The organism is Mediterraneibacter catenae (assembly GCF_008691045.1).
In the GTDB taxonomy this organism is placed as follows: Bacteria; Bacillota; Clostridia; order Lachnospirales; family Lachnospiraceae; genus Mediterraneibacter; species Mediterraneibacter ornithocaccae.
The window spans coordinates 1-84,483 of sequence record NZ_VMSO01000012.1 but is presented as its reverse complement, the minus strand read 5'-3'; the positions used below and the strand labels follow the sequence as shown (position 1 = coordinate 84,483).

70 protein-coding genes and 1 pseudogene are annotated in these 84,483 nt (G+C 46.4%); 13 read left to right on the top strand and 58 right to left on the bottom strand.

Features of this window, described 5'->3' with window-relative positions; all coding sequences use genetic code 11:
• Positions 1 to 58 precede the first annotated feature (58 nt).
• The gene (gene glmM / locus FNY66_RS10270; protein ID WP_087150540.1) at positions 59 to 1,402 is read right to left on the bottom strand and encodes a phosphoglucosamine mutase; all 1,344 of its coding nucleotides are present in this window, start codon (positions 1,400 to 1,402) and stop codon (positions 59 to 61) included.
• A gap of 289 nt (positions 1,403 to 1,691) precedes the next feature.
• On the opposite strand from glmM, the gene FNY66_RS10265 reads away from it, so the two are divergent.
• Positions 1,692 to 2,480 (top strand): HAD family hydrolase, encoded by a 789-nt coding sequence (locus tag FNY66_RS10265; protein ID WP_150311086.1) that lies wholly within the window; start codon positions 1,692 to 1,694, stop codon positions 2,478 to 2,480.
• 66 nt (positions 2,481 to 2,546) lie between these two features.
• Here FNY66_RS10265 and FNY66_RS10260 read toward each other — a convergent pair whose 3' ends face one another.
• From FNY66_RS10260 to FNY66_RS10220, 9 genes are all read right to left on the bottom strand, one after another.
• Positions 2,547 to 4,358 (bottom strand): DUF6320 domain-containing protein, encoded by a 1,812-nt coding sequence (locus tag FNY66_RS10260; RefSeq protein WP_150311085.1) that lies wholly within the window; start codon positions 4,356 to 4,358, stop codon positions 2,547 to 2,549.
• A gap of 21 nt (positions 4,359 to 4,379) precedes the next feature.
• On the bottom strand, positions 4,380 to 5,330 hold the full coding sequence (locus FNY66_RS10255; protein WP_229409497.1) for an alpha/beta hydrolase: 951 nt from the start codon (positions 5,328 to 5,330) through the stop codon (positions 4,380 to 4,382).
• Positions 5,331 to 5,351: 21 nt separating this feature from the next.
• Complete coding sequence (locus tag FNY66_RS10250) at positions 5,352 to 6,092, bottom strand: acyl-[acyl-carrier-protein] thioesterase (RefSeq protein ID WP_150311091.1); 741 nt, start codon at positions 6,090 to 6,092, stop codon at positions 5,352 to 5,354.
• A gap of 56 nt (positions 6,093 to 6,148) precedes the next feature.
• Positions 6,149 to 7,342, bottom strand: a complete 1,194-nt coding sequence (locus tag FNY66_RS10245; protein WP_150311084.1) for a cation diffusion facilitator family transporter — start codon at positions 7,340 to 7,342, stop codon at positions 6,149 to 6,151.
• Between the two features lie 4 nt (positions 7,343 to 7,346).
• The gene (gene spoIIR / locus FNY66_RS10240; protein ID WP_229409495.1) at positions 7,347 to 7,997 is read right to left on the bottom strand and encodes a stage II sporulation protein R; all 651 of its coding nucleotides are present in this window, start codon (positions 7,995 to 7,997) and stop codon (positions 7,347 to 7,349) included.
• Between the two features lie 135 nt (positions 7,998 to 8,132).
• Positions 8,133 to 8,804, bottom strand: coding sequence for a GntR family transcriptional regulator (locus FNY66_RS10235; protein WP_150311082.1), 672 nt, complete (start codon positions 8,802 to 8,804; stop codon positions 8,133 to 8,135).
• The gene (gene ispE / locus FNY66_RS10230) at positions 8,794 to 9,681 is read right to left on the bottom strand and encodes a 4-(cytidine 5'-diphospho)-2-C-methyl-D-erythritol kinase (RefSeq protein ID WP_150311081.1); all 888 of its coding nucleotides are present in this window, start codon (positions 9,679 to 9,681) and stop codon (positions 8,794 to 8,796) included. Before ispE ends, FNY66_RS10235 begins: the two co-directional genes overlap by 11 nt.
• Before the next feature lie 82 nt (positions 9,682 to 9,763).
• Positions 9,764 to 11,323: a DUF3794 and LysM peptidoglycan-binding domain-containing protein gene (locus FNY66_RS10225; protein ID WP_150311080.1), complete on the bottom strand. Its 1,560-nt coding sequence runs from the start codon at positions 11,321 to 11,323 to the stop codon at positions 9,764 to 9,766.
• Positions 11,324 to 11,334: 11 nt separating this feature from the next.
• Positions 11,335 to 11,754, bottom strand: a complete 420-nt coding sequence (locus FNY66_RS10220; RefSeq protein ID WP_150311079.1) for a protease complex subunit PrcB family protein — start codon at positions 11,752 to 11,754, stop codon at positions 11,335 to 11,337.
• Between the two features lie 594 nt (positions 11,755 to 12,348).
• On the opposite strand from FNY66_RS10220, the gene FNY66_RS10215 reads away from it, so the two are divergent.
• The 4 genes from FNY66_RS10215 to FNY66_RS10200 all read left to right on the top strand — a co-directional run bounded on the left by FNY66_RS10215 (position 12,349) and on the right by FNY66_RS10200 (position 17,331).
• A complete protein-coding gene (locus FNY66_RS10215) occupies positions 12,349 to 13,083 on the top strand; it encodes a lysophospholipid acyltransferase family protein (protein WP_087150549.1) in 735 nt (244 codons plus the stop codon).
• Between the two features lie 281 nt (positions 13,084 to 13,364).
• Positions 13,365 to 14,816: a nicotinate phosphoribosyltransferase gene (locus FNY66_RS10210; protein WP_087150550.1), complete on the top strand. Its 1,452-nt coding sequence runs from the start codon at positions 13,365 to 13,367 to the stop codon at positions 14,814 to 14,816.
• Positions 14,817 to 14,832: 16 nt separating this feature from the next.
• Complete coding sequence (locus FNY66_RS10205; RefSeq protein ID WP_150311078.1) at positions 14,833 to 15,891, top strand: D-alanine--D-alanine ligase family protein; 1,059 nt, start codon at positions 14,833 to 14,835, stop codon at positions 15,889 to 15,891.
• A gap of 33 nt (positions 15,892 to 15,924) precedes the next feature.
• Positions 15,925 to 17,331 carry a UDP-N-acetylmuramoyl-tripeptide--D-alanyl-D-alanine ligase gene (locus FNY66_RS10200; protein WP_150311077.1) on the top strand — a complete coding sequence of 469 codons (1,407 nt, stop codon included), beginning with the start codon at positions 15,925 to 15,927 and terminating at the stop codon, positions 17,329 to 17,331.
• Positions 17,332 to 17,415: 84 nt separating this feature from the next.
• On the opposite strand, the gene aroE is transcribed toward FNY66_RS10200, so the two are convergent.
• From aroE to FNY66_RS10180, 4 genes are all read right to left on the bottom strand, one after another.
• On the bottom strand, positions 17,416 to 18,291 hold the full coding sequence (gene aroE / locus FNY66_RS10195) for a shikimate dehydrogenase (protein ID WP_150311076.1): 876 nt from the start codon (positions 18,289 to 18,291) through the stop codon (positions 17,416 to 17,418).
• A gap of 138 nt (positions 18,292 to 18,429) precedes the next feature.
• Complete coding sequence (gene rlmD / locus FNY66_RS10190; protein ID WP_087150554.1) at positions 18,430 to 19,872, bottom strand: 23S rRNA (uracil(1939)-C(5))-methyltransferase RlmD; 1,443 nt, start codon at positions 19,870 to 19,872, stop codon at positions 18,430 to 18,432.
• 76 nt (positions 19,873 to 19,948) lie between these two features.
• Positions 19,949 to 20,893 carry a 3'-5' exoribonuclease YhaM family protein gene (locus FNY66_RS10185; protein ID WP_087150555.1) on the bottom strand — a complete coding sequence of 315 codons (945 nt, stop codon included), beginning with the start codon at positions 20,891 to 20,893 and terminating at the stop codon, positions 19,949 to 19,951.
• A gap of 118 nt (positions 20,894 to 21,011) precedes the next feature.
• Positions 21,012 to 22,310 (bottom strand): S1C family serine protease, encoded by a 1,299-nt coding sequence (locus tag FNY66_RS10180; protein WP_087150556.1) that lies wholly within the window; start codon positions 22,308 to 22,310, stop codon positions 21,012 to 21,014.
• Positions 22,311 to 22,437: 127 nt separating this feature from the next.
• Between FNY66_RS10180 and FNY66_RS10175 the strand changes: the two genes are divergently transcribed.
• Genes FNY66_RS10175 through FNY66_RS10165 form a run of 3 tightly spaced genes read left to right on the top strand, consistent with a single transcriptional unit; the run spans position 22,438 to position 26,967 of the window.
• Entirely contained in the window at positions 22,438 to 24,810 is a 2,373-nt protein-coding gene (locus tag FNY66_RS10175) for an endonuclease MutS2 (protein ID WP_150311075.1), read from the top strand.
• Between the two features lie 30 nt (positions 24,811 to 24,840).
• The gene (locus FNY66_RS10170; protein ID WP_150311074.1) at positions 24,841 to 25,542 is read left to right on the top strand and encodes a response regulator transcription factor; all 702 of its coding nucleotides are present in this window, start codon (positions 24,841 to 24,843) and stop codon (positions 25,540 to 25,542) included.
• Between the two features lie 15 nt (positions 25,543 to 25,557).
• Positions 25,558 to 26,967, top strand: a complete 1,410-nt coding sequence (locus FNY66_RS10165) for a HAMP domain-containing sensor histidine kinase (protein ID WP_087150559.1) — start codon at positions 25,558 to 25,560, stop codon at positions 26,965 to 26,967.
• A 75-nt stretch (positions 26,968 to 27,042) separates the two neighbouring features.
• Here the strand turns inward: FNY66_RS10165 and FNY66_RS10160 are convergent, their stop codons facing one another.
• Positions 27,043 to 28,338, bottom strand: a complete 1,296-nt coding sequence (locus FNY66_RS10160; protein WP_150311073.1) for a substrate-binding domain-containing protein — start codon at positions 28,336 to 28,338, stop codon at positions 27,043 to 27,045.
• Positions 28,339 to 28,526: 188 nt separating this feature from the next.
• Here FNY66_RS10160 and FNY66_RS10155 point away from each other — a divergent pair, with 188 nt between their 5' ends.
• Together FNY66_RS10155 and FNY66_RS10150 are read left to right on the top strand one after the other, a co-directional pair.
• Positions 28,527 to 28,697 (top strand): DUF362 domain-containing protein, encoded by a 171-nt coding sequence (locus FNY66_RS10155; protein ID WP_087150561.1) that lies wholly within the window; start codon positions 28,527 to 28,529, stop codon positions 28,695 to 28,697.
• Between the two features lie 830 nt (positions 28,698 to 29,527).
• Positions 29,528 to 30,211 carry a helix-turn-helix domain-containing protein gene (locus tag FNY66_RS10150; protein ID WP_150311072.1) on the top strand — a complete coding sequence of 228 codons (684 nt, stop codon included), beginning with the start codon at positions 29,528 to 29,530 and terminating at the stop codon, positions 30,209 to 30,211.
• 47 nt (positions 30,212 to 30,258) lie between these two features.
• Here the strand turns inward: FNY66_RS10150 and dnaB are convergent, their stop codons facing one another.
• The 28 genes from dnaB to FNY66_RS10010 all read right to left on the bottom strand — a co-directional run bounded on the left by dnaB (position 30,259) and on the right by FNY66_RS10010 (position 58,584).
• Positions 30,259 to 31,605, bottom strand: coding sequence for a replicative DNA helicase (gene dnaB, locus FNY66_RS10145; RefSeq protein ID WP_087150564.1), 1,347 nt, complete (start codon positions 31,603 to 31,605; stop codon positions 30,259 to 30,261).
• A 12-nt stretch (positions 31,606 to 31,617) separates the two neighbouring features.
• Positions 31,618 to 32,067, bottom strand: a complete 450-nt coding sequence (gene rplI, locus FNY66_RS10140; RefSeq protein WP_150311071.1) for a 50S ribosomal protein L9 — start codon at positions 32,065 to 32,067, stop codon at positions 31,618 to 31,620.
• Positions 32,068 to 32,069: 2 nt separating this feature from the next.
• Complete coding sequence (locus FNY66_RS10135; protein ID WP_087150566.1) at positions 32,070 to 34,118, bottom strand: DHH family phosphoesterase; 2,049 nt, start codon at positions 34,116 to 34,118, stop codon at positions 32,070 to 32,072.
• 328 nt (positions 34,119 to 34,446) lie between these two features.
• Positions 34,447 to 37,029, bottom strand: a complete 2,583-nt coding sequence (locus tag FNY66_RS10130) for an FAD-dependent oxidoreductase (RefSeq protein ID WP_150311090.1) — start codon at positions 37,027 to 37,029, stop codon at positions 34,447 to 34,449.
• Between the two features lie 55 nt (positions 37,030 to 37,084).
• Entirely contained in the window at positions 37,085 to 37,474 is a 390-nt protein-coding gene (locus FNY66_RS10125; protein WP_150311070.1) for a DUF134 domain-containing protein, read from the bottom strand.
• Positions 37,475 to 37,790: 316 nt separating this feature from the next.
• Complete coding sequence (rpsR, locus tag FNY66_RS10120; RefSeq protein WP_087150569.1) at positions 37,791 to 38,057, bottom strand: 30S ribosomal protein S18; 267 nt, start codon at positions 38,055 to 38,057, stop codon at positions 37,791 to 37,793.
• 18 nt (positions 38,058 to 38,075) lie between these two features.
• Complete coding sequence (locus FNY66_RS10115) at positions 38,076 to 38,519, bottom strand: single-stranded DNA-binding protein (RefSeq protein WP_087150570.1); 444 nt, start codon at positions 38,517 to 38,519, stop codon at positions 38,076 to 38,078.
• A 16-nt stretch (positions 38,520 to 38,535) separates the two neighbouring features.
• Entirely contained in the window at positions 38,536 to 38,823 is a 288-nt protein-coding gene (gene rpsF, locus FNY66_RS10110; protein WP_087150571.1) for a 30S ribosomal protein S6, read from the bottom strand.
• Positions 38,824 to 39,028: 205 nt separating this feature from the next.
• Positions 39,029 to 39,637: an ABC transporter ATP-binding protein gene (locus tag FNY66_RS10105; protein WP_150311069.1), complete on the bottom strand. Its 609-nt coding sequence runs from the start codon at positions 39,635 to 39,637 to the stop codon at positions 39,029 to 39,031.
• Positions 39,618 to 40,574: an ABC transporter ATP-binding protein gene (locus tag FNY66_RS10100; RefSeq protein ID WP_150311068.1), complete on the bottom strand. Its 957-nt coding sequence runs from the start codon at positions 40,572 to 40,574 to the stop codon at positions 39,618 to 39,620. The genes FNY66_RS10105 and FNY66_RS10100 overlap by 20 nt, the downstream gene beginning before the upstream one ends.
• Before the next feature lie 8 nt (positions 40,575 to 40,582).
• Positions 40,583 to 41,473, bottom strand: a complete 891-nt coding sequence (locus FNY66_RS10095; RefSeq protein ID WP_150311067.1) for an ABC transporter permease — start codon at positions 41,471 to 41,473, stop codon at positions 40,583 to 40,585.
• Entirely contained in the window at positions 41,470 to 42,462 is a 993-nt protein-coding gene (locus FNY66_RS10090; protein ID WP_229409494.1) for an ABC transporter permease, read from the bottom strand. Before FNY66_RS10090 ends, FNY66_RS10095 begins: the two co-directional genes overlap by 4 nt.
• Before the next feature lie 6 nt (positions 42,463 to 42,468).
• Positions 42,469 to 44,085, bottom strand: a complete 1,617-nt coding sequence (locus FNY66_RS10085; RefSeq protein ID WP_150311066.1) for an ABC transporter substrate-binding protein — start codon at positions 44,083 to 44,085, stop codon at positions 42,469 to 42,471.
• A complete protein-coding gene (gene larC / locus FNY66_RS10080) occupies positions 44,082 to 45,407 on the bottom strand; it encodes a nickel pincer cofactor biosynthesis protein LarC (RefSeq protein WP_150311065.1) in 1,326 nt (441 codons plus the stop codon). The genes FNY66_RS10085 and larC overlap by 4 nt, the downstream gene beginning before the upstream one ends.
• Before the next feature lie 44 nt (positions 45,408 to 45,451).
• Positions 45,452 to 46,207 (bottom strand): nickel pincer cofactor biosynthesis protein LarB, encoded by a 756-nt coding sequence (gene larB / locus FNY66_RS10075; RefSeq protein ID WP_087150578.1) that lies wholly within the window; start codon positions 46,205 to 46,207, stop codon positions 45,452 to 45,454.
• Between the two features lie 90 nt (positions 46,208 to 46,297).
• Positions 46,298 to 47,053 (bottom strand): ATP-dependent sacrificial sulfur transferase LarE, encoded by a 756-nt coding sequence (gene larE / locus FNY66_RS10070; protein WP_150311064.1) that lies wholly within the window; start codon positions 47,051 to 47,053, stop codon positions 46,298 to 46,300.
• A 400-nt stretch (positions 47,054 to 47,453) separates the two neighbouring features.
• Positions 47,454 to 47,867 carry a DUF3842 family protein gene (locus tag FNY66_RS10065; protein WP_150311063.1) on the bottom strand — a complete coding sequence of 138 codons (414 nt, stop codon included), beginning with the start codon at positions 47,865 to 47,867 and terminating at the stop codon, positions 47,454 to 47,456.
• A complete protein-coding gene (locus tag FNY66_RS10060; protein WP_087150581.1) occupies positions 47,848 to 48,060 on the bottom strand; it encodes a DUF951 domain-containing protein in 213 nt (70 codons plus the stop codon). The genes FNY66_RS10065 and FNY66_RS10060 overlap by 20 nt, the downstream gene beginning before the upstream one ends.
• A gap of 42 nt (positions 48,061 to 48,102) precedes the next feature.
• Positions 48,103 to 48,990 carry a class B sortase gene (srtB, locus tag FNY66_RS10055; RefSeq protein WP_150311062.1) on the bottom strand — a complete coding sequence of 296 codons (888 nt, stop codon included), beginning with the start codon at positions 48,988 to 48,990 and terminating at the stop codon, positions 48,103 to 48,105.
• Between the two features lie 253 nt (positions 48,991 to 49,243).
• Entirely contained in the window at positions 49,244 to 49,879 is a 636-nt protein-coding gene (locus FNY66_RS10050) for a lactate utilization protein (RefSeq protein WP_150311061.1), read from the bottom strand.
• 127 nt (positions 49,880 to 50,006) lie between these two features.
• Entirely contained in the window at positions 50,007 to 51,527 is a 1,521-nt protein-coding gene (locus FNY66_RS10045; protein ID WP_150311060.1) for an AAA family ATPase, read from the bottom strand.
• Positions 51,517 to 52,911, bottom strand: a complete 1,395-nt coding sequence (locus tag FNY66_RS10040) for a vWA domain-containing protein (RefSeq protein WP_229409493.1) — start codon at positions 52,909 to 52,911, stop codon at positions 51,517 to 51,519. The genes FNY66_RS10045 and FNY66_RS10040 overlap by 11 nt, the downstream gene beginning before the upstream one ends.
• A complete protein-coding gene (locus tag FNY66_RS10035; protein ID WP_150311059.1) occupies positions 52,901 to 53,854 on the bottom strand; it encodes a leucine-rich repeat protein in 954 nt (317 codons plus the stop codon). The genes FNY66_RS10040 and FNY66_RS10035 overlap by 11 nt, the downstream gene beginning before the upstream one ends.
• Positions 53,826 to 54,509 carry a metallophosphoesterase gene (locus FNY66_RS10030; protein WP_190324827.1) on the bottom strand — a complete coding sequence of 228 codons (684 nt, stop codon included), beginning with the start codon at positions 54,507 to 54,509 and terminating at the stop codon, positions 53,826 to 53,828. The genes FNY66_RS10035 and FNY66_RS10030 overlap by 29 nt, the downstream gene beginning before the upstream one ends.
• Before the next feature lie 130 nt (positions 54,510 to 54,639).
• Positions 54,640 to 55,398 (bottom strand): type 1 glutamine amidotransferase, encoded by a 759-nt coding sequence (locus tag FNY66_RS10025; protein ID WP_150311087.1) that lies wholly within the window; start codon positions 55,396 to 55,398, stop codon positions 54,640 to 54,642.
• Positions 55,398 to 56,750, bottom strand: coding sequence for a Mur ligase family protein (locus FNY66_RS10020; RefSeq protein ID WP_087150587.1), 1,353 nt, complete (start codon positions 56,748 to 56,750; stop codon positions 55,398 to 55,400). Before FNY66_RS10020 ends, FNY66_RS10025 begins: the two co-directional genes overlap by 1 nt.
• 226 nt (positions 56,751 to 56,976) lie before the next feature.
• The gene (locus tag FNY66_RS10015; protein WP_150311057.1) at positions 56,977 to 57,864 is read right to left on the bottom strand and encodes a Cof-type HAD-IIB family hydrolase; all 888 of its coding nucleotides are present in this window, start codon (positions 57,862 to 57,864) and stop codon (positions 56,977 to 56,979) included.
• A 48-nt stretch (positions 57,865 to 57,912) separates the two neighbouring features.
• Entirely contained in the window at positions 57,913 to 58,584 is a 672-nt protein-coding gene (locus FNY66_RS10010) for a hypothetical protein (RefSeq protein ID WP_150311056.1), read from the bottom strand.
• 461 nt (positions 58,585 to 59,045) lie between these two features.
• Between FNY66_RS10010 and FNY66_RS10005 the strand changes: the two genes are divergently transcribed.
• The 3 genes from FNY66_RS10005 to FNY66_RS09995 all read left to right on the top strand — a co-directional run bounded on the left by FNY66_RS10005 (position 59,046) and on the right by FNY66_RS09995 (position 62,436).
• Complete coding sequence (locus FNY66_RS10005; RefSeq protein WP_150311055.1) at positions 59,046 to 59,951, top strand: AAA family ATPase; 906 nt, start codon at positions 59,046 to 59,048, stop codon at positions 59,949 to 59,951.
• Positions 59,952 to 60,002: 51 nt separating this feature from the next.
• Positions 60,003 to 61,784, top strand: coding sequence for a vWA domain-containing protein (locus tag FNY66_RS10000; RefSeq protein WP_150311054.1), 1,782 nt, complete (start codon positions 60,003 to 60,005; stop codon positions 61,782 to 61,784).
• Positions 61,785 to 61,959: 175 nt separating this feature from the next.
• Positions 61,960 to 62,436, top strand: a complete 477-nt coding sequence (locus FNY66_RS09995) for a DUF2798 domain-containing protein (protein ID WP_150311053.1) — start codon at positions 61,960 to 61,962, stop codon at positions 62,434 to 62,436.
• Here FNY66_RS09995 and FNY66_RS09990 read toward each other — a convergent pair.
• From FNY66_RS09990 to FNY66_RS09920, 15 genes and pseudogenes are all read right to left on the bottom strand, one after another.
• Entirely contained in the window at positions 62,426 to 63,799 is a 1,374-nt protein-coding gene (locus FNY66_RS09990) for an MATE family efflux transporter (protein ID WP_150311052.1), read from the bottom strand. The two genes, FNY66_RS09995 and FNY66_RS09990, sit on opposite strands and share 11 nt — an antisense overlap.
• A 215-nt stretch (positions 63,800 to 64,014) precedes the next feature.
• Positions 64,015 to 64,159: pseudogene (locus tag FNY66_RS16155) on the bottom strand (Hsp20/alpha crystallin family protein); the annotation flags it as partial.
• 503 nt (positions 64,160 to 64,662) lie between these two features.
• Entirely contained in the window at positions 64,663 to 65,634 is a 972-nt protein-coding gene (gene kwaB, locus FNY66_RS09980) for an anti-phage protein KwaB (protein WP_150311051.1), read from the bottom strand.
• Entirely contained in the window at positions 65,621 to 66,235 is a 615-nt protein-coding gene (gene kwaA, locus FNY66_RS09975) for an anti-phage protein KwaA (RefSeq protein ID WP_150311050.1), read from the bottom strand. The genes kwaB and kwaA overlap by 14 nt, the downstream gene beginning before the upstream one ends.
• Before the next feature lie 222 nt (positions 66,236 to 66,457).
• Positions 66,458 to 70,753 carry an NACHT domain-containing protein gene (locus tag FNY66_RS09970; protein ID WP_150311049.1) on the bottom strand — a complete coding sequence of 1,432 codons (4,296 nt, stop codon included), beginning with the start codon at positions 70,751 to 70,753 and terminating at the stop codon, positions 66,458 to 66,460.
• Positions 70,754 to 70,819: 66 nt separating this feature from the next.
• A complete protein-coding gene (locus FNY66_RS09965; protein WP_150311048.1) occupies positions 70,820 to 74,056 on the bottom strand; it encodes a type I restriction endonuclease subunit R in 3,237 nt (1,078 codons plus the stop codon).
• 16 nt (positions 74,057 to 74,072) lie between these two features.
• Positions 74,073 to 75,326 carry a restriction endonuclease subunit S gene (locus FNY66_RS09960; RefSeq protein WP_150311047.1) on the bottom strand — a complete coding sequence of 418 codons (1,254 nt, stop codon included), beginning with the start codon at positions 75,324 to 75,326 and terminating at the stop codon, positions 74,073 to 74,075.
• A gap of 1 nt (position 75,327) precedes the next feature.
• On the bottom strand, positions 75,328 to 77,883 hold the full coding sequence (locus FNY66_RS09955) for a type I restriction-modification system subunit M (protein ID WP_150311046.1): 2,556 nt from the start codon (positions 77,881 to 77,883) through the stop codon (positions 75,328 to 75,330).
• Positions 77,884 to 77,934: 51 nt separating this feature from the next.
• The gene (locus tag FNY66_RS09950; RefSeq protein WP_150311045.1) at positions 77,935 to 79,065 is read right to left on the bottom strand and encodes a hypothetical protein; all 1,131 of its coding nucleotides are present in this window, start codon (positions 79,063 to 79,065) and stop codon (positions 77,935 to 77,937) included.
• 171 nt (positions 79,066 to 79,236) lie between these two features.
• A complete protein-coding gene (locus FNY66_RS09945; RefSeq protein WP_150311044.1) occupies positions 79,237 to 81,150 on the bottom strand; it encodes a hypothetical protein in 1,914 nt (637 codons plus the stop codon).
• Between the two features lie 298 nt (positions 81,151 to 81,448).
• Positions 81,449 to 81,805 carry a nucleotide pyrophosphohydrolase gene (locus tag FNY66_RS09940; protein ID WP_150311043.1) on the bottom strand — a complete coding sequence of 119 codons (357 nt, stop codon included), beginning with the start codon at positions 81,803 to 81,805 and terminating at the stop codon, positions 81,449 to 81,451.
• A 117-nt stretch (positions 81,806 to 81,922) separates the two neighbouring features.
• Entirely contained in the window at positions 81,923 to 82,375 is a 453-nt protein-coding gene (locus FNY66_RS09935; protein ID WP_150311042.1) for an Hsp20/alpha crystallin family protein, read from the bottom strand.
• Between the two features lie 474 nt (positions 82,376 to 82,849).
• Positions 82,850 to 83,182: a tyrosine-type recombinase/integrase gene (locus tag FNY66_RS15940; protein WP_267872933.1), complete on the bottom strand. Its 333-nt coding sequence runs from the start codon at positions 83,180 to 83,182 to the stop codon at positions 82,850 to 82,852.
• Between the two features lie 44 nt (positions 83,183 to 83,226).
• Positions 83,227 to 83,679: an Hsp20/alpha crystallin family protein gene (locus FNY66_RS09925; RefSeq protein ID WP_150311040.1), complete on the bottom strand. Its 453-nt coding sequence runs from the start codon at positions 83,677 to 83,679 to the stop codon at positions 83,227 to 83,229.
• Between the two features lie 269 nt (positions 83,680 to 83,948).
• Positions 83,949 to 84,483: transcriptional regulator (locus tag FNY66_RS09920; RefSeq protein WP_229409491.1), on the bottom strand; the 535-nt coding region annotated here is incomplete at its 5' end.

The following is an 84,483-nucleotide window of genomic DNA, read 5'->3' as shown; positions in this document are numbered from 1 at the left end:
GTGTGCGCTAACAATACATACCTCCCGGCGGACTCTTTCTCAGTCAGATAAATACGAATTACTCTGTCAGCCCCTCTGCCTTGATGACGTCTACTACGCTGTCCACATATTTCTCGCAGATCTCATCTGTCGGTGCTTCTACCATGACACGGATCACCGGCTCGGTGCCGCTCTCGCGTACGAGGATACGTCCGTCGCTTCCGAGTGCTTCTGCCGCTTTATCGACTGCCTCTACGACTGCCGGATTTTCTCTTGCTGTCTTTTTATCTTTTACGCGCACATTTTTAAGCACCTGCGGGAAGATCTTTACTTCATCTGCAAGTTTTCCGAGTGTCTGTTTCTTCTCCAGGATGACTTCCATGAGCATCAGGGATGTAAGGATACCGTCTCCGGTCCTTGCATGTTTGCTGAAGATGATATGGCCGGACTGCTCGCCGCCGAGAACAAAGCCGTTCTTCATCATATTTTCATATACATATTTATCACCGACCGCTGTCTGCTCATATTTCATGCCGATCTTGTCGCATGCCTTGTAAAGTCCCAGATTTGACATTACTGTCGTCACGATCGTATTTCCTTCGAGGCGCCCCTGCTCCATCAGATATTTGCCGCATACGTACATGATACGGTCGCCGTCTACTACGTTTCCGTTCTCGTCTACCGCGATACATCTGTCCGCATCGCCGTCATATGCAAATCCAACGTCCAGTTTTTTCTCTTTTACAAATTCCTGAAGCACATTGATATGTGTAGAGCCGCAGTTTGTGTTGATATTTGTTCCGTCCGGCTCGTTGTTGATCACATATGTCTTAGCTCCGAGAGCATCAAATACGCTCTTTGCGATTGCAAACGAGCTTCCGTTTGCACAGTCAAGACCGATGCGCATATCTTTGAATGAACGTGTCGCAAGAGAGATCAGATGCCCGATATAGCGGTTTCTTCCTGCAGAGTAATCTACCGTGCGTCCGATATTTTCTTTTGTGGCAAGCGGAAGCTCTCCTGTCTCTCCGTCAATGTATGCTTCAATCTTCTCCTCAACTTCAGCCTCCATCTTATGGCCGGCACTGTTGATGACCTTGATTCCATTATCGTAGAACGGATTATGGCTTGCGGAAATCATAATACCGCAGTCAAAATCCTCTGTCCTTACAACATAGGATACGCTGGGCGTTGTCGTTACGTGAAGCAGATATGCGTCTGCTCCTGATGCGGTGATCCCCGCTGCCAGCGCATACTCAAACATATAGCTGCTCCTTCTCGTGTCTTTTCCGATCACGACTCTTGCCTTGTGGTCCTGTCCGAAATACCATCCGAGATAACGTCCCACTTTAAACGCATGTTCCACCGTCAGTACTACATTTGCTTCACCGCGGAAGCCGTCGGTCCCAAAATATTTTCCCATAATTATAATCCTCTTGATCTTCAATAATAATATTTATGACGGAATAAAGGATTTCATATCCTTTTCCACCACGTTACCATTATATTACTATTACAAATTGGTTACAAGTATTTCTTTTTTGTTAAGTTACATTCGGATATGGGTAAGGAATGTTCCCGCTCGATCCCTCGCTCTTTACGCAGGCTTCTTTTTCGGTTATACTGAATCTGGCGCGTTTACCGGTACAAATTATCATTTCCACGGTATCGCGGCATGATTCATATTTTTTATTTTCATGGAGGAATCTGTCATGATCAAGTTAATTGCGAGTGACCTGGACGGCACCCTGCTTCACAACGGCGCCCAGGAGCTGTCACCCTACACGATAGACGTTATACGCAGAATCACACAGAAAGGCATTCATTTCATTGCGGCAAGCGGCCGCCAGTACGACAACGAACGTCGTCTTTTTGCCGGAATAGAGGATGAGATATCCTATATAGCGGAAAACGGCTCTCTCTGCGTGCATAAAGGAGAAGTCATTTCGCGCGGCATTATTCCTGATGATCTGGCATACCGGATCATGCACGAGATCAAAAAGGAACCCGGCTACGAGATCGTCGCTTCCCGTGAAGACACCTGCCTGATCGAAGACAATGATCCGGAGTTTGTAAACCATATCGTAAATGTAATGCACAATACAACAGAAATCGTCGATGATATCACAAAAGTCAGAGGGCCGTTTCTCAAACTTGCCATCGCAAATATGCATTCTCATGATCTCGGCCCGTATCTGCGGCATCTCCAGGAGATGTTCTCCCCGGCCGTCAAAGTAGTCACATCGGGAAATATATGGATCGACTTCATTGTTCCGGGATATAACAAGGGAACTGCTCTTCAGAAGATGATGGATCTCTTTGGGGTAAAACCCGAGGAATGCATGGCTTTCGGAGATCAGTACAATGACGTAGAGATGCTGGAACTTGCAGGACAGGGCTACGCCATGTCAAACGCAGCCCCCGGTATCGCAGGACATGCCCGGTACGTGACCGATTCGGTAGAGGAAGTACTGGAAGATGTGCTGGCCGGGATTGACTGAATCCCCATCAGATTCAAAATCAGAATCCAAAAAAATTCCGCGTCCGACCGGAAACAAGTCCGGTTCTCAGACGCGGAATTTTTTCTGGACTTCCCTGACAAAGTCCTTCCACTTAAATATCGCAAGTCCCAGCAGGAACAGCAGGCTCACTCCCGAGCATATGACAGACGGATACGGCACGGAAGCTGCGCCGGCAGCCAGAAGGATAAACGGGATCAGGCCGCATGTGCCCGCCTGGACCAGATAGAAAAGATATTCTGATACCTCCATTTTACCCGCCGCTGATATAATGATCATGGACAGCATATTTACAAGGATCGCCAGCGGGACGACATAGTCAACGGACCAGCCCTGCCATCCGGTAAATATATCCCACAAAACAGAACCGACCGTTACGATCACAAGCTGCCACATCCCGTTTTTCAGCGGATTCTTCCTCTTACGGTATCCCACCATGATAAGCAGCCATGTACAGAATACTCCCGCTGTCACATATCCTGCCCACCACCGGCCGAAAGTCAGCAGGTAATCAAGCATCCAGCAGATCACTACCGCCGCCGTGCATGTAAACGAGAATATCTTAAGTCCCATAAGCGCTCTTCTCGACGGTTTCTCATGATATCCCGGGAAATCATTTTCCTGGATGCGGCACTCAATCCCGTCCTTCTGAAGTATACTGATAAAATTCCTGCATATATTCGGTCCTACGATCTTCGATGTCAGGCCGAGCACAAGAGAATCCCCATATGAGCAGGAACACATCTGCATTTTATCTGTACTGGCAAAAAATCCGAAACGCTCAATGTAATCGTCGTACTCCGGCGCCATCTGGATTCTCCCGATATTAGAGTACACCGCCGTCACACTGCGCCCGCCCAGCGTCGTTCCCGCCAGCAGGAACAGATTTTTTATCTCGAGAGGGACCGCACGCAGAAAGAGATTTTTTTCCAGATGCACCAGATCATTCATACGCCCCGAGATTTCTTTCTCAAGAGACTCTTTTGCAAACATTTCCTTCATTTTCATGAGAACGTCTTCCAGCGTCGTATCTTCTTTAAAGTCATATGCCGTCTCAATCCAGCTCCAGAAGTTTGTCATAGATCCCGACGGGAAGAAATTTCTCAGATTCACCGGAATCATGAGAGATACCGGACGTCTCAGGCCGCTCTTGGGCACTTCTTCATAGATTGCATAGAGAAATGCCGCAGCAAGATAAGTCGTAACTGATACTCCGTATTCTTTCGCTTTCCTGTGGACTGCCGATGCCGAGAGATGCAGCTCCGTGATCTCCATCTCCGCCTGCTCCAGGCGGTCACCCTTAAGCTGAAATGCTTTCCGGGATCTTTTATTGCTCCTTTTCTTCCCTGTATAATACTGAGAGAAGCTGTCTTCCTCATAATCGCTGTCCGTAAGTATTTCACCGCCGTCTGTTTCCGGAAATTCCTGTTCAGGATATGTAAGTACCAGATAATTTCTCACAAGCTCTTTCAGAAACTGCATGGCGCCGGTGCCGTCGGTCAGCCCGTGAAATACTTCGAGATTGATCCTGTTTTTATAATAAGAGACTTCAAAAAGCAATTTCTTCTGATCCGGAACATAAATCCTGCCGCACGGCGGCCGGTCCTCCGGCTTCACAAGCGCCGGAAGCGCCCTTGGCTCCATATAAAACCAGAACAGCCCTTTGCGCAGTACAGACCGGAAGAGAGGATATTTTTCCAGTGTCAGATCCAGCGCTCCCTGCAGCCTGTCCGCATCCACTTTTTCCTTCAGGACACAGTAAAAGCGGAACACTCTGGAATCCTTTTTTCCCGTGGCTGCCGGGAATGCCTGGGCTGCATTATCCAGTTTTCTCCATCGGTTCTGTCGTTTTTCTTTCATAACGCTTTGTCCCCTTTCGGATCACTGGTGCACCTGCTCGTGTCTTGCCTGCTCAACATTTAAAAACCGGTTTATATGCCGGAAGCTCTCCTGCACATAAAAATGCTCAATTCCCAGTGCAAAATACCCGTGAAGCGCGCCTTCGATCCGCTCGATGCGTACCCGTCCTCCTGCCTTTCTCATACGCCGTCCGTATTCTTCCCCTTCGTCTCTTAACGGATCAAATTCCGCTGTCAGGATAAGAGTATCCGGAAGGGAAGAATAGTCCTTAGCGCACAGCGGAGCAAAATACGGGTTTTCCCGGTCTGCGGGCGTTCTCTCATACAGCTTCAGATAGTCTTCCATCTTCACACTTGTGAGCAGATATCCCGTACCGTTTGTACGCACAGATTCATACGGCGACTCTTCTGTGTAACAGTTGCTGAGCGCAGGGTAGATCAGGATCTGTCTCTCAGGAATAAAGTCTCCGGTATCTCTGGCCCTCATACACACCGCAGCCGCAAGGTTCCCGCCTGCACTGTCGCCCATGAGCGTGATCTGCTCCGGAGATACTCCCGGGAGAATACTTCCCCCGAACAGAGCTTTTGCTGCTGCATAGCAGTCTTCAAATCCCACCGGGAATCTGTATTCCGGCGCAAGTCTGTACTCTACGGAGATCACGAGCTGCCCGGTAGACTGCGCCATCCTGGAACAGACCCGGTCATATGTCTCCACGCTCTCCGTCGTCCAGCCGCCGCCGTGGAAGAACATGATCACAGGCGCATTTTCATTGCCTGACTCCATAGCCCCCTCATCAGCAAAATACAGACGGATCGGCACTTTATATTCTTCATTATACACTTCAATATCCAGTTTTTTCACAAAAATCCTCATCGGATCTAATTTTTTCAAATCTGCTATCCACCGGGCTGACTCTACTTCAATTCCACCGTAGGAGAGAGCCTGGAGGATTGCCTGCATCGTTTTGTTCATTTATTCTCCCGGACTGCCTCTTCACTTCAGCTCTATGATCGCATACGGTTTTCCGCCTGCATCACACAGCTCTATCACTGTGCGTTCCTGCTCTTTCGACAGTTTCGGATAAATCATATCTCCCAGTACCGCAGATTTTTTGTAATCCACTCTCGCCTGCTGTACCTGTATATCTCCCGGCACCATCTCCAGCGCCATCTGAACATACTGGCAGTTATTTACATGCTCGTTTGTGTCAATATGATACTTGCGCACCGGGAAAGGCTCTCCCGCTTCACTCTGTTCCGGAAGCGCGATCTTACGGTCTTCATATGGCATGTCCAGAGGTTCGCATGTCCCGTAGGGTTCAATATGCTCTGCCGAGGGACGGACCGGTCTTCCTTTCTCCAGATCCATAAATACCCAGATGGAATTCGCACAGGCAATCTGCTTTCCTGCTTCGTCCTTCATATAGAAGTTACGGTTTCCGTACAGGCCTTTGAACTCTGTGGCAAATGTGCCGACTGTGATCTTCTCACACAGCCGCGGGTACCGTTCCACGATGATCTGCCAGTAAGAAAGGACCCATGCCTTCTTATCGTGTTTCAGCCTGTCCATCCCAAGACAGATCGCTTCTGACTGAAATGTGCTGCAGTCCTGAAAGTAATTGATCAGCGCCGGAAGCGTCATTGTCCCTCTGTGATCAATCTCACTGTAGCGCACTCTGCATTCAAACTCATATCTTCCCGCATTGCTGTTTTCTGCTGTCGTTCTGTTTTCCATCATCTTCCGTCACTCCCTGTATGTATTTTCTGTAGCAGTACAGGCATTTTTCCACATCATTTATCATCCGGGCTGCTCTGTGCCACATAATCTGATTCAACTGTTATGACACACTCATATCTGGCGTCTGCTTTTTTCATCCGTTCCGCCATGTGCATCGCCAATTCCTTTTTCTTCTTTTCATCATAGTCGATCGGTACAACCATATCAAAGATCAGGTTGATCTGATTCTCTCCGTGCACTACACGGAAATCATGAAGACTGCATGCAGGATCAAGCTCATCCAGAATCTGGACGGCTTTCTCTCGGATGAGCAGCACCTTTTTGTCCTTCATCTCTACCGGATCCATATGGATGACCAGAAACAGCCCCAGCTCTTTCGCTGCGTCGCGCTCGATCCTGTCAATGATCTCATGAGACTGTTCGATATCCACATCGTTCGGCACTTCCGCATGAATTGATGCCATGCTCCGCCCCGGTCCGTAATTATGTACGATCAGATCATGAGTCCCTTCAATACCGTCATAGCTCTCTACAAATTCTTTGATCCTGTCATACACTTCGGGATCGATCGCCTCGCCGATCAGCGGTTCCAGCGTATCTTTCGCAATGCCCACACCGGCCCACATGACCACAAGTGCCACTCCGACGCCTACAAATCCGTCTATATTGATCCCTGTTACCGCAAAGAAGATCAGGGACAGGATCGTGGCGGATGTGGTGATCACATCACCCATGGAATCCGTAAATACCGCCATCATCACCTTGGAGTCGATCTTCTCGCCCAGCTTCCGGTTAAACAGGCCCAGCCATAATTTAACTGCAATGGACAGGATCAGGATGACCACGGATACCGTCTGGAAATTGAGCGTCTCCGGCGTCCTGATCTTGCCGATGGAATCCTTCAGGAATGTAAAGCCCACCTCAAGTACAAGGAAAGAAACGACCAACGCCGCAATATATTCGATCCTTCCGTGTCCGAACGGATGATCTCTGTCCGCAGGTTTCTCCGCCATCTTCACTCCGACAAAACTGATGATGGACGATCCTGCATCAGATAAATTGTTAAATGCATCCGCCGTGACTGATACACTGTGCAGTATGATGCCTACGATAAATTTCACTGCAAATAAAAAAACATTGCAGAAGATACCCACAATGCTGGCCAGCACTCCGTATGCGGTCCGCACGGATATCTTCTCCACGTCGTTATAGTCTTTTATAAAATGCCTGATTAAAAACTCTGTCATGTCTCTATCTCTGCCAGAAGAACCAACCGATCTTAAAATCAGAATCCGCTGTAACTCTGGAATACTCCTCTTCCGTCAATACATTTTTTAATTTCTGTTTTCCTTCATCCGGCACGACCGCATTTACGGTATCCATAAAACACAGCCCCGGATAGAGCACACACCACCAGTTGTGCCCTTCTGCCGCGCCGATCTCGATGCGCAGCGCCTCATAATTTCCCGCCGGAAATGTAATGTCCCCGTAACTCTTATCCGGGAACCAGCATGTGGTGACTGCCGCGCTCACGGGATAATCTGCCCCGGCTCCCGCCACAACGGCACGCCCCACTTCTTCTATCTCATCAATGTGCGCGCGGACCCATCCCTCTGTGTCCTCCGCACTCTCAGCTTCCGGCATATTTTCGTCCATATATGCGAGCACGGCATCCCGCACTTCCAGCTTCAGCTCCTGATCAGCATCGCTGTCACTGTTCGCAAGCACATGAAATCTGAGCACCTCCTGCGCCAGATGCTCCTGAAGTTCTCCCCGCGCAGCCGCTTCCGCTCTATAGTATACTCCCGTTGTGATCAGCGATGCCAGCAGCACTGCCAGTACAAAGCATATCTTCACAGCGTGCTTTTCGATCTTTTTATATATCCTCTCCGTAATGCCCATATGTAACTCCTCCATATCGCTTTATCTGATATTTGGAGTATGGACAAGGCGCAGAAAAATATACAGGAGATTTTGCGAATGGCGCGGGCTGAACTGTTACAATTTAGCACCTGTGTTTTCCCTTGTACGCCAGCGCTACCGGTGCCGCAGTGTATCCACCACAGTATTCGCCTGATTTGCGATATGCTGTGTCGTGATCTGCGTCGCTTTCTCTTTATCATGAGCCTCGATAGCTTCTATGATTGCCGCATGCTCTTCCAGAAGCTGCGGATGGCACTCTTTCTTCTTCAGATACTCAATGCGGTAGCGGTACATCTGCTCTCTCAGATTATTCAGGAGCTGGATCAGACGCTCGTTGTCCGTGGCTGCGAAGATCACATCATGAAATGCTTCATCCGCCTCGCCGATCGCCGTGATATCGTCGCTGTCCAGTATCTCGCGGAAATGTTCTGCCGCAGCATGCAGATCCTGGAGTTTTGCTTTGTCGATCCGTTCGCACGCAAGCTGAACTGCCAGTTCTTCAAGCGCGCAGCGGACTTCAAGGACGTCTCTCAAATTCTTCTCTGTGATCTCTGCCACTTCCGCGCCCTTTCTCGGTATCATGAGGACAAGTCCCTCCAGCTCCAGCTTGCGGATTGCCTCACGTATCGGAGTACGGCTGACTCCCAGCTTGTTGGCAAGCTGGATTTCCATCAGACGCTCGCCCGGTTTCAATTCTCCCCGAAGAATTGCCCGGCGCAGAGTATTGAATACTACATCGCGCAGCGGGAGATATTCATTCATCGTAACTTCAAAATCAATCGACATTCTGATTCCTCCTCACACTGTGTATATTCGTCACATAGACCTGTCTGGTCAGTGACTTTTCTCTGATACGTCTCTGTGCTTCCCTGGCTGCCGCCCTGCTCTCAAACAGCCCGAATACCGTCGGGCCGCTGCCGCTCATCATGGCGCCCAGCGCTCCGGCATCCGTCATCTCCTGCTTGATCTCACTGATCACAGGATGCATCGGGATCGTGACATCCTCCAGAACATTTCCCATACATTCTGCGATCTTTCTCAGATCGTGCTGTTCCAGTCCTTCCATGATACCGTCGATATCCGGATGCTGCGTGATCTCCTTCGAGTCCAGCGCTTCATAGACTGTCTTTGTCGATACACTGATGGGCGGCTTCGCGATCAGCACCGTGCACTTCGGCATGGCCGGAAGTGTCTTTAGCTCTTCTCCGATCCCCTCTGCCAGCACTGTGCCCCGCATAATGCAGTACGGGACATCTGCCCCAAGCTTCACGCCCCGCTCCATCAGCTCCTTCCGGGAAAGTCCCAGGCGGAACATGCGGTTCATGCCGAACAGTACCGCGGCGGCATTGGAGCTGCCGCCGGCCAGCCCCGCCGCAACCGGAATATGTTTCTTCAGAGTAATCTTCACACCTTCGCTGATGTCAAACTCTTCTTTCAAAAGATGCGCTGCCTTGTATGCAATATTATCTTCATTTACCGGCAGATATTTCAGATTTGTCACCACCTCGATCCCCGGTGTGTCTTTCTTCTCTATTTTTACTTCATCATATAAATATATCGACTGCATGATCATGCGCACGTCATGATAACCGTTCTCTCTTCTTCCCAATACGTCCAGTCCCAGATTGATCTTTGCCAGTGCTTTCAGTTCGACCTGATTCATCCTATGTCCTCCAAAAACAGGTAACAGTCAGCCGGACTGTTGCCTCGTTAATACTGTGTTCTGTATCTTGTATACATTATGCCTATAGTATACTCACATTCTCTTTAAAAATCAATAATTTATCCCCTTGTGAGACTTTTTCATCATTTAGCCCATTTATTTCTCTGATTCCGTCGATCGTTGTCATATATTTTTTTGCCAGGCTCCACAGGTCTTCACCATTTTGCACAATATGCCCGACGATTCCGGGCCTTTCGGACAGCTCTTTCATATCAAGAGGCTCTGTACGGACTTCCGTGATCACTTCTACCGGCACAAGCCTGCGCAGAAATACTTCAAACGAAAGGATTGCTTTGACTTCTACCGCCTCACTGCCCGCCAGCGTTACCGCAAGCTGCTCTACGTGATAGGAAAGACTGCTGTTCACCTGTTCCGGCATATCCGGATATTCTATCAGCCACGAAAACGGGATCATTCCCTGCCAGTTGCCGTACGGCTCCGCATCGTCCCCCCGCAGATACAGGAAGGACAGATGCAGAATCCCCTCTACACGTATTCCTTCTGCCGTATGCTGCTCGCTCTCCAGCTGAATGCTGCCCTGACTGTGAAGGATCTGCAGGACATCTTCTTTGAGTTCGGGAAGGGAGAGCCGTTCCGTCACTTTGCATTTGGACTGATTCTGCATCAGCAGTTCTTCAAGCACCGTCTCCTTCGTGTCAAAGACACACTGCTGCTCGAGAGAATACATATCACTTAATATTTCTGCCTCTTCTTCCTCATAAATATTCATCCTCAGATTGAGTGTCGCTTCAATACCGAGGACACGCATCTCTCCGTCTTCATCCAGACGTATGTCCGCCAGGGTATCATCCAGTGAATGCTGAATGTGATAATACATATTCTCTGATACACCGTCGCACACGACACGTCCTTCAAACGGCTCACTCTGCTCGATCCAGTCCGCTTTCTCCTCAGCAGACAGATACATGCAGAATACGAGCATCTCTCCACGGAGGAGAATCTCGTCCTGTCCCATCCGTATATCCAGCTTCCTCACACTGATATCAGTAAGAAGCACCTGTCCGATGCTCTCTTTTGTCCCCGGAAGGGTGATTTCTTCTTTGATCCGGTATGTATCCTTTTTAGAGACAGCCAGCCGGAGCAGGTTCATATTGCGGGTCTTTCGGTAAACCGGCGCATCACTCTCCACATTTTCCGTCAGCTCTTCATCCCGGATCCGCTCTCTGCCGATTTCCATCTCTGCCATCATCCTGAGGCTCAGTTTCCTCGAATGGACGACAGACGCTGTAAATTCCGTCCGCACATTTCTCAGGAAAAAGGTCTCATTTCCGTCACTCTCAGCGTATACCATCTCTTCAAACGGCAGTTTGCCCTCCAGGACCGCCGGTTTCGGATCACCGGATGAAGTCATGTACAGGATCGTAAAGTACATCTTCCCCGTGATCTTCACATAATTTTCCACCGGCCGGATATCCTCAGCCCTGAGCTCTGCCTGCCCCTGTATGATCCTCTGGACATCTTCCTTCTGATCCGGCACATTGTAGTCCTCATCCAGATAAAACTGGTCAAAGATACTCTTCCCCTCCTGTGTGTAATGAATCGGCTTTCTGATCAGCTCCATATCTCTCCTCCTCAATCAAATACGACATCTTTTTCAATATATTCAAGCTGCACGACCACATAGGGAAATGTGGCGATCTCCTTTATATCCTCCCCTTTCTCCGGTCCGAGGAGATTCGTGCGGATGCGGACCGCGTCTTCTGTCTCATACAGCTCTTTCACCGCCACACTGTATCCTGTGGTCGGCTGTTCCCCGTATCCTTCCGCAATGTAGAGTTCTCCCTGATCCGCATAGATCATCTGGAAGGGATGCTCTTTCTCTTCTTCGATCATCGCGCTCAGTTCCTCCGGCTCATCCTCCCGGTCTATCACAGTAAACTCAAGATCCTTAAGCTTATCCGTCTCCGTATGCCTTGTAACACAGCCGGAAGCTGCGGCCGCCAGAAACAGCGGGAGCACACAGGCTGCACAAGATACGATCAGGCGTTTCATTTCCCTGTCCTCACAGCAATTTTCCATATAACATATGTAAATCGGATTCCAAATATGACAGTTCGTGTTTGTTGACAGGATAACGCCATGGCAAAAAGAATTTACTAATCAAATATCAGACGCAGAAAAAGAAGATACTGCAGCGCTATGCCGACCCGCTTCACCTCATCCCCTCGAATCCATGTAACGCGACATCAAAATACTCGTCCATGGGAACTCGCATTTTAATGCCGCTAACATGGAGAACGAGGTGTATTCGGAACGCTCCATGTCGATGCATAGCTTATGCAGTATCTTCTTTTTCTGCTGTCGTATTCGATCAGTAAGCTTTTCTTCCGCTGCGGTATCCTTCTTCAACAGACACTCTTATATGCCGGAAGAAGCCGGAACGGAATCGAAAATTCCGTGCTTGGTTGAGAGGACCTCCGATTGGTTGAATACAGAAAACCAAACAGATACAGCCCTTTTGACGCACCTTTCGGAACAGGCGAGTCAAACACGAATTTCCAGCCATTTTTCTTGTATTTTCCATATGCCGGCGGTATAATTGATAAGACGCTGATTTACTAATAAAGAAGAATTGAGGACATACACATGATTCGTTTTATATGTATTGTTATTTTTGTAGTTTTATTTCTGATCCTGACATTCCCTGTACGCGTTGTGGAATGGTTTCTGCACAAATCGTCGCCGTATGCGAGCGATATCAGCTCGCTTCGTATCGTACAGTGGGCTTTCAAAGTGATCCTTCGCATAACCGGTGTAAAAACGACCGTGATCGGCGAGGAAAATATACCGGATGAGCCGGTTCTGTTTATCGGCAACCATCGCAGCTATTTTGATATTCTTCTGACCTACAGCAGATGCAAAAGGCCAACCGGTTATGTTGCGAAGAAGGAAATGGAGAAATATCCCGGACTTTCCTCCTGGATGCGACGCCTGCACTGTCTCTTCCTCGACCGGACGAACCCGAAAGAAGGGCTCAAGACAATTCTCGAGGCAATTGACGATATTAAAAATGGCATCTCCATCTGCATCTTTCCCGAAGGCACCAGAAACAGGGGCGAGGAGCTCACTATGCTGCCTTTTAAAGACGGAGCCCTTAAGATTGCCACGAAATCCGGGTGCGCTATCATTCCGGTCTCTATGAATAATACGGCTGATATCTTTGAGAAGCATTTTCCTAAGATAAAGAAAACACATGTGGTAATTGAATACGGGAAACCGATTTATCCAGATGAGCTTGATAAAGAAACAAAAAGACATATCGGAGACTATGTTCAGAATGTAATTCTGGAGACGATACACAAAAACGCCGAGCTTGTCTGATATTCAATTCCAAGCTGTATGACAGGGGTGTTTATTCACCGTACGTTCCCCTGTCATACAGCTTTATTTTATAGGAACAGTGCGGCTTTGCAAATGACACGGACTGAACTGTTATTTTATAAGGAACAGAATTGAAAATTTGTAGAAGATTGCACTGCGGTGTGCTATAATCGTAAAGAAAAACGGCGAGGGAGTCTGCCCCGCGCGTTCCTCGCCGCCGTAAAACACAGATAAGCGCCGCATCCCGGCGCCCCGTGCAAAATGAAAAGAGGGAATTTACTATGAGCGCACAGAATCTCACCCTGCTCACAGATCTCTATGAGCTGACTATGATGCAGGGCTATTTTGAGACACAGGAAAACGAAACTGTCATCTTTGACATGTTCTTCCGGGAGAATCCGAACAAAGGCGGATATTCCATCATGGCCGGACTGGAACAGGTCATAGATTATATCAAGAATCTGAACTTCTCTTATGAAGACGTCGATTATCTGAGAGGGCTGGGTATCTTCAGCGAAGACTTCCTTCATTATTTAAGCGGCTTCCACTTCAGCGGGGATATTTATGCGATTCCGGAGGGTAGTGTGATCTTTCCGAGAGAACCGCTGATCAAAGTCGTCGCTCCGATCATGGAGGCGCAGCTTGTGGAGACTGCGATCCTGACGATCATCAATCACCAGTGCCTGATCGCCACAAAGGCTTCCCGCGTAGTGCATGCAGCACAGGGGAACGGTGTCATGGAGTTCGGTCTGCGCCGCGCGCAGGGTCCGGATGCGGGACTGTACGGTGCAAGGGCCGCAATGATCGGTGGATGCGTAGGAACCTCCAATGTGCTCGCCGGAGAAATGTTCGACGTGCCTGTTCTGGGGACTCATGCCCACAGCTGGATCATGAGCTTCAAAGACGAGTATACGGCGTTCAAGGAATATGCCCGTCTCTATCCAAATGCATGCACACTGCTCGTGGACACATATGACACATTAAAATCCGGTGTTCCCAATGCGATCCGCGTCTTTAAGGAAATGCGCGACGCTGGCATCCATCCGAAGAGTTACGGTATCCGCCTTGATTCCGGCGACCTTGCCTATCTGTCAAAAAAGGCAAGGAAAATGCTCGATGATGCAGGATTTACTGATGCTGTCATCGCCGCATCCAATGATCTGGATGAATTCCTGATCAATGACCTGAAGCTTCAGGGCGCCGCTATCACTTCATGGGGTGTCGGCACGAACCTGATCACTTCAAAGGACTGCCCGTCATTCGGCGGTGTATATAAGCTTGCTGCTATCCAGAATGAAAAGGGCGAGTTCGTACCGAAGATCAAAATTTCAGAAAATGTGGAGAAAATCACCAACCCGGGAAATAAGACGATCTACCGTATTTATGACAAAGAGACCGGGAAAATACGCGCCGATCTCATCTGTTTCGTGGGCGAAGAATATGACACGTCCAAAGACCTGCTGCTCTTTGATCCAAACGCCACATGGAAAAAGACACGTCTGGAGGGCGGCACATATACTATGAAAGAGATCTTAAAGCCTGTGTTTATCAGAGGCGAATGTAAGTACACCTCACCGTCTGTAAAGGAGATTGCAGAGTTCTGCAGACAGGAGAAAGAGACTCTGTGGGATGAGACGAAACGTCTCTTCAATCCTCACAAGGTGTATGTAGATCTTTCTCAGAAGCTTTACGACACAAAGACAGCGCTTCTGAATGAAGCAAATTCAAAATAAAGGAGTATAAATTATCATGAAAATTATCGTACTGGCGGGCGGACTGAGCACGGAGAGAGACGTTTCTCTCGCCTCCGCTGCCGGAATCTGCCGTACACTGCTCGACAAAGGACACGACGCATTTCTGCTTGATGTATTTCTGGGACTTGAGAATGCACCGGATAATCTGGAAGATGTATTCACACTGCCCGGACACGGTCTTGAAATTGCCAAAAATATCAGCGAGGAAGAGCCTGACCTTGCGGCTGTCAAAGCCTCCCGCCCTGACCAGTCTGATTGTTTCCTCGGACCGAATGTCATTGAACTCTGCCGTCTTGCCGACATTACATTTCTCGGTCTCCACGGCGGAGAAGGCGAGAACGGAAAGCTTCAGGCCACATTTGACCTGCTCGGCATCCGCTACACCGGACCGGACTCTCTCGGATGCGCGGTGGCAATGGACAAAGGATTTACCAAGCAGGTATTTCTCCAGGCAGGCATCGATACGCCGGCCGGGGTCTGCCTGCATAAGAATACAACCGATCGCTCGCTCTCCTCGCTTGGGCTGTCCCTGCCTGTCGTAGTCAAGCCGTGTTCCGGTGGTTCAAGCATCGGCGTGTACATTGTAAATACAGAGGAAGAATATGAAGATGCACTGGAAAAGTCTTTCTTCTATGAGGATGAAGTTGTCATCGAGACATTCATCAAAGGGCGCGAGTTTGCCTGCGGCATCATCGACGGTGAAGCGCTTCCTCCGATCGAGATCATTCCAAAGACAGGTTTCTTTGACTATGCCAATAAATATCAGGACGGAGCGACCGAGGAAGTCTGCCCCGCCGATATCCCGAAAGATGTGGAAGCACGTATGATGGAGCTCACTGTCAAGGCATACCACGCCCTGAAGCTGAACGTCTACAGCCGCGCTGACTTCCTCCTGGACGATGCGGGAAATCTGTACTGTCTGGAGATGAACACACTGCCCGGCATGACCGCAGCCAGCCTGCTGCCCAAAGAGGCAAAGGTTGCAGGTATCGAGTACGGAGATCTGTGCGAGCTGATCATCCGGAAATCAATGGAAGCAAGATATTCGAAATAGCCTTCCTACTTATTTATACAAGGAGATATTCTTATGAAACATATGTCATTACAGGAGATCGCAGCTGCGTGCGGCGGGACCTTACACTGTGATCCGTCGCTTGCCGGCCGCGAAGTTTCGAGCGTTGTCATTGACAGCCGCAAGGCAGAGAAGGGAAGTCTGTTCATAGCGATCAAAGGTGCCCGTGTGGACGGTCACACATTCATCCCTCAGGTGATGGAAAAAGGTGCGCTCTGCTCTGTATCCGAACAGAATCTCGGGGACGTGGATTATCCTTACATCCGCGTCGCTTCCTGCGAGCAGGCGCTGAAAGATATAGCAGAGCACTACCGGCGCTCTCTTGACATCAAAGTGGTCGGCATCTCCGGAAGTGTGGGTAAGACCAGCACGAAGGAAATGATCGCATCCGTACTGTCCCGGAAATATTCTGTTCTCAAGACAGAAGGAAACTTCAACAATGAAATCGGGCTTCCCCTTACTGTATTCAATATCCGGGAAGAACATGAAGTCGCGGTCCTGGAAATGGGCATCAGCAATTTCGGGGAAATGACGCGCCTGGCAAAGATCGCCCGCCCGGATATCTGCGTATTTACAAATATCGGCGTTGCGCATATTGAAAGTCTCGGTTCCAGAGACGGGATACTCAAGGCAAAGACCGAAATGATCGATTACATGAATCCGGAAGGCACGGTCATTGTAAACGGTGATGATGATAAACTGCGCGGATTCACGCCGCAGAACGGTCTCACCCCTGTTTATTTCGGACTGGATGAGTCCTGCTCCTACCACGCAGAGCAAATTACAAGCCGGGGGCTGAAAGGCACGGACGCCCGTTTTGTCACTCCTTCATCCACATTTGACGCGCACATCTCAATCCCCGGCGAGCATATGGTGTACAATGCACTTGCAGCAACAGCAGCAGGGTATGCCCTCGGCATGACAGACAGCGAAATTGCACAGGGAATCAAAGCAAACGTACCAATCGCCGGCCGCAATAATCTTATTGAAGGAGAGCACTACACAGTCATCGACGACTGTTACAATGCAAATCCCGCGTCCATGAAGTCTTCCCTGGACGTGCTGGCATATGCGGATACAAGGACTGTCGCGGTTCTGGGAGATATGTTCGAACTGGGAGCAGACGAAAAGAAGATGCACTATGATGTAGGCGCCCACGCCGCCGGAAAAGGAATCAACGTCCTGATCTGTATCGGTAACTTAAGCGCGGAAATTGCCCGCGGAGCTCAGGAGACTGTACATAGCTCAGGGAATGAAAATGAAGCACAGGCCGGCAGCATGGAAATACACCATTATAAGACAAAGGCCGAATTCTTTGAGAATGCCGACAGCGTGCTCAGAGAAGGCGACACCATCCTGGTGAAAGCATCCCACGGTATGGAATTCCCCGAGATTGTGGAACGCTTGAGCAGCAAAGAATAAAACTTATACTTAAAAATAACCCGGTAACTTTAGGGGCTGATGAAATGCTCCTAAAGCTGCCGGGTATTTTTATCTAATATTCTTTTAGTCGAAGAATTTCTCCCGCACTTCCTCTACGGGCATCTCCTGTCCTGTAAACAGCTCGAATGCAGCCACTCCCTGCCAGAGGAGCATGCCGCTTCCGCCTACAGCCGCACAGCAGCCGGCTTCTTTTGCTTTCTTGACCAGAAGTGTCTCCTTCGGATTATACACCACATCAGCAACTGCCAGCTCCGGTCTCAGGAATTCTGCCGGTACAGGGATCACATCCTCCATCGGACTCATGCCTGCACGGGTCGCATTGATCAGGATATCACTCTGCCCGATCACCTGACCGAGAAGCTCTGTGTTGTCCAGATCTTCGATATAGACATTCTGAATCGAAGGCACAGCCTTTCTGATCTTCTCTACCGTCTTTTCTCCGTTTGCATAGAATTCGTCTTTTCTGTTGAAGATCGCAATCTCCGCCACGCCGTCCAGCGCCGCCTGTACAGCGATAGCCGTAGCCGCACCCCCGGTTCCCAGAAGTACGATCTTCTTGCCTTTGATATCTACTCCGTGCTCGTTGAGATTACGCACAAATCCTGTGCCATCTGTCATGTGGCCGGTCATAGTGCCGTCTTCTTCAAAGACTACCGTGTTGCAGGCGCCAACCAGCTCCGCCGCCGGTGATAATCGGTCTACAATCTGCGCTGTTGCAGTCTTGCACGGCATCGTTACATTAAAGCCGCCTGCATGAAGTGTGCGCAGGGCGTCAATCGCATCCTTTGTCTTGTCCACCGGCACATCAAATGCGAGATATGCCGCATCGATACCGAGTTTTTCAAAACTGTAATTATACATCGCCGGGGAACCCGAGTGCCCCACCGGAGATCCGATCAGAGCGTAAAGCTGTGTATGTCCGCTGATTCTTCTTTCCATATCCTTTACATTCCTCCGTAAAATATTTTTGCACATAAAGTATACTGATACTTTCACATCTTTTCCCGTTGTGAATAAAAATCCACAGCAGGAAACAACAGGTATAGTATAGCATAAAGAAGGTTTTGCTTCAATACATTAAAGTGTGAAATTCCGTGTGAGTTTACAAATTGTCTCCACATGAACCGTCATCGGGAATTGATCCACCGCCCTCACTCTCTTCAGCTCATACCCGTTCTCGCACAGTATTTTCAGATCTCTCGCCAGTGTCGCCGGGTCACAGCTCACATACACAACTTTTTCCGGCGCCATCTTTACGATCGTCTCCAGCAGCGCCGCATCACAGCCTTTGCGCGGAGGATCGACCACGATCACGTCTGCATGAGCCGTCCGCTTCAGCCGGTCCGGCTCGACGTCCATCTGTTTCTGTTCGTTCCGGTCCGCCCCGTCCATCTGTCGGCGCTCATAGTATTCCGGGAGCACTTCTTCTGCCTTGCCGACAAAGAATTCTGCGTTTTCAATTCCGTTTATCCGTGCATTCTTTCGCGCGTCGTCAATAGCCTGCGGCACGATCTCCACGCCATAGACTTGTCCGGCTTTCTGCGCAAGAAACAATGAGATCGTACCGATTCCGCAATAGAGGTCCCATACAGTCTCGCCGCCTTTTAAATCCGCGTATTCCAGCGCAAGGGAATAGAGTTTCTCTGTCTGCGCCGGATTGACCTGATAAAAAGAAAGCGGAGATATCTGATACCGGATCTCCCCGATATAATCTGTAATATATCCCTGTCCCCAGAGCACTTCATACATATCTCCCATGATCACGTTTGTACGCTTTGTATTCACGCTCATTGTAATACTTGTCATCCCGGGAATACGGACAAGATCATCCGTCAGTTCCCTCACATGGGGAATTGTATTTCCATTTACTACAAGACAGACCATGATTTCATTCGTTGTAAATCCATAGCGGATCAGGACATGACGGATCAGGCCTTTTCCAGTCTTTTCATCATAGGCAGGAATATTATATTTTCTCATAAATGCAAGAATAGTCTCAAGGATATCCTGATTTACCGGGGCGCCTAATGCACAGTCTGTATTCGCGATAATGTCATGCGTCCTCCCTGCATAAAATCCCGTGACCGGATTTCCTTCTTTATCTGTCCCAAACGGGAACTGTGCTTTATTCCGGTAGCCGAACGGATCTTCCATTCCGACGATCGGTTCCATGACCCGGTCAATAAGCTCCGGTGCGAAGCCGCCGATACGTTCCAGATCCCCCCGGACTTTCTGCTCTTTGAATACAAGCTGTCTGTCATAGGACATCGCCTGGATCTGACAGCCTCCGCACTGACGCGCAAATCTGCACCTCGGTTCCACACGGTACGGTGACGGCTCGATCACTTTCATGAGTCTTGCGTATCCGTAATTCTTCTTCGCTTTTATCACTTTTACTTCTGCCCTGTCACCGATAACGGCATCCTTCACAAAGAGTGTATAGCCGTCGATCTTTCCGATTCCCTCTCCGCCTACACCTATATCCGTAATTTCAATAACCGCCATATCGTTTTTCTGCATCTTTTTCTCCTGTTCTGCATCTGTTTATCGTGCAAAAAGCGGGAAGTCCTCCCGCTTTTTTATCTGCACAGAAGCTTTACGCTCCCGATGTTCTCCTTAAATTCGACTCAAACAGCCTGTTGTATCCCAGCCATTCTGTTCCTGTCTTTCCTTTGAATATCTCCGTCAGCGTCTGCATCTTGGCGTCTGCATTATCTGCGAGATTGAGCGCCAGCGCCTCCGCCAGTGCAGGTTTCTTCGGAGATCCGTATTCCAGTTCTCCGTGATGAGCGATAATACAGTGCTTCAGTTCATTTGCCAGGCGCTCCGGGAAATCCGGTATAGAACGGATTGCCTCGTCTATCATCTCTACCCCTATGACGATATGTCCGATGAGCTGCCCCTCATCTGTATAATCATTATCCGGAAAAGATGACAGCTCCTTTGTCTTTCCGATATCGTGACAGATCGCGGCGGTAATAAGGAGGTCTCTGTTGAGGATCGGATATGCCCCTGCAAAATAATCGCACATATGCACGACACTCAGCGTATGCTCAAGCAGGCCGCCGGAGAATCCGTGATGTACTGTCTTTGCAGCAGAATGACCTTTGAATTTTCTTATAAATTCTTCGTCTTTCACAAAATAAAACTCAAGGATCTGACGCAGCCACGGGCTGGAAATCTTACTGATGTATCCTGTCAGTCCGGCATACATTTTGTCCACATTTTTGTCCGTGGTCGGCATATAATCCGCGGGAACGTATTCGCCCTCTTCTGCTCTCCTGATCTGTTTGATATTGATCTGAAGGTTGCCGTTATAACTGATCACATCGCCATATACTTCGATAAAGTCCTTCTCATCATAATCCGCGATCCCCTGTGAATTAGGATCCCAGACCTTCCCGTCCAGGGTTCCCGTCTTATCCTGCAGGATCAGATTATCATAGGGCTTTCCGTTCCTCGTCTCCGCGGAACGTTTTCCCTTGCAGAGATAAACATTCCTTATTGTCTCGCCTTCATGTAATCCATTGATATATCTCATGTTAATCCTCTTTCCAATATAATTTTAATGTTATAATGTTGGGGCAAACGCCCCAAGGTCTTTCACCCACTTATGAGCAAGCTCATGTGGGTTTAGACCTTTTGCCCCTGGCATCATTCTATTCTTTACTGCCAACTGTCACGGTAAACTTTACATCCACATACCCGTCTGCTCCGAGACGCATGCCTTTGACCACAACCTGACGGCCTGACTTTGTCGCAAGAACTGCGCTCTGATATGTAACAATACTGGACACGCTTTCATCACCGACCTGGCAGATAATATCTCCGCTCTGGATTCCCGCTTCCATAGCCGGAGAATCGGGATCCACGTCAACCACATAGATTCCCGCGGGCATTCCCTGTTTTTCTTTGAGTTCCGACGTGACCGTTGTACCGTAAATGCCGATATATGGTACACTCTCGCCATTTGCCATGATCTCTATGACTGATTTCAGATCGGAAATGGCATACGCATTCACAACATTGTTTTCGTTGTCTTTCCATACAGACGGCGAGATAAGACCTATAACTTCCCCGGTCAGGTTAAACAATACACCGGTACCTTCGACCTCTGTTGCAATATCTGTGGCCAGCACATCGCATTCTCCGTCATAAAACGCCGCCTTATATTCAGTAGAACTGACGACACCGTAACTCATTCCTTCCGGATATCCGAACATATTGCCGAGCGCCATTACCACATCGCCCTGCTTTACCAGATTCGAATTTCCCAATACAGATACTTTGACTGCATCCCATGTAGTATCCTCGATATTTCCTCTGGCGACACAGAACATAGCGAGTCCGGTATTTCGATCCTGCCGTTTCAATGCGGCGTCATAGGTTTTCCCGTCGTCAAACGTAACCGTCCATTTTGATGCATCAGCACATATCGAATTATCTGCCATAATCAGGAGTTCCTGACCGTTATCCGCCGTGATCACTCCCGTTGCACTTCTTTTTATTCCGGTCATCTCGGCATCCCAGTCTGTCTGTTCTGATACTGCTTCCACCGACACGATGCCTTTCTTCGCTTCTGCTGCTCTTTCATTCATCGATGCCATGATCTGCTCATAGCTTTCCGCAGTCAGAGGCTGTTCTGTATCCGTCTGTTCTTCTGCTCCGTCCTCTTCTGTTCCGTCTCTCTCTTCCGCCTCGTCGGAATCTTCATCCTCAGGAATAGTAACTGTTTCAAGATCCCCGCGAAATTTATCCTGTACCCACGGTTTAAGCGCAAAAAAACCAAGGCAGGCAAAAACTCCCAGGATCACGCCGTATATAGCGATCCTCACAAGCTGTCGCACGAGCTGCTGCCTGCTGATTGGTTTCGGTTTGATCGTCTCTTGTAAGAAAGAATATTTCTTTTCTTCCGGCTCTCTGTCCGGTCCTGGAATCTGATCTTTATTGTCTGCCATGGATCGTTTCCTCCAGATTCTAGTATAACCGATTCAGATGGATAGTTCAATCATTTGGAAAAGACTTTTCTTTATTCCGAGAATGGGGTAGAATATTATGAAAGCAATTTATCTGTAAGGGGTATATATGAATCAGAAAACACTCACAAAACTTGAATTTGACAAGATCATCTCCCGGCTGGAAGAAGAAGCCGGATCATTCCGCGGGCGTCAGTTATGCCGGCGGCTGAAACCCATGACCGATCTTGAGAAGATTAATACATTTCAGGAGCAGACTGCTGCGGCGTATACCCGCATCGTAAGGAAAGGCCGGATCTCCTTTTCTGATGCTGCTCCCGTAGAAGAATCCATGAAGCGGCTGGAGATCGGCGGAGCCTTGAGCATATCGGAACTGCTGCGCATCTGCCGGCTCCTCGCCAATACTTCCCGCGTCAAATCCTATGGGCGGCACGACACGCAGGAAGATTCATCAGACTGTCTGGATGCTTACTTTGACCAGCTCGAGCCGCTCACCTCTCTCTCAAATGAAATTGAGAGATGTATCATATCAGAAGATGAGATCAGCGACGATGCCAGCAGCACGCTGAAACATATCCGGCGGAGCATGGGCAGTATCAATGACCGGATCCACACTACACTGAACGGTCTTGTAAACGGTTCCCTGCGGACTTATCTGCAGGACCCGATCATCACCATGCGGGGCGACCGGTACTGTATTCCGGTAAAAGCCGAATACCGCTCGCAGGTGCAGGGACTGATCCACGATCAGTCATCCACCGGATCCACTCTCTTTATCGAGCCGATGGCAGTCGTAAAGCTCAACAACGATCTGAAAGAACTCTATGCTAAGGAGCAGGAAGAAATCCAGGTGATCCTCGCACGTCTGAGCGAAGAAACGGCACAATATATCGAAGAAATCCGTGCGGATTACCGGGCAATGACAGATCTGGACTTTATATTCGCGCGCGGTGCACTGGCACTGTCCATGAAAGGAAGCCGTCCTGTATTGAACACGGAAGGCCGTATCCGGATAAGAGAAGGACGCCATCCGCTGCTTGATGAGAAGACTGTTGTTCCTATCACGGTTTCTCTCGGTGAAGACTTCACACTGCTCATCATCACAGGCCCGAACACAGGCGGAAAAACTGTCTCCCTGAAGACAGTGGGACTTTTCACACTGATGGGACAGGCCGGCCTGCACATTCCCGCCGGAGACCGTTCAGAGCTCGCTGTATTTCACCAGGTATATGCTGACATAGGAGACGAACAGAGCATCGAGCAGAGCCTGAGTACTTTCTCGTCGCATATGACGAATATTGTCTCTTTCCTGAAAAAAGTAGATGAACATTCACTGGTCCTTTTCGACGAGCTGGGTGCCGGCACAGACCCGACCGAAGGGGCTGCGCTTGCCACGTCCATCCTATCGTATCTGCACAAGAGAAATATACGTACAATGGCTACGACTCACTACAGTGAACTGAAAGTCTATGCACTCTCTACTCCGGGCGTGGAAAATGCCTGCTGTGAATTTGACGTGGAGAGTCTCCGTCCCACCTACCGTCTGCTGATCGGTATACCGGGAAAGAGCAATGCCTTTGCCATCTCCAGCAAGCTGGGACTTCCTGATTTCATTATTGATGACGCCAGACAACGTCTCAGCGAACAGGATCTTTCCTTCGAAGATCTGCTCACCGATCTGGAGACAAGCCGCCGGACTATTGAAAAAGAACGCGAAGAGATTGCCGCATACCGCCGCGAGACTGAAGCCCTGAAAAAAGAGGCCGAGAAACGGCAGGAGAAGCTGGACGAACAGAGAGACCGCATCCTGCGCGAGGCAAATGAGAAAGCGAATGCAATCCTGCGGGAAGCAAAAGAAGTTGCTGACGAGACGATCCGCAATTTCCATAAATTCGGCAAAGAGAACATCTCTGCTGCAGAGATGGAAAAAGAACGTGAACGGCTGAGAAAAAAAATAAAGGATACTGCTCCGGCGGCATCAGCCGCCCGTAAGGCAAAGAAAGCACATAAACCAGAAGAATTCAAACTCGGGGAAACTGTAAAGGTACTGAGCATGAACCTGACGGGAACTGTTCAGTCTCTCCCCGATTCACGCGGCAATGTAACCGTACAGATGGGAATCCTCAGATCACAGGTCAATATCTCTGATCTCGAAATTGTCGAGGAGCCCTCGGCTTATGCACCGAAAAAATTAACCCGCACATCGAAGGGGCGGATCGGAATGAGCAAATCTCTCTCCGTCAGCCCGGAAATCAATCTTCTTGGAAGGACAGTTGACGAAGCAGTGGCAGAACTCGACAAATATCTCGACGATGCTCTCCTTTCTCATCTGAACACTGTGAGAGTCGTTCATGGCAAAGGCACCGGAGCTCTGAGAAAGGGAATTCATGAATATCTCCGCCGTCAAAAACATGTGAAGTCCTATCATCTTGCCGAGTTCGGCGAGGGAGATGCGGGCGTAACGATCGTGGAACTGAAATAATAATTCTGACAACAGCAAGGAGGTCGCAATATGATAGGAAAACAAAAAATACTGATCGTCGATGACGATGAAAATATCGCCGAACTCATTTCACTCTATCTTACCAAAGAGTGTTTTGACACGAAGATCGTATATAACGGGGAAGATGCGCTGACAGCTTTTGACACATACCAGCCGAATCTCATTCTTCTTGATCTGATGCTGCCGGGAATCGACGGTTATCAGGTATGCCGTGAGATCCGTGCCCGTTCTGCCACTCCGATCATCATGCTCTCCGCCAAAGGCGAAGTATTCGACAAGGTGCTCGGTCTTGAACTGGGGGCAGACGATTATATCATGAAGCCCTTTGACTCCAAAGAAATGGTCGCCCGGGTCCGCGCAGTACTCCGACGCTATCAGCCGTCCAAATCAGACAGCAGCGCCAGAGAGAAAACAAAATGCGTAGAGTACGACGGTCTTGTCATCAATCTGACAAACTATTCTGTCGTCTGTGACGGAAAACCTGTTGAGATGCCTCCCAAAGAACTGGAGCTCCTCTACTGTCTCGCCTCTTCGCCGAACCAGGTCTTTACAAGAGAGCAGCTTCTCGACCGGATCTGGGGATATGAATATGTAGGTGATACACGAACCGTCGATGTACATATCAAGCGGCTCCGGGAAAAGATCAAGGATCATCCTCACTGGAGCCTGAGCACGGTCTGGGGAATCGGCTACAAATTTGAAACGAAATAACGGATCTGATTTAAAATGAAAAGTATACTACATCTGAAATTTATTGCCCTTTACATTATATTTGGATTCCTCTGCATTTTTACAACCGCAACACTCACCACACAGCTTGTGACAAACCGGCTTATGGAGGATTCATCCCGGACGCTTTATAAAGAAGCGACGTTGATCGCCGGCGATTACCTTCCGTCATACTTTTCAGATGACTCCTCACTGTACGCAGTGCAGTCACAGCTTGCAGCTATGCGGCTGTATCTGGAATCCTCTCTGTGGTTTGTAGATGCATCCGGCACAATGATCACCTCCTCCAACATGGAGAACACTTCATCTCCGGATGTGATTGAAGACTTTGATCCGGCCGAGATTGGCGGAAACCAGTACATCTCCGGTACTTATCACGGCTACTTTGACGAGGAAGTCATAACTGTAATGGCGCCTGTTACTGAAGGTTTCACCACAAAAGGATATCTTCTGATCCACAGTCCGGTGTCCGGCATTGAAGAGCGCTGCCGCCCGATCATGCTGACGATTTATATCTCACTGGGAGTTGTATTTCTGCTCTCTTTTATCTTTCTTCTGGGATTTCAGTTTTTTGTCTACCGCCCCTTAAGGAAGATCTCCGAAGCAGCGCAGCAGTATGCAATGGGGAATCTGAACTACGAAATTCCCGTTTATACTCATGATGAAATGGGGTATCTGTCTGCCTCCCTCAACTACATGGCCGCCCAGCTTAAAGACATGGATGACTACCAGAAAAAGATTGTGGCAAATGTATCCCATGACTTCCGCTCTCCTCTTACATCCATAAAGGGATATGTAGAGGCCATGGCTGACGGGACAATCCCGCCGGAACTGTACAGCAAATATCTGAATATAATCCTGTTTGAGACAGAGCGCCTTACAGATCTGACCGGCGATCTGCTGACATTAAACGAATTCGACACAAAGGAACTGATGCTCGACAAAACAGAATTTGATATTCAGGAAGTTATCAAAGGTACCGCCGCGTCATTTGAAGCCGTATGCACACCGAAACATATTTCCATTGAACTGCTCCTCATGCCCGGCTCTGTGATCGTCTATGCCGATAAGCGTAAGATCCAGCAGGTACTTTACAACCTGATAGACAATGCAATCAAATTCAGTGAAAATGAGTCTTCTATTACAATCGAAGTAAGCGTGAAAAACGAGAAGACATTTGTCTCTGTAAAAGACCACGGCATGGGTATCCCCCGCGGGGAAGTGAACAAGATCTGGGAGCGTTTCTACAAGTCCGATCTCTCACGGGGCAAGGACAAGAAAGGTACCGGACTGGGTCTGTCTATCGTAAAAGAGATCATACAGGCTCACGATGAACATGTAAATGTGATCAGCACCGAAGGCGTGGGAACTGAATTTATCTTCTCACTCAGCAGGGTTTTGCAGTAGTTAAAAGGCTGTGGCAGGAAAAGATTATCTTTCCCTGCCACAGCCTTAAATCATCCTGATATACTTTCAACATACTTATTCGTAAAGCATCGCCTGCACGCTCTCATCTTCCATATTTTCAGCGTCTACCCATATAAATCCGGTATCTACCTGAGCTTCATTTCCAATCTCGAGGACAGTTCTTGCCGCAGCAATAACTGCCGCATACCCCATCCCAAAAGGATTCTGCACTACAAGTCCGTCGATACTGCCGCTTTCCAGAGCATCAAGCTGCTCCCTGCCCGCATCAAATCCCATCATAACGATGTCTTCCGTCTTTTCCATACTCTCAAGCGCTTTAGCTCCTAACAGCACCGTTTCATCATTTGTGCCGAAACAGCCTTTCAGATTCGGATGTTTTTCGAGATAATACACGATCGCATCTTCATCGCTCATACTGTTCGCAATAGAATCAATATCTTCAAGGCGGGTCCGTGCCTCCTCCGATATATTCTCGGATGCATCTTCAGCAGGTGTATTTCCGCTTTCCGAAGCTTCTGCCTCCTCTATCGCATCTTTCTCGCCTGCCGCCTCTGCGGTCCACGTCTCCAGCTCCTCCGCCGTCACTCCCAGTTCCTCTGCAGCAGCCTCACGTTTGAGCTGATCGATCTGATCCATATAAATCGTCTCAACGATCGATACTTCGGGATAGTTTTCCGAAATTTCCTGCTGAAAAGCAGCCACGCGGTCTTTCGCATTGCCGGACACAGAATCGGGTACTATCAACGCCACCTCACCGCTGCCACCTATCGCCTCACACAGCTTCTGTGCTCCTGTGGCGGCTGCTCCGGCATTATCCGTCATACAGGTACACTGTATCCCCTGATAACTGTTGCCCGAATCAAATGCCACGATCGGAATACCGTTTGATATAGCAAGATCAAACTGCACCTCCGACGCATTTTCGTCAATACTTGCAATAGCTATGACATCAGGATATCTCGCCAGCTCCTCATCAAGGATGTTAACCTGCTCGTCGATATCCTCACCGTCCGCAGGTGCATTAAACACCACTCTGACTACATCACTGCCACTGTATCCGAGTTTTTCATTGATATCATCAGCCGCCTGCTGTACGCCGGCCGCTGCCTGTTTCCAGTAAGAAGTATTCTCCGTTTTTCCGATTACAGAAATATAAGTTCCCGGCTCCAGATCAAGATCGTCAACCTCCGCGTATACTGCCGGTGAAATCGCGTCAAGACTGGCCTGCCACTCAGGAACTTCCGGAATATCTCCTGTAAAAACTTCTTCGTCATCTGCCGAACTGCAGCCGCAGGCTCCCACTGCCATACATGCTGCAAGCAGAACTGCCGTTAATGATCTCCTTTTCATATCATACCTCCACGTTCTTTATCATACACCAAAATACTGAAAAAAAAAGTGATTTTTTTCTAAATTTTCAAAGAAGTACTAAATTTAGAACATCTAAATCTCTTGTATATTCACCTTCATTGTATTAAAATGAGAGTAGCGAAAAGGGACAAGCCTTTTTCGGAAATCAGAAAAGGAGGGTACATACTATGGCACACGTAATTAGTGATGAATGCGTAAGCTGTGGTTCTTGCGAAGGCGAATGTCCAGTAGGCGCTATCTCCGAAGGCGATGGCAAATATGAGATCGATGCTGAAGCTTGTGTAGACTGCGGAGCATGCGAAGCTGCATGTCCTACAGGTGCTATCTCAGCAGAGTAATAATAGAAAATCGCAAAGTGATCACAAGCAGAAGAGACACTGTATCCGGGGAGTCCCCCACTACAGTGTCTCTTTTTTAATTCGAATTTCTCGTACTGGCTGATAGTACGAAAGACGTTCGAAATACAGCAATATACAGCGACCTGACTCACGTATACGCAGGAGGAGAAAAAGATTGATCCCGGCTCCGGTTACAGGAAATAACTCAAAGTAACAAAGCAGGAAAATTGTTAAAGACAAGTGAAAAAATGACGAACTCGCAAGCTCAAACACCCTCATTTTTTCACTTAACACCATTTCCCTGCTTTTAACTTTTCCTAATTTCCTTCCAAAGTCGCCGTTCTCAATCTTTTTCTCCCTCTGCGTAAGGTGCATCCGAACGGCCGTAATCGTCCATTTTGACGTTTTACCGACTAACCAACCGCTACCAAAAATCCTCATAGAAACAGGATGAAAGCGTAAGTTTCTTAACTAAGATTTCATGAATTCTGGCTGATATAGTATTAGTTAATCTGCGGGAGCGAATTCGAGCCGCTTTGATTTCTGGTCCGCATGATTAATATTCATCTGTTTTGTGCTGTTTTTCAATTATGAGCCTGTACAATAAATCGAAAGCTATAAAATCGGTAGAAAAGGAATCGTAGTCGAGAAAAATCCGGCTTTGTTCCTTCCGTCTGAAATTCGATTTTCGGGATGGGAAAGAAAGTAGCAATTTGACGAACGATTGTTTGAAGCTTTGCCCTCTCCCTGTGCTATAATACCATTAAAGTTGAGGGCGCTTTTCATGCGTTTTCAGCATGTGAGGCTGATACAAGGAGGTATAAATATTAATGGGTGAAGTCAGATTCATGATTTCTGAAGCCGCGAAACAGGTTGATGTGGAATCCCACGTATTAAGATACTGGGAAGAAGAACTCAATCTTACGATAGGCAGAACAGAAATGGGCCATCGATATTATACGAATGATGACATTCAGCTCTTTCGCTGTATCAAGAAACTGAAAGATGAAGGGATGCTTCTCAGAGACCTGAAACCTCTTATACCTGAGCTGAAAGCGACGCGTCTTAAGCTGAAGGCTTCCGACGGAACAGACGCATCTAAAAACGCTGTTGCTGATACCGGAGCCGGAGCACAGGAACCGGCAACGCGGACCGGCACAGCGGCATCCGTACCATCTGCTTCCATCCCCGCTGTCGTATCCGCACAGCCCGAAGCCGATGCTGAAGCGGCGGAAGTTGTGATCCCTCTTGAAAAGATTGATCAGATACGCGCTCTGTTCGGGGATGTATTTCGTGAAATCCTGAGCGAAAATAATGACGTATTAAAAAAAGACATCAGCAGTACAGTGACTACTGATGTCATGCATGAAATGGATTATCTTCTGCAAGCTAAGGACCGCCGGCAGGAGGAGCACTTCCGCAAGCTGGACACTCTGATCCGCCAGCAGCAGGCAAACCGTAAAGAGTCCGCCAAAACGAATCCTATCATGAAGCTCCGAAAAATTTTTACATAATAAATCGTTTTTTCCGGTACTGCATTCGCAGTTTTCCCATAAAGAGCTTACTGCTGCCGCAGTTCATTTCCGAAACGTGTGTACTGCGGCATCCATGCAAGCCGGACGGTTCCGATCGGGCCGTTCCTCTGCTTCGCAATAATGATCTCCGCAATGTTTTTATCTTCTGTATCCGGATTATAATAATCATCCCTGTAGATGAACATGCATACATCGGCGTCCTGCTCGATGGCTCCGGACTCACGAAGGTCCGAAAGCATAGGGCGCTTATCAGTACGCTGCTCCACCGCACGGCTCAACTGCGACAGCGCGATCACCGGCACATTCAGCTCACGCGCAAGTCCTTTGAGTGATCGGGATATCTCCGAAATCTCCTGCTGACGGCTCTCGTTCTTACGTCCGCCGCTTCCGCTCATGAGCTGCAGGTAGTCGATGATGATGAGATCAAGTCCGATCTCAAGCTTATATTTTCTGCATTTTGAACGCATTTCCGATATCGATATACCGGATGTATCATCTATGATCATTCTCGAATTTCCAATTGTTCCCGCTCCCTCGATCAGTTTCTCCCAGTCTGTATCTGAAAGATTACCTGTTCTCAGGATCTGTGCATCCACATGAGACTCCAGAGAAAACAAACGGTTCACCAGCTGCTCCTTGGACATCTCAAGACTGAAGATCGCCACTGCGAGATTCTGGCGGAACGCCACATGCTGTGCGATATTCAGCACAAACGCGGTCTTTCCCATGGAAGGTCTGGCCGCGATCAGTACAAGGTCCGACCTCTGCAGACCGGACAATTTATAGTCGAGATCGATAAATCCTGTCGGGATTCCCGTTACATTTCCTTTTGTCTTCGATGCCTTCTCGATCACGTCCAGCGCATTCAGGACGACCTGCCGGATCGGTACATACTCTTCAGAGTTGCCGTGCTCCACCAGCTCAAATACCTGTTTTTGTGTTTTTTCCAGTATTTCTTCGAGGGGCTGATTTTCCAGATAACATGTATTGGCAATATCCTCATTAATCCTGATCAGCCTGCGCAGGATAGATTTGTCCCGCACGATCTCTGCGTAATATTTTACATTTGCAGATGTCTGTGTCCCTTCGAGGAGATCTTTCACGAATTCCATACTGCTGATCTCCGGCGGAACATTCTTCTCTTTCAGCTTCTCCTGCAAAGTTATCAGGTCAACCGGTTTTCCCGCTTTAAAAAGATCTACGACACTGTCAAATATGATCCCGTAAGCTGTCTGGTAGAAATCCTCTCCTGTAATAATCTCAGAAGCAACCATAACGGCATCTTTATTCATCAGCATCGCCCCGAGCACTGCCTGCTCAGCCTCTATACTATGCGGAGGTATCCGCTTCATTGCCGCTTCTATATTTTCCATAAAGAAGCCCCCTTATGCCTCTTCTTTCACAACGACTTTGAGCTCCGCCGTAACCTCCGGATGGAGTTTTACATTTACGATATGTGTGCCAAGTGTTTTTATATTCTCTTTGAGTACGATCTTCTTCTTATCGACATCAAGCTTCATCTGGTCTTTCACCGCTGCTGCAATTTCCTTACTGGATACAGAACCGAACGTTCTTCCGCCCTCTCCCACTTTGATCGCAAGCTCTACCTTACCGGCTGCAAGCTCTGCTGCAAGTTCCTTCGCCGCGTCGAGATTTTCCTGAGCCACTTTTTTCTCGTTGTTTTTCTGAAGTTTCAGATCATTAAGATTCTTTGCTGTAGCTTCCGCCCCGAGCTTTTTGGGCAGTATAAAGTTTCTTGCATATCCGTCATTTACATTTACGATCTCTCCCTTTTTCCCGAGAGATTTAACATCCTGTAATAATATTACTTTCATTTTTAAATATCTCCTTCCTCTATCATCTGATCAATAGTCGCTTTCAGCGCCTTGATCGCTTCTTCCATATTTGTATGGTCAAACTGTGCTCCCGCGGAATTGATATGACCGCCTCCGCCCAGCTTTTCTGCTATGATCTGCACATTTACCTCATCGATGGAACGTGCACTTAAATATATTTTACCGTCGTATATCGTCAGGACAAATGATGCCTTGATGCCGCTGATATCAAGCAGCTCATTGGCCGCCTGCGCCGCCAGTACTGTAGGGCTGTCAATATCGCTCGGGCACTGCGCTATGGCGAACTCTTTCCGATATACTTCCGCCATGCGGACCGCCTCCGCTTTCGCCCTGTACGATGCCATGTCATCACGGAACATCTTGCGCACACGGGTAATGTCTGCGCCGCACCGTCTTAAGAATGCAGCCGCCTCAAAGGTACGCACACCTGTCCTGTTCATAAAGTTCCTCGTATCGATCATGATACCCGCATACAGACATTCGGCTTCTACTGACGGGATCTTGATATCATCTGCGATATACTGGAGGACTTCCGCAACCATCTCGCAGGATGAGGATGAATACGGTTCCACATAGGACAATACCGCATTTTCGATAACATTGCTGCTCTGACGGTGATGATCAAGTACTGCGATCATACGGGAACGTCTCAACAGTTCCGGGCACTCTGTCATCTGCGGTTTATTTGTGTCGACCACGATCACCATAGTACTGTCCGTGACATAATCCAGCGCCTGATCGGATGTCAGGAAAATATCGTCTTCATATGCCGGGCTCTCTGCAATCTCATCATACAGCGGCCGGACAGATTCTGTCACTGTATTGATCACAATATGAGCCTTCTTTTCGAGGCTGACTACCGCCCTGTAGATACCCATACATGCACCGAAGGAGTCCGGATCGGCAATCTTATGTCCCATAACGATAACCTGGTCCTTAGTTACAATAAACTCTCTTAATGCCTCCGCCTTTACGCGGGCCTTCACACGGGTATTCTTCGCTGTCTGCTCTTTCTTTCCGCCAAAATACGTGATTCCATTGCAGTCTTTTATGACAGCCTGATCACCGCCTCTGGCGAGGGCAAGATCGATCGCGACACGGGCAAACTGGTAACTGAGCGCATATGTGGCGGTGTTAAGTCCCAAGCCGATACTAAGCGTAGCAGAACGGGCATTTCCGATATTGACCTGCTTTACCTCTTCCAGAATGGAGAATTTGTCCTCTGCGATCTTCCGGTAACTGGATTTGCGGATAACGACGAAATATTTATCCTTTTCCATCTTCTTGACGATGCCGTCTACATCGCCGATATACTTATTGATCTTCCTGTCGATCAGAGCCACGAGCAGTGACTGACGCACCTCCTCGACACTTTCCATCACTTCGTCATAATTGTCGATATAGATTAGGCCCGCGATCATTCTCTGATCTTCATTTTCCCGGATATATGCGTTCAGCTCTGTCACATCCTGCATGGACACCGATACAAAAAATTCTTCTTCCTCCGGGATCTGCAGCAATTCTTCCTTCTGGCTGAATCCCTGGAGCGACACACGACGCAGTTCTACCTGATAGTCTCTGTCGTGGTAATTCACTTCCAGTTCCACATGCTCCATATCTTCCTTCGGGAACACGCCCGGATGCAGTTCCGGGATCATCCTGTGAAGAGACTTTTCCTTCCTGGGATTATCCATCAGCTCGGCAAACGCATCGTTTTTCCACAGGATGCGCCCATCTTCAAGAGCAATGGCATAAGGGACTGCAAGTTCCTTGAGAAGGGTATGCTCAATCCCCTTATACTGCGCCGAAAACTGGATCAGGTCTGCAAGGATCAGAGAACGATTGTAAAAGTATAATCCTCCCGCGATTCCCAGATAGATCAGGATAAATACCGTCATGATAAAACCGGCTTTTTTATCGATCACATAGACCCATATATCCACCGCTGCCAGCAGAATTGTCATGATCAGCGGCCAGCTCATATACATCCTGAGCTGTCCTTTCAAACGCATTCTGTTCTTTTTCTTCATATTTTCTCACCTCATCCGCACCCGTCTTCAGGTACGCACAACGCTTAAATTAAGAGAGTTGCAGCTCTCCTCTTGATACTAACGATTTATTATACCATTTTTTCAGAAATTATGCCACTGTAGAATTTCAGACGTTACCGCTCGATGTCCGTTACCCGTCGGATGCCCGCTCGTGCAAGCACGGCGGTCGCCCTCCGGGCGTATCGCACATAGGACCGGAACACTTCTGAAAGCATCCCGGTCCGGCAGACTGATATCTCTATTTTATGAATTGCTTTGTATATTCCCTGAGAAAAAACGCCCCTGTCTGTATCTGCAGATACAGGTATCAGCAGGTTGCCCCGCCTTTTAAGTGCTTCTGAGCCTTTATATTCTCTTCTTTTCTCGCAAGAAGATCATCCGAGAGCAGCTGCTCCTGTACATTCTCAAATCCGATCCTTGCCACAGTGTCGGCAAATCTCTCTCCTGTGATTCCCTGCTCACGGAACAGAAGGATCGCTTTTTCTACAATAGCAAGGACTTCGTCTTTATCTGTAAACACTTTGTCCAGATATCTTCCCTGAGCCACTTTCTTGCCCCAGCGTCCGCCAATATAGATGCGATAGCCGTTCGTGTAATCTTCAACCGCGTGGAACGGACATTTTCCTACGCAGCGGCCGCAGTGATTGCATGCTGCCTCATCTATGGTGATCTTTCCGTCCGACATCTTAGCCACACCGATCGGACAGTTATTCTCTATCTGGCATACTTTGCATCCCCGGCATTTCTCCAGATCGATCTGAGGCACTCTCTGACCGATGATACCCAGGTCATTCAGATCCGGTTTCACACAGTTGTTCGGGCATCCGCCGACAGCAATCTTGAACTTGTGCGGCAGTTTCACTTCACGGTATCCGTGATAGAATCTCTCGTGTATCTCCTCTGACAGGGCAAATGTGTCGATCAATCCGTACTGGCATGTAGTACCCTTGCAGGATACGACCGGGCGGACTTTTGATCCCGTACCGCCTGTCTCAAGTCCTGCCTGCATCAGATATTCTCTCAGAGGCTCGATATTGTCAAACGGCACGCCCTGGATCTCCATCGTCAGACGGGAAGTCATCGTCACCTCACCGCTGCCATAGAGCTCCGCCGCCTCAGCAATCGTCCTTGCCTCATCTGCGGTGATCTTTCCGTTTCTTGTGATGACACGGCCGTTGAACTTATCCGGTGTTCTCTTGTCTTTCAGAAAGCCGAGCGCCTTGACTCTTGTCTCCTCTTCTTTTGAAACTGCGCCTTCTGCATTCTCCACTTTCACATCATTAAAGAATGTCGCGCCCTCGAGTACGACTGTATTTTTATATCCGTAATAACGCATCCTGTTCTGCAGGAAGTACGCTCTCTTCCCCTTGGCGCATACAAGCAGGAGTTTCTCATCTTTGCCGAGGCCTTCGATCTCACCGTTGACCTGACCCAGATTTACATAGAACGCTCCGCGGATCGCCGGCTCCGGCTGTACGTCCACTACACGGTATCCTTTCGCCGCTCCTGCCGCATATTCTGCCGGAGTCATGCTGACGATAGTTCCGTCGATCTTGTTCATCAGCACATAGACCGCCTGTACAAACGGATGGATAGCCGTGGAAAACGGTGGTGCATAAGCGAAATCTGCATTTTCAAAATCATCGAGCTTTGCTCCCATGTTGATGCCCATGACCGCGATGTCAACCATCTTGTCCACCTCGCCCGGTCCAAACACCTGGACACCGAGCAGTTTCCTCGTTGTCCTATCGGCGATCAACTTTGTGATAAAGAATGAGGCGTCCGGATAATAATGTGCTTTGTCATCTGTAGGCACGAGAGCCGTAACAACATCATATCCCGCTTCTTTTGCCTGCGCCTCGGTAAGACCGGTGCGTCCCACATTTAATCCCGGGAGCTTCACCACACCGGTTCCCAGCACGCCCGGATATGTCTTCTGCGTACCTGCGAGCACCTGCGCAAGTGTGCGTCCTTCCAAATTTGCGGAGGATCCCATAGGCGACCACTGCCTTTTGCCCGTGATCCGGTTCGTCACCATCACGCAGTCTCCGGCTGCGTAGACGTCATCAAGGCTCGTTTTCATCTGGCTGTCCACGAGGATCGTCCCCTTGAACATCTCAATACCCGTATCTGCCAGGAAACCTGTATTCGGGCGAATCCCCGCCGCCATGATCAGCATCTCACAGGGAAGTGTTCCCGCCGAAGTCTTAACTCCCGTTACCTTGTCAGAACCGAGCACTTTCTCCGCACTTGTCCCTGTGATCACACGGATCCCGCTGTTCAGAAGATGTTTCTTTGCATAAGCTGCCATCTCCGGATCCAGGATATTCGGAAGAATCTGGGAGGCGAAATCAATAACTGTTACATTGATCCCTCTTGCATGCAGATTTTCCGCCGCCTCAAGACCGATGAATCCCGCGCCGATCACGACTGCTTTTTTCACATTGTTTGCCTCTGCATATGTACGAATCCCATCTGCATCATCCGGTGTCCTCATCTTAAATACGCCCGGAAGATCTTTTCCATCGATCGGGAGCTCTGCCGCGGATGCACCGACCGCGATCACCAGCTTGTCATAAGGACAGACTTCTGTGTTTCCGGTCTGTACGTCTTTCACTGTAACTTCTTTCTTCGCCGCATCGAGCGCAACCGCCTCTTTTCCCGTACGCACCTCAACACCTGTAAGTCCTGAGTATTTCTGAGGCGTGTTCACGATCAGTTCGTCCCTGCCCTCGATAAATCCGCCCACATAATACGGCAGTCCGCAGCCCGCGTAGGAAATATCCTGATCTTTTGTAATAACGGTTACTTTGATACTTCTGTCTTCTCGTTTCAACTTGGCCGCAGTTTTTGTTCCGGCAGCGACTCCGCCGATGATGAGTACCTTCATCTTCTCTACCTCTCTTCTTTTTTTCACTTCTCTGATGCCGGGATCTCTGTCTCTTTTATTCATCCGGCAGCTCGTCCCCGACTGCCCTGACACCTCTCGACAGCTCTTTATTCTTGTGGCAGCAGTGTTCCTCTCCTGCACACTCCGGCCGCATTGCCGGACAGACAAAGACATCGCCGCCGGCAATCGTAAGGGCTCTGCCGTTAGCAAGCATGTCTGCGATCTTCCTGCGTGCCTCATCGTAGATCCGCGTCACAGTCGGGCGGGAGATCTGCATTCTCTCCGCACATTCCTCCTGTGTCATCTGCATGTAGTCCAACAGACGGATCACTTCGTACTCGTCATAAGTAAGGTTGATGCTACCGGACGCATCGCAGCCCTGCGGGGCAAATCCTGTCACCCGGGGCACCGAACAGATACAGCGCCTTTTCTGCGGTCTTGCCATGATCTTCTCCTCCCTTCCGTTAATGTAGTTCTGACTATAAGTATACTCGATTATGAACATATGTCAATAACTTACTGTTACATTCTGATAACAAAAGCAACAGTTCAGCCCGCGCCATTCGCAAAGCCGCACTGACGTGCTAATTGCGGCTGCGCCGCTTCTTTGCTCATTGACTGGCGCTCAGCACATCAGGAATGAGGCGGGATGATCCTTATGCAAGCATAAATCAATCCCCCCATCCCTGATGGCTGACCTGTTACCAATAAAAAAGGCTGACCTCTCGGATCACTCCTTGAAATCAGCCTTTACCTCTCAATTAGTCCTGAACGTACGGCATCAGGGAAATATGTCTAGCTCTCTTGATTGCTACTGTAAGAGCTCTCTGATGTTTTGCACAGTTTCCTGTGATTCTTCTCGGGAGGATCTTACCTCTCTCAGAAACATATTTCTTTAACTTTGCTACGTCCTTGTAATCGATCTCGTTATTCTCTTTGCCACAGAATACGCAGACTTTTTTTCTTCTGCGGGCCGGTCCTCTTCTCTTGTAACCGCCCTCTGGTCTGCTTCCCTTTTCGTAAGCCATGATGGTTATCTCCTTTCCTTAATTGAACGGTAACTCCTCATCAATGCCATCCGGGATATTCATAAATCCGTCTCCTGCCGGTGCGCTCGGCGCCGGTGCCGGCGCAGACTGCTGGAAGGATGCTCTGTTAGCCTCGCTCTCAGCTCTGCTCTCTGCGAATTCCTGTTCCTCCACGATCACTTCCGTTGTGTATACTTTCACACCGTCTTTGTTCGTGTAGCTTCCGGTCTGGATACGGCCGGAAATGGAAACGCGCATTCCCTGACGGAAATATTTCTCTGCAAACTCTGCGGAACGTCCGAACACGACACACGGAATGAAATCTGCTGTCGGCTCCCCGTCTCTCTTGAATCTGCGGTCAACGGCAACTGTATATCTTGCAACTGCCGTTGCATTTTCTCCCTGCGAATATCTGACTTCAGGATCTCTTGTCAACCGTCCTACTAAAACTGCTTTATTCATATATACCTCTTTCCGCTTATGCTTCCTGTTTCACGCATAAATATCTGAGCACGTTGTCCATAATGCGGATACGCTTTTCCACTTCGCCTGGAACCGTAGCTTCAGCCTCGAAGTGTACGAAGTAGTAATATCCTTCTGTCATCTTCTGGATCTCGTAAGCGAATCTTCTCTTGCCCCACTCATCCACGTCTGTCACGTTACCGCCGAAACGTGTGATAAGAGCTTTAACTTTCTCGATTACGTCTGCTCTTGCTTCGTCTTCGAGTTTTGCGCTCACAACAACAGCTAATTCATACTTATTCATGGTCCTGCACCTCCTTATGGTCTCTGGCCCCCGTCCCTGCGCGGGAGCAAGGAATTATGAAACTGTTCAGATAAAATCCGACAGTATGTCACGGTTATTTATAATAACACAGGGAGTTCTGATTTTCAAGTACTTTTTTTACAGTTTATCGTCAATGAGGTAACAGGTAACAGTTCAACCCGCGCCATCCCTGATGGCTGAACTGTTACTCGATGAGAGTAATGATCCTGGTACATACTTTTTTCAGCAGAGCTTCACTATGACTTACAATGAGCATCCCGATTTCACGCCGTTCTGCCTCTTCCAGTATGAATTCCCATATCTGCGCCTGTGTCACCAGATCCAACATGGCAGTGATCTCATCGCACAGCAGATATTTCGTCTCGGCTCTTAGTGCTCTGGCAAGGCAGAACCGCTGCAGTTCACCTCCGGAGAGTTCAGACGGATAGCGGTCCATCCATTCTTTATTAATATGAAGCTTCTCCAAAAGCCGCTCTTCTATATCTCCCGCTTCTTCCATTGTCTGCTTCATCCGCAGCAGTGGATCGACTACCGTCTCAGGATGCTGCCATATCATCTGCACCGGGCAGAAACCGCGGTATTCACGGACCGGTCTGCCGTCCAGGAGGACTTTCCCGCGCACCGGGCGCTCATATCCTGCCAGCAGTTTGCAGAGTGTTGTCTTTCCCCGTCCGCTGGGGCCTCTGAGGCCTACGCGTTCCCCGGGAGATATAGTCAGATCCAATCCATCTATGACCGGGGTTTTCTTACGGCCGCGATAAAAGAACGTAAGATCATGTCCTTCCAGCATCATATTTCTCCCCTTTCTCCGGATGCAGACACCGTACCGTCCCGCCTTTGTACGCTGTCAGAGGGATCTGTCCCTCTGCACGGCAGTCATCTTCACATATCGGGCACTGTGCGGCGTAAGGGCATCCCGTTTGTACTGTTCCCGCATATGGCTGGGTTCCCTCGACAGCTTTGAATCCATGTTCAGGCATGGCATGCCACAAAGCACGGGTATAGGGATGCCGGAGATTTTCCACACAGGCAAAATCTTCCGTCCCCGCCTGTTCTATCGTCTCACCCGCATAAAAGACTGTCACTACGTCCGCAACAGAGAGGGCCAGTTCCAGATCGTGGGTGATGAACAGCACCCCCGCGCCATCATCCGCCAGTTCCCGAAAATGACTTAATATCCTCTTTGCAGCCCGTGCATCCAGCCCCGGTGTCGGTTCATCCGCGATAATAAGTCTCGGCTTCTCTGTAACGGCTGAAGCAATCAATACACGGCGCGCCATTCCGCCCGATAATTCGAAAGGATATAGCTCTTCTGTATCTGCTCCGAGTCCATACCGCTCAAGAGCCGCCCGGCTGCGGCGTCTTATTTCCTGATCCTTCCTGCCTTTCCGGATCTGCGCTCCTACTTTCATGAGAGGGTCCAGATATGTGACTCCCTGGGGAATCAGAAATATTTCTCTGCCCCGCAGTTCCTTTGCACGCTCTGCCGTCAACATCTGTCCGGCGTAGCGTATCGTTCCCTCCACATGGCTATTATAAGGGAGAATTCCAAGAATACTGTGGGCCAGCAGGCTTTTTCCCGAACCGCTTGCCCCGACTACAGCAACAATCTGCCCCGGCGCTATCTCCAGAGAAAGATCCTTTACCGTGGCAAGCTGTTTTTTTCGAAAACCGCGTTCATATTGTGTGAAATAAACTGATAGATGTTCTATCTGTAATATAGGTTCCATTTTACTCCTTATTCATGCACGCTTGACGGATCGAGCAGGCGGCGCACTCTTTCTCCCAGCATTGCAAATAATATGACTACTATAACAAGCGCTGCTCCGGGGAAGAGAGCCAGCCACCACTTTCCGGTCGTCAGATACTGCATGCTCTCTGAAAGGATCACTCCGATGGCGGGCTGTTCCGATGACAGCCCGAATCCCAGGAATGTCACGCTTGATTCATGCAGGATCGCATGCGGGAACAGCAGGATCAGTCCTGTAAGGAACTGCGGTAGCAGATGAGGCAGCATATGCCGCCTGATATTCTGCAGTTTTGACACTCCCATCTTCTCCGCCGCCAGTATGTACGGCGCCTGCCGAAGCTGTATGAGTTCTCCCCGGATCACTCTTGCCAGAGATGGCCAGTGGCTTAACGAAACTCCTGCCACCACTCCGGCAAATCCTCGCCCACATGCCAGAGAGATCAGCATAACGAGCAAGATATGGGGAATGCCCATGACCAGATCAATGCACCAGGATATGACTGCGTCCGCCTTCCTTCCGAATACGACAGATGCTGTTCCCAGAAGCAGCGCCACTGCGGCGCTGACGGCTGCGGTCAGCACACCGATCCGTATACTCAGGGACAGTCCCGCCAGAGTACGGGCAAGCATGTCCCGCCCCATCCAGTCCGTCCCGAAAGGATGCTGCAAATCCGGAGCAAGATTTCTTCTTGAAAAATCCGTCTCCGCTGCATACCCTTCTGTCATAACACCCGCGACGGTCACTGCGGTGAGTATCACTATCGCGGCAACGAGAAATAGGATCGTCTGCAGACGCCGATTTGTATCCTTCTCTTCCCGCCTTCTTTTCCTTATAGTTCTGCTCTTTATCCCCTTGTCTAAAATTCTCGCAGATCTCATCCTCTCGCCGCCCCTTTCCGGATCTTCGGATCTACCACACCGTAGAGAAGATCCGCGATCAGATTTCCGGCAAAGACGATAGCTGCCGTAACTACCGTAATCCCAAGCAGAAGCGGAAGGTCGCTGCCGAGCCCTGCCGTGACTGCAGCCTGTCCGAGTCCCGGATAGGAAAACACCTGCTCTACCAGCACCGATCCTCCGATGATCTCACTGACAGAGGCAAACTGCAGCGTGATCGCGGGAAGTGCCACATTCCGCAGTCCATGGCGAAGGACAATAGAAGCCTCTGATTCCCCTCGGGCACGTGCAAAGAGAACATAATCTGACTCCAGCACATCGATCATCTTCTCCCTGGTGTGGAGAGCGATATTCGCCACACCGGTAATACTCAGTGTCAGAGCAGGAAGAACGGCATGGCGCAGCCGGTCAGCAGCAGTAACCGCAGCAGCGTCCATCCCCACAGGCACTGAAAGCCCGATGGGAAACCAGCCAAGCCATACGGCGAAAACAAGGAGCAGCAGGATTGCCAGCCAGAAAGCCGGCGTGCTGGAGATCAGAAGACAGTATCCCTTTATCAGTTTGTCCGGCCATCTCCCACGGCAGGCTCCGGCGATCACTCCCATAGTCAGGCCAAGCACTCCCGAGATCACCCAGGCAGATAAGAGCAGCCAGAAAGAACCGGCAAGACGCTGTCCGATGACTGTGAGCACCGGCTGCCGGTAAAGCAGAGAAGTTCCAAAGTCACCGTGCAGTACATCCCCCAGCCAGCCTATGTACCTCTCCAGCGGCGGGGTGTCTGTTCCCCAGTATGCTTCCAGTTTCGCGATCTGTTCCTGACTCATAGTGCCGAGCGCCGCCTGTCCCACATTCGTCTGCAGCGGATCAAGAGGCGACGCGCACATCAGAAGAAACGTAACGATACTTACTCCGAGCAGGAGCAGTATCATGCGAATTAATTTTTTTCCTGTAAACTGAAGACGATGCTTCAAGATAAATCATCCTTTCCAGCTCCACTGATCTACATTATTGACGATGGACCATCCATGTCCGTGGGGATGTATCTTCTGCTCAGCCACAGTAAGGCCGTCCCTCACCCAGTAGAGATGATCGATATTCACAAGCCATACCCAGGGGATATCTCCGTCCTGGGTCACTCCGTCAGTCCCGTCCCACTGAGCCTGCTGCCACAATCTGTAAGATTCTTCCAAATCGCCGCAGGCGAGCGCCTGATCCATATATTCATCCACAGTGCTGTTGGAATACGGAGAGTATTCTGCCGAGTCCGTCCCCTCTATCGTATGATAAATATTATAGAGTTCCATCGGTGTATGTGCTCCCCAGCCCCAGATCAGAGGGTCAGACAGCGCACGGTCGTAAGCCGTGTCCCAGCCCACTCCCTCAAGTGTACACGATATACCGAGCACACCGAGCTGATCCGCAAAATCTGCGGCGAGCGCCTGGCGGACAGAATCTCCGGTGGAATAGAGCAGGTTCAGCTCTGCTTTGACTCCGTCTTTCTCCCGGATACCGTCATCTCCTACGGTCCAGCCCGCCTCATCGAGCAGCGCCGCGGCGCCCTCGGGATTGTATGAAACTTCTGAAGCCTCATTGTACCATGGGAGCTGGTCGCACACACTGTAAGCCGGGCTTCCGTATCCGTTTAGTACATTGTCGATCATCTCCTGCCGGTCAATGCCGATATTGATGGCACGACGGACAAGCACGTCCGCTGTAAAATCATTTCCGACCGTACGTCCTTCAGAATCTGTCGTCTCTTCCACAGCCGGAAGATTAAAACCTCTGTTGTCAACACTTGCATATGAGGCAAGACTGTATCCTTCGACCTCCTGATCCGAATATGTGGCCGATGTATACGCCAGGTCCACCTCGCCTGCCTGAACTGCCAGAAATGCTGCATCCTCTTCCATGAACAATATCGTAACCTGCTCCATCTCGGGCGCATCTCCGTAATAATCCGGATTTGCTTCAAGAATGACCTGCTGCCCTCTGTCCCATTGCTTCAGGATATATCTGCCTGAACCGATCGGATTGGAACCGTAAGTTGCGCTGTCATAGGCATTCTCCGGCACGATTCCTACGATTGCCATTGTATAAGGCCAGATAGAAAACGGACGCGTCATATGAAAGACAACCGTCGTATCATCCGAAGACTCCGCATAGTCCAGCATTGTAAAGTCATTGACCGAACTGGACTCTTTTACCGTATTGTATGTAAACGCCACGTCTTCGGCAGTCAGCGGTTCTCCATCGGTAAACTTTACGTCATCGCGGATCGTGACTGTCCATGTCAGACCGTCTTCACTGACTGTATAATCCGTCGCCAGATCATATCCGATCGTCAGATCCGTGTTCGTCACCGTGAGTGTACTCTGGATCAGCGGCTCGTGGACATGCTCTCCCGCTCCCCATCCGTAGGCCGGGTCAAATCCCGCCTCAGGCTCAGAGTTCGGGTCCATGGCAATTACAACAGAAGAGTTCTCGATTCTCTGTTGTACCGCGGATTGATCTTCAGCTGTATCTCCCGCACAGCCTGCAAGGGCCGTCACCGTAACAGCTGCTGCCAGAAGCAGAGAAATCCACCGCTTTCTCATCTCAGATACCCTCCCTGTTCCGTCTTGTTTCCCATATCTCCTGTCATATCTTCTTCCGATTCCCTTTCCCTGATCTGCTCTCTTCGCAGAGAAAGGATCTGTTCATATGCTTCCCCGTAAGACACCTGCGACTTTCGCGCAAATGCAGCCGTATCTTCATACTCCGGTTTTACATGGCTGATTCCAAATCCGCCCGCTGTCTTGACGCATATCTGTCCATGTTCTGTCTGCACCGTTTCACTGCCGGGAGTCAGAAAATATTTTTCACACAGACGTGCTCTCACTCCGTTGGTCGTCGTCTCCCGCATAATATTCCGGGCAGTCTCATCAATCTGTTCTTCCCCGCAGAGCACGGTAAGTTCCCAGCCCGGACGCCCTTTCTTCATCGTACCTGCCACTGTATAGACATCCAGCGCCCCCGATTCCAGCAGACGTGCCGCTGCAAATGCGAGCGCCTCCGGCGTCATATCGTCAATATTGCACACCAGCTCTGCAATACGCCCGTTAGATTTCATTTCCTGTTCCTGCGTTTCTCCCAGAAATGCCCTGACGCAGTTCGCCTGTTCAAATTCCTTTGTCCCGATGCCGATCCCCACTTTTGTCTTCACCATCATCGGCATATTTCCAAAATGTCCGGCAAAGTGTACAAGAAGCGCTGCCCCGGTAGGCGTACATAGCTCCCCGCGGATAGCGCCCCCGTAGATCGGTACGTCTGCCAGCAGATTTGCCGTAGCCGGCGCCGGCACCGGCATGATCCCGTGGGCGCAGCGCACTGTTCCGCTCCCTACGTGAACCGGAGATACCACGATACGCTCCGGCCTCAGAAGATACACGGCATAGCATACTCCAGCCACATCTGCTACCGCATCCAGCGCTCCTACCTCATGAAAATGCACCTGTTCAACCGGACATCCGTGTGCTTTTGCCTCGGCATCGGCAATCGCATTGTATGTCTCGATCGCGTTATCTTTTACCTCTCCCGGCAGATCCAGCCCGCGGATCAGCTCAGTAATATGCAGCGGGTCTGCATGATGATGCCCGTGATGACCGTCATGCAGTTCTTCATGTGCGTGTCCGTGATGACCCGTATGCACTTCCTCCGGCTCGCGCTCCTCTTCTCCGTATACAGTCACTTCCATGTGCGTTCCACATATCCCGCATGTAGAACTTTTGCGCGGTGTGATTCTCACGCCGGGCAGACCCGAACCATTCATATGATCTAAAAACTCCTGCTTCTGTTCCTCATCCAGAAGTTCATACATGGCAGCCATGAGTATATCCCCCGCTGCCCCCATATTACATTCAATATAAAGTGTCCTCATATCCTGTTCTTTCCTTTCGTTCGATCCAATTCCGTTTTCGTGGACTATAATCCTTCCATCTGATTGATCATACTTGCCAGATACCCGGCTCCGAATCCATTATCTATATTAACCACACTGCATCCGGACGCACAGGAATTGAGCATGGACAGAAGTGCTGACAGCCCGCCGAAGCTGGCGCCGTATCCCACACTGGTCGGGACTGCGATCACCGGGCAGTCCGCCAGACCGCCGATCACCGAGGCGAGCGCCCCCTCCATTCCTGCCACTGCCACGATACAGCGTGCGCTCATAATCGGATCCAGGTTTGAGAGCAGACGGTGGAGTCCCGCCACACCCACGTCATAGAGGCGTGTGACATTATTTCCCAGTGTCTCGGCAGTCAGCGCGGCTTCCTCTGCTACCGGCATATCACTTGTCCCGCCGGTCGCCACCACAATACTGCCCCTATGCTCCCGCTCTTCCGGAAATGCAACAGCAAGTTTCGGAAGGGGATGATACTCCGCCGGAACTGCCCCGCACAGAATGTCGGCCGCTTCCTGACCGATACGCGTGACAAGTATATTCCGGCATCCCCGCTCTCCCATAGCGGTGACAATCCCTTTGATCTGCTCCGGGGTCTTTCCCTCGCCGTAGATCACCTCCGAAGCCCCCTGCCGTATACTCCGGTGATAGTCGATCTTTGCATAGTCTAAATCTTCAAACGGTACTTCTTTCAGATTCAGAAGCGCTTCTTCAGGTGACGTCGCACCCTCCGCCACACTCCGGAGCAGCGTAAGAATATCGTGTTTATTATCCATGATGAATTCTCCTTTTTAAATTCTTATCACACCGGCATGATGTCCGGTTCCGCATCTGTCTGACTGACACCGGTCCTGCCCGCCGCGGACTCAGTCCGTCACTTTTCTCTCAGCCAGGTCAAGAAATACCGCCGGAAACAGAGGCGACAATTTTTCACATATCTCTTTCCTCTTTTCCATCACAAGCGGCATCTGCTCTTCCGTGACCTGAATCCGCGCACCGTCTCCGTACAGGCGGACACGGAAATCACGAAAACCTTCCTCTGCCATTACAGACTCCGCGCATTCGACTCTGACAAGATCTGATCTGCTGATCGGAATGCCCGTGGGAATACGCGTTGCCAGACAGGCATACGACGGTTTCTCCCATGTGAACAGCCCGGCTTCTCTCGATCGTTCTCTGACTTGAGCTTTCGTAATCCCACACTCACGCAGAGGCGAACGCACTTCCAGCTCACGCAGGGCACGCATTCCCGGGCGGTCTCCGGCATCATCCGATGCATTCGTGCCGTCCAGCAGTACAGTATAGCCGTCCTCCCGCGCAGCCTCTCTCAGCCGTGTGAAGATCGCCCGCTTGCAGAAATAGCAGCGGTCCGGCCCGTTCTCCGCCGCCTCCGGAACCGACAGGATATCCATGTCCACCACTGTCATCGGTATCCCCAGTTCTTCCGCAAGCCGTCGCGCGTCTTCAAGCTCAAATGCCGGCTGAAACGCCGTTTTCACATAATAAGCATGTATATCACATCCGTACCGCTTCGCTGCCCATAGTAGAAAGGCTGAGTCTGTTCCGCCGGAGAAGGCTGCGGCAGCCCTTTGTACCTGTGAAAAAAATTCTTCTAATACCATATTTTTTCCTTCCTTTTGACCGGATAGGGGGGAAATCCCCCTGTCCGATCACCGCGATACCTCGGTCATCTCGCGGCATTGCCGCTCGATGACCGTTGCCCGTCGGATGCCCGCTCGTGCGGGCACGGCGGTCGCCCTCCGGGCGTATCGCACAAAAAAGATATCTGCCTTCTCCTGAAAGCAGATATCTTCCTGATATCCAATATTCTTAATCTTTATATTAGCGGGAGCAAAAGCCCCGACTGACTATGATGCCTGCTGATTGTTCCGTGCTGCAAATCATCTGCAGCCTCTCATTAAATCTGCGATCCATACGGCTTCTGCCGTCTTTCCCGGCTTCCTGCCGGATTTTCTTTTAATTAAAATCGCATCTATCAGTTCGACCCTTACACCGTTGATTTCAATCGGCATCAAGACTCTTCTTAAGTGCGTCTATCGCATTCTGCACGTTTTTTCCCATGGACGCGTCGCTGACACCCACGACAATATTATCACAGAGATTCACGGGAATCAAGATTCTCTTCGCCCTGCTCTGCCCTACAGCCACAGCCATACGCGAGGTGATCTCTCCCAGCATGGAGTCTGCGATCACGATTCCCACCGGTCCCATGATCACATCAACCCTTTCAGATGCGACAACCACGGAGTTCTCCCCCGTCGCAGCCTGATCGGCGCCGGCCTTGAGCATTGCATTCGTGGCAGCACTGTTTGTTCCCACAGCAAGAACCTCGATATCCTGATCGTACTCTTTCACAGCCGTCACAAGCTGACGTCCGAGTCCGCCGCCCTGCCCGTCAATGATCAGTACTCTCATCCTGTTTCTCCTTTTTTGTAATCTGTCTCGTATTCTTTTCTACGAGCTTTCTCGACACCATGATCTGATGCCCGCACCCCATGCACTTCAGCCGGAAATCCGCACCGACGCGGAGCACTTCCCACTCCTGGCTCCCGCATGGATGAGGCTTTTTCATCTTTATGATATCTCCCACATCAAATCTGTCTGCCATGTCCTCTTCCTTTCTATCTTATCAGAATCCCGGCGCATTCTCTTAATCCACTGCCGTAAGTACTCCCTGCAGCAGAAAACGCTCATCCCGCTGATCTCCTGTACAGGTAGAAAGACTCAGAATCTGCGACTGGGCATTTACTTCTACATCCACCTGATAGTTTGACGACTCACGGCAGAGTTCAATATACTGCTCAAACTCCTCATCTGATGCGAATTCAACATCATAATTATTGGCTGCAGCATTGACGATACCTGCCGAGAATACCGTATAAGTCCTCACACTTCCGTCCGGAGTATAGATATAAAAATTCGGATGTTCCCGGCAGAACTCTTCATCCTCATACAGATGCAGCCTCGAAAACATCTCCGGACTCACATTGAGATGATGTCCGTAAATAATCGTATTTCTGTCCGAGAAGTCACTGCTGTTTCTCATATCCATAAATATCGCGCCCAGTTTATTGTCATTCTCTGCAAATGTCTTTGTAAGATATTCATTATTATCCGCGCTTTTGACGACCGGATAGTTTATGATCGACGGTTCGTCAAAACGGACCCACGCGATCGTATCCGGATTGATCTCAAGCAGTGCGTCGAAGTCCACACTGAATCCGCTCCCGTCTTCATCCGCCGTGACAGCCAGATTCTGGATCTCTTCATACTCCTGTCCGCCGGTGTGATACGGTATCAGCATTATCGCCAGCTGATAAAGAGAAAAGACGAAGACACAGACCGCCACGATCAGTATCGTACCGGAGAGGACATCAAACGCCGCTCTTTTCTGCTTTTTCTTTTTTCCATTCTTCTCCTCTGTCCGGACTGCTGCCGTTCTTTCCCTCTTCACATCCCTGCGGTGCCCTTTTCTCCTGCTGTGCGCCCTACGCCTTTTTCTCCCGGCACCGCTCTTCTTTTCTTCTTGAGTTTCCATCGAGATAATTCCTTTCGAATCTGATATATCGTTTTTCTATAATTAATTGATGCCAGGGTCAAAAGGTCTAAACCCACATGAGCTTGCTCATAGGTGGGTGAAGGACCTTGGGACCCGCCCCGATATGAGCATAAAAGTGGGATGTATATCCCACGATATGCGAATATTGGGCAGGATTGTGGAAGTGCGCAGCACGGAACAATCCGTAGGCATCATAGTTGGGGTCTTTTGACCCCAGCATCATTGATTACTGTCAGAATCCGAGATTTTCATCTACAAGGATGATCTTGAACCTCTTCGGTATCCTGCTGAATCTCGTGACCATGATCTGACAGCAGATGCAGTCCGGACTCTTGCAGTCAAAACAGCTTCCGTTCTTCACGCACGGAGTATCGATACCGAACCTCTGCGTATTGATCGGCGCCGCTTCGTTTCTCGCCCTGTGCATGGCATCCTCTTCCGTCTTCACGATCTTGTTCATCCCGACAATGAGCAGAACATTCTTGGGACCGAATGCATAGGCCGCCACACGGTTTGCATTTCCGTCAATATTTACAAACACACCGTCCTCGCTCATGGCATTGACACTTCCTAAGAACCAGTCACATGTAAATGCCTTCAGTGCAATCTCCTGTTTTTCTTCCGGAGATGCCGCTTTGTCACGGTCGTAAAACACATAGTTGCCTTCGTTGATGGCATCGATCAGACCCACTTCCCGAACTGATGCAGAACCGCCCATATTGATCGTGCTTCCCTCTGCGATCAGCTCAAGAGCCTTCTTTACCGCTTCTTCCTTTGTCACGGTGTAATAGGCTTCCATATTTCTTGATTCCAGCGCTTTTACGACGCGTTTTCCGAGCGCCTCATTTCTCATCTGTCTTACATCCATCCCAACGACCTCACTTTCCTGTAATAAATGCCATAATTATAGATAGTATAGCATACACTCCGGGTGAATTGCAAAACCCTATCCCATATTATGTCTGCATAAGGTAACAGTTCAGGCAAGGCTGCAGTCAAATATTACCCGTGATCCCTGTGTTGAGCATATCTTCTGCTTCCCGCATCTGTCTTACCACGCTCTCATGGCGTTCCTCAAAGAGAAGGCCTTTATTATGTCTGTAATACAGGTCATTTCCATTCTCATTGATAAACCACACACTGTAATAGTTCGCATTGAGTTCTGTGACAAAAGCTACCATCTCCTGACTCTCCCCAAACGCATCCTCCAGAAAAAGGAATACATTGTCGAGAGATCGTGATACCTCTTCTGTCATCTGCTCAAGCTCTTCTCGCTCCCTGCCGAACATCTCCCGGACCTCGTCCAGCGCACCGTCTCCGACAAACATCTCACCCTTTATCTCAAGCGCAAATCTGTTCAGCGCCTCTGTCACTCGGATCAGTGTCTGCTCCTGCTCACGTGTGATGAGCTCTGATTTTCTCTGATCTTCCAGGTCTTTTTCAGCCATTGCGCGCACATCGTCAAGCATCATGACCGCCTGATTATCCCTGTAATAAATAAGATATTCATACAGCTTAGCCACATATGCATCCCAGAGGAAGCATTCCCTGAACATGCCGCCGAGCCTGCCGTTTAAAAGACTGACAATGCTCAGATGCTCGTCAAAAGCTGAAGCCTGTATCTTCTTGAGTACTGCCGAATCCCATTTTCCTTCCAGGATCTCCCCGACATTGTAGTCTGTCCTGTATTTGTAGTAAAGTTCCAGATAATTTGCGAAGTCTTTCGCTATCGTCCGGTGCTGGATATACTGACCGATCACTTCCCGGTCCGCCGTCTTGCCCAGTGTCTCATAAACCTGGATCAGTCTGGACAGATCTTCCCATCCCCTGGCAGTGGCAAACCTCTTCCCGTCCACTGTATTCTCAATACGGCAGAAGTTTTCCCTGCGCAGATCCAGATAGGAGATCACGGCCTGATGGATTCCCTGACGGTAGGCATATTCTTTCCACACCGGAAAATCTGCCTCCACATCAATCTTCTTCAGACGATCCAGCGTAACAACGTCGAACTCACGGACGGATTTGTTGTACTCCGGCGGGTTTCCCGCAGCTACGATGATCCAGCCGTCCGGCAGTCTGTGCGTCCCGAACGTCTTTCCCTGAAGGAACTGGAGCATGGCAGGCGCAAGAGTCTCCGAGACACAGTTGATCTCGTCGAGAAAAAGGATTCCCTCCTGATTGCCGGTCTGCTCCATCTTGTCATAGACAGATGCGATAATCTCGCTCATCGTATATTCCGTCACAGAATATGTCCTGCCGCCGTACTCCTTCTCCCGGATAAACGGCAGCCCCACCGCGCTCTGTCTCGTGTGGTGGGTGATCGTGTAGGACACAAGCCCGATCTGCATCTCCTTTGCGATCTGCTCCATGATCTGTGTCTTGCCGATACCCGGCGGTCCCATGAGAAGGATCGGCCTCTGCCTGATCGCCGGGATCTGATATTCCCCGAATGTATCCTTTAAAAGATATGCCTCCACGGCGTCTTTGATCTCCTGTTTTGCACGTTTAATATCCAAAGTGCTCCTCCTTAATATCTTCTTCTCTCAGTATCAGTTTTATCGCCCAGGCCGGCACATCTGCATCCCTGTAATCTTCTTCCAGAAATACGAACGCAGTCCGCCACGCCGGCATACGCTCCGGATAAATCCCGTATCCGTCCGTAAAATAGATCATTCCTTTCAGATCCGCGAACTCCCCGCTCTGCCGCAGCCCTTCCACATACTCAAACGCCGGACGGAAATCGGTACCGCCCTCGCCGTACAGGCTGAAATGTTCCATATAGTCCTTAAGCTCTTCCTCTGATGTGATCTTCACATCCTGATGCACTTCCTCATCACACTGTATGATGTGTATGTTCACCTTCCGGAAAAAGCTGTCATTCTCCGCCAGAACGCTGTACGTCTCTTGCAAAAATTTCCCGATCAGTTCGCCGGAGCAGGACATAGACGTATCGATCACGACAACAAACTCTTCAATCCTGTGTTCTTCCCGTGTCTCAAGCGGTTCAATCAGCGGCATATTCCCGTACAGGGACATCCCGTAGCTGTAAAATCCATAGTCAAATGTATCCTGATCTGCCTTTAATTCTTCCCTGAATACAGAAAACTTTCTCAGGAATTCCCGGTAATCATGGCGTTCCCTGTTCTCCACGCGCAGCTCGCCCAAAAAGCTGCCGTTCTTCTCAGCCGCTTCTTTGGAAAATGTCTCCAGATCCGTCTCCATCTTTTCATCGATGTCTTTCCATCTCTGCTGCATCTGCTGATCCTGAGGCTGTTTCCGCTCATCATTTTCCCAGTATCTGTGGTCATCCACACGGAACTCTTCTTCCAGCAGCCCCAGTTCTTTCTCTGTCAGCTCCCATTCTGTCAGAAGCCGGTACACTCTCTCCGCATTGAGCACATGACCGGATAGTTCCAGTTTCCGGTATGTTTCCCGCCGGAGCAGACTTCTGGAAAATCTGACCGGCCTGAGGTCACATCCGTCTATGATGTGCTCCACCGCGATATCGCAGCTTAAGTTCCAGAGTCTTTTTCCACTCTCCGGACCGTTCTCCCCACTGCCGTATGCAGAGCCCCGGTCTCCTCCCGTCTTCCAGATATGCCGGAAGATACAGTGCAGGACCATGTGGAGATATCCCCTGTTTGCCAGTATCCGGTTCTCCCGGTACAACCCTCCAAGCTCCCGGGGATGAAAGTACATGTGATACCCGTCCGTCCCGAAAGGGCTTACCTCCGGATCCATCGTGTAGACAAAACTGCTCAGCGCCACATCCAGAAAACGCATGGAAAAGTACAGCTCGTCGCGGCAGATCCCCAGGATCTCCCTGCCGATCTGCGCCAGTCTCTCCGCTGCCTGCTCATTTGTTTTATCTGTTATATTCTCTGTCATATCACAGTTCATATTTCTTCTTCCTCTCAGGATACAGCCGGTGCTTCTCATTCATGAGAAAACTTAAAACCGACCGTTTCCCCTGTTCAGCCGCATGCTGCACCGCACCGCTCAGAGACTCCCGCGTCCAGAATCCCCTGATGGAGAATTCTTTCAGCGCAGCCAGATCCTCTGTATCCGTCAGGTGTTCCGCGACGGGCAGTGCATGCGCCCTCACATAATCCTCATATTCTTTTTGCGCTTCTTCCGTCAGTTCTTCCGGAAACATCAGTCTCGCGAATACAAGATCAGAGATCACATTGACATCGTCCTGCGCCCTCGCCGAATAAAACAGACTGTCGTACTTCCTGTAGTCGATCTCCTTATTGTAAAAACACTGCCTGTAGTTATTCCCAGATCCGTGATGCTGGGTAAAGAGGATGCGCGCAGGCGTATTTTCCACCGCCTCCTCGTAATGTTCGGGAAATACAAGCCTTGCTTCTCTTCCCGCTTTATAAAACGTAACATCGATCCGCTGCCACAGATCCCCCAGAATATCATGCACACAGGAGCGGTCTCCGTCCAGCAGCCGCACATGCAGCGCCGACAGGCTGCGGCATCCGGTAAATGCGCCGCTCCCGATATTTTTCAGCCTGTCTGAGAAATGAAGCTCTCTTAAGTTTCTGCAGCCGTAGAAAAGATAACGTCCCGCTTCTTCCATCGTATCCGGCAGCCGTACACTCTCAAGCACTTCTCCTGCCAGAAGCCTCTCCTCATCCCGGAACATACGCTCCTCATCCGTCGTGAAGACGAGAACCTCCTCATCTTCTCTGTCCTTTCTCGCAGAAAAAGCGTATGGAGCCATACGCTTTACCGGTCTGCCGTTGATCTCCTCCGGGAGCTCGAGAGCCGGATCAGCCCCGAAGCACCGCACGATCTCTACCTCGTCATTTATGATCCTGTAATGAAGTTTCATAGTATTCCTCTCCTGTATCCAGGCACAGACACCCCAGTCTTCCGCCCAGATCCGAAAATGCGGCTCCGCAGTCCACATCAATAATGCGTCCGTTCGGGCTGTGCCAGACAGACGCCTGCTCCTTCGGATAGCCCCGGATAATAAAAGTCGGGACATGACCCACGATCGAGACATATCCCGGTATCCCCGTCTGCCTGTCGATCAGCGACGTATCCCAGAGCAGACGTTCCTTTCTCTTCCACACGCGGAGGATCTCCTCTGTGGAGGCATGTGCCATGAGATAGCAGTTCCCGTTCATCTTTACCTTCCTGTACAACGGCAGATTTTTCATGAACCGCACATATTCCGGCAGCTTTTCCCGTGTTGCCTCGCAGTCTGCCAATATGTCATAGGTATTGTAATAATACCGCTGCTGCACCTTGTCCCCCACATTTTCATACCATTCTACAAAACCATCCTCATGGTTCCCCTTAAGGGCGATGATATTATCGCATGCCATAACGATATCAAGGATCCCGGCAGGGTCTGGTCCCCTGTCGATCATATCTCCGAGTATATACAGCGTATCCTCATCACTGAATCTGATCTGTTCCAGCATCCTTTGAAACAGCTCCGACATCCCGTGAATGTCGGACATTACATACGTACGCCCCATAGCTCCACCGCCTTTCTCGGGAATCATGCCTTTTCTGGGAACCACAACAGTTCAGCTCGCGCCACTCGAAAAATCATGCGAGCATGATTTTCTCTCCCAGGCTGTTCCATGGCTGAACTGTTACTCAACATCAGGTATGACGTTTGATCGTCTCCTTCAGGACATATTTCTTATCATTGTACCGCTCTACAATATAATCATTCGCTTTCTGTTCCATCTCGTCCGTAAGCAGTGTGAGCACCGCGTCTTCTCCGTATTTCCGTTTCAGCGCGCGTTCCAGAAGATAGTCGCACACATGCGGATTCTTCGGAAGGAGCGGACCATGCAGATATGTTGCGATCACGTTTTTATAGACAACGCCCTCATATCCCGATTTCCCGGTATTTCCGAAACCGTAGGTCACTTTGCCGAAAGGCTCGTGCTCCCCGATCTCCGTACGGCCGCCGTGGTTCTCAAATCCGACCACCGGACGGTCAAACAGCGGACTCTCCAGAACGATATCCCTGATCAGTCGCTCCGGCTCCCAGTCCGTCGTAATATTCAGCACGCCGAGTCCCTCTATGGTCTTCTTGTCCGTCTTATAATATTTGCCGAGGAGCTGATATCCGCCGCACACTGCGAGCACGACGCCGCCGTCCTCCACATAATTCTTAAAATCATCTTTGATATCCTGCAGGAATCCGCAGACCAGTTCCTGCTCTCTGTCAGAACCGCCTCCAAGCAGGACAATATCGAGCTTTGTAAAGTCGATCTCGTCTCCCGACAGAAAGGGGATCACTTCCGCCTCGATCCCGCGCCACTCAAGCCTCTTCCTGAAGCACTGGATATTTCCTCTGTCGCCGTACAGGTTCAGAAGATCCGGGTATAAATGTCCGATCGTCAGTTTCATCATTCTCCCGCTCCTCCTTTCTCCAGTTCTGCAAGCATATGGTTCGTCCGGTACAGCCCGGAATAATTCACGATCACATACAGGTTCTTCGTGCCGTTCTTCGCGCAGTCTGCAACGGCTGCTTTCAGGTCGGTCGTCGTCTCGCACGGGATATCCTCGTATTTCAGACGGAGTCCCATGTCATACCGGCGTGTTCCCGCTGTGATGATCCGCTGTGCACTGCTGTCAGCCAGATACTGGAAGTCCACATCCCACAGCCATGAGATATCGCGGCCGTCCTGCGCCGTATCATTGATCTGGATGATGATGTCTTTCGGCTTCTCATCCTTGAGCACGAGGGAAATCTTCTGCTGGAAACCAATCGGGTTCTTAGCCAGATGGAGCTGCACTCTCGCCCCGTCGATCGTGAAGATGCTCTCCCGGTTATTGCCGTAATCAAACGCCTCGATCATCTCTTTGAATCCGACATATCCCGCACCCATCGTCTTCAGCGCAGTATACGCGGAAAGTGTGTTGTAAATATTGTACGGCGTGCGCGCAGTGGAATCGATGTGCATACCGTCAACATCAAAGGAATATACTTCGTCGTTCAGTTCAATATTCTGAGCCGTGTAATCCGGTTCCGGACGCTCCCACCCACAGTTCGGACAGTGGTAGATGCCAAGCTGTCCGTAGTGGAAGAAATCATACTCCAGCTTCTTCCCGCATTTCCGGCAGAAGATACTCTCCCGTATCTCGGAGCGGGAGATATCGTCAAAGATCTGCTCGCTGATCCCGCATGTGACAAACGGATTCCCGCTCTCTTCCGCGAGTGAATAGGACAGAATATCATCACAGTTGATGATGAGCGTTGTATTCGGGACGCTCTTCACTGCGGTCAGCAGTTTATTATAGGTAATGTCCACCTCACCAAAACGGTCTAACTGATCTCTTGAAATATTTGTCAGTAACGCGCAGTCCGGCTCCAGTTTCGGCAGTACGCCTACCGAAGAGATCTCGTCCACCTCGATACAGGCAAAGTCCGCGTCGAGTCTGCCTTTCTTATCCGTGGCAAGGACGAAAGCCGAAATGATACCGTTGAGCATATTGGCTCCGGTCCGGTTGATGATCACCTTTTTTCCTTCCGACTCCAGCGCCCTGCACAGGATCGCATTGGTCGTTGTCTTGCCGTTTGTTCCCATAGTGACGATGGTCTTTCCTCTGACCTGCTGTGCCATCGCCTTTAAAATGTCGGGATCGATCCGGCGCGCTACATACCCCGGAAGAGTGACCCCGCTGCCTCGTTTCATTTTTTTGATCAGAAAGCTTGTCAGCTTCGCAGCTCTGATCGCAAGTTTACTTCTTAATCTCATTGTTCATACCAACTTTTTATCTTTTTTATAGTTCAGCCATCGGGAATGAGTAGGCTGATTTATGCCTGCATAAGAATCAGCCTGCTCCGTTCCCGATGAGCAGAGCGCCCGTTAATGAGTAAAACAGTGGCGGCAGCCACAATAAGCACGAAGTGCGGTTTTACGAATGGCGCGGGCTGAACTGCTATTTGATCAGTTCAGCCATCGGGGGATATTATACGTGAAATCACTCCTGATGGCAAGGGGACTCCTGCCTCTTTAACAGTTCCTCTATCGCATATGCCACACCGAATTCCGTATTGGATTTCGTAATGTACTTTGCCGCACTCTTTACTTCCGGATCTGCATTTGCCATGGCCACCGTGGCACCAAAATCCATAGAGATCATGGAAAGGTCGTTCAGGCTGTCGCCCAGTACCATTACTTCGTCCATCGTATAGCCCAGTGACTCAATGTATTCTTTCAGAACAGGACCTTTCTGCGCTTTCACGTCTGTAATCTCCAGATTCGTCGGAAAGGACGACGCCACCGCGATATCCTTATTCCTCTGCAGTCGTGTATTCATCTCATCAAGCATCGCCTTGTCTTCGGAATACAGGAACAACTTGTAAACCGGCACCCCCGCAGCCTCCAGTTCGTCCATATCGGACATTGATCTCGTAGATTTTTTTATACGCCGGTATGTCTCTGACTTCGCCAATTCCTCCCTCGGCAGGTTCGAGAAGAAAAGCTGCATCTGAAGCATCAGACTCTCCTCGATCTCCTCCGGGGTTCCGATCTTGTAGTCATATCCGTCCGTGCAGAATGTCACAGAAAGCGGATAATCCCTGATCTCCTCATAAATTGCCCTGCACAGCTCTATACTGATCGGATGTGTAACAACAACCTCCTGCTGCGGATTTCTCACTTCCGCACCGCTGCCCACGATGTAGTCACATACCAGTTCTGCATCCTTAAGTTCCGCCATCGCTCCGGGGAAATTCCTTCCCGTCGCTATCATAAAACGGATTCCCGCGTCACACGCTTTCTTCACCGCCGCCAGAGTCTCCGGCGCCGGCTTATGGTCGTCTCCGAGAAGAGTACCGTCCATGTCACTTGCTATTACTTTAATCATATTGTCTCTCCTTTAATTCACAGTCCGGATACCGGCGCTTCGCTAATATCAGATTCCGTACTGTTCTATAAGTTCTTTCTGCAGCTCCGGATCATCCTGAATACGCTCAAGAAGCTCATATTTCTTCTCCTGAACCAGAATTCGGTTTAACTTGAGGAGTCTTTCCTGCTCCTTTATTTTTTTATCCTGCTGCTCTAATTCTTTCTCGACGAGTCTCTCATATTGTTTCTCTGTACATGATAATACCATATTCATAATCGCCGCCCTTTCTCTGATCAGTATATCCCGCAGTACCCCCTTTTCGATACAGATATCAATCGCATCGTCTACCGCCTGCCTTTGATTGCCGCCTTCTTTCAGCGCCTTACGCACCTCTGCTACAAATACGGAATACTCCTCAAGCCGTCTGCATTTCTCCATCAATTCATAATTATGCCCGTAATTGATATTCAGCATTGTTGCACAGCATTCCAGACATGATTCTCCGGACATCCCCTCTTCTGCAAACGCATCTGTCAGTCTGAGGATCTTCTGGTCCGGCTCACCTTTTGATCCGTTATAAAATACGATAAATTTAGGGCTGGGCAGATGTTTTAATACCGGGCTGAACACATTGATCTCACAGTCGTCGATGTAGTTCTGATACAGCCTTGCGAGATACATCAGACCTCTTATCGGCATATTCTGATTATAAGAGCTCTGATGTTCGTACAGATTCATTGTACCGCCGAGCAGAAAGGAAACGTCATTTTTCCTCCTTATTATAAATTCTTTCGTGTGTTCCTGCAACCATTGATAACTCTGCTGAAAACCGGCCGAATAAGCCTCATAAAGAAAATGGAATCCCTCAATTCCATACTACCTGCGGTGACTTCTCCCCGAACGGGAAATGCAGGTAAGTGAACCTATTATATGAAATGGGGCATGGTATTACAAGACGGAATACTGCACAAAAAATATGATTGTGGTATAATGTCGTTACAGTTCACTCGCATGCATGAGACAGGCTGATTTATGCTTGCATAAGGATCAGACTGTCGCCTTGCATGCGACGGGAGCGCCTTTTCATGAGCAAAAAAGCGGCATCAGCCGCAGTAAGCACGTAAGTGCGATTTTGCGAATGGCGCGGGTGAACTGTAAAGTATTCATGCGAAACGCAATCCAGACCAGAGGTAAGAGCCATGCTTGATTTTTTGAGAGAAGAACATGTCGATGAACATATCATAAAAGGGATCGAAGATTTCCGCCGGGAACATCCTTCCCCCGCCACAGACTTAACCGCCCGTCCCCGGTATATGTATTATGGAAAGGAAATATGGGAACAGGCTGCCGAAGCGCTCCTCTGCGGGGAGAATCTGCTGCTGGCAGGTTCCAAAGCAACGGGGAAAAATGTCCTCGCAGAAAATCTGGCCTGCCTTTTTGGGCGGCCTTCCTACAATGTATCGTTTCATATCAATATGGACGCTTCCTTTATGATCGGGACCGATACTTTCCGTGACGGACAAGTCGTATTCCGTCCCGGTCCGGTCTGCCAGTGCGCAACCCTCGGCGGCTTCTGTATTCTGGACGAGATCAATATGGCCCGCAATGAAGCTCTTGCCGTCCTTCACTCAGTCCTTGATTTCCGCCGCGTGATCAACGTGCCCGGCTATGACGCCATCCCGGTCCACGATGCCGCCCGCTTTATCGCCACGATGAATTACGGCTATGCAGGCACACGGGAATTAAATGAAGCTCTTGCTTCCCGATTTATGGTCATCCATATGCCGGAGATCACACGGGACAATCTGGAGAAACTGCTCCGCCGTGAATTTCCGGATATGAAGAAACAGTCTGCCGTTCAGTTCTCCGGTCTGTTCACCGATATCGAAAAAAAGTGCCGAAACGGAGAATTGACTCCGAAAGTCCTGGATTTGCGCGGCCTTATGGATGCCATCCGCCTGATTCGCAGAGGTCTGTCCCCTCTGTCAGCACTCGATATGGGGATCACCAACAAGACTTTCGACGATTACGAGCAGTCTCTCGTCCGCGATATTATTTCTTCCAGGATATCGAAAAAAGATGGCAGGAGTACACTGTTCGATTAATACGGCCGAACTGTTACCCAAAATGCATTTACAAAAGGAAGCAAGATAGAGATGAGCAGCACAGATTACGGCATTTCCGCCCGCAGGCGGGCATTAAATATCATATGGACAGCCGCAGGAGAATACGGTTTTGAACCTGCATTCATGGCATTTTCCCAGGATGGAAAGCCGGACCTGTACATGAACTCGATCATCGGATATGTGCGGAAATGGTATGACAGGGAGATCATGCAGGAACTTTTTGACACGATTGGCTCCTCGTTCATGCGCGAGAGCTTTGACGGAATCCTGTGGATCGGTCTGGAGAACTGTGCTTTTGAACGCGAGGTGGGGGAACGTCCTGTCCTCGCCGAGATGCGTCTGGCATGTGCAGAGGCTTTTTTCGAGCAGCAGTTTACCAGATCCCGCCAACAGTGGATGGCACAGAACAGCCTTGTCTATGCGCTCCAGTCTGCGAGATGGAACACCGTGCTGGGGCGAGGCCCGGGACTTGCAAATCCACGGGAGAGGAAACTCTTTGAAGAACTGACCTACAGCGGTGAATGGGATGCCCGGCAGATAGCGGAACATACATTTCAGATCCTGCACCGCTATTTCCATTTCAGCCGGGAACATGCAGACCGCACTTTTCTGCTCCGTCTTAAGAACAGATTTGCTTCCTTTACCTCCCGCTTGCTCCCTTCCCGGGTGATGCGCACGGAAGACCTCACCTTTGCACGGGACGGAGCTGGAAACGGTGTCATCACAGCACGGAAGTCGAAAAACGCAGGACCTTTGACAGCAGCTGCAGAAGAGAACAACCGTATTTACATAGAAAGCTGTTTCGGACTTCCTCTGTATACACGGGAGGAAAGCACCCAGATAGAGGAACTCCTGTGCACCGGAGGCCATAAAGACTGCCATATCTACTTTACAGAAGGACGGCAGGCTGCTGCCGGGAATGCAGACATACACGCCGCAGATGCATCTTCTTCGGATGCACTGATCCAAAAAACGATTCTCAGCGCACAGGCACAGTCAGAACGGAACAGGATCCATTTCAAAGAGAAACGGCATTTCTATGAAAACTGCATCACACGTCTGGCGCAGCAGATCCGCAATGCGCTGCTCGTATACCCTCAGCCCGCGAAGCTGACGAGCCGTGCCGGCCAGATCGCTCCCGAACAGATCTGGCGTGCAGTCCGGCTGAACGATGAGAGGATATTCACGGACAGTTTCGAAGACGAACAGCCGGATTTTTCTGTGGATCTTCTTCTGGACGCCTCCGCCTCACGCCTTCAGAGTCAGGAAATGATAGCTGCACAGGCCTACGTGATCGCGCGCAGCCTGCGGCTCTGCAAAGTACCGGTACAGGTCTGCTCTTTCCTCAGTCTCCGGGGATATACTGTCATGCGCCGGTTCTGCGGATATGAGGATTCCGATAAGGACGACAGGATTTTCGATTACTTCGTTGCGGGATGGAACCGGGACGGACTGGCCGTGAAAGGCGTCGGGCATATGATGCAGTCCTCCCCGGCCGGAAACAGGCTTCTCATCCTCCTTACCGACGCCAGTCCCAACGATGACCGCAGGCTTCTTCCCGACCGGTCAAACGGGCATCATATAAGCCGCGACTACTCCGGCGAAGCCGGCGTGGAGGATACCGCGGCAGAGGTTCGTACTCTGAGAAAATCAGGCATACAGGTCATGGCAATCTTAAACGGAGAGGACGGAAGCACAGAAGCTGCGAGGAAGATATACGGGGATGATTTTGTCAGGATTGAGAATATCCGGCATCTCTCAGACGCCGTGGGGAATCTTCTGCTGCGAAAAATCGAAAAGTTGACTTTATAATAAATTTTGTGATAGACTACTTAAGCAGTTCAGGAAATTTCCCTGATTCTAAAAAAATATTACACATCCTGGGATGTGCACCAAACAACGAGCAGTATCAGAAACGTAAGTCCGGTTGTCTGACACTGCCCGTTATTTTTTTACTCACAATTATTTTATTAAGGAGGATTATCAAATGCCACAGACAAAATTTCAGGATCTTACATTTACATGCATCATGGTACTCATCTTTGTGTACGTCATGACATTCTACAACGCCGGACTGGAGAACGGGGTCACTTTCGCCACGTTCGGTTATGCACTGACCCACATGTGGGTGGAGGTGATCGGCGCATTCATTGCGCAGCGTTACATAGCCGCCCCGATCGTAAAACGGCTCGTGCGCCGTATATTTACACCGGGTGAAGACAAACCGATCTTTATCATCCTCGCCACAGCCGGATTTACCGTATCCATGATGGCGCCTATGATGACACTCTACGTCTCCATCTATCACATGGGACTGTGTCCGGAACTGCTCGGTCACTGGCTGACGAAACTGGTACAGAACTTTCCGTTTGCGCTGTGCGCCCAGGTATTTTACGTCGAACCGCTCGTACGCCTGATCTTCCGTACCATCTTCAAGAAACAGCTTGCAGCGGCTACAGCTTAATATCCCCGAGCCGCCCCTCTCCGCGCAGGTATTTCCTGTAGATAAAGAAAAATACCAGGCAAGAAAGGCATGCCGCCAGTCCGTCGCTTACAGGCTCTGCATAAAACGCAGAGCGGGCGGCGAAAAAGATGGGCAGAACACATGTCGCGCCAAAATATATCCCTTTTCTAAGCAGGGAGAGGCTCAGGGAAATCTTCGTCATTCCCAGGGCAGTCAGCCCGTCAACGATCACATACTGAAAACTCAACGGGACGATCATCAGCGTAAATATTTTGATTCCCCATACGGCAAGCTCCGCATACTCCGGGTCACTCGTGAAAATACGTACAAAATACTGCGGCATAAATCTGGAGATAAGGAACATGACCGCCGTGAAACAGACGCACAGCATGAGCACCCAGAAGAATGTCTTTCGGATCCTGTCCGGTCTGTTTGCTCCGTAATTGAAGCTGATCAGAGGCTGAGAACCTCCTGTGATCCCAAGCATGGGGGATGTGATCAGCAGCATATAACTCTGCACGATCGTCGCCGCGGTGATCAGCGTATCCCCGTATTCCGCCCCGCCGTAATACTGGAGCACAGCATTCAGGGCGATAATAATGATACTGTCTGTTGCCATAATAAGGAACGGTGAGAATCCGATCTTTACGATCTGTTTCCCCGCCTGCAGATCCGGCTTTACGATCCCCAGACGTATCCTCATCTTCTTCCGGCGCAGCGTACAAAGCACAAATGCACAGGAAGACATCTGCGCCAGTACAGTCGCCGCGGCCGCACCTGCCACATCCATATCCAGAAGGAAGATAAACACCGGATCAAGGATAATATTGATGACCGCGCCAATCAGGGTTGTCGCCATCCCGAGGAGCGGGAAGCCCTGTGCCGTGATGAAATAGTTCATCCCTGTTGAAAGGAGCGCAAAAAAGGTGCCCGCCGTATAGATCGTCATATAGGTATCTGCATACGAAAAGGTCACCTCGCTCGCTCCGAACCAGTTCAGCAGCCAGCCCTTTGTAATAAGAAACAAAAGTGTCAGCGCCAGAGATGCGATGATGAGCAGCACAAAGCTGTTTGCCAGAACCTTCCTGGCATTCTTCTCGTCCCCGGCGCCCAGCCGTACCGAAAACAGGACAGAACCGCCGATACCGAACAAAGCGCCAAAAGATGACAGGAGCGTTACGATCGGTGCGCACACACCCACACCCGCAAGCGCATCCGCTCCCGTCACCGGAATGTTGCCTACATAGATCCTGTCCACGATGCTGTACAGCACATTGACGAACTGCGCGAACATGAACGGAATCGATATTTTTAATACAAGCAGGGGTATAGAATCCCTGCCGAAATCATTCGTCTTTTTCATCTTATGTTTTCCTCTCTTCTCAATACCGCCAGAACATTATAGCAGAAAACGGGAAAGAGGGAATACCTTGGCTGAAAATTCTCTGTTAAAAACCGTAATAGTTGGGCCCGGTGCCTTACTGGTACCGAGCCCTTCTTTGACTTAGCTTATGAAATTATCATCCTTCGATGGCGATAGTTTTCTTCGTCTCCACAGCCTGTGCATCCTTCATCGGAATGCTCACAGATATCTGTCTTCATCACTCTATTGGCATTCTTACCGTATAACGGATTCTTCCTCCCCCAAAAATCTCTGTCAAACGGGAAATCCCATCCAGTCATCATCAAATAAATTCTCTCCAAAAATACCCGGCATCAACATAAGTCATTTCTTTCGTTTATATGAATCTCTTAAATAATCTATGGACTGCTTACACAGCCTTATCAGCACCCTCGGTGTTATCTTGGATGTCGGTTTCCGGGAAACCGGGATTCGGAACAAAACGGAACTCATTGTTGTTCCGTTTTGTTCCTCTTCTTTTCGTTCTAGTTGTACTATAGCGCTTAATTGTTAGCACTATCAAAAGGTGCGTGCTAATTTAAAAATATTTTTTGGAAAAGCCTTAAAAAGTCTATTTTTACAGGCTTTCCGTCGATTTACAAATTCTCAGTTCTTCCGAAAAAAGGCTTACTACACCAAATTCACACCATTTCCACACCACTTTCCATGCAACCTACGAGCCATTTAAGAAGAGTTTCAGCCTGCCCGATGGGTGTTTCTCACATGAGGGCAGGCTTGATTGACACTTACTTTCATTTGGATATGCTTCCGGCTCCTTGGTGACATAGTTCCATATATACAAAGGATAAACCCCACATCGATTATCAAGCATTTTGAGTAATGTTATCTTTCGCAGATGCTTCATAATACTGTTCCGTTAGCTCAGAATGTAAGAACGAATCATTCAACAACTTCAAAAACGCCAGTTTAGATTTTTTTGAATCTAATCTAATCTTCGCTCCATCATTACTATATTTGAACTTTCCGACAAGCGCTGGTGTCGTTTTAGTAAATTCAACAATAGTATCTTTTGTAATCCCTAACTTAAAAATAGCAGAGGATTTTTTTACTTTAGAAAGTTTACGTGCAAAAGATAAATCCTCAAGTGTATCTCTCAACACCTCAATATCATCAAGAATATCCAATTCTTCGATTGCCTCAACTGTCTCTATAGCCGTTTGCTGCATAAGAGCCGAAAAGCCCATATTGTGTTCCAACACTCTTAAATCAAACACAAATACTGTCTCGCCCAATCGCAAAAGTTGTACGTCATTATTTAAGCGGATAATATCTTCCCCCGGCAATCTTTCAAATCTTTCCTTGCTTTTAATAGCCCCCAACAAAAAGCTTTCTCGCTTTATCAAAGAAATAGGATAGTGCTTTTTAAACAATACAATACCCTTTTGCATCGAACCGAGATAAATTATGTAACCAAACAAATGACTCAGATCATCTGTCTCAAAATTGAAATGAGGCGATTTAATCGCTTCAACAATTTCAAACTGCCTAAATAATCCCAGTTCTTGTGGATAACTATCGTAATCATATTGATATATTACATTAGGAGACTCATCCGCTACAGAAAGATCCCGAATTACCATATCTTCATTAGAAATAATAGTCGTATTCAAAAATCCTTCAAACATATTCTGAATTTCCGGTGCAGTTTCTTCATCTTCTATGTCAGCCAAACGCATAACTAACTCATTATTTATCTTAAGTATCAAATATAATTGTGTATAATGTGGTTGTTCTAATACAGTAGACACTGCATTTTTTAATTCATCCGATGTCATTTATTATCTCCTTTGCTATCCAAACATATTTATCTATAGGAATCCATTTTATGGATGACTCCTTCAGCAGACGATTTTTTGATATTAAAATCACTCCATCAGGAGCATCAACTCCTTCTATTTCTGCTCGATATAGCCTATACCCCATGAGTGCAAGAGTAGGATTGCCACAATACAAATCCATTCGAATAAAAATAAAGCCAAATAATACTAACAGTACAACAAGAACAAACACATAACGAATCTTAGTCAAGTCGATACAAATCAGAGGAATTATATAGGTAGTGAGAAAAGTCAAATATTCATAATTTTCATTTTTAATAGATTTGATCTTGTATGGCGGATTTGAAACTCCTGCCCATCTTCGTTTCTCACCAGATGCAACAATCCATCCCAGAATTGCGAGTAACAAAGAAGAAAAAGCAAGCCAGTTTTTCTCCAACAACGGCATAATACCTATGAAGTGCGCATCTTTAGCGAAACTTATTGGTATATCAATAGTTAATAGAAAAATCAAAACAAACAAAAGCCATAACGACATAAAATAAAATCGGAGCTTTATACCTGTATCTTTTTCACGGATTTTCTGCCTGTTTTCCATATCACCGCCCCCCTGTTCAAGCTATGTCAAATCTGTCTTCAAGGATAACCTTTCTCAAAATCTCTATTAACAGTTTTACTTTCATGTTGTAATAATATAATAATTAGACATGAAAATAAACAGTAATTCTATTGTTAATTTTGCTGTTCCATTCAATAAAGTTTTACAGACTCTGATGGCACAAGGCTAAGCCCACATTCCACCAGTATTTACACACCAATATCAAGATTCTATAATATAATAGTCTCCCTGTACAGAATCACCTGTATATTCCAATAATCCAGTCCAATCTGTGAACTTGGTAATCATAAGCGTTTTGTCATGTATCTCTTTAGAGGCATTTATAAACCATACAAGATGAAACTTCCTAATTTCTAAGAATTTGTCCAAAGCATCTTTCCGAATAATCAATCCAGCTTTTTGTTTTGTCAAATCAGTATCAAAAGCTATAAGCACACCTGTCTTATCGTAATAATACCCATCATATTTCTTTTGCCTAAGATCCAATGTATTAATGATTTCTGCACATGGATGGGAATACGAAATGGCATCTTCTTTAGATGCATCATATTCTTCCTCCCATAATAAGTCTTGCGTAGTATTTAGCGCTTGCCCCAAGTCTATTGTTACTGGTTCTTCTTCTGTGTATATTTTTGTAACGGTCGGAATTTCAAAGTCTTCATCTAACTCCATTTCTGATTCAAACTCTGCTTCCTCATCTTCAGCTTCACCTAAGTACTTCTTCCACAATGCATCTATCCGAGAAAACCGTGGCTCTTCAATTGTTCTAGTAACCAATTTTGTTTCACCGGTTCTTAATTCAATATTTTTCCATTGCCATTTTAACACAGATTTGCTACCACTTGACCATGGATACTCTCTATTATATAGGGTATACGTTTCTGGAAGCCAATTGATATCACTATTACGTAGATCCACATTTTTTCCTGCATACTCTTTTAATATAGCCAATTGTTCATCCGTAACAAAATATCCATACAACCAATTCCAGACCAGTAGTTTGTCATATGCCAGATCATTTTTACCGGAATCGGCATATTTAGACAGAACAACCCATTGACTTCCTCTATCATCGGTTAATAATAAGTCGTCTTTCTGATGTCTAAAAAAAATCGGGCTAGAATTCGTCCATATATCTTCATCAAATGCAGAATCATCTTTAGCACAATTATTTTCTTGAACAGACTCTCTCATATGATCATTAATTTGCGGGAAATAAGGGGCATCATCACAAAATAAATTATGTTCATTCAGCGTTGGATCGAAATCTCTTACATAAGGTTCCCATGGGCCATCGTATGATACCATCTCTTCTTCCATTGAATACCGATTCCTCATAGGATAATAATCTGAGATTCGAGCTAAGATATTATACATAGCAATCCACTGATATTTCTTTCCAATACGTTCCACCTTTAACACACGGTGTCTGTCGTATGCGAAGCCATTCACAAATCTATCATAATCATCGAATAATTCTCCCTGATACCCCAGTTCATTAATGATATAATACATGGCATAATTGAATATTTTGTAGTCATCTACCTCAAAATTTCGTAACGCACTTTGGAAAACGTATCTTCCAAAATCCCCATACATACCGATTCCTTCGAATCGCATAGAATTCTGAATATAAAATAAGCCATTTTTAAAGTCTTTATCCGAATATTTTTGATCATCTATATCCGGAATCGGTATTGATTTATATGGTGGTTTTATTTTTTCAACTTCATAATTATGAAGTTCATCTGGATACTCCATCAAATACCGTTCTATGATAAGTCTTGCATAATCTCTCAACAAAATATCCGGATATACAGTATCCTTATTAAAGATGTCCTCAAACGCAAAACAAACCAACGACTTAAATATTACCTTATCTTCACAATTACGCTTTACGCAAGCTCCAAACGTAATCCCATAAAGTCTTTGAATCACATAAGGATCATTTACATCTGAAAACAATTTCAAAAGATACTCCGTATACTCAAAATGATCCCTTAAAATTTCAATCATAGCCTTGGACACTGTGTCTCGAAGCCAGCGATTCGAAGAAGTAAGTACCCACGAGAAGAGAATTAGTAATAGTCTGATTTGTTCTTTATCAGAAACCTCAAGAGCTTCGCCTTTATTATAAATTTCAATTAACTGAACAATACGCTCATCACCTGAACTTATTCCATTAATAAATGTTGTCCAAAGATAATCTCTTGTGGCAAGTGGATATCGCCTTAATACATCGTATAAGGCATCTGCATTCAATAGATGACCTTGTTTTACCGAATTGCTTATAAAGGCATTCCATAAAACAGACGGGGCTATAGAATACTCATTACAGAGTTCCAACAATTCTGAAACAGATAAATAGATTTTACTTCTCCACTCAAAAGATTCAATATATGCTCTAAATAAATCCCCCCTAGCCGATTCATCATTTATAGATTGTATAATATCTATACATTCTTTTCCGAACTTTTCAGCATACAAGGCACAAACATGTACAAACAGATCTTCGCTTCCCCAGTTTTTAAATTCTCCATCAACAATGCCCAACACATTTTCATAAACATATTTTCTAATTTCTTCTTCAGTCTGAAACATTGAAAAAATTGTCTTTGCCGAAAAATAGTCATTCATCTGATCAAACGAAAAATACACATAGTTTTTCCCATCGGCTTCATAGTCATGAAGAATATTTTCCCGTATGAGCTGCGTAATAAGTGGTCTGGCTGTCAATCCCAATGAGTTCCAAATTGGTATCGATTCAATCTCACTTTTTTCAAAATGGCGCTTGCCTGTAAGCAGAGTCTGTTTAGATATAGCTTCCACTATAGGCAGAACTATATTATCTGATTGATCGTAACCCGCTGCCTCAATTAGTTTTGCCTTCTCCATATAAAGCTTATCGTTTGCCTTTTCTAAAAGACGCTCATACAATGTTGGCAGTTCCACTTCATCGCCTTGATATGTTTTACAATACAGTGTTAAAAATAACGGATTGTCAATATTAGAAGTGAACATATGTAATGGAGTAAACTGTATTCCATAATGATCAAGGAATTGTTTTGCAGCCTCAAATGGATTGTTTCTGAATCCCCTATGCTCTATTTTCGTAACATTATCCAATTCAAGAAATCGTTCTGGAAGGATTGATTTCTGATATTCACTTCTAAACGAAACAGCCAAGCGGACATAGTTCTTATCACTTACTTTTTTGTGCAATACAGGCAAAACAAATTTCCACAATTGTGGTTTCCAGCTTTCATTTAATGCATCGATCAGGATTGGTACTATCTTTCCATTTGTTTCTCCAATTACTTCCAAAATATCGATAAGATCCTCAAAATCAAAATCCAATCTCAAATTATTCTTTAACTGTTCAAATATATTAATATCAGAAAGACAATCACTTCCAAGGATTAACAAAGCATCCTCGTTTGCATTAAGTAACGAAATCGCTTCGTTTGCAAACAGTTGTGTCTTGCCAATGCCTGCTTTTCCTTCAACTATCAGAATCTTATTATTAAGCAGATTCCGCTCAGTTTCAGATAATTCTAACCGATAAAACAAATTTCTAAGTTTATTTAATTTCCCCTCTTTTCTTTTTAATTCAGCCTCCTTATTTTTGTTGCTGCCTTTTATTTCTTCATACTCAAGTTGTACATCCGCAATTTTTGTTTCTATTTCGGTCAAATCCTGTTCGAATGCTGTAGAAATCATTCCTTTCCAGTTTTCAACATCATGAATGCAATCAAACTTCACATCCGGTATTGTGACAATAAATTCGGAAAGTTTACGAGCATATCTGTATAAATCATCAAGTTCCCATCGTAATGAAGCGATTTCTTCAATAAGCTTGCTTTTTTTATTATTGTAATAATCCAAGGCGCTCTGATCTTGCAAAAAAATAGATAGATTTCTTGCGGCCTCTGTATCTACATTAAAATCAGCATTAAAACGTTCCCCGAGAATTTTAACTGTTGTAGATGCCTTATTTACAAACCACTCACGTGAAATACCATGATCATCAAAGTAGTATTTCCCCAAAAACGGATATTTTCTAACAAGATCGAGTATGGTTGTATCTGTTATCGGCTGTAATTCAATACCAGCATCGTTTAACAATTTTTCAATGCTCATATAACTATCACAGGTAGTTGTAAGAGGCTTATTACAGAATAAATAAATACAGTCTAACTTTCCTTTATAATACTTAACTGCTTGTTGTGCTGACTCTTTGATTTGATCGTAATCAGCATTACCATCAAAAAATTTTGCTTGGTATCCAATATATCTGTTATTTACTTCATCCAATATAGGTTCTGATTCGATTCCTGGATTATTTGGATTACTATGAACATATTTGAACAGCTTATTTTGAGAAAGAAATTCATATGTAAATAATTGTCTGCTCAAATCTTCAAATTTATATCTGACTCCACGTGCATCATTGTTGTTCGTGATGAAGCGTTCCCACGTAATTTGTCCTGCTGCCATAGTTTACTTTCCTCTACATCTTAATGTACTCCAACCGTATCCCATTCATATAGTCTCTTGGTGCCATTACTTATCACCATACTCCACTTTACCTTCAGCAACCATCGGCAGATCTTCGAAGTTAGGATAATATTCCAGATAATTGATTTTTTCATTATCCCTATCCGTTGGCAATATAATATCTACACCATCAGATAAGATAAACTCTCTAAGTAAATTATCCACTTTAACATTCACCTTAGGCGGTATTATTTTTCTTCCTTCTATTGCCTCAAAATATTGCCTTGCTTTTGATTTATCAACCGTCTTTTTTAACTCATCAAAACGTCCAAATTCATTAATATTATTCACATTCAACTTTAGACTCATCATGTTTCGAAGCATAGTTTCATTTAAACCTAAAACAGACGAAATTCTATGAACTTGATCATTTTTTGCTTTTGCCAAATATTCTGTAATATAATCTCTAAAGGTTTTTCCTGCTTCTACCTGTACATCCCCTCGCTGTATATCGTGCAAGAAAATATCAGCATATTTTTGCTCCTCTTGTGAAAGCATGGCAAATGTTTTATGCAGTTCCGCCTCAGCTTGCTCGATCGACGCCTGTGTCGCGCCATCTAACTGCAGCAGTTTCATATACTTTTCAAAACGGGAATTCATATAGTCTGAATCGATTACTCCTGTATCAATTTCCGTAATATAACTCACAAGGTCATAAGGAACATCATCACTGCCACCTGATACGCCTTCTCCTGACGACAACTCCTTATAACGCAAAACCAAAACTAAATACAATCGCTCATCGAAAAGCATATCTATGACTTCGCCCGATTCCTCATCTTGATAGCTTGATACATCCCATCTAAAACCTTGAATTTTGGCAGCCTCTAAATGTTCATTTAATTCTTTTAGACACTTTGCAAATTTTCTACATACGGTAATGTCTTCCGGTAGTTTTTCAAAGTTATTGATACCTGCATTTGAAAACAGTGAAGATATTTCTTCAAAAATATCGTTCATAGCTTTCAAATTCTCAGGAAGATGCTGTGCAAATAATCCCCATGGCTTTTCGCCGGAATACAGCTTTACTGCTGCTTCAATGTTTTTCTCCATTGTATGTGGCCTGCGGTAATATTTGATGGTACCAAACGGCTTATCCGGACCAAACAAACGATTTGTACGAGAAAATGCCTGTATAATATTTTCATATTCAAGCATTTTATCCAGATAAAGAGTATTAACCCATTTTGAATCAAAACCGGTCAACATTTGATCTACCACAATAAGCAGATCTATTTGCTTGTCCGGTTCTCTCTCTATTCGTTCATAAGGTTTTTTGTGTGCCAGACGTGCTGCAATATCCTTTTTCATTTTCGCAAATGTAGGAATCGTGAAGCTTTGCCTGTAACGAGCATTATAATCTTCGATAATTTTAACCAACCCTTCTTCTTTATATACAGCACCACCATTATTATCAATATTCGGATCAAACAAAGCGGTTACCTTTAAATCAGAAATTGCATCTTTTATCACACAATAATAATTTATCGCTTCCGGAATACTGCTTGTTGCAAAAATTGCGTGAAATTTACCGTTATGACTGAGTGTTACCCAGTTTTCCAATATGTCTTTTACTACAGCATTAATATGTTCCTCTGTTCGATATTGAGAATTAGGAAGATAGTCCTCAATTCCTTTTACATATCCGCCAAGCTCGTCCTTATACCCTGCCATCGGCACTTTAACAGAATCCATATATTTATAATATACCTTACTCTTTTTGGGGTCTGCTATTGCCTCCTGCTCCGTTTCTGCTTTTGCCTTTTCTAAAGCAACTGCCTTCCGCACATCTTTATCCTTAAAAGTCATCACTTTATACGGATCAAAACCTAAAACATTTTTATCACGTATTCCATCCGCAATACTGTATCTATGAAGTTCGTTTCCAAATACTGTTGTTGTGGTATTCTTTTTCTTTTGATTTTCCTCGTGAATTGGTGTACCTGTAAAGCCAAAGAAAATTGCCTTTGGGAAGGTGTTTTTTATGGTGATCAGCATATCACCAAATGTAGATCGATGCGCCTCATCCACAATAAATACGATACGCTTTTGATTTATCTTTTCAATATCTTCTGCGTTCAGGCCACCGTCCTCATCTTTGATATTGCTCATCTTTTGAATAGAGGTTACGATCAGCGTATCTGCCGGATTACTGCTTTTTAATTTTGTAATAAGCACACCTGTATTTTCAGTTTCCTGAACGTCCTCATTTTCATTTGCAAATCCTCTATATTCCTTTAATGACTGTGTTCCCAGTTCTATTCTGTCCATTAAAAATACAACTTTGTCAGCATCTTTAGAGCTTGCAATCAACTGTGCCGATTTAAAACTTGTCATTGTTTTGCCCGAACCTGTCGTATGCCATACAAATCCGCCAAGCTGATTTTTTTCATCCCATTTAGTTTTCGCCACCTTATCAGAAATGGCACTTGCCGCATAATACTGGTAACTACGCATAACCTTTAATACTCCGTCAGAATCATCTGCAACAGTGTAAAAGCCTATCAACTGATGGGCCATAGGAATAGAAAGCATGGTAGAGACGATTTTATTCCACTGATTGATGGGCTCATTATTAAAATCTGCCCAATGGAAATAGTAGTCAGGATTAAACTCCCCCTCTATACCAGGGTTTGCAAAATATACAGTTTCTTCCGGTGTCATTGCAACAAAAATCTGTACTAATGAAAATAAGCCTGTAAAAACACCCTCATGAGAATATTTTTCTATTTGATGATATGCCTGACTGACAGGAATCCCGCTTTTTTTCAATTCAATATGTATTACCGGCATACCGTTAATTAAGAGCATTAAATCTCCACGGCGGTTATTTAATATTTTTGATTTAGTAGGAAACTTAGGCTGCTGTACAATTTGATAACAACTGTCACCGCCCGCTATTTCTCTGCGGTCATATATTTTAAGGCTTACCTCTTTCCCCAAGTGCAGTGTATCGTCCGTATTATCCCTTACAACAGACACACTTTTCCCGTTAATAAATCCGTTTAACTTCAAAGGAGTTTTTAAAGCCTCAATCTGCTCTATAATCTGCTGCATCTCGCTGTCAGTAAGAGGACAATTATTCAGTCTGTCAATGTCTTTGTTGTTTTCAAAAAGAATATTTGCCCAGTTTCTCAACAGATCTTGCTCGCTATAATTTTTCAGAACATTATCGCTCCAACCATTTTTAGACAACAAATTTATAACAGCCTGTTCAAAAGCTGCTTCTTTGTCAAAAGCCACTTAAATTCCCCCTTTTTTAAACAAACATTTTTTCAAGGCAAGATTTTTTTATATTTTTTAACTTCTTTAACTTACGTTGGTGAAGGGTGATGAGGTAATCGAGGTTGGAAAAATACTTTCCAATTTTTACTTGCTCATTTTTACACGGTATCTTCAAATCAAGGTTTTCCAATACGGATTGGCTTATATTTTTATTCGCACTATTGGTTGCCTGTGACATGATTTGACTTCTAATAGAATCTATGCAAAAAATAAATCTCTTGAAATTTTTATCCAATCCATATTCATCCCGAAATCTAATAATAAATCCAGAATATGTTGTATTTTCAAGGTTTATTGGAACTAGGGCAGCCTCTCCAACCCCCTCTAATTTTACAGATGACCTTACAAATAAAACATCTCCTTCAAGTAAATTGTAATCTTTTAATTGTGCTTCCGATGCCATTGCCAACCCTAAATCATTGACATTGATCACATTATTTCCAAATATATTTTGTAAATTAACAAACGGAAATCCAACGCCCATTGCTTCCTGCGAAAAGTTCATTCCATTCTTTAATGTACCCAGTTTTCCTAACTTACGCTGTTCCCAAGCGTCAGTAAATCCTTCAAATCTGATTTCCGGATACAAAGAACCATTTTTCGGAAACATCTTTTCCAACATTGCCTGTTTCACATTGATCAATTTGTCATACTTACGCTGGTGAAGGGTGATGAGGTGGTCGATTCTCTTGAACAAAGAGCTTATTTTATTCTGTTCTTCTACTGTTGGAAGCAGCAATGTAGCACCAAAATATCCTTCTGTTGTCATTCCTGTTAATGCAGTTTGTGTTGAAACACTCATAAGATATTTTCTTACTTCTGGATGATAGTTTAATTCTAATGTGGCAAAATGAGAATTAACGTTGTTTTGATTTACTTTAACCCTCCTTGTGTGCCACGCAAATGCACTACCCGCGCCGTTTTTCCCCACACAGACAGTTCGTGCAATTCCCTCAGGAACTAGTGATGATTCTCCATAAACCAAGTCATTTTCTTCAAGCAAAAACTTACTATCACTCACAGGACCTAATTTATAAATTTCGCCATCAAAAATATCGTTATCATAAATGTTTCCTACTCCTATGACATTGGTTCCCGATCCATAATCCTCTTTACTTATATATATTCCCGCGTTATGCTTAACAACCAATTCACCGACCTTACGCTGTTCCCAAGCATCATTGTATCCTTTAAATCTAACTTGAGGTGTTTTTTTGTTTTGTTCCATATCATTCACCTCCAAGCAGTTTTTTTAATTCATTTAGACCTAACATATCAAATTTGTTACCGCAAAGCTCATCTATCATTGAACACAGTGATTTTTCTGTTTCTGCTATTTCTGTTTCCACTTGTTCAAAGGTTGTTTCATACTTTTTAGCAAGGCAGTCTATTTTAGAAACCAGGTCATTTACAATATTATCCGGCAATTTCATAATACTTTCAATGAGTGGAACACTCCATTTTTCTTTTAAAAGCTCTATCGCTTGGTCGTCTGTAAGACTTTCAATCGTTTCTTTCGTTTTGCTTTCTAACTCTGCAGAGAGCTTTTTAATTTCTGCTTTCAATGCTTTTTCTTCTGCAATAATAGTATTTGCAGCACGCAGTTTTTCCATTGTTTCAGAATCAATGCTGTCAGATTTTAATGCCTTTTTCAGCTCTGTGGCAACAAAACTGTCTTTTGCATCGTTTATAAAATCTGCTTCTTTTTCCTCTTCGGTTAAAGAATCAATAAGTGCTTCATATTCGGATCCAATCTCAGATAATCGGTTTTCTTTATCTTTCAATACATTTTTAGTGTCAATCAGTAAAACGTTCTGAACAAGATCAAACGGTAAAATATGGCCGATCCAACCATCCTGCACTTCCTCATCCTTCCCCTTTTTCTTTTTAAGAACCATATTGGGATCAACTTTTTTTACCGCTTCAAAACCTTCCGTTTGAATCATTTCCAGATCAACTGCAATTTTATTCCAGCCATCATCAAGGAGTTGATATGCTTCGTATTTATCAATCAATTGAATATTTGATAATCTGGAAAAAATATCATCAGCTAAAATCTGCTCTGTTCGAGAAATATTTAGTGTCTCCATATTCTCAATAAGTTGATGATATAAATAATCTTCAATGCCATTAAACACGTTGGTATATTGATTTTTGAATGCCGAGACATCACTATGCTGTTTAATAGCCGTCTTCACGTCATCAGTGGTAAGCTTACAATAGTCAGAAGATGTCTGCTCAAATAATGCTTCTTTTAGATTGGGAAATGCTCTCCAGTATTCTCTCATCTCGTCTAATTCAGACATAGAAATGCCACCAAACATTGAGGCATAGATGTCCCAGTGCTCTGCTTTTTCTGATGAGTCTACATATCTCGGAATATTCAGGCTATAGTCATTTTGTCTGATTTCTTCTTTACTTACAACTTTTGAAAAATGCGCTACACTCTCTCGATTTGCCACCACATCTACAATCTTTTTAATATCACAGGCTCGAAGCTTATTGTTCTTCCCTTCTTTCACAAATCCCTTTGAAGCATCAATAATTAAAACATCATTGTCAGGACGTTTTTGTTTTAATACCATAATAATGGTTGGAATACCGGTGCCATAAAAAATATTTGCAGGTAGACCGATAATGGCATCAATTTTATCTTTTTCGATCAAGTTTCTGCGAATTTCTCCCTCATCACCGCCTCTGAATAACACACCATGCGGAAGAACAATTGTCATAATTCCGTCGTTTTTAACATGATAAAGATCATGCAGTAAAAATGCATAATCTGCTTTCCCTTTAGGCGCAAGTCCATAATCAGCATAACGAGGGTCGGTTTCTTTGTCTGCCGGATTCCAGTTTTGCGAATATGGTGGATTTGATACGACTGCATCTACCGGCAATAAATTGTATGTTCCAACTGGATCGCTGTCCTCGAAAAATGGCCAATCATCTTCTAATGTATCGGCATTCCTTGTAACGATATTATCCGGCAAAATATTACGCATAACTAAATTCATACGCGTTAAGTTATATGTATTTTGTTTTAATTCCTGAGCGTAATATTTGATGTTGTTTTCATTTTCCATAAATTTAGCTACACTCTTACCGATATTGATAAGCAGCGAACCAGAACCACTTGTCGGATCATATATTTTAATTTCGGTTCTGCCTTTCAGATGATTTGCCACAATTTCAGACATAAGCAGGGATACCTCATGTGGTGTGTAAAACTCTCCCGCTTTTTTCCCTGCGTTTGCAGCAAACATATTGATCAGGTATTCATATATAAAGCCCAAAACATCATAGTCCTGCCTGCCATCCATAGGAATATCTTTAATAAGCTGTATTAAATCGCTAATAGCTTTTGACTGTGAAGCAGCACTATCTCCAAGCTTGGAAAGGCCTGTCTGAAGAGTGTCAAAAATACCTTCAAACACTTTCTTGTGGGTTGAGTTAATCAGACGGTTGAACGCTGACAGTGCATCTCTTACATCCTGTACGCTGAAATCGTTTCCTTTTTCAATCCATGTAGAAAACAAATGCTCATACGAAATAAAGTAACCTATATTTTTCTGGACACTTCCTACTGTTTCATCGTCATCCTCTGTAAGTTCCGGGAGATACTCTTCTGTCCAGTCGTTCTCTTTGAGATATTTCACTTCTTTTTCAGAAAGAAATTTGTAAAAAATGAACCCCAAAATATAGTCTTTATATTCATTTGCCTCGATTTTAGAGCGCATTTTATTGGCTGACTCCCAAATTTTCGCAGCTAATTGTTGTTTGTTCATATTCTTTTGTCTCCTTATATCATTTTCCGTGCAGTTCAAAGTAAGCTATTCTTAATTTTTACGCTTAGCACTCTTATCGTCACAAACAATTTTATATTTTGATAATGCTCTTTTACTTTTCAAAAATCCATTCAGCTCGCTTTCCCTACATTGTTCAACATATAATTTATTACAAGCATTACAATAATACACTGTATCTTTTATATGCTTACCAAGATCTATTGTTCTTATTTCCATTTTCTTATGATGGACTGGACATATATTGTTATTATGAGGTAGTACATAGATTAAATTAGCCTTTTCCGTCACATCAACTGCCTTCTGATCATGTAACGATTTTCGGGGAATATTCACACTGTATCCTTCATATCCTTCTTGTTTCCAATTCATAATCTTTACATTATCTTTTAATGGGATCCCTCCGTATTGTCTTGAAATTTTTATATAATCCTCTTTTTGCAGATATATCGTTCCACATTTGTTACATTTTTTTGCCAGAAAATTATATATTCGATCCGCACTTCGTGACACAGTCAAAATTCCTTCTCCACATACAGGGCAGATATTACTATCCTCATATTGCTGTTCTTGTATTACCTTTTCTGAACCATATTTTATATTCTTATACTGAACTTTTGTTGTTTTTTCATCCTTTTTAATATTACTACCATTACAAAATGTATCCGATAATAATTTTTGAAAACTATAAGTAATCCGATTTCTTTTAACCAGAAAAGCATCATCTCTTGCTTTAGAAGCACCGGAAAATAAATAGAAGGTTTTCTTGTTTGGTTGTACTCCGATAGTTATAGCTGATTTATTTTTTATCTGGATATATTCATCATATTTCAACACTACAATTTCACTATTCTGAAGATTCGTTTTTAAACATAACAAATATATAAAAACAGGCTTTCCATCATTATAATATCTTCTCAGCCTATTCTTATCATCATCAGTAAAGTTGAATACCCAACTGTTGTATGCACTATATGTATCTTTTTTGCATGATGCATATTTAAAATAAATAATATATTCAGCATCCGATTCTTTCGTTTCTATATTATACACCTGCTTTGATTCTTCATTAACAATTAACTTTGGAGAAACATCTGGATTCTTCTCCAAAATAGCTGTTAAAATAGCGCCGTAATAAAAATACCATTGCTTTAGTTTTCCCATCTTTCATTTCTCCTCATAAATACTTTCCCCATTCATTATGTAATGCCATTTCGTCCAACCGTTTTGTAAAACACGAAGTTCCTCTGATAATTCGATTAATAATATCCCCAAAAAGGACGCCCTTCTCAAAAGTAATTTTATCGGTAATATATTACTCTAACATATCCACTATCAATTTACAGGATATTTCAAACACAATTCTTCATTAATTTTTATTATAATAACAGCCATAATTTTAAGCAAACACATATAATCTTGTTCTTGTTGATGTACATCAATTGGATAAGTACTATGTATGTATCTATTTCTCAAATCCTTTCCATTACTATATTCAGATTTATTAAGCATAAAATTCAAATAATTCTGTTCCGGAATACTAAACAAAGTATTCCCATATCGTAAATCACCAGTTAAAACAAGCTTCTCTATTTCCGCTTTATCTCTATAGTAAGTCGGACATACAACATCATGATCATATAAATCTTGAAGTAATCTTACACGCGAGTCTATACTATGTAACATACCACTTGTATCTATATGAATAGTTCCACGCTTCTCCAACCATCTAATATCATTAATTTCCCATTCTGGATAATCTGAAATTTTCACTTCACAAGATGATAGTACTTCAAAAAAATTTTTAAACGATCTTTTGATGTTGGGAAGATAATGTAACATACTTTGATCAGAAAATAGCAAAAATTGTTCCCTTTCTATCTCTGCGCTATTGGCATATACATATTTGTTATTTATCATTGATGGTAATGTATCAAATGTCACCGGATTAGAAGACATTTCTAATAATTCCCGATCAATGGAACCATATTGAACAAATAAATTATACTGTTTTAGAATGCCATCCATCTCAGATGGAAGATTGCGACATTTTTCTAAAAAAGATTGCTCATACGATGGCGGATTGAAGATAAATCCATGGACACCAAATTCATCTTTTAAATATTCAGTAAAAAACCATTTATATATATCTTCAATATGAATATTAAAGCCTGAAATGAACGCTGTATACCCCTTCATTTCAATAGAAGATTTCATGTCTGATATACGAAATGCAGTTCCAATTTCATATTCTTTTATTCCTTTTACGCCTAACGTCTTTTCAAAAATACCAAGCTGCGACCGGACAGAAGGAAAAGTACACCGAAAATGGAGATCCGTATATTCAAACAAATATACAAAATTATTTAGAAGTGTTGGATAATCCTGATTATTTCGAATCCAACTTGCGTCATATGTTAATTGATATTGATTTGATTTAGAGACCTCCATTGAGATTAATTGATCAGAATCTCTAAACATCACTCCGATCCCATAACTTATCCCAACACCATTAGCCACACGCTCCTGCAAATAAGTTTCTGCTGCCCTCTTAGCTTTTAACCTTAATTTGTCACTGATGGGACACTCTGCACTACTTTGTGATGAAGCTAACAATTGCAACATTCCTATATGCGGATATTCAGAATCTATATATTTATCCAGAATCGCCTCAAACTCAGCAGGTTTTAATGAAGGCGGAATATAACAATTAGTTTCTGAAATTTGAGTCTTCTTTTCCAAAAATTTTTCAATAATTATTTCTGCTGTCTGATCAGATTTGCGCATACACTCTGCTAAAATAGTATCATAGTACCGTGTAATGTCTTTATATTTTAAGATATTATATAATGTAGTTTCTGGATCATTAATTAAAGTTTTAAAGGTGCCGCTAGAAACATTCTCATAAACCTTAAATTTATCAAATAGCTCCCAAAAATCATCTATATAAATTACGCTGACAACATGATATTGCTTTAAAAATGACGTATCACTAATTCCTCTAAAATAACGTGCAACTACAGGTATAAGTTGCTTTACCTTTATATTATACGGTTGTGTATATTCAGCTTTAATGCTTTTTGATGTAAATATCTTATATATATTATACAGTTCAATTATTTGATTAACATTCGTATACTTAATGTCTTTTTCAAATTGTTCTAAAATCTTTCTTGCTTTATCAAAATTATAGCTTAAGCTCATGTCAAAATCGCTATAAAATTTCACACCATCATATTCTACTCTCATCTAACTCCCCTTTATTTCTTTGTTTATTACGAATTGTCGCTTCATCTTTTTCCTTATCATGCAACTTCTTATTGTTGATTTTAGATCAACTCATTATAGTCTCCCAGAAATTAAAACTTGCTCTATTAATTACAGAATTCACTTTTATCTCAATTTTATCAAATCTAAATATTTTTCGCTATCTCCTATTTTCCTTTACCACCTTATCTTCCACAGTCCTTTTTACGCTCACGTCAAGAAGTGAGTGCATTTTTTATATAGTAGGCCCTTACCTTGCATAACAATAGCCGCTTTTTTATTAAGATAATTTCCACTCCCTCCCCTTCAACTCCGTATATTTCTCTTTACTCCCATATGCTTTTTCCACCGGGTATTTTCCCTCATTCTTCTTTATTTTCTCCAGTACAATTTCATCCATATCAAGTCCGCACTCATCCGCCATCAAAACACAGTAATTCAATACATCTGCCAGTTCTTCCCTGATCTTATCCTTTTTATCTTCACACTGGACATCTTCCGCGCTCCACTGAAAGACTTCCAGAAGCTCCGCTGCCTCCAGACAAATGGATATAGCCAGATCTTTTGGATTATGGAACTTTCTCCAGTTTCTGTCGTCCCTGAATTTTAATACTTGCTCAATTGTCTCCTGCTTCATGATTATCTCCCTTTTTCTTTATAGACCGAATATTATACTTTCTCTTAAAGTATAGCATAAAAAAGCCCGGCACTTTCGTACCGGACCCTCTTATTCTTTATGCCCTTTCGGGAAAGATCATCCCTCGATCGCAATGGTCTTTTTCGTCTCAACGGCTTTTGCATCTTTCTTCGGAATGCTCAGTCTCAGGATACCATCCTCGAATTTAGCCTTCACATCTTCCTCTGTTACAGCGTCGCCTACATAGAAGCTTCTCTGCATTGCTCCTGCATAACGCTCCCTGCGGATGTATTTGCCCTGCTTATCCTGCTCATCTTTATCGAGACCTTTCGCAGCGGAAATGGTCAGATAACCATTCTCAAGCTCCACCTTGATCTCATCTTTCTTAAATCCCGGAAGATCTACATCCAGCTCATATCCTCTGTCATACTCACGGATATCTGTCTTCATCACTCTATTGGCATTCTTGCCGTACAACGGATTCTTCTTTCCCCAGAAGTCTCTGTCAAATGGGAAATCCATCCAGTCATCATCAAATAAATTGTCTCCAAAAATACTAGGCATCAACATAAGTCATTTCTCCTTTCATTTATATGAATCTCTGAAATAATCTATGGACTGCTTACACAGTCTTATCAGCACCCTCGATGTTATCTTGGATGTTGGTTTCAGGGAACCCGGATTCGGAACCTAATAGAAACTCATTGCCAGATCTTATTGTTCCTCTTCTTTTGTTCTAGTTGTACTATAGCACTTGTTGTTAGCACTGTCAATAGTCGAGTGCTATTTTTTTAAAATTTTTAGAATGCCTGAAAAAAGCTTGATTTTATGGGCTTTCTGAGCATTTACAACTTTTTAATTTGCTTCAAAAATGACTTACTACACCATTTTTACACCATTTCCGCGAAAACTACGAGCCATGCAGAGACGAAATCGCGTTGCCTTTTGGGAGCTTGTTCACATAAAGGCACGCTCGGTTTTGGACCTATACGTCGACAGCCGCGACCGAATGAACGTAGTTCATGAGGTGCATGACGGACTGCATTACATGACCCGAACTTCATCCAGTTTGGCAATCTCCCGGACAATCCTTTCCTGATCCGTAACGTGATTGTAAACATCCATAGTCGCACTGATGTTGGCATGTCCCATCACATACTGAACCACCTTGATATCCAGATTTGTCTCCGCCATACGGGTGCATGCGGTATGCCTCAAGATGTGAGCGGAAATATGAGGCATCTCTTCCGGCTTCCGTCTTTCCCTCTTTGCCCGCTCCCTTTCTTCCTGATTGTATGTCTTTACAATATCCAGCAGTATAAAATTGACGGAGCTTTGAAAACAGGGCCTCGCCCTAACAAGTAAAAAGCCCGGCACTTTCGTACCGGACCCTCTTATGCTTTATGCCCTTTCAGGAAAGATCATCCCTCAATCGCGATGGTCTTTTTCGTCTCAACGGCTTTTGCATCTTTCTTCGGAATGCTCAGCCTCAGGATACCATCCTCGAATTTAGCCTTCACATCTTCCTCTGTTACAGCATCGCCTACATAGAAGCTTCTCTGCATTGCTCCTGCATAACGCTCCCTGCGGATGTATTTGCCCTGCTTATTCTGCTCGTCTTTATCCAGACCTTTTGCAGCAGAGATCGTCAGGTAACCATTGTCGAGATCGATCGTGATCTCATCTTTCTTGAATCCCGGAAGATCGATATCCAGTTCATATCCTCCATCATGCTCCTTAATATCTGTCTTCATAATGTTCTTTGCATTTTTACCATACAGCGGATTCTTTCTTCCCCAGAAGTCTCTCTCAAACGGAAAATCCATCCAGTCATCATCAAATAAGTTTTCTCCAAAAATACTCGGCATTAACATAAGTCATTTCTCCTTTCATAATTGAAACATCAGAAACATATTTTTATGAGCCGCTTTGGTCGGCTGCCATCAGCACTCTTGAAGTTGTCTCAAGTGTCGCAAGCTAGTGGAACTGAGGATTTGAAACTCTTTCCGGAACCTATCAGGTTTCCTGCTTACCGGTTCCTTTTGTTCCTCCTCCTTTGTTCTAGTTGTACTATAGCACTTGTTGTTAGCACTGTCAAGTGTTGAGTGCTAATTTTTATTTTTTTGGAGTTTATACCCTTTTATCATTTCATTTTCACTTGGGAGGCCAGATACTTGACTCCCGCCCCCAGTCCCATTCCCAACAAGGAAATCCCTGCGCCAATCGGTATCATTACAAATTCCGGAACATTTAACTTACTAAATGAAATCATATTTGCTGCACTGAAAGTTCCATACTCAGCAAGCATATACATAACTCCAAAACCAGCCGCAATGAACCACTTCTTATGTCCCCAATAATTATTTATACCGATTATCAGGGAAACAATAAATGTAGTGACAGGCATCAATATCCACAGATACATAATGCTGTATCCCAAGGCGTCTGAACCGCTGTCAAACATCCAGAATGAAAGAAGTGAAAGCGTCCATATCCCCAGATACACGACAATTAGAATTATCGCAGACAACTTGTTTCTGCTTCTTACAGTATTTGTACTTTCTTCAAGATAATTCAGATAATCTGACACCGGCCTTTCCTCCTTAAGAAGATGGTCAAGACTGATGTTATATAAATCGCTCATTTTTACGACACTTACAATATCGGGATATGTTTTT

Excerpts from the sequence above, each read along its gene's own strand:
- glmM (WP_087150540.1), bottom strand. The coding sequence starts at position 1,402 with ATGGGAAAATATTTTGGGACCGACGGCTTCCGCGGTGAAGCAAATGTA.
- FNY66_RS10265 (WP_150311086.1), top strand. The coding sequence starts at position 1,692 with ATGATCAAGTTAATTGCGAGTGACCTGGACGGCACCCTGCTTCACAAC.
- FNY66_RS10260 (WP_150311085.1), bottom strand. The coding sequence starts at position 4,358 with ATGAAAGAAAAACGACAGAACCGATGGAGAAAACTGGATAATGCAGCC.
- FNY66_RS10255 (WP_229409497.1), bottom strand. The coding sequence starts at position 5,330 with ATGAACAAAACGATGCAGGCAATCCTCCAGGCTCTCTCCTACGGTGGA.
- FNY66_RS10250 (WP_150311091.1), bottom strand. The coding sequence starts at position 6,092 with ATGGAAAACAGAACGACAGCAGAAAACAGCAATGCGGGAAGATATGAG.
- FNY66_RS10245 (WP_150311084.1), bottom strand. The coding sequence starts at position 7,342 with ATGACAGAGTTTTTAATCAGGCATTTTATAAAAGACTATAACGACGTG.
- spoIIR (WP_229409495.1), bottom strand. The coding sequence starts at position 7,997 with ATGGGCATTACGGAGAGGATATATAAAAAGATCGAAAAGCACGCTGTG.
- FNY66_RS10235 (WP_150311082.1), bottom strand. The coding sequence starts at position 8,804 with ATGTCGATTGATTTTGAAGTTACGATGAATGAATATCTCCCGCTGCGC.
- ispE (WP_150311081.1), bottom strand. The coding sequence starts at position 9,681 with ATGAATCAGGTCGAACTGAAAGCACTGGCAAAGATCAATCTGGGACTG.
- FNY66_RS10225 (WP_150311080.1), bottom strand. The coding sequence starts at position 11,323 with ATGGAGCTGATCAGAAAGCCGATTCATTACACACAGGAGGGGAAGAGT.
- FNY66_RS10220 (WP_150311079.1), bottom strand. The coding sequence starts at position 11,754 with ATGAAACGCCTGATCGTATCTTGTGCAGCCTGTGTGCTCCCGCTGTTT.
- FNY66_RS10215 (WP_087150549.1), top strand. The coding sequence starts at position 12,349 with ATGATTCGTTTTATATGTATTGTTATTTTTGTAGTTTTATTTCTGATC.
- FNY66_RS10210 (WP_087150550.1), top strand. The coding sequence starts at position 13,365 with ATGAGCGCACAGAATCTCACCCTGCTCACAGATCTCTATGAGCTGACT.
- FNY66_RS10205 (WP_150311078.1), top strand. The coding sequence starts at position 14,833 with ATGAAAATTATCGTACTGGCGGGCGGACTGAGCACGGAGAGAGACGTT.
- FNY66_RS10200 (WP_150311077.1), top strand. The coding sequence starts at position 15,925 with ATGAAACATATGTCATTACAGGAGATCGCAGCTGCGTGCGGCGGGACC.
- aroE (WP_150311076.1), bottom strand. The coding sequence starts at position 18,291 with ATGGAAAGAAGAATCAGCGGACATACACAGCTTTACGCTCTGATCGGA.
- rlmD (WP_087150554.1), bottom strand. The coding sequence starts at position 19,872 with ATGCAGAAAAACGATATGGCGGTTATTGAAATTACGGATATAGGTGTA.
- FNY66_RS10185 (WP_087150555.1), bottom strand. The coding sequence starts at position 20,893 with ATGAGATATATCAATGGATTACATGAAGGCGAGACAATAAGGAATGTT.
- FNY66_RS10180 (WP_087150556.1), bottom strand. The coding sequence starts at position 22,310 with ATGGCAGACAATAAAGATCAGATTCCAGGACCGGACAGAGAGCCGGAA.
- FNY66_RS10175 (WP_150311075.1), top strand. The coding sequence starts at position 22,438 with ATGAATCAGAAAACACTCACAAAACTTGAATTTGACAAGATCATCTCC.
- FNY66_RS10170 (WP_150311074.1), top strand. The coding sequence starts at position 24,841 with ATGATAGGAAAACAAAAAATACTGATCGTCGATGACGATGAAAATATC.
- FNY66_RS10165 (WP_087150559.1), top strand. The coding sequence starts at position 25,558 with ATGAAAAGTATACTACATCTGAAATTTATTGCCCTTTACATTATATTT.
- FNY66_RS10160 (WP_150311073.1), bottom strand. The coding sequence starts at position 28,338 with ATGAAAAGGAGATCATTAACGGCAGTTCTGCTTGCAGCATGTATGGCA.
- FNY66_RS10155 (WP_087150561.1), top strand. The coding sequence starts at position 28,527 with ATGGCACACGTAATTAGTGATGAATGCGTAAGCTGTGGTTCTTGCGAA.
- FNY66_RS10150 (WP_150311072.1), top strand. The coding sequence starts at position 29,528 with ATGGGTGAAGTCAGATTCATGATTTCTGAAGCCGCGAAACAGGTTGAT.
- dnaB (WP_087150564.1), bottom strand. The coding sequence starts at position 31,605 with ATGGAAAATATAGAAGCGGCAATGAAGCGGATACCTCCGCATAGTATA.
- rplI (WP_150311071.1), bottom strand. The coding sequence starts at position 32,067 with ATGAAAGTAATATTATTACAGGATGTTAAATCTCTCGGGAAAAAGGGA.
- FNY66_RS10135 (WP_087150566.1), bottom strand. The coding sequence starts at position 34,118 with ATGAAGAAAAAGAACAGAATGCGTTTGAAAGGACAGCTCAGGATGTAT.
- FNY66_RS10130 (WP_150311090.1), bottom strand. The coding sequence starts at position 37,029 with ATGAAGGTACTCATCATCGGCGGAGTCGCTGCCGGAACAAAAACTGCG.
- FNY66_RS10125 (WP_150311070.1), bottom strand. The coding sequence starts at position 37,474 with ATGGCAAGACCGCAGAAAAGGCGCTGTATCTGTTCGGTGCCCCGGGTG.
- rpsR (WP_087150569.1), bottom strand. The coding sequence starts at position 38,057 with ATGGCTTACGAAAAGGGAAGCAGACCAGAGGGCGGTTACAAGAGAAGA.
- FNY66_RS10115 (WP_087150570.1), bottom strand. The coding sequence starts at position 38,519 with ATGAATAAAGCAGTTTTAGTAGGACGGTTGACAAGAGATCCTGAAGTC.
- rpsF (WP_087150571.1), bottom strand. The coding sequence starts at position 38,823 with ATGAATAAGTATGAATTAGCTGTTGTTGTGAGCGCAAAACTCGAAGAC.
- FNY66_RS10105 (WP_150311069.1), bottom strand. The coding sequence starts at position 39,637 with ATGATGCTGGAAGGACATGATCTTACGTTCTTTTATCGCGGCCGTAAG.
- FNY66_RS10100 (WP_150311068.1), bottom strand. The coding sequence starts at position 40,574 with ATGGAACCTATATTACAGATAGAACATCTATCAGTTTATTTCACACAA.
- FNY66_RS10095 (WP_150311067.1), bottom strand. The coding sequence starts at position 41,473 with ATGAGATCTGCGAGAATTTTAGACAAGGGGATAAAGAGCAGAACTATA.
- FNY66_RS10085 (WP_150311066.1), bottom strand. The coding sequence starts at position 44,085 with ATGAGAAAGCGGTGGATTTCTCTGCTTCTGGCAGCAGCTGTTACGGTG.
- larC (WP_150311065.1), bottom strand. The coding sequence starts at position 45,407 with ATGAGGACACTTTATATTGAATGTAATATGGGGGCAGCGGGGGATATA.
- larB (WP_087150578.1), bottom strand. The coding sequence starts at position 46,207 with ATGGATAATAAACACGATATTCTTACGCTGCTCCGGAGTGTGGCGGAG.
- larE (WP_150311064.1), bottom strand. The coding sequence starts at position 47,053 with ATGGTATTAGAAGAATTTTTTTCACAGGTACAAAGGGCTGCCGCAGCC.
- FNY66_RS10065 (WP_150311063.1), bottom strand. The coding sequence starts at position 47,867 with ATGAGAGTACTGATCATTGACGGGCAGGGCGGCGGACTCGGACGTCAG.
- FNY66_RS10060 (WP_087150581.1), bottom strand. The coding sequence starts at position 48,060 with ATGGCAGACAGATTTGATGTGGGAGATATCATAAAGATGAAAAAGCCT.
- srtB (WP_150311062.1), bottom strand. The coding sequence starts at position 48,990 with ATGGAAACTCAAGAAGAAAAGAAGAGCGGTGCCGGGAGAAAAAGGCGT.
- FNY66_RS10050 (WP_150311061.1), bottom strand. The coding sequence starts at position 49,879 with ATGGATGTAAGACAGATGAGAAATGAGGCGCTCGGAAAACGCGTCGTA.
- FNY66_RS10040 (WP_229409493.1), bottom strand. The coding sequence starts at position 52,911 with ATGAACTGTGATATGACAGAGAATATAACAGATAAAACAAATGAGCAG.
- FNY66_RS10035 (WP_150311059.1), bottom strand. The coding sequence starts at position 53,854 with ATGAAACTTCATTACAGGATCATAAATGACGAGGTAGAGATCGTGCGG.
- FNY66_RS10030 (WP_190324827.1), bottom strand. The coding sequence starts at position 54,509 with ATGGGGCGTACGTATGTAATGTCCGACATTCACGGGATGTCGGAGCTG.
- FNY66_RS10025 (WP_150311087.1), bottom strand. The coding sequence starts at position 55,398 with ATGAAACTGACGATCGGACATTTATACCCGGATCTTCTGAACCTGTAC.
- FNY66_RS10020 (WP_087150587.1), bottom strand. The coding sequence starts at position 56,750 with ATGAGATTAAGAAGTAAACTTGCGATCAGAGCTGCGAAGCTGACAAGC.
- FNY66_RS10015 (WP_150311057.1), bottom strand. The coding sequence starts at position 57,864 with ATGATTAAAGTAATAGCAAGTGACATGGACGGTACTCTTCTCGGAGAC.
- FNY66_RS10010 (WP_150311056.1), bottom strand. The coding sequence starts at position 58,584 with ATGAATCTGTACGAACATCAGAGCTCTTATAATCAGAATATGCCGATA.
- FNY66_RS10005 (WP_150311055.1), top strand. The coding sequence starts at position 59,046 with ATGCTTGATTTTTTGAGAGAAGAACATGTCGATGAACATATCATAAAA.
- FNY66_RS10000 (WP_150311054.1), top strand. The coding sequence starts at position 60,003 with ATGAGCAGCACAGATTACGGCATTTCCGCCCGCAGGCGGGCATTAAAT.
- FNY66_RS09995 (WP_150311053.1), top strand. The coding sequence starts at position 61,960 with ATGCCACAGACAAAATTTCAGGATCTTACATTTACATGCATCATGGTA.
- FNY66_RS09990 (WP_150311052.1), bottom strand. The coding sequence starts at position 63,799 with ATGAAAAAGACGAATGATTTCGGCAGGGATTCTATACCCCTGCTTGTA.
- kwaB (WP_150311051.1), bottom strand. The coding sequence starts at position 65,634 with ATGACATCGGATGAATTAAAAAATGCAGTGTCTACTGTATTAGAACAA.
- kwaA (WP_150311050.1), bottom strand. The coding sequence starts at position 66,235 with ATGGAAAACAGGCAGAAAATCCGTGAAAAAGATACAGGTATAAAGCTC.
- FNY66_RS09970 (WP_150311049.1), bottom strand. The coding sequence starts at position 70,753 with ATGGCAGCAGGACAAATTACGTGGGAACGCTTCATCACGAACAACAAT.
- FNY66_RS09960 (WP_150311047.1), bottom strand. The coding sequence starts at position 75,326 with ATGGAACAAAACAAAAAAACACCTCAAGTTAGATTTAAAGGATACAAT.
- FNY66_RS09955 (WP_150311046.1), bottom strand. The coding sequence starts at position 77,883 with ATGAACAAACAACAATTAGCTGCGAAAATTTGGGAGTCAGCCAATAAA.
- FNY66_RS09950 (WP_150311045.1), bottom strand. The coding sequence starts at position 79,065 with ATGGGAAAACTAAAGCAATGGTATTTTTATTACGGCGCTATTTTAACA.
- FNY66_RS09945 (WP_150311044.1), bottom strand. The coding sequence starts at position 81,150 with ATGAGAGTAGAATATGATGGTGTGAAATTTTATAGCGATTTTGACATG.
- FNY66_RS09940 (WP_150311043.1), bottom strand. The coding sequence starts at position 81,805 with ATGAAGCAGGAGACAATTGAGCAAGTATTAAAATTCAGGGACGACAGA.
- FNY66_RS09935 (WP_150311042.1), bottom strand. The coding sequence starts at position 82,375 with ATGTTGATGCCTAGTATTTTTGGAGACAATTTATTTGATGATGACTGG.
- FNY66_RS09925 (WP_150311040.1), bottom strand. The coding sequence starts at position 83,679 with ATGTTAATGCCGAGTATTTTTGGAGAAAACTTATTTGATGATGACTGG.